Genomic DNA, 115,343 nt, shown 5'->3' with positions numbered 1-115,343 from the left:
ACCGGCCGCGGTGGTCGGCGCCGACCCGGTACGTCCGGAACCAGACGTCGGTGTCCGGCAGTCGTTCGAGCTGGTTGTCCGGGATCTCCCACCACAATGCCGGACCGCCGATCACCGCGACCGTCTCGACCGGCTGTTCTTCCTTCCACACGAAGGTGACCAGCCGGTCCGCGTCGTCGTACGGCTCGACGATCGGCGTACCGACCAGGGCAACCTCGGCCCAGAACCGAGCCAGTACGCCCGCGCGCGGGCCGTCGGCCAGCTCGCGCCGGAGCTGCTCGATCCGCGGGCTACCGGGCACGGTTCAAGTGGTCGGCGGTCGCGACGAGGGCGGCGTACTGCGAGGCGACCAGCGAGCGGATCGGGATCTGGACCATGGACGAGCCCTCCTCGGCCTCCGCGATCCATGCGTCGTACTGGCGGGCCAGCTTGGCCTGCGCGGAGCGGATCGCCGGCGTCGCGTTCCCGATCCCGAGCTCGGCGTCGAGGGCGCGCAGCAGCATGCCCGCGTACCGCAGCCGGAACATGTGCACCGAATCGCTCAACGACGCCACCTCGGCGACAGTCGCGGGCCGTTGGGACGCCGGCTCCGCGGCACGCTTCTCGATGCCGTCCGGCGCCGGACCCATCGCCCGGGCGTAGTAGCGGCTCGCCCGGACGAACGCCGACGTGGGCGTCAGCGCGTCCCCGGTGGCGGCCAGGATGTCCTCCATCCAGGTCACCAGCTCACGGAAACCGGCCGCCTGCTCGCGCAGCAGGTCGGCGTACGACGTGGTCGACGGCGACGCATCGCTGACCCGCGCGTCGTCCCAGTGCGGCAACTCGCTCAGCAGCGTCAACGTCCCGTACGACCGCGCGTACGAGTGACTGCTGTTGCCGCCGAACTTCTCCGGCATCGGGTCGTCGTGCGCGACGTGGTAGTCGTACAGCGTCTCGATGTCGGGCATCCGGAAGATGCCGTCCGCGAACTGCTCCATCGACGGTGACTCCGGCTCGCCACGGTCCAGGCTCAGGCCGAGCCGCTCGGGAATCTCCTGCAGTACGCCGTGCAGCTCGGGCTCGGGCCGCGACAGGTAGTAGTACGCCCCACCGACCTCGGTGTTGTGCAGCGAGCACATCAGCGCCGGCCGCACCTGGTCGATCAGCCGCATCAGCGCGGCGGTCTCCGGCAGTACTGCGTCGAAGTAGGCCGTCTTGTAGTCGAGCGGGAACGTCCACTCGATCTGCTCGTCGCCGGCCGGGCGGTAGAAGTTCCGCGCGTAGTGCTCGCGGGTGAACGGGCCCTTGAGCCAGCCGTGGTTCAGCCGCAGCCCGTCCGGGTCGATGCACGAGATGACGTGCCATCGATGCCCGAGCCGTTCCCGCAGTACGTCGTCCTCGCAGAGCCGGCGGGCCAGGTGCAGGGCGGTCAGGCCGCCGATCGGTTCGTTCGGGTGCGGCAGCCCGAACACCAGGGCGTCCTCCCCCGCCGATCCGATGGTCAGACACAGCAACGGATCGCCGAGCCGGGACGTGCCGATCCGCCGCAGCGTGGTCACGTCGGGGTGCCGTTCGTGGAGCCTGGTCAGCTCCTCGGCGAGTTCGTCGGCGGTGCTGAACACCGCGATCTCCGGGACGGTTTCCAGTTCGTCTTGCAGCCACGCGGGCAGCACCCGGTCGCCTCCTCGATGGTTCCGGACGGGCCTCTCATCGTGCGGCTGCGGCCGCCGGACGGCCTTGGTCCAGGCCACCAGTTCAGCCGACCGCTTTGTCGGATCCGACAAAGCGATCTCGGGCAGGAGGTCTATTCTCACTACATGCACGGTCGGTTCAGCCGCGGATACAGCCCCGAGTCGTCGATCCCGTCGGCGACCTTTGTCGTGCCCGTCGAACCGCCCGCGGACGCGCCGTACCGCACGCTGGGCGGCGTCATCGAGAACCTGGGCCGGCACGCGCTGCACGTGATCGCCGACGGCGGCCGGTTGGCGGACCATATCGGCGAGGTCGTCGTGCACGGTCCGGGCGAGCCGCTGCCGCCGGCCGAGGACGGCATCCTGCTGCTCACCGGGAGCCCGTCCGAGCAGTCGGCCGACACGGTTCGCGGCGCCCGCGAGGCCGGGTACCGGGCCGTCGTCGTGAAGGCGTTCGGCGATGATCTCGGCCGGCTCACCCGGGTCGCCGACGAGACCGGCGTCGCGCTGCTCACCACGCCGGACGAGATGGCGTGGCGGCACCTCGACGCACTGATCAGCTCCAGCAAGGAGCCCGCGTTCGCCGGGGACAGCGACCGGTTCGCGGCGATCGGGCTCGGCGACCTGTTCGCGCTCGCGAACGCGATCGCTTCATCGGTCGGCGGAGCGATCACGATCGAGGACCCGACCGGCCGGGTGATCGCGTACTCGAACCTCCCGCACCAGGAGATCGACGAGATCCGCCGGCTCGGCATCCTCGGTCGCCAGACGCCGGACCGGCCGACGAACTACGAGGAGTACCAGGCGGTCCTGCGTTCGGAGAGCCCGGTGTTCTTCGAGAGTCCGTCGCCGGAGTACGCGAGCCGGATGGCGATCGCCGTCCGCGCCGGGACCGAGGCCCTCGGCCTGATCTGGGTGCTCACCGACCGGCCGCCCGTGGTCGCGCGTGCCGAGCTCGTTCTCGCCGACGCGGCCCGCGCCACGACGCTGCATCTGTTGCGGGCCCGCGGGCAACGCGATCCCGAGCGCGCCCGGCGGACCGAGGCTCTTCGGCTGTTGCTCGACGGGGCGGTCGCTCCGCGCAGCGCGGCCGCGCAACTCGGCATCAAGCCGGACACCCCGAGCATCGTCTTGGTGATCGCACCGGTCGGTGACGACGTCGAGCCGATCCTGGCCGCGTCGCGGATCGTCGACCTGGTCACGCTGTACTGCGAGGCGTGGCATTCGAGCGCCTTGTGCGTCACGGATTCGGGAGTCGTCTACGCGCTGCTCCCGACCCGTACGACCGAGGAACCGTCACCGCGGCTGCTCAAGCTCGCCGACGACCTGGCCGGCACGATCGAACGCTCCGGGCACCTCGACGTCCTGGTCGGCATCGGCTCCTGCGCCGCGACCCTCGCCGACGTGCCCGAGTCGCGGGCGATGGCCGACCGCGTCCTCGCTGTGCTGAGCGGGCGCAGCGAACCCACGGCGCGGGTGGCGAGCGTCGAACAGGTGCGCACCGAGGTCGTACTGCGGACGGTCGCCAATCAGGGCGCCGCGGTCGAGGACCAGCTCCTCGGTCCGGTCCGCGCGATCCGCGAACACGATCGTCAGCACGGGACGGAGTACGGCGAGAGCTTGCTGACGTACTTGAGCTCGTTCGGTGATGCCGTCCGCGCGGCCGAGGCACTGAACATCCACGAGAACACCATGCGGTACCGGATCCGGCGGATCGAGACGATGTTCGACCTGTCGCTCGAGGACGGCGACCAGATCCTCGCCACCTGGCTGCAGCTGCGGCTGTTGCGCCTGACCGACTGATCGCGGCCGGCCTGTCGGCGGCGACAACCGCGCGCCCGCAATCGTTCGCGGCCGACAAAGCCTCGGCAGGGCGCTGGAATCTACCGTTCTGGGCATGCTGGAGAACCCCGCCTACGCCCTCACCGACACCGCCCGCATCCAGGACCTCGTCACCCGCCACTCCTGGGTCACGCTGGTCAGCCACCTGCCGACCGGCCTGGTGGTCTCGCACGCCCCCGTCCTCGCCGAACCGGACCACTCGATTCTCGGCCACCTGGCCCGCACCGACGCCGACGCCCACGAACTCGGGCAGCACGACGTCGTCGTCATCGTCCAGGGTCCGCACGGCTACATCACGCCGGACTGGTACGCCGGTGGACCGTACGTCCCGACCTGGAACTTCGTCGTCGCGCATCTGCACGGCCGGCCGGAGTTGCTCACGGCCGAGGCGACGTACGACGTCCTCAGCCGCACCGTCGACCACTACGAGCAGGTCAGGCCGAAACCGTTCCGGCTGGACGAGGTGACGGCGTACGCCCAGAAGCTCGCCCCGCACACCACCGGCTTCCGGCTGGTCCCTTCGCGCATCGTCGCGAAGGCGAAGCTCAGCCAGGACAAGCCGCTCGCCGACCAAGCAGGCGTACTGCGAGGGCTCGACAGCGACGACGTGCACGGTGACCCGGGACTGGCCGCGACGATGCGGGCGTACGGGGTGGGCAGATGAGCCTCGTACTGCGACAGGTCCAGGTCGGGGTCGACGGCCCGGTCACCGACGTACGGATCGCTGACGGACGGCTGGCCGAGATCGGCGACCTCACACCCGAGTCCGGCGACGAGGTCCTCTACCAGCGGGGTGCGACGCTGCTGCCCGGCCTGATCGACGGCCATGTCCACACCGCGCAGTGGGCCGAGCGACGCCGGCGGATCGACGTCGAGGGCGCCCGATCCGCCAGCGAGGCCGTCGAGCTGATCGTCACCGCGCTCCAGGATCGTGCAACGCCGGCCGCCGGCGACATCGTGATGGCTCACGGCTTCCGCGACGGTCTCTGGACCGCTGCCCCGCACAAGGACCTGCTCGAGTCGGCGCTGCCCGGCGTCCAGGTGGCTGTCATCAGTCAGGACCTGCACGCGATCTGGCTCAGCTCCGCTCTGCTGCATCGGCTCGGGCGTGACCACGAGACCGGCGTGCTCCGGGAGCAGGACTGCATCCAGATCAACTACGAGCTCGCGCGCGACGTACCGACCGACCTGTCCGACCGATGGGTCCTCGAGGCAACCCGCGCCGCCGCGCGCCGGGGCATCACCTCGATCATCGACTTCGAGTACGCCGACAACCGGACCGACTGGCTGCGCCGCTCGGAGCGTGGGCCGGTCCCGGTCCGGGTGAAGGCGTCCGTCTGGCGGCCGTGGCTCGACGAGGCGATCGACGCTCGCCTGCGGACCGGTCAGACGCTGGACGGTGGCCACGGCCTGATCGAGGTCGGGCCGTTCAAGCTGGTCGCCGACGGCTCGCTCAACACCAGGACGGCGTACTGCCACGACCCGTACCCGGAGGCCGAGCCGGGCGAGCAGCACGGCCTGCTGCTGATCGACGAGGACGAACTGGTCGTACTGATGACCCATGCCTCCGGCAACGGGCTGCAACCGGCCGTGCACGCGATCGGCGACCACGCGAACACCATCGTCCTGAACGCCTTCGACCGGGTCGGTTGCACCGGCCGCATCGAGCACGCCCAGCTCGTCCGGCCGGACGACGCGGCCCGCTTCGCCCGGCCGGGTCTGATCACCTCGATCCAGCCGCAGCACGCGATGACCGACCGCGACGTCGCCGACCGGCACTGGCCGGACCGCACGGCGTTCCCGTACGGCTCCCTGTTCCGCGCGGGTGCCACGCTCGAACTCGGGTCCGACGCGCCCGTGGCCGAGCCCGATCCGTGGCACGCGATCGCGGACGCCGTGCACCGTACGGACGACGACCGCCCGCCGTGGCACGTCGATCAGGCGATACCGCTGCGCGCCGCTCTCCGCGCGGCCGCAGGCGGCCGGGAGCACCTCGCGGTCGGCGACCCGGCGGACCTCACCCTGGTCCCCGCGGATCCCGCGACATTGTCGAACGGCGACCTGCGCTCACTGCCGGTGCTGGCCACGGTGGTGGCGGGCAGGGTGACCTTCCTTGCGGACGATTTCGGCAACGAATAGACTGATGTAACAGGTGATGCAGTTTAACTGAGGTTACGCAAACCTTGGTACGGGAAGGCTCACCTCAGTGCGGAAGGATGGTCCTATGACCGCGGAAGTCGCGGAGCAGTCCCCCGAGATCCACCACTCCCATCGCGACGTCACCGGCGGCTGGTTGCGGCCGGCCACGTTCGGCGTGATGGACGGCCTGGTCTCGAACTTCGCCCTCGTCGCCGGTGTGGTCGGCGGCGGCGCGACCGGCAAGGTCGTGATCGTCACCGGGCTCGCCGGTCTGGTCGCGGGCGCCTGTTCGATGGCGTCCGGCGAGTTCACCTCGGTGTCCTCGCAGGCCGAGCTGATGCAGGCCGAGATCGCGATCGAGAAGCGCGAGCTGGAGATCCACCCGGTCGAGGAGGAACGCGAGCTCGCGTTGATGTACGAGGCCAAGGGCCTGCGTCCCGAGCTGGCCGCCGAGGTGGCGCGAGAGCTGACCGCGAACCCGGAGGTCGCGCTCGACACCCACGTCCGCGAGGAGCTCGGCGTCGACCCCAACGATCTGCCGTCGCCGTGGATCGCGGCCGGCTCGTCGTTCGTGGCCTTCGCGATCGGGGCCCTGATCCCGCTGATCCCGTTCGTGTTCGGCGCCGGGAACCTGCTGCCGGCGTTGCTGCTCAGCGCCCTCGGCCTGGTCGTCACCGGCGGCGTCGTCGGCAAGATCACCGCCCGCCCGTTCTGGTACGGCGGCGGCCGCCAGCTGCTGCTCGGCGGACTCTCGGCCGCGGTGACGTTCGCGATCGGCCTCGCCGTCGGGACCGGACTGTCGTAGCCGGGGATAGCCTGTCCCCCATGGCTACGACAGTCCGGACCCGACGCAAGAAGCCCGAGAGCTGGCTGCTGCTGATCTACAAGGTGCCCAGCGACTCGTCGCGGGCGCGGGTCGCCGTCTGGCGTGAGCTCAAACGCCTCGGCGGGTTCTACGTGCAGCAGGCCGTCTGCGTACTGCCCGACCGCGCCGAGCTGCGGGCCGGGATGGAGAAGGTGCGCGCCCGGGTCACCGAGCTGGGTGGCTCGAGCGTGTTCCTCACCCTCACCGACGTCGAGGACGATGTCCGCGAACAGTTCGTCGAGGGCTTCCGCGCGCAGTCCGCGAAGGAGTACGCCGAGATCGTCGAGGAGTGCGACACCAAGTTCGTCAAGGAGATCGAGTTCGAGCGGTTCCGGGAGAACTACACCTTCGAAGAGGCCGAGGAGATCCGCCAGGACCTCGAGAAGCTCCGCCGCTGGCTCGCCAAGGTCGAAGGCCGGGACTGGATGGACGCCGACGGCAAGGACCTCGCCAACCGCAAGGTCGCCGACTGCGAACAACTCCTCGAAGAGTTCGAGGCCGACGTCTACGAACGTACCGAAGGCCACGTCTGACCAGATCCAGCCAAGTTAGGGTCGCTGCATGGGTCCTGCAGGAGCTGTTGTCACCGGTGCCGGGCGCGGGCTCGGGCGCCAGATCGCCGGGCTGCTGATCGAGCGCGGGTACACGGTGCTGCTGACGGACGTCGACGCGGAGGCGGTCGAGCGTGCGGCCGCGGAGCTCGGCGAGCGCGCTGTGCCGTACGTGCTCGATGTGCGTGACGGCGTACGGACCGCGGCGGCGCGCGACGCGATCGTGGAACGTGCCGGCCGGCTGGACGTCTGGATCAACAACGCAGGTGTGCTGCACACCGGCCCGGCGTGGGAGCAGGAAGAGGACACCCGGCGGTTGATGATCGAGGTCAACGCGCTCGGCACGATCAACGGCACGGTCGCCGCCATCGAGGCGATGCGTCCGGGCGGCGGCCACATCATCAACGTCGTGTCGCTGGCCGGCCTCACCGCTGTTCCGGGCGAGGCCGTGTACGCGGCGTCGAAGCACGCGGCGATCGGGTTCAGTCTGAGTACGCTCGCTGATCTGCGGATCGCGGGCATCCGGACCATCGACATCTCCTGCATCTGCCCGGACGGCATCTGGACGCCGATGCTGCACGACAAGCTCGACGATCCCGCGTCCGCGCTGTCGTTCTCCGGCAAGCTCCTGCAACCCGAAGAGGTCGTCGCGGCCGTCGGCAAGGTGCTCGACCGGCCCCGTCCGGTCACCGCCGTGCCGCCGTGGCGCGGCTTCCAGGTCCGCCTCGGCGACGCCGCACCACGGCTCGGCCTGCGGGCACTCCCGTTCATGGTCGCGCAGGGCCGCCGGGCTCAACGCCGGCTCCGCGCGAAGCTCCAGCCGTAGGCCGTCCGGTTCAGTCGACGGTGATGTCGATGTGGTGGTGGCCGGTGAGGGTGGCTGAAAGGTGTGGGGCTTGCTGGGGCTCGCCGTCGAGGCTGAAGGTGGAGATGTTGGTGCCTTCGCCGCGCAAGGTGATGTCCAGCGTCGCGCCTCGGTAGCGGAGCTGTTGCAGCGCCCACTCACCCGCGTACGCGGCCGGTACGGTCGGACGGAACATGATGCCGTCGGTCCCGAACTCGAGTCCGAACAGGCCCTCGTGGACCAGTCGTAGTAGCGCGGTCGCCGACCAGGTCTGGTCCGGGAGCGACTCCCACTGCCGGCCGACCTGCCAGCCGCCGTCGACCGCGCCGGTGGTCGCGTTGTAGAGCTCGAACAGTTCGTCACCACTCAAGCGGAACAGGCCGACCAGATCATCGAGCGTACGGCCGAACTCCGGTGCCTGCCGGGCCTTGCTCGCCGCGTAGCCCCACAGGCCCATGACCATCGGCCAGCAGATCGCGTTGTGGCGGCCCGGGCGAGCCGCCTCGAACCGTTCGAAGTGCGGCCACACGTTCACCACCCCGAACGGCTCGTGGTGGATACCGGCCACGATCGCGGCCGTACGCTCCGCGTCGGCGATGCCGAACTCGACGGCCAGGGCGAGTCCGGCGGTCTCCTCGTGCAGATCGAGGCCGTCCGCTCCGAGGAAGTAGCCGTACCGGCCGGCCTCGTCCGACCAGAGGTGGTCGTTGATCGCGGCAACGAGCTCGGCACGCTGCGTGGCGTACGGTGCCGGATCCGCGCCAACCTCCGCGGCCAGTTGCTCCAGGCAACCGAGCGCTCCGGCGTACACAGCGTTCGTCGACAGGCAACGGATGTCGTGACTGGCCGGGTGGTCCAGGACGAACGACGACGGGTTGCCGGGCTGGTACGGCGGTTCGGGATAGCCGGCGATGCCGTCCTGCATGAGAGCCGGCCCGCGGTAGAGGCCGGTCGTGGCGTCGAACCGCTCGCGGCGGAGGATATCGAGCGAGGCCGCCGCGATCCGGAACGCCTCGGCCCCGAACTCCGCGTCACCGGTCACGAGCTGGTGATGCCGGGCACCGATGATCCAGATGATCTGATCCCACCATTGGTTGTCCTGGGCAATCAGACCGTCGCCGCAGACCTTCCGCAGCGTGTACTTCGCCACCTCTGGCGCGAGCAGGCTCGCTGCGTGCCACGAGTTGATCGCGGCGTCCCGCGTCCACGGATCCGAGTACCCGCCGCCGGCCCGCAGGAACGCCGCCTCGCCGTCGGGGATCGTGTTGACGTCGAGGACATTGTGCAGAGCCGCGGTGTAGCAGACCTCGAGATTCTCACCACGCACACCGGCGGCGGGCACAAGCACAGGGCGATCAGTCATGCCCCCACCCTTTCAGAAGCCGAGCAGGCGACGGGCCTCGGTTCGACAGGTGGTCCAGCCCTCGTCGTGCGGATCGATCAGCTCGAAGTGGCCGGCCTTCGGGAGCTCGGTGAGTTTGACCGGGTCACCGGCCTTGAGGGCGGCGTCCCGGTAGCGACGGCTCTGCTCGATCGGGACCTCCTCGTCGCGTGTGCCGTGCACCAGTGCGACCGGCACCTTGAGCGGCAGCCGTTCGTACGGTGATGCCAAGGTGTAGCGCGCTCGGTCGCGGTCGGGCGTGGCACCGAGGAAGGCCTGTACGGCATCGCCGCCGACCTGCTCGCGGTAGGCGTCGACCAGATCGAGTACGCCGGCCTGCGACACGGCGCCCTGGATCCGGACCCGCGGGGCGGCGCCGGGCGCTCCCGCGGGCAGGTGCGCGCGGCCGGCTGCCCAGACCGCCAGCTGCCCACCGGCGGAGTGGCCGATGGCGATCACCCTGCTGACGTCGACCCGCGGCTGCTGCGCGAGCGCGTCGATCGCGGCCGCCACGTCCTCGAACGTCGCCGGCCAACCGCCACCGTTGCCCACCCGGCGGTACTCGATCGCGTAGCCGGCGATTCCGTTCCGCGCGAGATCCTCGGCCAACGGAATCGCCAGCTCCACGCCGTACTGCTTCATCCAGAAGCCGCCGTGGATCACGACCGCTACCGGGACCTTCTTGGACCCGTCCGGAAGGTAGAGCTGCGCCGACTGCGCCTCGTCCGCCCCGTAGCTGACCGCGACCGGTTCAGCGGTCTTCGGCTTGTCCTTCGCACAGGCGGCGACACCGGCCAGCGCGCCCGCAACCAGCAACCCACGCCGAGTGATCACACCACCGTGTTCGCCACCGGCCGCCCGACGGATGGGTACGATGTGGGGCGTGTTGGCAGGAACCAGTGAGATCGAGAAGGCCGCCGAGGTACTGCGAGCGGGAGGCCTGGTGGCGATCCCGACCGAGACGGTGTACGGCCTGGCCGCCAACGCTGAGGACCCCCAGGCGGTCGGACGGATCTTCGAGACGAAGGGCCGCCCGCCCTCGCACCCGCTGATCGTTCACATCGGCAGCGCCGCGCAGCTGGGCGACTGGGCCGAGGACGTGTCGGCCACCGCGCAGCTCCTGGCCGATCGCTTCTGGCCTGGTCCGCTGACGCTCGTCCTGCGTCGCGGCCGGCGGGTTCCGTTGGAGGCGACGGGTGGGCTGGAGACGGTCGCCGTACGGGTGCCTGATCATCCCGTCGCGCTGGAGTTGCTGAAGACGTTCGGTGGTGCGGTCGCGGCGCCGTCCGCCAACCGGTTCGGCTCGGTCAGTCCGACGACCGCGGAGCACGTACGGACGGAGCTCGGCGACGACGTCGACTTCGTGCTCGACGGCGGCCCGTGCGGCGTCGGCGTCGAGTCCACGATCGTGGACCTGACCGGCGAGCACCCGACGATCCTCCGGCCCGGCGGAGTGACTCGCGAAGATCTCGAAGCGGCACTCGGGTATCCGCTCGCGGTCCCGGCGACGAGTGAAGTGCGGGTGCCGGGTCAGCACCCCTCCCACTACGCGCCTCGCGCCCGTGTCGTACTGGTCGAACCCGAGAAGATCCCCACCGAGGTCGAGCTCGCACGGGATGCGGGCCATCGGGTCGGCGTCCTGCTCCCACCTGTGTTGTCAGGTACGGCGATCGACGCCCAGGCGATCGTGCCGGTGCCCGACTCGCTGGACGCCTACGCGCGCGGCCTCTTCAGGTACCTGCGCGAGCTGGACGAGCAAGGCTGCGATCTGATCATCGCCTCCCTGCCCGCGGAACAGGGGCTCGGTCTGGCGATCGCCAACCGTCTCCGTCGTGCGGCCGGCCCGCGCGGCTGAAAGATCATGACAAACGTCGTAGTTCCGCGTGACAAACGTCGGAGGTAGAACGGCCGCCACGCACTAGGTTTCAGTTGTGACCACTCGGACCGCTGCCCCGACCCCGTTCGCCGCCATTACTTTCGGCCCGCGCAAGCCGCTGCTGACGGCCGCCGTCTTTCTGGTGACACTGGCCGGCGGCATCGCGCAACTGGTGCATCGACCGCTGTACGACCACGTCGTACGGGACGCCGCTCGGATCAACGACGGGCAGTGGTACCGCCTGCTCACCGGCATGTTCTTCCAGGACGGCTGGGCGGCCGGCCTCGTCTCGAACCTGATCCTGCTGGCCGTCGTCGGCACAGTCGCCGAACGCGTCCTCGGCCGGTGGCGCTGGCTCGTCCTGTACTTCGGCTGCGGGTGGCTCGGCCAACTCATCAGCTACGCCTGGCTCAACCCGGTCGGCGCAGGCAACTCGATGTGCGTCGCCGCCCTCATCGGCGGCCTCGCAATGACGGTGCTCCTGGCCCAACGCTACGGAGTCACCCTGCCGCTTCCGCTCCGCATCACCGCGTTCCTCGTCCCCGCACTGGCCATAGCCGACACCGCCGTCCAAGACAACCACGGCCTCCCCTGCCTACTGGCCATGGGCCTTACTCATCTCATCGCCCCGACTCCTGAGGCCTGACTACAGGTTCTGGTCCGTCCAGGCCTCGAAGGTCGTGAGCGGGACTCCGAGATCTTTCGCGTACTGGGGACGCGCGGGCTGCCCGACCGCGTTCAGCCACTCGTGCGTTGCACCCATCGGAGGCATCCCGGCCGCCAATGCCTCCGCCTCGGTCAGGTCGGGAGCCGTCAGCTCAACCCCCAGGGCGCGTGAAAGCGCCGCCGCGACCGCTGCCATCGAGAGGTAGTCGCCGGCCAGTTCGAGCTCCACGCGATCGAACCGCTCGGGCGCGGCGATCGCCGCCGCGGCCGCAGCCCCGATGTCCTGCACCGCGATCAATGACAGGTGCGTCGCGGGCTTCACGACGCTCACCAAACCACCCTCGACGCCGCGTGGAAACAGGAACGCCATCGACGGCAGGAAGTTCTCCATGAAGAACGCCGGCTTGAGCAGCGTCCAGGCCGCGAATCCCGCCGTACGGACGCGATCCTGGATCGCACTCTTCGCACCCAGCGTCGACTCCATCGAGGTCCACCGCCCCTCGGCCCAGCCCGGCGCGTCGACATGCTGCCCGGCACCGGACACCGACGTGTGGACGAACTGCGGTACGCCGGCGGCGATCGCCGCCTCGACCAGGTTGATGCCCTGGGCAACTTCACCGGCGAAGTCGGGCTCCCCGGTCTCGATGGACGGCATCTGCACCGAGAACACCGCGCGAACGCCCGCGGCGGCCTTCAGCACCGAGTCGCGATCGTGCAGGTCGCCTCGCACCAGCTCGGCTCCGAGCGCCTCGACGGCTCGGGAACGTTCACTCGCCGGGTCGCGTACCAGCGCACGGACCGGGATGCCCGCGGCCAGCAGCGCGCGGGCAGTCGCACCACCCTGCCGCCCGGTCGCACCGGTCACCAGTACGGGCATGGAGTCAGTCGCCACCGTGATCCTCCTCGTCAGGTTTCTAAATGGCGGGGCCCGCCACTTAGTCTCCGCTACGATATGGCGGACCCCGCCAGTTAGCAACCCGGGAGGTTCGAGATGGCCGATCAGCGCGCGGACGCCCGGCGGAACTACGCCCGGGTCCTCAGCGTCGCCGAGGAAGAAGTCGCGACTCATGGAGCCGGTGCCTCGCTGGAACAGATCGCCCGGATCGCCGGCGTCGGCTCGGCGACCGTACGGCGGCACTTCCCCACCCGCCGCGCGCTGCTCGAGGCGGTCTCGCACCAACGCATCGCCGCGCTCTGCGCGCGCGCCGAGGAACTGCTCGGGTCCGACGACAGCCGTACGGCCCTCCTGGAGTGGCTCGGCGATGTCGTCGCGTACTGCGTCACCGCCCGCGGGCTTGCCGAAGCCATCGCGTACGACGGCGACACCCACAAGAACAGCTGCTCCGCGGCGCTCGAAGACGCCGGCGGTCCGCTCCTCGACCGAGCCGCCCAGGACGGCGCCGTCACCGCCGGGGTCACCGTCGAGGACCTCATCACCGTCGCCGTCGGCATCTCGCAGGCCACCGCGCACTACCCCGACCCCGCCGCGCGGGCCGACCACCTCCTGCAACTCACCATCACCGGCGTGAGTCCGTAGTCAGCCACTGGGCGTCGTGCAGTAGAGGATTCGCCTGTTTGGCCGCGGGTACTTGTGGGTGGTCCTGGTGGCGGTACAACCATGCGCCGCGGTGCGCCGGGACGGCACAGGCAGGGCAACCCGCACATGACAACGTGTAGTCCAGTCCGGCAGTCTCATGCAGAACAGTCCGCGCGGACGGAGGGCCTGCTCAGGGCCGCGTTCGCCAGTCACGGTCCAGGCCGGGACGAGCTCGTCGATCAGGCGATCGTCAGCGCGCTCCCACTCGCCCGCACCATCGCCGGCCGTTACCGCGGCCGGGGAGTCGACGACGAGGACCTCGAACAGATTGCCGTCGAACATCTCATCCGCGCACTGCGCAACTATCGTCCCACCGCCGGCTCGGACTTCCGGTCGTACGCGGTACCAACGATCCGGGGCGGCATCCGGCACCACTTCCGCGACAACGCCTGGGCCATCAAGCTTCCGCGCCGGCTGCAAGAAATCCAGAGCCGGGTGAACGCGGTACAGACCTCGCTCGCGGTCAGCCTCGGGCACTGGCCCGACCACGCCGAACTCGCCGCAGCGATCAATGTCGACGTCGCCGAGATCGTCGAAGCCGAACAGGCCCGCGGCTGCTTCCAGCCGTCCTCCCTGGACGCCGAACCGCCGCAGGAGACCGGCAACCAGAGTCCGCTGCGCCGACTGGCCTCGCAGGGCGACACGTACGAGCTCGTCGACCAGGTCCACACGCTCCAACCCGTCGTCGCCGGGCTCCCGGCCAGGGACCAACTCATCCTGCGCCGGCGCTTCGTCGACCACTGCACCCAGGCGGAGATCGGCGCCGAGATCGGCGTCAGCCAGATGCAGGTCTCCCGGCGCCTCCGCTCGATCCTCAACCAACTCCAACTCGCGATGTCAGCCTGACACCGCGGTGTTCCGGAGCGGGTCGGGCGTCCTGTTAGGCTCGCCGTATGGTGACGCTCAAGGATATCGCCGAGCGTGCAGGGGTCTCGGTGTCGCTCGTCTCGGGTGTGATCAACGACAGCCCGTACGTCCGGATGACCGAGGCCACGAAGCAGAAGGTCCTCGACATCATCGAGGAGAGCGGCTACGTCCCGAACCACTCGGCCAGGAGCCTGAAGTTCTCCCGGACCGACGTCCTCGCCGTCATCATCCCGAACATCAGCGACCCGATCTTCGCCGGACTCCTCGCGGGCGTGTACGCGGGCGCCGAGAAGCACGGCTACGTGGTGCTGCTCGGCGACGCCCGGGAGCTCGTCTCGGGCAGCAAACTGCTGGAACGCATCATGGGTCACGGTCAGGTCGACGGCACCTTGATCCGGCATTCGGCGACGTTGAGCAACGACGTGATCAGCCAACTCGCGAAGCGCCGGGCCCCGGTCGTGCTGATGGACGTGTCCGAGACCGAGGACCTCCCCTGGGTGGGACTCGACGAACGCAAGGGCACCGCCCGGGCCGCGCGGCACCTGCTGTCGCTCGGGCATCAGCGGATCGGGTTCCTCGGCGGCGAACGGGAGTACCCCGGCACGCAGCGCCGCATCGAAGGCGTCCGGCGAGAACTCGGCAACGCCGGACTGTCGCTGGACGAGAAGGACATCTGGTTCGGTCACCAGGAGCCGCTCGAGGGCTATGCCACCATGCAACGACTCCTGGCGTCGGGCGATCTTCCGACCGGACTGATCGTCAACAACGTCACCACCGCGACCGGCGTACTGGCGGCCGCCGCCGACGCCGGTGTTCGCGTGCCGGACGACCTCTCACTGGTCGCTTATCTCGACTACCCGGCGGCCGCGCTGGTCCGCCCGGCGATCACCGCGATCGACCAACCGCTGTTCGAGGTCGGGTACCACAGTGTCGAGTTGTTCGAGCGGATCCGCCGCGGCGACCAGTGCGAGTCGTACACGATCCAGTCACCGGCACCGCGGCTGATCAAGCGGAACACGACCCGGCGGATCGGCCCGACCCTCGTCCGCCGTCAGACCGGATAGCCGAACGCCCGCAGATCGACGATCCCTATCCGCAGGCCGCCGGTGTTGACGTTGTCCGGATCCGGATCGTTGAACAGTACGTAGCGCCCGTCCGGTGAGAAGATCGGGTGGTTGTGGCGTGGATGGCTGACGCCACGGTTGGTCTGGGGCACGACGGTCGTGATCGGGAACTGCCCGGTCGTGTCGATTACCTGGATGCACATCGCCGAGCCGGTCAGGCTGGTGTCGGTAACGACGTACCGGCCGTCGCGGGACACGTCACAGTGCTCGAACCGGCCGGTGGCCAGCTGTTCGGGCTCGGAGCCGTCGAGGAATCCGCGCCAAACACCTCGGGGGTTCTCGTAGTTGATAACCACGACGGTCGGAGCGTCCCACGACGCCCGCTCGTGCGAGAGCCGCAGCACCTGTCCGCTCGCCAGGATCTGCGGTACAACATTCGCTCCGGCCGGCGCGTGCACCGGGTGATGCGCCCACACCCGCTCCTTGTGCAAGGTGCTGTCGCCCTCGCGGGAGAAGACGATCCAGTCCTCGTCGTACGGGCAGAAGTGCACGTGATTGTGCAGGGTCTCGCGTTCCACCAGCACCTCGCGAACACCGGTGGCGATGTCGACCTTCACGATCTTCGAGATCTGATCCCCCGGAATCTCCGGCACCGCGGGCTTCCCGTACAACTCGCTCAAGGCGATGTGGGTGCCTGCCGCGTTGATGGACGCGGTGGTGTCGGCGATCGTCGCGCCCTCGGGAACCTGATAGATCTGCTCCCAGGTCGAACTGCCGGTCGCGACGTGCTCATTGAGGTCGTAGGCCCAGATTCGCGGGCGTGTGGTCTCAGGCTTTGCTGCAGAGGGAGACTCGGCGTTGAGCAGAAGCCCCGTCGCCCGACTCACGTCCAGGTATCCCCCGACCATCTGGTGTCCCGCACGGTCGGGGACCTGGAACGACGTCTGCATGACCGTGTCGTAGACATGCAGCAGGTTCGGTCCGCCAAGGGTGAGCGCCTTCCGGTAGACGAAGTACCGGCAGCCGTGGAAGTAGCCGTTCTGGTGCATGTACGTGACATAGGCGGTGGTGTCATAGCCGGTGATCCACTGCACGTCTGTGCTCAGCGGTCCGCCGCGTCGCGGACGGACATCCGGCGGCCCAGCCAGGGCCGGAAGGCCGTCCAGCGTCCCGAAGGCACCTACCAACGCGGCGCCCGCGCCGCCGATCAGCAGACTACGTCGACTCGGTCCGGTCATACCGTCAACCCCATTCAAGCATCGTCGGCCTCGGTTCATCACCGAGCTGAATCCCTTTGATGCATCCTTACATCACAACAACACCCCGGCAACAGATCAGGCCCGGATTTCCGGCAGCCGACGAACGTCCCGGCGAGCACCCGAGGCGGCGGACTCGTGCATCGCCTCGATGAATGCCACCGCGGCGGCGGCCGGCTCCGGTGGGCCGAGGTTCGGCCCGCGGCCGAGCACCAGGTCGAGAAAGGCCGTGGTCGGAGCCTCGGCGGGGTATGGCGGCCGCAGATGGTCCCGGGGTGCCGCGAGGGACGATCCGTCCACGCGCTGCAGTTGCGCCGTCCCGAACAGGATGTCCTGATCGACGATGCCTCGCTGCCCGACGTACCGGAGCCGTTGGGTGATGGCGAGCCGCGGTGCCAGTGTGCCGGTACTCGCCGCAACGCCGAGCGCTCCGCCCGTGAGGCGGAAGGCCGCGGCGTCGACCACGTCGACATCGAGGCCGCGCCCATCGGTGAACGCGGTCACCGACTCGGCCTCCTCACCGGTGACCCACGCCAGCATGGCGATCGCGTGGCTCAGCTGGGTATGGCCCTGACCACCACCGTTGCGCGCTGAGTACGTCGCGGACGGATCGTCCTGCGCCGCGGCGAACAGCGCACCCGCACGGGACGAGAACTCGATGGAGACCTGGAGCAGGGTCCCGAGCTGTGTCCGTACCCAATCGCGCACCGTGGCAGCGCTCGGCGAATGCTGCGAGGTGTACCCCACCGAGAGGTGCAGACCCAGCTCAGACGCCAGCCGGACAAGGGCGAACGCGTCGTCGGAGGTCGTAGCGAGCGGCTTCTCGACGAACACGTGCTTGCCGGCACGCAGGAGCGCTTCGGCGATCGGGCGATGGGTCGCGTGCGGACTGCAGACGATCGCACAGTCGAAATCGCCGTCCGCGATCAGCGCCTCGAGGTCCGGGACCGCTCGCGCGCCAGCGGACTGCGCGAGTGCATCCGCTGCTGCGTGGTCCGGGTCGCACACGATGACCAGTTGTGCGCCGGGACAGGCGAGGATCGCGGGCGCGTGGAAGCGCGTCATCCACGATCCCGCTCCCACAGCGGCCACTCGTACAGTCATCTGGCATCGATCGGGTTCAGGATCATCGGAATCCCACCGCTGCAGGCTCGATTCCGACGCCCGGGGTCGTTCCCGGTGCCGGTCGCCGGACGGCGTCGGGATTCAGGCCGACCATGATCTCGGCGAGTGCGCCGGGCCCGGCCGCCCCGAGCAGGTGCAGCGCCCACGGCTGGGTGGCTGCCGCGTGCGGGGCGAAGCGGATACCGTTGTCCTGGGCAACGGTGCCGAGCGTCGCCGCCAGTCGCAGGCCTCCGCACCACGTGACGTCGACCTGCAGTACGTCCGCGCAACGGCCCTCGACGAACCGCAAACCGTCCCGAAGGCTGAACAGGTGCTCGCCGCCCGCGATGCGGACCGGCGACGCTCTGGCCCGCAGCTCGGCGTACCCCAAAAAGTCGTCAGGAGGCAGCGGCTCCTCGATCCACACCAGCCCGAGCCCGGCCGCTGCGTGGGCGAACTCGGCGGCGTACGGCACGTCCCACGACATGAAGCAGTCGATGGCGATGCCCACCCCGGCCGGCAGCCGCTCACGCAGTACGGCGAGATCGTCCAGATTGGCGTGGAAACCGTCCCGTCCGTCGGCCGGTCCGAAGCGCGCCGGCCGCTTCACCAACTCGGCGGCACGCAGCGTTTGTTCGTCGATGCCGTCGAGCGCCTCGATGCCCGCGGCGGTGAGATAGAACGGCAACGGAGCGCTGCTGCCACCGAGCAAGGTGACGAGCGGTACGCCCGCGCTCCGGGCGCTGAGATCCCACAGTGCCAGTTCGCAGGCGCTGATCCCCATCGAGGCGATGCCGCCGGCCGCGTACGGCAGGGTCGCGCGACGGAGCTCCTCGGTACGCCGGGTGATCTCGAGCGCGTCGCTCCCGATCAGCAGCGGCCCGAGATGCTGCTCGACGAGCGCGGCCGTGACCGTACCACCACGACTCTGCCCGATCCCGTACACGGCGGCATCGTCGGTCTCGATCCAGACCCAGACCAGGTCGGCGCCCGGTCCGCGCCACGAGCTGCGCCGCTCGGCGTACGGGGGGAACCACGCCATCGGGCTCGACACCCGCTGTTCGTCCAGCCACGTGGCCGTCGAGAACGGCGCCGTCCGTACGGACACCCGGCTGATGACCGTCATGCCGACCTCCGGGACGCTTGCTTGTACGCGGTGCTCAGCCCGGAGGCACCGTCACGAGCCAGGGCAGCGAATCGTTCGCCCATGAGCCGGTAGCCGGCAGCGTCCGGATGCAGCCGATCGTGGAGATGATGGGCGTCGGCGTCCGCGAGCAGCAGCCGGCCGTCGAGATGGTGGAGCAGGCCGTCGTACGCGCGGCGCTTGCCCACGATCTCGGCCACGGCCTCCCGGACCGCTCCGAGCGTCAGCCGGCCGGCGGCGTCGGCCAGAGGACGCGCTCGCAGCCGGCCCTTGGCCTGTGGATCACCCTCCGTGGGGCCCGCCGTGTGCTCGTGGATGGGACACGCAATGGGGCCGATGACAACGATCGGCGTCCTCGGGTGCCGTTCGCGGATGGTGTCGAGGAATCCGTGCAGGGCCGGGACGAAGGTGCGCCGGCTCATCGCGTCACCGTTGACGATGTTGATCCCCACCTTGAGAGTGATGAGCTCGGCCGGCAGCCCGCGGATCGTGCGCGCGGTGAACGGATCGAGCATCGCGTTGCCACCGAAGCCCAGGTTCGTGACGTCGAGGTCCAGTGCGCGGGCGGCGATCACCGGCCAGGTTCCAAGCGGGCCGTCCGCATCGCTGCAGTGACTGATCGAACTGCCGTGGTGCACCAAGCGGAGGCGGCCGGACGGTTGGGCCGGGACCACCGGCGCGGAGGCCCGCAGTGCCCGCACCTCGACCCAGGCCGTGTGCGGCAACCACACCTGTACGTTGCGCGAACGCAGCCCGTCGCCTCCCAGTGCGAGGGACACTCGGACCGGCCCACGCAGGCTGCCGTCGCACCTCGAACCCACCAGCAGTCACCCGCGCATCCACACCCCCACGAACAAAACCCCGAACAACCTCAACCGGCACCTCCCACAAACCAGGATTCATTCGTCTTGGTCCAGGAGGCTTGGGCCGATTCTTTTGGTGGTGGCTCGGTCGGCTAGTTGTGGGGGTGGGGTGGTGATGGTGTGGGAGGTGGGGTGGTCGCCGCGGCGGAGGCGTTCGAACAGCTCGACGCCTTGGTAGCCGAGGTCGAAGAGGGACTGGTTCACTGCCGTGATCGCCGGGCGGAGGAGGGCGGCGGCCGGGTAGTCCAGGTAGGCCACGAGTGACAGGTCGTCGGGGACCCGTAGGCCGGCATCTACGACGGCGGCCAGGACACCGGTCGCCGTGGTCACGTTGTTGATGATCAAGGCTGACGGCAGATCTCCGGCGTCGAGGAAGCGCCGCATGGCCTCGTAGCTGGCGCGCGGCTCCTGGCTCCCGTACCGGATGTGCTTCTCCTCGAGAACCAGCCCGGCCCGGGCGAGCTCCTGCCTGACTCCCTCGATGCGGCGTAGCGTTCCCGGGTAGCTCGGCTCGCCGCCTAAGAACCCGATCCGTCGATGGCCCAGCGACAGCAGATGCCGGGCGGCGAGCCCGGTGCCGTTGCGTTCGTCGAGCCCGATCCACGGGAGGTCGTCGGTCTCGGAGACGTCGAGCAGTACGACCGGCAGCCGCCCGTTCGCGAACGCACGCACCAGTTCCCCGCTCAGCGTCGACGAGTGCCTGATCAGCGTGCCGTCGACCTGGCCGTGACCGATCAGCCGATCGAGCAGCTTGCTGCCGGAGACGAGCTGCCCCGCATCCCCGAGCATCACCAGGTAGCCGTGCTTCTCGGCGCCGGCGTACACGCCGTCGAGGAGCCCTTCGAAGATCGGGTCGCTGATCCGCGGAATCAGTACGGCGAGCACGTTGGTCCGCGAGTACTTGAGGCTGCGCGCGGAGTGATTCGGTACGTATCCGAGCTCCTCGATCAGAGCCTGGACACGCTGTCTCGTCGTAGCACTCACCCGGACGTGCGGGCTGTCGTTGACGACCGCCGAGACCAGCGACGCCGAGACGCCCGCTCGCTCGGCGATCTCCTTGAGCGTCACCACGCGACGACGCAGCTGCTGGTGGCGGTCATGACAGAACGTCCGCAACCGCGCGTCGGCCCTGGTCCAGCAGGGCCTCCGCGATCGGATGGTCCTGGAGTGCGACCGGCTCGGGAGCAGACCATAGACCGGCCCAAGTGAGACCTGCAACTGGGCTGCCACCCGTCGGCAGGCGGAACGCTGGGATCTCGATCGGCTCCTCAGCAGTGTGGATGAGACGCAGCGGAGCCTCTGGACTCAGGTCGAGCAGCAGGTCGCCCAGATCATCCGCGCGAAGCGGCCCGGGCCGCGCAGAGGTCCCGGCAAGTGCGTAGTCGATCGAGATCCGCCACTCCCCCGGGTGGTACGTCGGCCGCACCTCGGCGGACAAGCGCGCCTCCCCACGGACGCCGAGATCGTACGTAGACGGGGAATGGGGCCATGGCGCCTCATCGGCAGCGAACAGGAAGCGTCGCGAGAGGCGCTGTTCCGTGAGGACGGCCTTCTGCACCAGTTGGCCCGCGATCCGTGCACGCCGTGAGGTGTCGACGACGTACGGCGCCTCGACGGACAGGTAGCCGCTCTGACTCGCGACCTGGATCCCGTCGATGCCCCCATCGTGATGGAGCGCGGCCACCGGCCAGACGTGGAACAGTACGTCGACGCCGGCCTCGCCGAGGATCTTGTCGAGCACGAGCGCCGCGTACGTCGGATCCAGCGCACCGTCGAACCACGCCGAGCCGTCCCGCAGACCGTCGAGGATCAGCCGGGCCGCCCGGGACCGGATCGCGAGGGCGACGAGATCCGCGAACATCACCCGGCCGCGGACGATCTCACGTCCCAGGGTGCCGGTCGGCTCGACGACGAGAACACGCAGGCCCGCATCGGCCGCCTGCAGAGCGGCGGCGAAGCCGGCAAGACCGCCGCCCGCCACCACGACGTCGTACTCGTCCGCGGAGGGCTCCAGGTTCGTCACGCGGCGAGTCCCTTCGCGACCTGCAATCGCTCCCGGAGTATTCGGGCGAACCGCCGGACGTAACCGCGCTCGTCCAGCTCGTACCGCGCGCGGACCGGCGCTCCGTCGGCGCCGATCAGGTCGAGGACGTACGACGCGGTCAGGTCGACGCTCCAGCGGATCGAAGTGTCGGCCGTGTGTGTCGGACCGGCCTCGCCCGAACCCTGCACCGTGAAGTCCTCGCCGATCCGCGGATCCCGCAGGATCGCGGCGATCGCCGCGGCGAGATCGCGGTGCTGCGTCTCGCCGAGCTGATCCGCGATCCCGATCAGGTAGTGGAGCAGATACAGGATGGTCGAGCTGGCCGGCTCGTCCGTCAGCCGTGTGATGGCCAGGTCGGCGACCGCGGCGTCGCCGAGCATCCGGAGCACGGTCAGCGCCGCGATCCATCGCGGCTCGGCCAGACCGAGCTCGGGCCCCGGCCGCCCCTCGTCCCTGCGGGCGACGATCTCGGCGAGGTACGGGACCGCATGCCGATCGCCGAGCAGGCCGAGGCACAAGGCCGGCGCACAGGACGTGGTGGTCTCGAGAAGCTGACGAAGCCTGCCGGCTGCGGCGTCGCCGTACTGCAGCAACCACCAGATCGCGATCGACTCGTCCGCCGTGCCGAGCAGGCCGATGAGTGCGTCGAGATCGGGCGCGGCCGTCGCGTGCCGAAGCGCGCCGGCAAACGTCCACGGGCGGGCGGTGTGGTCGAGCTCGTCGCGATCGAGTACACCCCGGTCGACGAGCCGCTCCTGCAACCGGCCGACATCGATCCGGCGCGGCGCGGTCCGCTCCGCGACGGCGCGCGCGGCGGCGACCCCGGCCACCTCACCGAGCTTGTGCATGTCGCGCTGCATCCGGACGGCCGCTCCGCTGTCCTGATCCTGCGACAAGGCGCGGCAGCCGATCAGGAGCCCGTCGATCCCCTGCGGCAGCAGGCAACGGTACGGGATGCCGCAGCCGAGGCGGAGCATCCGCAGCCCGAGGATCGCGATCCAGACCTGCGTCACGTCGCTCTCGTTGGCGAGGTCGCGGGCGTGCGTGTCGTGGTGCGAGACGCAACGCATGACGACGTCGCCGAAGTGCCGGTCGGCCACCAGATCGGCCTGCGTGAGCCGGTAGTCGCCGACGATCCGGCGGCCCTCGCGGATGCCGATCCGCGGCCCGAGGGTCAGGTAGTGCGTGCTCGCCGGGTTGCGGCCGTGCCAGGCGGTCCGGCGGCCGAGACGATAGGCCCTCGACACGTCGCGCGGATCGGTCGGGTCGACCCAGCCGGAGTCGAAGTTCGAGAAGCTCAGGAAACCCTTCTCGTCGACGAACCTGGGGACGAGCGAGAACGTGTTCGTGGCACCGTCCCAGGCCCGGCCGAGCTCGAAGCGGGCGCCGGCCAGGGCGGCGACGTCACCGTCCCCGGTGCAGTCGACGGTCACCGCCGCCTCGATCCGCACGGTCTCGTCGTCGGTCTCGACCACGACGCCGGTAACACGGCCGGCCACCAGCTCCACCTCGGCGACGACCGCCGACGTCACAACCGTCACGGAATGCTCCGCGAGCAACTCGGTCACCACCTGGAGTTTCGACGCCGGGTGATATCCGTGCGCACGATTCAGGACGTCCGGCACCGCCCGCGCGGCGCGATCGATCTCCATTTGCAGACCGGCCGGTGACCCGAAGTAGTAGAAATGCACGCCGGTACTGATGCCGACGCCGCCGATCGACTCGTCGAGCTCGACGAGGACCACCTGCGCGCCCTCCTGGGCCGCCGCGATCGCCGCCGTCATCCCCGAGGTGCCGCCGCCAACGACGGCCACGTCGGTCCGCATCGTCCTCACGCTGATCTCCACTCCCAGGGGGTTCGGCGTCGTCTCCGGGTCCTCACTCTAGGGACCGGGAAGGCATTGATGCAACCTTACATCTCTGCTACCTTCGCCACGCGCGACGGTGCGAACCGGCCTCCAGCGAGGGCTCGAAGGAGAGATCTGTGACCAAGAAATGGCCGCGCAGAATGGGCCTCCGGGCGCGGTGGCGCCGGGACAAAGTCCTGTTGCTGCTCGGTTTACCGGGCATCGGCATCGTGCTGTTGTTTCATTATCTGCCGCTGCTCGGAAATGCCATTGCATTCCAGGACTATCAGCCGTTCCTCGGCTTCACCCGGAGCCCGTGGGTCGGCCTGGACAATTTCCGCGTGGTGACCAGCGGCGACCCGGCGTTCGTGGCCGCGCTGCTGAACACGCTGATCATCACGCTGATCCAGGTGCTCTTCGTCTTTCCGGTGCCGATCGTGCTGGCGCTGCTGCTCAACTCGATGCTGGGTGAGCGGGTGAAGCGGCTCGCGCAGTCGATCCTCTACCTGCCGCACTTCCTGTCCTGGGTGATCGTGGTCGCGCTGTTCCAGCAGATGCTCGGAAGTACCGGCATGGTCAACACGCACCTGCGGTCGATCGGCCTCGGGACCTTCTCGATCATCGGTGTCCCCGAGTTGTTCAAGATTCTGATCACCTCGCAGGTGATCTGGAAGGACACCGGCTGGGGCACGATCATCTTCCTGGCGGCGCTGTCGCGGGTCGATCCGCTGCTCTACGAGGCCGCCGCGATCGACGGCGCGTCCGCACTCCGCCGGATGTGGCACGTCACGCTGCCGGCGATTCGCGGGGTGATCGTTCTGCTGCTGATCCTGCGGCTCGGCGACGCGCTGACGGTGGGCTTCGAGCAGATCATCCTGCAGCAGGCGGCGGTCGGCGTCCCGGCCAGCGACGTACTCGACACATACGTCTACAACAACGGGATCCTCGGCGGGAACTGGGGTCAGGCGGCCGCCGTCGGCCTGGTCAAAGGGGTGATCGGGGTCGCGCTGGTCCTGGGAGCGAACCGGCTCGCCCACGTCTTCGGGGAGAGGGGCGTGTACTCGAAATGAGGAACGTCCTCCCGGTCTGGGCCGGCCGGCCGAACCCGTTGTTCGTCTCCGCCCGCGCCGTCGTCCTGGCGATCGCCTGCGCTGCTGTCGTCGTGCCGTTCGTCGCGATCCTCTCGACGAGCATCTCCACCCAGGAGGGCATCACGCACTCCGGCGGGTTCGTACTGATCCCGTCGCACATCTCCTTCTCGGCGTACCAGGCGGTGCTGTCCGGCGGCGTGGTCACGAAGGCGCTGGCCGTGAGCATCGGCATCACCGCGGTCGGCACCAGCCTCAGCCTGGCCGCCACCGTCGGGCTGGCCTACTCGCTCAGCCGGCCTGGCAGTCTCGGGCACAAGCCGATGCTGCTGCTGACGCTGTTCACGCTGCTGTTCAACCCGGGCATGATCCCGATGTACCTGCTCGTCAAGCAGTTGGGGCTGATCGACTCGTACGCGTCACTGATCCTGCCGGTCCTGATCAACGCGTTCAACGTCATCGTGATGCGCTCCTTCTTCCTCGAGATTCCGCAGGAACTGGTCGAGAGCGCCCGGATCGACGGCGCCGGCGAGCTCCGGATCCTCGGCAACATCATGCTGCCGCTGGCCCGTGCCGTGATCGCGGTCATCGGGCTGTTCTACGCGGTCAGCTACTGGAACTCCTTCTTCTCCGCACTGCTGTACATGAACTCGACCGACAAGTGGCCGATGCAGCTGGTGCTGCGAACGTTCATCGTGAACGAGACCCCGATCGGCACCGAGGTCGCGGCGAGCGGCGCCGACGTGATGCCGCCACAACTCTCGATCCAGATGGCGATCCTCGTACTGTCGATCGTCCCGATTCTCCTGGTCTATCCCTTCCTGCAGAAGCATTTTGCGAAGGGCCTCATGATCGGCGCAGTCAAGGGTTGATGCGGCGCGACTGCCCGCATCCTGTGAAAGGACACTCATGGCAACCACCATCGATCGTCGCCGGTTCCTGCAACTCGCGGGGGCAGCAGGGCTGGCCGGCGCCGGGGCGACAGCGCTCAGCAGCTGTTCGTCCACTCCCGCCGCTTCGACGGGCGGCAGCGCGCCCTCGGTCGAGCTGCCGGCGTACGTCGACAACGGGGTCGTCACGCCGAACCTCGTCGGCGACACCCGGCACGGTGCACTCTCCGGCTACCTCCAGTACCCGGCGTCCCCCAAGGCGCTCTACCCCGAGCCCGTGCTCCAGGGCGAGAAGGTGTCGGTGCTGACGTACAGCTTCGACCCGGTCGCGCCCAAGCTCGGCGACAACGCGATCTGGCAGCAGATCAACCAGCGCATCGGTGCCCAGATCGACATCGCGTACACCCCGTTCGCCGACTACCCGAATCGGTTCGCGACCACGATCGCCGGCGGCTCGATCCCCGACATCGTCACGGTGCGCTCGCCCCAGCAGCAGATGCCGGCGTTGCTGCGGGCAACCTTCAGCGACCTGACCGGGCGGCTCAGCGGGGACGCGGTGAAGAAGTACCCGAACCTGGCCGGCCTGCCGACACCGTCCTGGCAGGAGACCGTCTTCGAGAACGCGATCTGGGGCGTCCCCGTACCCCGCTCGCTGGTCGGCAACGTGCTCTACGTCCGCGGTGATCTGATCAAGAAGGCCGGCGGTACGACGACGCCGGCCAACTACGCCGAGTTCGTCGAGACCGCGGAGCTGCTCACCGACGAACGCAAGGCTCGCTGGGCCTCCGGTGATGTGATCGGGTTCTTCGCCTTCGTGCTCGGGATGAACCGGATCCCCGGCACCTGGGTCGTCGACGGCGGGACGTTCAAGAGCGCCTACGAGCTGCCCGAGTACGAGCAGGCGCTGACGGACATGCGGGATCTGGTGAAGCGCGGGATCTTCCATCCGGACGCGGCCGCCTCGGTCAACACGCAGCGCAACGAGTGGTTCCTGAACGGTACGAGCTCGATGGTGCTGGCCAGCTACGGCGGCTGGAGCAAGTTCGCCACCTGGGGCGCGGCGGTGGACGGTTTCGAGCTTGCGGGCATGATCCCGCCCGGACGCAACGGCGGCCAGGGCAGCCATCAGCGGAGCAAGCCGGTCGACGCCTTCGCCGCGATCGCCAAGCAGAAGGACGACAGCCGGGTCGACCGGCTGCTGCAGGTGCTCAACTGGCTGTGCGCCCCGTTCGGATCCCGCGAGTACCTCGAACGGACCTACGGAATCGCCGGTCAGACGTACACCCTCAAGGGGACCGACCCGATCCTGAACAGCAAGGGCACGAACCAGGCACTCGTCCCGTTCGAGTACCTGGCCGGCTCCCCCGTCGCGCTCTACCAGCCGGGCGAGCCGGCATCCGTACGGGCCCGCTTCGACTACCAGACCGCCGCGCTGAAGCTGATCACGCCGGACCCGACCTCGGGCCTGTACTCGCCACTGGACTCGTCCAAGGGCGCCGCGCTCGCCAAGCCACTGGCCGACCTCTCGACCGAGATCTTCTTCGGCCGGCAGCCGGTGTCGGCCTGGAAGAACGCGGTCCGGACCTGGAAGAACGGCGGCGGCGACGCGATCGCGGCCGAGTACGGGACCGCGAACGGACAGCGCTGAGCTCGGCCGCACGGGTTTTGGAGGAACTCTGCATTAACAGGGGTGGATGGTCTGGCGCGGGTGGGCGCGGGGCACTTAATGTGCTGTGGTCTCGGCCGGCCCGCCCGTTGGAGTGACATGTCTCGCGTGCGCTTTGCAGGATCCGTTCGACCCGTGGTGGCGCTGCTGGTGGTGGCGATGCTGGCTGTGGCCGGCATCGCCGCGGTCGGTGAACCGTCCGCGGCCGCCAAGGCGCTCGGTGGCCCGGGTCTGACGTCGTTGGTGGACCCCTTCGTCTCCACGTCGGGTGACCACGGCAACGACCTGCCGGGCGCGCAGGCGCCGAACAGCCTGGTCAAAGTCAATCCGATGACTTCGCCAGGACGGAGTCACTCCGGGTACGACTACGCGCAGTCCAGCATCAACGGGTTCACGCAGACCAACCTCGACGGTGTTGGCGGTTCGGGCGCCGGCGGCGACCTGCTGGTGGTGCCGACGTCGGTCGCGTACGAGGCGCGTCCGAGCGCAGCCTCGTACGCACATCCGTTCAGTCATGACGACGAGCACGCCTCCCCCGGCTACTACCAGGTCGGTCTCGGTGCCATCGCCGGCCAGGACGGCGCCGTCACCCATCCGGGCGGGAAGATCGCCGCCGAGGTCACGGCCACGACCCGTACGGCAATGCACCGGTACACGTTCCCGGCCGGCCAGACGCCGTCGCTGGTCCTCGACCTGGGGAACAACTTCACCCAGCGGATCGCCTCCGACCTCACGACGACACCGCTCGCCGATGGCCGGGTGGCGCTGAGCGGATCGTTCACCGGCTTCTTCAACGGTGCGACGTACAAACTGTTCTACTACGCGGAGACCGAGCAGAAGGTCGTCAAGCAGCAGACCTGGGCCGACGGCACAACTCTCGGCGACGTCGCGTCCCGCAGCGGCCGCGACACCGGTGCCGTACTGACGTTCGCCGACGACGCCCGGACCGTCGGGCTGCGGATCACGCTGTCGCCGATCAGCAGTGCGCAGGCCAAGATCGATCAGGGCGCCGAACTGGGCGGCAAGACCTTCGACCAGGTACGTCAGGGCACCGAGCAGGCCTGGAACAAGGTGCTGCAGCGGGTGAACATCACCGCCTCCGACCGCAGCGACCCGACCGGCGACCTGCGCAAGCTCTTCTACACGCACCTGTACCGGATGTTCGCGCTGCCCATCAACGCGACAAGCACGTCGGGAACGTACCGCGGCGTGGACGGCTCGGTGCACAAGGTCGACGACTACACGTACTACGACGGCTGGTCGTCGTGGGACGATTTCCGCAAGTACTCCGTGATCGCCTACGTCGCGCCGGATCTCTACAAGGACATCATCCAGTCGCTGATCACGCGCATGGCCGACCAGGCGACCACCGGCAGCTCGGACGTCTTCGCCCCGACGCAAGGCGTGCCGAACGTCCGGTACGAGCGCTCCGCCGTGATCGTCGCGGACGCACTCTCCAAGGGCTACACCGGCTTCTCACGTCTCACGCAGGCGTATCCCGTACTGCGCGACCTCACCGGCTACTACTCGGGGCAGCAGCTGCGGCAGGGGTTCATCCCGGATCGTCCGGGCGACATGGTGCAGCGCGGCTACGACCAGTGGGCGCTCGCGATCATCGCCGATGCCGTTGGCCGTACCAATGATGCTTCAACGCTCCGCAAGCAGGCCCTGCTGCCGGTCGCGAACCAGTACAAGCCCGGCGCGTGGACGGCTCCGGACGGTACGAAGGTCGCTGTGCTGAACCCGCGCAACAGCAGCGGGGACTGGACGGACGTCGACTACGAGAAGTTCGAGAGCTCCAACCTTTACCAGGGCACGCTGTGGCAGTACAACTGGTACCCGGCGTACGACATGGCCGGATTGATCAAGGCCACCGGCGGTCAGCACGCGGCCGAGCAGGCGCTGCGGCACCTGTTCGGCGAAGACGACCCGGACAACGGGCACGCGATGCTGCACTCGAACGCGAACGAGATCGACCTACAGGCGCCGTACCTGTTCAACTACGTCAACGAGCCGGCGCTGACCCAGAAGTGGGTCCGGTCGATCTACACCAAGCAGACCTGGAACCGCTATATCGCCACCGGGCAGACCGACGGGAACAAGCCGCCGTCGGGCGGCGGTGAGTTCACGCCGCCGGTCAAGACCAACGTCTACCAGCTCGCGCCCGAGGGCTTCCTGCCCACGATGGACAACGACGCGGGCACCATGTCGACGATGTTCGTCGCCGCCGCGCTCGGCCTGTTCCCGGTCACCGCAGGCTCGTCGCAGTACCAGATCGGTACGCCGTTCTTCGACTCGGCGACGATCTCGTACCCGACCGGCCGGAACTTCACCGTCTCGGCCGCGAACGTCTCAGCCGACAACTTCTACGTCCAGAACGCCAAGCTGAACGGTCGTGGGTTCGGCAACACCTGGATCGACTTCTCGACCATCACCAGCGGCGGATCCCTCGACTTCTCGATGGACGCGGCCCCGAGCACGTGGGGCAACCACTCCGCTCCGGCGTACTCGCTGAGCAATCCCACGACGGACAAACCGCAGACGTACCAGGTGACCGCTGACCACACGACCGTCGCGGCGGCGGCGGACGGCAACCTGAACGCCGGCGTGCAACTGACGTTCGACCACCGGGTCAAACTCGCCGCCCGGGTGGGTACCGACCTGCTCAGGCAAGGAAGTGCACGCGTCGTCGGTCTTCCGAGTGGCGTCAGCGCGTCCATCACTGTGGACGGCGCATCGGCCGTGAAGCTCAGACTCACCGGCAAGGTGAGCGCCGAGGCACAGGCCTGGGTCGAGTTCACCGACGCCGCCTTCCGCGGCGGCGTGAAGGTACGGCAGCTCTCCGGTCAAGGAGTGTCCGCGACCTCGCCGATCACGGTGTCGGTCGCGGCCGCCGATCGCGCCGCGCTGCAGAACCTCGTGAACGAAGCGCTGCTCGAACGGCAGGGCAACTACTCGGTGACCTCGTACCGCGCATTCACCGCCGCGCTCGCCCGTGCTCAGGCGGCCCTGGACTCCACCGCGTCCGGCGCTGACCTGCGGGCGGCGAAGGAGTACCTGCAAAGCAGTGCCGAGGCCTTGACACTCAACGAAGGCGGCTACCGGGTTCTGCAGGGCGAGCAGTCCGACGAGTGGTCGGGCCCTCCGCTGAACAACCAGGCGTACCTGTCCGCCGGCAACCTCGGCGGTGTGACGGACGGGTCCTGGATCCGGTACCTCGACCTCGACTTCACCGGCACGGCTCCGAAGTACCTCCTGGTGCGTTACGCCAGCTACCGCGATCCTGGGACCGCGCCCGCCCGTCTGCAGGTGCACGCCGGCGACCAGTCGGGCCCGGTGGTCGGCACCGCTGATCTGCCGGGCACGGGCGACTGGGGCAACTACCAGACGATCGTCGTCGACCTCACCAACGCGCAAGCGCTCGTCGACGCGAAGGCGGTCAGCCTGACCTTCAGTACGCCGCCCGGTGAGGAATGGGTGTCGAACTTCGACTGGTTCCAGTTCACCCAGTCGCTGCAGTCGGATCCCAATGCCCCGTACGTCCTCGAGGCCGAGACGTGGAAGTCCAGCAGCGGTGAGCCGCTCAAGGTCGAGAACTCCAACTGGAACGACGGACCGGTCGTCGATGTCGGCGGCACCTCCGACGGTGCCTGGATCGACTACGGCACAGTCGACTTCGGCGCCACCGGCCGGAACCAGGTGAGCGTCCATTACGCGGGCAACTCCGGTCGCGTCGGGAGCAACCCACGTCTGGACTTCTACCTGGACGCCGCCGACCCCGCCCAGCCGGGCGACCCGATCGCGACCGTCGCGCTGCCGGCCACTGCCGCCAACTGGAACACCGCCGGGGAGGGCACCGCGACGATCGCAACACCTGTCACGGGCAGCCACCGCCTGTCGGTGGTCATGCGCGCCGGCACCAGCGCCTCGTTGCCGTACGTCGCGAATCTCGACAAGTACACGTTCAGCACCGCGCAGCCTCCGGCGACTGTCGACAAGTCGAAGCTGGAGCAGGCGATCGGCACTGCCACTCCGTACTTGTCCGATCTCGGGAGGTACCTGCTGATCGACGCAGCCGTGTTCCAGCGCGAGTACACCGCGGCGAAGGCTTTGCTCGCGGCGGATTCGGCCACCCAGAGCCAGGTCGACGCGCAGACGCGAAGCTTGCTGCTGGCAACCAGTCAGCTCGTACCGAAGGTCCGTCGGCAGCTGGAGAGCCTGGTCGCCGACGCGCAGTCGCGCACGAACCAGCGCTACACCGACACGTCCTGGCAGGCCCTGCAGCAGTCGATCGTCCAGGCTCAGCAGGTGCTGGCCGACAAGACCGCGACCGATGCCAAACTGTCGGAGGAGTCGCAGCGGCTGCAGGCCGCGATCGACGGTCTGCGGACGAAGGCGAAGACGGCGCCGTCCGTTCCGCTCAACGTGTCAGCCGGTGGCCAGGACTCCGCGCTCACCGTGCGGTGGCTGACGCCGGCCGACGACGGCGGCAGCGCCATCATCGGGTACGTCGTACGCCTGGCCGACGGTCACCAGCTCCGCGTCGACGATCCGACGCAACACGTGGCCACGTTCAGCTGGCTCAAACCCGGCAACTCGTACGTCGCGGCGGTGAGTGCGATCAACGCGATCGGTACGTCACCCGCATCGCCGTGGACCGCGCCGTACACCGCGGCAACCTCGCCGGTCGCCGCGGCCGCCTCGACCGGGGCCACCGCGGCGAATCTGTCGGACAGCTTCCCGTCAGACTCCTGGCCGACCGACCACTACCTCAACGATCTGCTCGGCGAGTTCCCCGGACTGCCCGCCGGCGTCAAGGGACCGAACACCAAGGTCGACCGCGACCAGGTCGTCGCGACCAACGACAAGGTGGCGCTGTCGATCAACAACTCCGCGACCACGGCCGAGATGAACCGGGCCCAGACCGACGCCGACCACTCGATCCGCGAGACCGGAACCGATGCGTTGGGCTCGCGGCTCGGCCCGATCTACGCCCAGGCGCTCGCGGCCGGAGAGCTGCCGCAGACCAAGGCCGTCCTCGACCGGGTCGGGCAGACCATCCCCGGAGCGGACGCCGCCAAGGGCATCTGGCCGTACGACCGGCCGTTCGTCCGGCTCGGCCTGGTCAGTCAGGGCGGCCTGATCATGGACTCGCCCGCGGGCGGTTACGACGGCTACCTCACCAGTCCGTCGTTCCCGAGCGGTCATACGTACGGCGGATACGTCGAAGGCACCACGCTCGCGACCCTGCTGCCGGAGCTGGCGCCGACGATCCTCGCCCGGTCCTCGGAGTACGGCAACAACCGCATCGTCCTCGGCTTCCACTACCCGCTCGACGTGATGGGCGGCCGGATGATCGCACAGTCGGTGGTGGCGCACCGCTGGGCGGACCCGGCCTTCGAGCCGGCCCTGGAACTCGCCCACAAGGAGCTCGAGTCGGTGCTGGCGACCAAGTGCGAGGCGGCCGGATTCACCACGGTCAAGCTGTGTGCCGGGGATCCGTACGCCGGTCTGACCGACAGCGCTGCCACGCAGCTGTACAGCTACCGCCTCGACTACGGCTTCCCGCGGTCGGGTCCGGCAGGACAGGCTGAAGTCGTACCGGCCGAGGCGGCCGAGCTGCTCACCAGCACGTTCCCCGAGCTGACGGACGAGCAGCGGACGCAGATCCTGCAGCAGACCTCGATCGACTCGGGCACCGGTCTCGACCAGAGCGACGCCGGCTGGATGCGTCTCAACCTGTCGAAGGCGATGACGGCGACGTACCGGCTGAACAGCGACGGCACGGTGGCGGTCACCAACTACGACGACGCCACCGCGCGCAGCGTCGCCACGCTGAGGCAAATCACGGTGAACGGCAAGCCGATCGACGGCTTCGATCCCGCCACCAGGACCTACATGGTCGACTCGCGGCCCAGGGCACGGATCAGCGGCGTACCGACGATCCCGGGCGCACGGACGAAGGTCAGCACACCGCCCGGCAGCGACCGCACGACGATCACGGTCACGTCCACCAACGGCAGAACCACCACCAAGTACGTCGTCCAGCTCCATGGCCGTTCCGGGCGATAGGGTCGGGCTGCCGGTGTTACGGACGGTTGTGTACCGGCTACGATGACTCGAGCAGGTCGAACCCGCAGTACGGATTGGGATTTTCATGACTGAATCGCAGGACGCCGACCGGGGGATGTACAAGCAGTTGAACCTGGACCGGCCGCACCCTGCCCGGGTGTACGACTACTTCCTCGGTGGCAAGGACAACTTCGAGGTCGACCGGCAGGCCGCCGAGCACCTGCTGCAGGCCTTCCCGGGCTTCCGGACCGCCGCGTTGTCGAACCGGATGTGGATGCACCGCGCCGCCAAGTTCGCCGCGAACCAGGGCATCACGCAGTTCCTCGACATCGGCACCGGGATCCCCACCGAGCCGAACCTGCACGAGGTCGTCCAGGAGATCATCCCGTCGGCCCACGTCGTGTACGCGGACAACGACCCGATCGTGCTCGCGCACTCGCGCGCGCTGCTGGTCAGCAAGCCCGAGGGCCGCACGACGTACCTCGAGGCCGACGTCACCGACCCGCAGGCGATCCTCGGGTCCGACGAGGTCGCGGAGCTGATCGACTTCAGCAAGCCGGTCGCGCTCAGCATCGTCGGCGTCTTCCACTACCTCCCGGACCACCTCGAGCCGTACGACCTGGTCCGCCAGCTCGTCGAGCCGCTCGCGCCCGGTTCGCTGCTGATCTTCTCGCACTGCACACCGGACTTCGCGCCGGAGCTGTGGGAGCGGGCGATGGTCGTGTACCAGGCCGACGGCGGCGAGGCCCAGGTGCGCAGCAAGGAAGAGGTCACCCGCTTCTTCGACGGCACCGAACTGGTCGAGCCCGGCGTCGTCTCACCGTTCCGCTGGCACCCCGACGACGAGACCCAGCAGTACGTCGACAGCGGCGAGTTCACCGACATCATGTGCAGCCTCTGGGTCGGAGTCGGCCGCAAATTCTGACCGTGGGCGGTGTCGGATGCGGGCCGGCGTCTTCGTTGCAGGGGTGAGAGACCGCCGACCGAGGCGGTCTCCCGACCGAGGAGACACAAGATGCCGCGCGCATTGGACAAGGTTCACCGCCTGTTCGAACTGATCGAACCGATCGCCACGGTCACCTTCTCGGAGGTGTGCACCGAGGCGTTCCTGGCGATCGGCATGCGCAACTACTGGGACGGCTACTTCGCCGGCCGGGCCGCGCCGCTCGGGCTCGCGCCGGCCGAAGCCGGCCGCTGTACGCCGGGCTCCGCGCGCTGGCCGTACCGGAAGAGCCCTCTGGCATGTGACGACCATGCTGCGCGAGTACCGCGGCGACGGCCACAACGCAATCCTGGTCGCCCACGGCATCGGCGGCACCGAGGCCCACGTGATGCTCGCTGTCTCGGCTGGAATGCGGCCGGAGGAGTTCGGGCGCATCCACCACCTGCCCAAGGCGCAGCTGAGCGCCGGCCTCGAGCCGATCGCCGCCGCCATCAATTGAGCTTCAAGTGCGCTAGGTCGGCGGCGTATGCGGACTGGAGGTCGTTGTCCCAGGGGTCTGACTCGGCGGCGAAGGAGTCGAGGACGGTGGTGGGGCGGGTTGCGCCTGAGACGACGGACAGGACGGGTGACGACTCGAGCAGGGCGCGGAGTTGCAGGCGTTGGAGCGAGAGTCCTCGGGCGGCGGCGATCGCGGTCAGCTGGGGTGCTGCCGCGGAGTGACGCAGCGGTGAGTACGCGAAGAACGGCACGTTATGGGCCTCGCACCATGCCAGTACGGCGGCTGATTCGCGGCCCATCGCGCTGTGCTGGTTCTGCACCGCGTCGATCTGGGTGACCGAGGCGGCGCGGTCGAGTTCGGCGACGGTGACGTTCGACAGGCCGATTCGAGCCACCTTCCCCGCGTCCCGCAGCGAGGCCAGCGCGGCGACGCCTTCCTCCACCGGCTGTTCGGCCAGGTCGACCCGGTGCAGGTAGTAGAGGTCCAACTGCTCACGACCGAACGCCCGCAGGCTCGTGTCGACATCGGCGCGAATCCGGTCCGCGCTGATGTCCGCGTCCCAGGTGTTCTCACTGGTTCGCGAGTGACCGCCCTTGGTGCCGACCAGGACGCCGGAGCCGAGGGCAGCCTCGGCCGCCAGCTCCTCTCCGTACGTCTGCACATCGACGCGGGTGTACGCACGCGCGGTGTCGAGAATCGCAACGCCGGCGGCGATACCGTCCCGAATCGTCGCGAGATCGACGCTCCGATCACGCGGCGCGAAAGACATGGCTGCCACACCGAGCGCGACCCGGCCTACGAGAGCTGTCACAGGTTCGCAGTCTAGCCAGGGTCAGGACGGCGGTTCGCTGCCTGTCCGGTAGCCGGTCGGAGACACCCCGTACCGGCTGCGGAACCGGCGGGACAGGTGGAACTCGTCGGAGAAACCGATCCGGCGGGCGATCTCGCGGCAGGTCAGATTGGTTGCCCGCAGCAAGGTTGCGGCCGCCTCGAGCCGCCGGTCGTTGCGGTACGCCAACGGCGACCTGCCGAACCGGTCCCGGAACACCCGCCGGAACCGGTCGTACTCGAGATCGAGCCGGGTCGCCACGTCGCGCATCTCCAGCCGGGCCGGCAGGTCCTCGCTGAGCAGCCGCGCGGCGCGATCCCAGCGCGCCGTCTCGTCGTCGACGGGCGGAGCCAACGCGCTGGAGAGCCAACCCGCCAACGCCCAGATCTGCTGCTCGGCTCCCGAGCGCGGTGGTGCGCCGCGGAGCAGCAGCGCCAGATCGGCCGGCCGAACGCCACGTGGCAGCGGTCGCGGGCCCGACCACGTCAGCCGACCGGTCTGGCGCAACACGTCGAAGGCGGGCCCTTCGACCACGACGAACCATTCGCTCCAGCGCTCGCCGGGATGGGTGCCGTACCAATGCCGCTCACCGGGCAGCACCACGGTCAGCGAAGGCGCGACGATCGGCTCCGTGCGCCGATCGGCGTGCCGGTAGAAGCCGGTGCCGGCCGTGACCAGTGAGATCACCGTTCCCGGCAGCGAATGCAGCGGTCCCGGCACGAGCGGTTCGGCATCGGAGACCTCCCCGGCCAGCAGCACTCTGCCGAACGGGGTCGGGTCCTGGTCCGACATCGTGATCCGCTGAAAGCCGGCCATGAGCTCCAGCCTAAGTGCCAGAACGTGCATCGGACAGCCATTGGGAGCATTCCGGGGGCGCTGATGGTTTGCCAGAGTGATCATCATGACGCAAACGGAGAAGACTCAGCTGGTCAGCGACGAGCAGGTCGGCCAGTACGCCGCCGAAGGGTACTTCGTGCTGGAGAACGTGATCGGCCCCGAGGACCTGGAACTGCTGCGCAGTGCCGCGCAGTTCTCCATGGATCGCCTCGACGCCGCCATGGATGAGGCCGGCGCCGACCGGATCGGCATCAACGCGAAGGGCAAGCGGTACTTCAGCAACATGGTCTACCAGCAGCGCCCCGAGCTCCGGAGCTTCATCTTCGGCCCGATCATGGAGCAGATCTGCCGCCGCGTGCTCGGCGAGAACGCGTACCTGTTCTGGGAGCAGTACGTGATCAAGGCCGGCGATCCCGACACCACGTTCGCGTGGCATCAGGATTCGGGGTACGTCCACGAGAACCACCAGCCGTACCTGACCTGCTGGATCGCTCTCGACGACGTGACCGAGGAGAACGGGTCCGTCTACCTGCTCCCGTACAGCCGCTCCGGCATCAAGTCCTACATCAAGCACGTCCCGATCGAGACCGGTGACCGAATCTGCTACTTCGGCTCCGATCCCGGGATGCCGGTGATCGTGCCGGCCGGGTCGATCGTCTGCTTCTCCAGTACGGTGATCCACCGCAGCGGGGCGAACCTGACCGACAAGCTGCGCCGGGTCTACCTGCTGCAGTACTCCCCCGAGGTGATCATGAACGGTGACGGGACGGCGCCGCACGGCTCGTTCGAGCCGTTCCTCGTCGATGGCACCGTCACCGCCGACCGTTCCTGACCCTCAACTGCGCTCTTCGGCGAACGGGTTCGGGATCGCGTCGAGCAGCAGCCGGGTGTACTCGTCCTTGGGCGCGCGGATCACGTCGAGCGAGGGCCCTTGTTCGACCACTTTGCCCTCGTTGAGGACCACGACCTCGTCGCAGAGCATCCGGGCGCTGAGCAGGTCGTGGGTGATGTAGAGGATCCCGACGTTCTGCTCCTGCACGAGCTTGTCGAACAGTTCAAGCACCTCGGCCCGGATCGACACGTCGAGGCTGGAGATCGGCTCGTCGGCGACGATCAGCTCGGGTTCGACCGCCAGCGCGCGAGCGATCACGACTCGTTGCCGCTGGCCCCCGGACAGCTCGTGCGGGTAGCGATTGAGGAACCGCGCGCCCGGAGACAACGCGACGGTCTCCAGCAGCTCGATCATCCGTTCCCGCAGCTGCGCACCGCGCAGGTGCTGGAAGTTGATCAGCGGCCGGGCCAGCGCGGCGCCGAGCGTCTTCGTCGGGTTCAGCGCCGAGTACGGATCCTGGAACACCATCTGCACGCTGCCGCGATAGCTGCGCAGCCGGCGGCCCCGCATCCGCGCGACCACCTGATCACCGTCGGAGCCGTGGAACGTGATCCGGCCGGTGGTCGGCGCATCGACCCCGGTGATCATCCGGGCGATCGTCGACTTCCCGCTGCCGCTCTGCCCGACCAGGGCAGTCACACCGCGACGCCGCAGGAAAAAGTTCACGCCGCTCACCGCTTCGGTCCGGACAGCATGGAGCCCTTGCCGGCGGACGTACGTCTTGGACACGTCCTCGATGGTGACCAGCGGCTCGCTCGAGGTGGTCTCCACCGCCGACTTCACGAACTGCGGGCCCGCGAACGTACGGATCACCGGCCCGACCTCGATGCCCGCTCCGTTCTCGGCGGCACCGCGCTGGATCGCCGCGACGTGGCACGCCACCAGGCCGTGCCCGATGGCGGTCTGCGCGGGCTCGATCTCCGTACAGGTAGCGATCCGCTCCGGACACCGGGCCGCGAACGCGCATCCACTGGGCCGGTGCGCGAGATCCGGCGGCCGGCCGGGGACGTACGTGATGCGTACGGTCTCCGCACGAGGATCGCCGTACGAGCCCAGCAAACCCTTCGTGTACGGGTGCAGCGGGTCGCGGAGCAGCTCCCGGGTCGCCTGTTCCTCGGCGAGCTTGCCCGCGTACATGACCATGGTCCGATCGGACAGGTCGAGCACGGTGCCGAGGTCGTGGCTGATGAACAGCACCGCGAACCCGAGCTCGGCCTGCAGCCGCCGGACGTTCTCCAAGATGCTGTGCTGTACGACGACATCCAGCCCGGTCGTCGGCTCGTCCAGTACGATGAACCGCGGCCCGATCGCCAGCGCCAGCGCGAGATTGACCCGCTGCCGCATGCCGCCGGACAGCTCGTGCGGGAACGCGGTCATGAACTTCGGATCGATCAGGACCATCTCGAACAGCGTCTTGATCCGCTCGGTGATCTCCCGGCCGCGCAGCGACGTGTGGCACTGGATCACGTCGGCGAACTGCGCATCGACCCGCGTCACCGGGTTCAGCGAGTTCATGCTGCTCTGGAAGACCGTGGAGATGTCGCGCCAGCGGTACTGGCGCAACTCGTCCTGGCTCAGGGCGGTGATGTCGGTACCGTCGAAGACGATGGACCCGCCGCTGATCCGTCCCGGGCGTTCCAGCAACCGCAGTACGCCCATGCCGACCGTGGTCTTGCCCGACCCGGACTCGCCGATCAGACCGACGAACTCACCGTCGTCGATGCTGAAACTGAGGTGGCTGACCGCGTCGACGGCCGGCCGCTGCTTGGGTTCGTAGCTGATCGACAGGTCGCGTACTTCGAGGAGCGCCATGGCTCAGTCCTCCCTGAGGTGCGGATTGCTGAGCAGGTCGATGCCGAAGTTGATGAACGCCATCGACGTGATCAGGATGGCCAGTACCAGACCGGGGACGAACACCCAGGCGAACAGGCCCTGGGAGATCGCGCCGGCGGCGTCGGCCTGGTAGAGGATCGTTCCCCAGGACACCGAGTCGCTGCTGCCGAGTCCCAGCACCGCCAGGCCGGCCTCGGCGCCGATCGCACCGGTGGCCGCACCAACGAACGCGGCGGCGACCAGCGAGGTCATGTTCGGCAGGATCTCGGAGAAGATGATCCGCAGCGTGCCGTCGCCGGAGAACTTCGCCGCCGTGACGAAGTCCCGGTTCCGCAGCGTGATGATCTGCGCCCGCTTCGCTCGCGCGGAGCCCGCCCAGGACGTGATCGCGATGACGCCGACGATCAGCGGGATGCCGCGCGTACTGGAGTACGCGACCAGCGTGATGATCAACGGAAGCACCGGGATGACCAGCGCGGTGTTGGTGAGGAACGTCAGCACGTCGTCGACGACGGTTCCTTCCGCGTACCCGGAGACCAGCCCGATCACCAAGGCGATCGCGGTCGCCAGCAAGCCGCCGAGCAGCCCAACGATCAACGAGACCCGGCTGCCGTAGACCACCTGGGAGAACACGTCGACGCCGCCGACGTTGGTGCCGAGCAGGTGCTGCGCCGACGGCCCGGTCAACGGCGTGAACGAGCCGTCGGTCGGCGCGTACGGCGCGATCACCGGAGCCAGCAGCGCAACGAGTACATAGATCGCCACGACGACGATCCCGAACCGGGCCTTCTTGCTGCTCCACACAACGCGATACCAGCGGTCGACGACCTCGGCCGCCTGTTCCTCGGGCAACGCGGCGATCGACGTCCCGGGAAGGACTGGGTTTTGGGCACTGGTCATGCGGCTGCCCTCCTGGCGCGCGGATCGAGGATGCCGTACAGCAGGTCGGCGATCAGGTTGGCGACGAGCGTGACGACCGCGGTCAGCAACATCAGGCCCTGCAACAGCGGATAGTCCTTGATGCCGACCGCCTCCCCCATCAGCCGGCCGAGGCCGGGATAGTCGAACACGGTCTCCACCAGGATCGTGCCGCCCAGGACGCCGCCGAGCGCCAGGGCGAACCCGGCGACGCTCGGCAGCAGGGCGTTCCGGGCCGCGTAGCGCAGTGCGATCATCCGGTCCGGCAGGCCCTTGGCACGGGCCAGCCGGATGTAGTCCTCGCCGAGGTTCATGATCATCGTGTTCCGCATCCCGAGCACCCATCCGATCGGCGTCACGATCATCAGAGTCAGCGCGGGCAGGAACGCGTGCGAGAGCGCGTCGTACACGAACGCTCCGTTCCAGCCCGGCGTCGACGCCTGGTAGCCGCCGGCCGTCGGGAACCAGCCGAGCCCGTACCCCAGCCCGTAGATCAGCAGCAGCGCGATCCAGAACGGCTGCAGCGTCCCGACGAACGTGGAGATCACCGTCACCGACGTGTCGAACCGGCTGTTCCGCCGCCACGCAGCGAAGGCACCGAGCAGGACCCCGATGACGAACGACAGCACCTGCACGGTCCCGACCAGGATCACGGTCCACCAGAACGCCCCGCCGATCACATCGGTCACCGGGTACGGGAAGTAGGTGTACGAGACACCGAGGTTGCCGTGCAGCAGCTGCCCGAGATAGCTCCAGTACTGACCGAACAGCGAGCCCGACGGCGAGCCCAGCAGATCGCGCATGGCCTGCACCTGCGCGATGTTCAGCTGGGCGTTCTTGCCGGTGAGGTTCTGCACCATCAGCTCGGCCGGATCCCCCGGCTGCAGCCGGGGGATCATGAAGTTCAGCGTCACGACTGCCCACAAAGTGAGCACGAAGAAGCCGATCTTGCGCGCGAAGTAGCGCATCGGACTACTTCGACGTCGGTGCGGTCAGGTGCGTGATCCACACCAGCGGCTGGTCCTGCGGATTGGCGTACGGGTCCTCTGCGGACGGCCAGCCGACCGCGTGGTCGGTGCGGTAGATGGCCCGGGCCGGCGCGTACAGGATCGGCAGCACCGGGTAGTCGGTCATCATCGCGTTCACCAGTACGCCGACCTGCTCCTTGGCCGCCGCGTCGTCGGTCGCACCCGCGAGCGCGCCGATCGCCTTGTCGACCTCGGAGTTGCGGTAGCGCTCGGCGTTGCCCTTGATCGTGGTCTTGTTCGGGATCTCCGACGAGGCGACGGTGGCGCCCATGCCGTGCGCGTAGTCGCAGCCGGCGCCCATGTAGTTGATCATCAGCTGGAAGGTGCCGGCCTTGTTCTGCTGGTCGACGGCCTCCGGCGGCATCTTGTTCTCCTTGATGTCCAGCCCGAGCTTGCGGAAGTTGCTCGTGAACTGGTCGGCCATCGCCTCGTAATCGATCCAGCCGGCCTGTACGGAGAAGGTGATGCTGATCGGCGATCCGTCGGGGTTCTGCCGCATCCCGTTCGAGCCCTTCTTGTACCCGGCCGCGTCGAGCAGCTGGTTGGCCTTGGCCAGGTCGAACGGGATCACGGTGCTCTCGGCCGGGTACTTCGCCGGCAGCAGGTTCGCCTTCACGGGCAAGGACAGACCGGACTGGCTGGCAACCTTCATGAGGCCGTACGTCGCCTTGTCGGTCGCGCTCTGCTTGTCCATCCCGTGCGCGAGCGCCTCGCGGAACTTGACGTCGCTGAACGGCTTCTTGGTCAGGTTCGGCGCCAGCACGGTGAGGCCGTTCGGCGCGTACCAGACGTGGTTGGTCGTCGGGTCATCGGCGACGAACGCCTTCTCCGGGTTCGGAATCTCACCGGAGTAGAAGTCCAGCTCGCCGGTCTTCAGCTTCGCCGCCGCCTGATTGGCGTTGGTGCTGTAGTTGCCTTCGAGGACGAGCTTCTGGACCTTGATCTTGTCGGCCTGCCAGTAATCGGGCCGGCGGTCGAGCTCCAGCCGGCGTCCGTTGTAGCTCGCGATCTTGAACGGCCCGGTCGAGATCGGGTTCTTCGAGATGTACTTGGCCGGATCACCGACCGACGCGAACTCCTTCTCGGAGACGATCTTCTGGCCGATCAGGTACGTGAACTTGGTGGCCGCCGGTCCCTCGAAGTCGAACGTCACCTTGTCGCCGTCGGCCGTGACCGACTTGGCCTTGGCCCCGAACGTGTCGTTCCAGACGCCGGCCTGGTCGATCGCCGGGTACTTCTTGGTCAGATTGAAGGTGAAGGCGACGTCCTTCGCGGTGAACGGCGAGCCGTCGCTCCACTTCACGCCCTGCCGGATCGTCAGGACCAGCTTGGCCGGCCCCTCCCATTTGTAGCCGGTCGCCAGCCACGGCACGACCTTGCAGTCCAGCGAACTCTGTTGCATCAGCGGCTCGAACAACCAGGTGCGCACCGTCTGCTGCGGCGCGAACGGGTTGTAGTTGACCAGGCTCCCCATCGCGGCGTCGGACTCCGTCGCCAGCTTCAGCTCCGGGATCGTGTCCGCTGATCCACCCGCCGAATTCCCTTGCTGTGCTTGCTTCTCACCTGCGACGCGGCTGCCGGCACAGGCCGGCAACGCCAGCACTGCGGCCAGCGACGCCGCGATCAGAACCCCCCGCCATGACCGCTGCCCCCGTCGGATGCGGAACGAAGTACCTGTCATGACGACACCTCCGTGTGTCAGGTTGATACCTGCTTGGAATGCTGTGTCTGGAGCTGTTCCCGTTCAGATTCGGCAGCCGCAGCTGGCTCTCCGGACCAGCCGCGACGCAAGGACGGTCTCGGGCGCGACGTCCGCGCCGTTGATCAGATCGAGCAGCAGCCGCGTTGCTGTTGCTCCGAGCTCGGCCAGCGGCCGGGCGACTGTGGTGAGACCGGGACTCACCAGCGAACTCATCGGGACGTCGTCGACGCCGGTGATGACCAGATCGTCGGGCACTCGCAGCCCGCGTCCCAGAACCGCCATCATCAGACCGAGAGCGGTTTCGTCGTTGCCGCACACGGCACCGTCGTAACCACCGGCCAGTACGTCGGCGGCGGCCTGTACGCCGTGGGTCTGCTCGAGTCCGGTCGGGTAGTGCGCTCCCGGCCGGAGTCCGAGCTCGGTATGCGCGTCCACGAAGGCGTTCCAGCGATCGGTGAGGTCCGGCGAACCTTCGGAGTTGCCGACGAAGACCAGCTTCCGCAGCCCGTGATCGGCGAGCAGATGGCTGACCAACGACCGGAACGCCTGATGATCGGTGCGTACGACGACCGGTGCCGGATGCGGATCCGGTCCGATCATCACCACCGGATGACGAGCCGCCAACTCCTCGATCACCGCCTTCGGGACGGTGCCGCCGTGAATGGCCATCCCGTCGACGCGTCGCGCGACGTCGAGCAACTCCTGGGGCGCCTCGCGCCGGAGATGGGTGCCGATCACGTGCACACTCACCTGCCGCGGCACGGCGACGCTCTCGACGCCGTTGATCAGCTCGGCGAAGTACGGCCCGGACAGGCCCGGGAACACCACTGCCAATGCTCCGTGGCGCCGATTGGCCAGCGCCTCGCCGAGGTGGCTCGGCCGGTAGCCGTACTGCTCGATGGCGGCCTGGACCTTGGCCCGGGTCGTGGGTGAAACGCTCCCGATCCCGCGATACACACGCGACACGGTCGCAATGGAGACACCCGCCAGCTTGGCGATCTCGCGAACGCTCATGCGGTCGTCGTTCACTGCCGGACCTCCTTGCGGCCAGGTCACCAGTGCCTGGCGATTTGGGAGTGTAACCGGTTACAATCGCTACCGCCAGAGCTCGTCGCCCGACCCGGCCGGAGCGTTACCCGCACCGTTGGAGGAGCCTCGTGAGCACAGCAGCCGAGCGCAACACCCACCCTCGACCTGGGCAGATCACCCTCCGTGGTGGGCGAATCGAGGTCGGCGGGACGCCCAGCCTGCTGCTTGCCGGCGAGGTCCACTACTTCCGGTTACGGCGCGACGAGTGGGCCGGCAGGCTGACTCAGGCCAAGGACGCGGGGCTGGACACCATCGCCAGTTACATCCCGTGGATCTGGCACGAACTGCCGAACGGGGAGCTCGATCTCACCGGCCGGACCTGCCCGGAGCGGGACCTGCCGGCCTTCATCGATCTGTGCGGTTCTCTCGGCTTGCGGTTCCTCGCCCGGCCCGGCCCGTTCGTGATGGCCGAGCTGAAGAACGAAGGCGTCCCGCATCGCCTCTACCGGGAGCATCCGGACGCCCGGCCGACCGGCTGGGACGGTACGAGCGCGCCGACCGAGGACCTCGACTACCACCATCCCGGCTTCCTGACCGAGGCCGAGCGCTGGCTCGGTGCGGCCTTCGAGGTGCTGGCGCCGCGACAGGCTCCGGACGGCCCGATGGTCGGCGTCCAGCTGGACAACGAGGTCGGCATGCTCGCCTGGGTGTCGAACACGCCGCACCTGGATGACATTGCCATTAGCAACTTCTTGGACTGGCTGACGGATCGGCACGGTCCGGACGGGACCGCGAAGCTGCTCGGCGGTGATCCAGATCAGCTCGTGGCCGCCGTCCGCGGCGGCGGCGATCCGGCACAGTCGCTGGCCTTCCACCACGAGCTCGGCCTCTGGGCGCGGGACGACTTCGCCGGCTACCTGCGGCACCTCGAGTCGTTCGCGCGCGATCGGGGCATCTCGGCGCCGTTGCTGATCAACGTTCACGGCACCGGCGGCGGGCGCGGTACGACGTTCCCGATCGGGATCAGCCAGCTCGCTCCGGCGTATCGCGGCCGGGAGGGGGTGGTGGCCGGCTCCGACTACTACCTGGGCGAGTTGACCGTACAGAACGTCACCGATCTCTATCTCTGCAACGCGATCCTGGCCTGCGTCAACGGGCCGGACCAGCCGGCGACCTCGCTGGAGTTCGAGGTCGGGACCGGCGACTACGGCGACAACCTGGACGGTCTCAGCTCGCCGGAGTCCGGCGTGCACAAGACCCTGCTCACGCTCGGCCAGGGCAATCGGCTGATCAACTACTACCTGCTGACGGGCGGCCGGAACCCGGTCATCGAGGGCTCTCGGGACGACGGCATCCCGCGGATCGCCTTCACCGGCGAGCGGCACGGGTTCGCGGCGCCGATCGATCCCGAAGGGCGAACGACGCCGGCGTTCGACGCCCTCGCGAGCCTGCTCGAGGAGGTTCGGGAGTACGAGCCGATCCTCGCCACCGGACGGCAACTGACCGACGATGTGGGCTTCGGCTTCGTCGCCGATCACTATCTCACCGAGTACGCACACCCGGCGGCCGGGGACCGCCGCGAGCAGGTCGACGACCTCGAACGCCATCGTGGCTTCGGGGCGCGGGACGCGCTCGGCCGGGCGATCGTGCTCGGCGGCTATCACGTCGATGCCGTCGACCTGCAAGCGATCGCGGATCCGGCGTCGGCGTGGTCGGCCGGCACGGCGGCATCCGAGGCGCCGCGGACCATCGTCCTCGGTACGCCGCGCACACTCGGGCGGCAGGTGCAGCGCCGGCTCGTCGATCACGTCCGTGCCGGCGGCAACTTGTTGCTGACCGGCCTGCTGCCGGACCGCGACCACGACGGTACGCCGTGCACGATCCTCGCCGACGCGTTCGGTCTCGCCTCGGCCGGCGTTCGCGTTGACCGGCGGGACGCATCCGGACCGTACTGGCCGACGGTGACCGGTTCCGGCAGCTTCCCGCTCGACGCGGACCTGCGGGTTGCGTCGGCGCAACTGTTGCAGGCGCCCGCCGAGGCCACTGTGCTGCTCCGCGAACTCGGCTCCGGACTGCCGTGCGCGGTCCAGACGCCGCTGGGCGCCGGCTCGCTGATCTTTGTCGGCTGCGATTTCCCGGCCGCCCATCTCGGCAACTGGCATGCCTTGTTCGCAAGGCTCGGCGTACGGCCGCGGGTTCGGATCGACGCCGACCGAGCGGGCCTGGTGACCGTGCCCGTGACGTCTGAACACGGCAACCTGCTGATCACCGTCAACGTGGCGCCGTACCCGATCAACGCGTCGATCAGCGTCGACGAGCACGAAGTACAGCCACTGACGACCTTCCCCGCCCGCGGCCACAGCCTGCTGCCGTGGTGACCCCACGACCCTGTCCAAGTCGCAGAAAGGACCTCGTATGACCTCCTCGACTCCGGCGCCCCAGCACTTCCTCTGGGGTGCCGCGACCGCCGGCCACCAGACCGAGGGCGGCAACACCAACACCGGCCACTGGGTGCTGGAACACGCCCCGGACACCTGGGCGAAGGAACCCTCGGGTGATGCCTGCGACTCCTACCACCGGTACGGCGAGGACATCGCGCTGCTGGCGCAGGCCGGGCTGAAGGCATACCGGTTCTCGCTGGAGTGGTCCCGCATCGAGCCGGCCAAGGGCGAGGTGTCCCGGGCCCAACTCGACCACTACCGGCGGATGATCGACACCTGCCGCGCGGCCGGCGTCGAGCCGATCGTGACGCTGCAACACTTCACGGTCCCGCTCTGGCAGCACGAAGAGGGCGGTTGGTACGCCGATGACGCGGTCGACCGGTTCCGGTTCTTCACCGAGACCGCGGCGCGGATCCTCGACGACGTCAGCTGGGTGGTGACGATCAACGAACCGAACATGATGGTCAACCAGACCGAGGCCCGGATCGACACCGAGGTCGGCGTGAACTTCCCTGGCCCGTCGCCGCACGCCGCCCGGGTGATCGCCGAGGCGCACCACGCCTCGGTCGAGGTGCTGCGCGGCCTCGGCCACATTCAGGCCGGCTGGACGGTGGCCAACCAGGTCTACCAAGCGGTCCCGGGACACGAGAAGGATCGCGACGAGTGGGCGTACTGGCGCGAGGACTTCTTCCTCGAGCAGAGCCGCAACGACGACTTCGTCGGCGTGCAGTCCTATCTGCGCACGATCATCGGCCCGGACGGTCCGGTGCCGTTCGCGGACGGCGTCGAACGTACGCTCACCAACTGGGAGTACTACCCGGAGGCGCTCGGCCAGGCGCTGCGGCACACCCGCGACGTCACCGGCGGCGTACCGATGCTGGTCACGGAGAACGGCATGGCCACCGCCGACGACACCCGGCGGATCGACTACACCACAGGCGCGTTGAGCGGTCTCGCGGAGGCGATCGAGGACGGCTGCGACATCCGCGGCTACCTGCACTGGTCGTTGCTGGACAACTACGAGTGGGGATCGTTCGAGCCGACGTTCGGGCTGATCGCGGTCGACCGCGAAACCTTCGTCCGGACGCCTAAGCCGAGCCTGGCCTGGCTCGGTGAGCTTGCCCGCGGCAACGAACTCCCCCGGGTCCCGGAACGGCCGGAGGCCGCGGCCAACTTCGCCGCGGCCATAACGGCTATGCCGTCGGTTGCTCGACCCTGAAGCCCTGGCTGCGGAAGATGTGATCGGTCGGCTGCTCGGTGAACCGGGCGGCCGTGGTCAGCACCGGGTGGTCGAAGAACGCCTTGCTCGAGGCCGGGAACTCCAGTGGGGTCCCGGTCTCGAGCCAGTGGCTGACGTGCACCATGGCGATCATCGGCCGGGGCCGATCGGTGCGGTTCGGCATGCCCGCGTGCCACAGCCGGACGTCGCGGATCAGCACGCTGCCGCGCCGGATGTCCGGCTGGATCGGCGGCGAGATCTTGCGCCTGGCCTCCAACGCGTCCAGCGGCACCTCGATGTCACCACCGACGCCGACGGTGAGGTCGCGATGGGTGCCGGCCCACAGTTCGGTGGCCCCGTTCTCGGCCGAGACGTCGACGGTGGGTACGTTCACCACCAACTGCACCGGCGGATGCGGGGCCTCCATCGCGTCGGACGGCCACAGGTGACCCATGTCGGCGTGCACCGGCTGCCTGGTGTCGCTGGGCAGCGATGTGTTCCCGCTGTACATGACGTTGCGCAGTCCCGGCCCGAGGATCGCCGACGTCACCGCGATCGCCTGCGCATTCAGCAGTACGTCCTCGAACAGGTACGGCTCGAACGGCGGCGGATCCTGCTGGATGTTGCCCTGCGTCCAGTTGTACGGAGCATCGGGCCGGCTCCGGAGCAGCGCCAGATCGCTGATCAAACGTTCGTGCAGCGCGTCCAGGTGGTCCAGGTCGACCACGTCCGCCAGTACCACCATGCCGTCCGTACGCAGGGCGTCCAGCGCGGCCTGCAACCGCTCCGGCGCCAGCCCTCCGGCCCGCCGGTCAGATTCTTCAACGTCGATCGTGATCACGATGCTCCCGTCTCGCGAACAGGTTCAGTGATGATCACTTTGGCAGCGCGGATCGCGCCGGTGGAATGATCACCGTGGCAGGTCGATGTACGTTCTGGCGCTCCCCCGTTCGAGGGAGGCGGTTCCCTCCGCAGCAGGATGACCGGCGACCGCCCGGCGCCGAAGGTGGACACCATGACCATCTCTGCGGCGCCGAACCGAAGCGCGGACAAGCGTGTCACCTCCGCGGGTTACACAGCGTTGGGGTGGGTGGTCGTGTTCTTCGCCTTCCACATCTACTGGTACTGCGGCGGCTCGTTCGCAAGCCCCGGCAAACTCCCCTCGCTGAGCCCGGAGCCGAATCGCCTGGAGACCTCCGCGGGCGTGCACCGACTTGTGGCCTGGCTGATCAACGGAACCGTCGAGGCCGCCTGGCCGCTGGGCGCGCTGGTCTGCCTGACCATCGCTCGCGGATGGGCCCGAGGACGCCTCGCGTCGGTGACCCGCGCACTCGCCTGGGTCGGCTGCGTGGTCCTCCTGCTGCGCGGCGGCGCCGGAATCCTCGACGACGTCACCCGCGCAACCGGTGTCCTGGCGAACGGAATCACCGGCCTCTCCCTGCAGGACGAGACCGGCCATGCGCACCTCCGATGGTCCGACTGGGGCGTCGACTGGTACTTCCTTGCCGGCGGCATCATCTTCTCCGTCCTCGCTGTGCGGTACCGGACCCAACGAACCCACTCGCGAACTCGGACCACCGACGGCCCGGTGCCGCGCTGGGCCACTCGGCTCGCGCACCTCATCCCGTTCATGGTGCTTCCCTCCAGCCTGTGGCGCTTGGCTGCCGCGTTCGGCTTCCCCCTGGGCATGCTGACCAGCACAGGAGAGCTTGACGCCATCCGGGGCTGGCCCGCCGTCTACATCGCAACCATCAGCCTCCTGGCGGAGGCAGTCGCGCTGACGGCGTTCGGTTTGGTACGTCCGCTGGGGGAAGAGGTCCCGCGCTGGTTGCCGTTCTTCGGCGGCCGCACGGTTCGCCCGAAGGCTGTGATCGTTGCCGCGACGGCAGGAGCTGTGGCACTGATCTTGATCTGGACGGTCGGCTTCTGGGACGTCTGGACCACTGGTCGCCCGGGCGCCATGGCCAACTCGTTCTGGGCTGCCGTCTTCACCATCTGCTACGCACCGCTCAACCTCTGGGGCCCCGCACTCCTGCTCCTCACCTGGTCCTACCACCGCCGTGTCACAGGCCGGTGGGCTGTCTCGTCTCGGGGGTGACGACAGGTACTGAAATCGGGAAGGTGACAAGGATGCGCGTATTCGTGGCTGGTGGGACCGGGGCTCTCGGGCGGCGGTTGGTGCCGCAATTGGTTGCCCGGGGCCATCAAGTGACGGCGACGACGACGAGCTCGGCCAAGCTGGGTCTGTTGGAGAAGCTGGGCGCCGAGGCTGTGGTGATGGATGGCCTGGATGCGGTGGCGGTCGGAGAGGCGGTGGCCAATGCCCGGGCGGACACGATCGTGCATCAGATGACCGCGATCTCCGTCGGGCACGCGGGCAAGCCCGACATGAAGCACATGGATCAGTGGTTCGCGGGTACGAACCGCCTGCGTACGGAGGGAACGGACCACTTGCTGGCCGCGGCGGACGCGACCGGCGTGACGGGTTTTGTTGCCCAGAGCTACGGTGCGTGGAACGGGATCCGTCAGGGTGGCTGGGTGAAGACCGAGCAGGACCCGGTGGACCCGATGACCGGTACACCGGCGGAACCAGGCATGAAGGCGATCAGCCACGTCGAGGACGCCGTCGTGAAGGCCGGCGGCGCGGTTCTGCGGTACGGCTGGTTCTACGGCCCAGGTGCGAACGAGGACCTGGTCGCACCGGTACTGAAGCGACAGTTCCCGGTCGTCGGAGGTGGTGCCGGCTACTGCTCGTGGGTACACCTGGACGACGCGGCCGATGCAACGGTCCTCGCTGTGGAACAAGGTGCGCGCGGCACGTTCAACATCGTCGACGACGAACCGGCTCCGGCCAGCCAGTGGCTGCCCTACCTCGCCGCCTGCGCGGGAGCGAAGAAGCCGATGCGCGTCCCCAGTTGGCTGGCACGGCCGCTGGCTGGAGAAGTCGCGGTGTCGATGATGACGCAGGGCCGCGGCTTCTCCAACCTGAAGGCCAAGCGGGACCTCGGATGGGTCCTGCGCTATCCCTCCTGGCAGCAGGGCTTCAAGGCAGAGCTCTCGAAACCCTGAGCTACCTTCACCAGGCGACCGGGCCCAGGCGGTCGGTGAAGGTGCCGGTCGGTCCGTCGGCGGGGATCGTCGCCAGTCTGACGATGCAGTCGGTCCCCTCGGTGACGGTCAACTGACCGGTGTGGTGGTTCATGTCGGTCGCGGCGAACTTGCGGTTCGCGACCTCGCCGGGAGTGATGGCGTTGAACTTGATGTCCGGGAGCGCCTGGGCGTACCGGACGGTCAGCATGTTCAGCGCCGCCTTCGACGAACTGTAGGCGAGTTCGTGCATCTTCGAGACCGGCTGCTCCGGATCGGTCACCACGCCGAACGAACCCCCGGCGCTCGACACCATCACAACCCGCGGGTTCTCCGCCGCCTTCAGCAGCGGAAGGAACGCATGCGTGACCCTGATCGGCCCGTACACATTCGTGTCGTACACAGGATGGATCTCCGCGACGGTCGCATCGGCCGGCGTGATGGCGTGCCCCGGTGCGCCCGCGTTGTTGATCAACACATCCAGCCGGTCGGTGTGCTCCCGTACACGCAGCACAGCATCGGCCACCGACTCGTCCGAGGTCACGTCCAGCACCACCAGGACCACGTTCACGCCCTTGGCAGCCAGTTCGTCGGCGGCCGCCTTCCCGCGCCCTTCGTCCCGCGACCCGAGAAAGATCGTCCACCCCTGCTCCCCCAGCCGCCTGGCCGCCTCGAACCCGAGTCCCTTGTTGCCTCCGGTAATCAGCACAGAGGTCTGCTTGGCATCAGTCATGCCCACGAGACGCCGCTCGCCCCGTCCCTGTGACCTCCTGTGAACGACCTCACATCCCGTAGCAGCTCAGATGGTTCTCAGCGCGGCGGGAACGCGCTGCGCGGAGTAGGCCGCGAGGTGCTGGGCGAGCACGTTGGTCCAGGTCATGACCGGGTCCGTGGAGCGGTTGAACTCCTGGATTCGCGAGAGGTCGGCGGCGTTGGTCAACAGGCTCGCTGTGCTGGCCGCCATCTCGGAGTCGGTGTGTACGAGGTAGCCCTCGCTGCCCGCGCGGACGAACTCGCGGACGCCGCCGGAGGCCATCGCGACGACCGGGAGCCCGGCGCAGCGAGCTTCGAGTGCCGCCACGCCGAACGACTCGAGCTCCGCGGGCGCCAGGTAGACATCCGCGGACGCGTAGAGCTGCTGGATCTCGAAGCGGGTCAGGCGACCCGGCAGCTCGACCCAGTCGCCGAGCCCGCGACGCCGTACGGCCCTCGTGACGGTGGCTGCCTGCGGTCCGTCGCCGACGAGAACAGCACGAAGTGGGACTCCGGAGGGTACTTCGGAGCGGATCTGTTCCAAGATCGGCAACATGGCCATCGGCCGCTTGCGCCGCGCCAGCCGCATCGTGCTCACGATGGTGAGCGGACGGTCCGTACGGCGAGGTTGCCGCCACGGTGCCGGGTCGACACCATTGTGCAGAACGCCGATCGGCCGCTGCGGAAGGTGCTTCTGCAGTACGCGCGCCACCGTCTCGCTCACCGCGGTCCATTGCACATTGCCGACGTACCGATCGATCTGCGCGACCGGCCACGGCGTCGACGGGCTGGGGAGGGAGTGCAGCGTGAGAAGCGGGTTGTCGGACAGCCGCGCGGCATGCCAGGCAAGCGGTGACACCAACGAGGAATGGCAATGTACGACATCGAAGCGGCGCAACGCGGCGTGTAACCGATCGACCGCTGCCGGGAGGGGTACGCCGGCGAGGGCCGGCAATCGGACCACCGGGATGCCTCCGGCCACCGAGGACCCCTCCGTGATCGTGAAGACGGTGACGTCGTGGCCGGCGCGGATCAGGTGGACGGCGAGGTCGTGGACCTGCAGTTCGATGCCGCCGAGCCGGGGAAGGTAGCAGTCACTGACGAGCGCGATCCTCATCCGGTCACTCCGTCGAGCGAACTAGGACCGGTTCGGCGCTGGAGCCAGGACCAACCGGCGAGCAAGACACCGCCGACCGGGATCTCCATCAGGTACGTGAACCCGCGGAACAACAGCAGACCGGCGGCAACTCCGGCCGGATCGCCACCGAGCGCGACCAGCGCCGCAGTCGTACCGACCTCGACGACACCGGCGCTGCCCGGCGTGATCGGCACCAGCGTGAGGAGACGTTCTACAGCCAGCGCCGTGAAGAGGACGGGGATGCTGAGCGGTACGTGCAGCACGGCGAAGCACAGCCAGAGCAGTGCGAGCTGCAGCGCGAGGTACGCGACCATCCCCAGCGTCATCGACTGCCAACCGTCGCGCATGAGCCGCAGGATCAGCAGGCGCAGCCTGGGCAGCCGACGCTGGAGGTGGGTAGGCCGGATCACTCCGAGGACCTTGTCGAGCGCTCTGCCGACACCAGCGGCTGCCCGCTCATCAGCGAGGATCCAGACACCGCCGAGGACCGCAAGGGGCACCGGGAGGAACAGGAGGCTCGCCGGACCGAACGCGTGCCCACTGTGCAGGACCGGGATCAGGCCGAGCGCGAGAGCGATCACACCGAGCTTGGAGACGACGTTCAGCAACGTGGTCACGGCGAGGAACCCACCGAACGCGCCCGGGGTGAAGCCCCAGCGGCGAATCATGGCGAAGTTCAGCGCCGTACCTGCCGCACCGCCGAGCGGCAGCACGTTGGCGACGGCGCTCCCGGTCAGGCTCAACGTCAGGCCGCGGCGCTTCGTCAGTCCTGGCAGGGACGCGGCCAGGACGAACGAATGCGCCCAGAGACCGGCGATCCACACGATCGTCAGCAATGCCAACGATCCGACGGACAGCCGGTCGAGCACAGATCCGATCCCGCTCCAGGTCGCACCGACCGCTCTGGGCAGGAAAATCACCAGAGCTGCCGTGATCAACCCGCTCAGCACGGAGGTCAGCAGACGTCGTCGCGCGCGGAGCACCGTCACACCTCCGGCCGCTGTTCGTTCTCGCTCATCGAACACAGCGTGGTACCCGAGCCCTGAGAGGGTGCTGAGAGCAACTAGCCCCACGGCACGCGGCGTGCCATCCTCGGAGAATGGCCAGATCCTTCACTCTGGTGGCGTTTCACGCACACCCGGACGACGAGGCCCTGCTGATGGGAGGCACCCTCGCGCGCCTTGCCGCGGAAGGGCATCGCGTCGTCCTGGCGGTCGCCACCGACGGTGAGGCCGGTGCGGCTGCGTCGGCGTACCGGTCCGGGCCTGGGCTGGCCGCGTTCCGGCGCGATGAGCTGGAGCGATCAGCTGCCGCGCTGGGCTGTGCGCGCGTCGTACGGCTCGGGTTCAAGGACTCCGGGTCGTCCGAGGTTCCGTACGACGAAGGTTTCAGTACGCTCCCGGTCGAGGACGCGGCCGCGCCGTTGATCGAGCTGCTGCGCGAGGAACAGGCCGACGCGCTGACAATCTACGACCCGGCCGGCGGGTACGGGCATCCTGATCATCGGCAGGTCCATGCCGTCGGTACGTACGCCGCCGAGCGCGCCCGTACGCCATTGGTGCTGGAGGCAACGATCGATCGGCACCTGATCCGCCGGCTGATCCGGATCGTGGAGGCGATCCCTGGCATCCTGCCCGGAGTATCCACCGCTGCCTACGACAGCGCCTACGCCCCCAGCGCCGCGATCACCCATCGAGTCGACGTACGGCGCTATGCGACGCAGAAGCGCGCCTCGTTCGCAGCCCACGCCAGCCAGGCAAGCTCCGACGGCAGCGCCCGAACCCTCGCCCTCCTCCTCAAGCTCCCCCAATGGCTCTTCCGCGCGCTGCTCGGCCGCGAATGGTACGTCGAACACGGCCGCACCCCAGCCGCACCCTTGGACGACCTCTTCGCCTCCCTGCGCTAACCACCAGCGCGACTCAGCTCTCCCTCAGTTGGCCGTAGCTTCGGTTGCTGCTGGCCTCCACCGGTCTAGTACGCAGTACGTAGTACGTGGTGTGTACTATGGCCGCATGGTCAAGCTCGGGAAACGCAGGTGGCGTTGGCCGCGAATCGTCGCGGCTGTCGTCGGAGGGCTGCTGGTGGTCTGCGGCTGGTACGTACTGGTCGTCGGCCTGCTCAGCTCACGTTCGACGGACACGCCGGCATTGTCCGGCCCGTACAAGGTCGGCCGGACGAGCTTCGAATGGGCGGACAGTTCGCGGACCGACCCGTTGGACGCCGAGCACGGGCCTCGACGGCTGGCGGTCTGGCTGTGGTATCCGGCGCCCGGATCCGCGCAGGGCAAGGCGTTGACGTACACGCCAGGACTTTGGTCGCGACTTGCGTTCGGGAAACCGGTCAGCTGGTTCGAGAGCGACTTCAGCAGGATCAAGATCCACGCAATCAGTGGGGCGCCGGTCGCCGGCGGACCGTTCCCGGTGGTGGTTCTCGAGCCGGGGATGGGTTTCTCGGCACCGCAGTACACCGTCCTCGCGGAGAGCCTGGCGAGCCGCGGCTACATCGTGGCCGGCCTCACGCCGACCTACAGCGCGAACGTGACCGTCCTGGGCGGTCAGGTCGTCGGCAGGAACGCCCAGGGCAATCCCCCCGAGCTGGGCGCGCATACCGGCACCGCACAGCAGACCGGCGACCGGTTGGCGACAGAGTGGGCGGCGGACGCGCATTTTGTCGCTGATCAGGTCACGACACTCGGGACGACCGGCCAGTTCGCCGGCAAGGTCGGATCGAAGGTGACCTACGTCGGTCACTCGTTCGGCGGGGCGTCGTCATTGGAAGCCTGCCGCACGGACCAACGCTGCGCCGGCGCGGTCGACTTGGACGGCACCCAGTTCGGGGCTGTGGTCGGCAAAGGCCTGCAGGCGCCGTTCCTGATGCTGGGCTCCGAGGACTCCTGCATCACCGGCACGTGCGGGCCTGTAGGCCACGACGCCGGGGGCGAGGTCGAGACGGCCGCCATGTTGCTCAAGGCAAGCACAAGCCAACGGTGGCTGGTGACGGTGTCAGGTGCCCATCACCTGAATTTCACCGACTACAGCACCTACTTCGTCGCTCCCCCGCTCCGGGGGCTGCTGGGCCTCGGGAGCATCAACGGCAAGCGCCTGCTCGCGATCCAGGACGACTACGTCGCCACCTTTCTTGACCATGTCACGCGCGGTACGACGGCATCCGGGCTGGACGCACTACCGGACAAGTACCCCGAGGCCAAGGTCCGCGGGCCGAAGTGAACCTCAGGCGAGTCGAACCTCGGCCAGATCCCGCACCGTTCCGTTGACCGACACCCCGAGGGCGAGGACAGCGGCACCGCCGAGGAAGCCCGCGACCCGGTCGCTGCCCCCGGTCAACGCCTGGATCAGGATCGTCACCCCACTGACGGCCAGCCCGAACGCCACCAGCCAGAGGCCGAGACCAAGGCGTCGCGGACCGGGCATCAAGACGTCCCCGAGGTCAACGTCTGCGACGGTGCGCACTACCTGCGAGGCGGCCAGCACGAGAATCAGCCACCAGCCGACAACCACGAGTACGCGAATCATCGGACTCGTGAACGTGTCATGGTTGGCCGCGTACACAACGGCCGCTCCGGCACCGAATGGGAGCGTGAGTCGCCTGATGACGGTCCAGGCCAGGCGAGCGAGCGCCGTACGACGTAACCGCGGCACGGGCACCGCCATCAGGAACCCCGCGAAGGTCACCAGGTCGCAGGCCGTGAGCAGCCAGGAGTGGGTGATTGCTCTCGGAACCGCGCCGGTCAACTCGAAGACCGCGTGCGCCGTGAGCCAGCCGGCGCCGACCACCAGAACGGTCAGCGCCGCGACCCGCCGACGCCGCTCCGCGGACGACGAGGTCGGCCAGATCGCCGGATGCAACCACATCCCGGCGATCGCGACGGCCAACTGCGGGAGCCCGCGCCAGCCCTCCCGGTCGATCTCCCCGGCAAGGTCCTGCCCCCAGCGCTCCCGGATCGCCCGCGGATAGAACCCGACCACAACCCGGCCGACGGCTCGAGTCATGTGGGCTTCAGTCCAAGCTGACGCAGCCCTGCGTCGGCGAGCCGCGCCATCGCCCGAAGCTCCTTCTCCAGGACGGAACGGCCCTCCGAGGTCAGCTGCACCGGCCGCTGCCGCCCCTGCTCCTCGAGCGTCTCGACCAGACCCTTCGCCTCAAGCCGAGTCAGCGCGCCGTACAGACTGCCGGCGCCCAGACGCTCACCGGTCAGCTCCTCTATCGCGAGGTTGATCGCATACCCGTGCTTCGGCCCGTCAGCCAGCGCCGAGAGCACCAACGTCTGCGCATCATTCGCCTGCATCCGTCCTCCTTGCAGTCAGCCTACTACGCACTACGTACTAGCCTATCGACCTGATCGCCGATTTGGTAACGGAGTGGTTACGGCGTAGAATCAAACACATGTTCGAAGGCGATCTGGGGGACCTCGCGACCGCGGAGCTGCTGTCCGCGGCGTCGGAGTTCGCCCAGATCCAGGACCGTGCCGCCGTGCGCATTCTGGAGTCCGCGCTGGCCTTCGCGGACCGCCATGCCGTCGTGCCCGGCTATGAATCGTTGCCGGGGTATGAGCGGCTTCAGGTGTATGGCGGTGACGGTTGTCCTGGGGTTGCGGAGTTTGCGCCGATCGAGTTCGGTGCGGTGCTGCGGATGTCGAGTGGTGCTGCTGCTGCGCTGATCGGTGAGGCGTTGGCGCTGCGTCATCGGCTGCCGCGGATCTGGGCGAAGGTGCTGGCCGGTGATGCGGTCGCGTGGCGTGCCCGTAAGGTCGCGCACGCCTGCCTGGCGTTGTCTTTGGAAGCGGCCGCGATCGTGGACCGGCGCGTGGCCCGGATCGTGAACACGGTCACTCCGGATGCCTTGGGGAAGATCATTGCCGCGGCCGTGTGGGACGCCGATCCCGAGCAGGCCAGGGCCCAGGCAGAGGCGACCGCCCGCGAACGCGGCGTGTTCGTCGCCCCGTCCGACGACCACGGCACCAAGCGTTTCTGGGTCCGCGCCGCCGCCGGCGACGTGATCCGCTTCGACGCCACCATCGACGACCTCGCCCGCGCCCTCAAAACCCTCGGCGACACCGACCCCCTCAACGAACGCCGAGCCAAAGCCATCGGCTGGATAGCCGACCCCGCCGCCGCCCACCAACTCCTAACAGTCGCCCGCCACCTCGCCCACACCGCCCGGTCCACCCCCACACCCGCCGATCCCGCGCCAGCCCATCCCGCCCATCGCACGCCGACCCACCCCACACCGGTGCACGCCGAGCCCGACTCCGGCGAAACGGTCGTGCGCGGCCCTGCCCCGGACGGGCGACGGGCCGACGACGGAGAGCCGGACGAGGACAGGGAACGAGCTCAGGCCGACCGACTGGACGAAGTGCTGGATGACGGGCTGGACGATGCCGGAGTGTGGGCAGGCGAGGGAGAGTGGGCCCCGTCCGAAGACTCCGCGCCGACCGGCTCCGCTCCGGCCGACTCAGCCCTTGCGGGCGAACCGGTTGCGAACGGCGAGGGAGTTGACGCCTTCACGCGGCGGATGCTCGCGAGTGAACTGCCCGCGCGGCTGGCGGCGATCAAGCAGGAGGCCTGCCGCAACGGCCTCGGCCCGAGCAGCACCGGCCGACAGACCCGACAGACCCGCCACACCCTGTACGTCCACCTCACCGACCACACCCTCGCCACCGGCACCGGCGTCCTCCGCGTCGAAGAACTCGGCCCCCTCCTCGCCTCCCAACTCACCGAACTCCTCGGCCACAACCACATCACCATCAAACCCGTCATCGACCTGCACGACCAAGTCAGCGTCCACGCCTACGAAATCCCCGACCGCATCCGCGAACGCGTCCGCCTCCGACACCCCGTCGACACCTTCCCGTACAGCGCCGCCGAAGCAACCCAACGCATGGACCAAGACCACATCACCCCCTACAACCACACCACCCCGAACGACCGCACCACCCCCTACGACCGCACCGGCCCACCCAACCCCACCGGCCCACCCGACCCACCGGGCCAAACCAGCACAAACAACCTCATACCCCTCACCCGACTCCACCACCGCGCCAAAACCTTCGGCGCCTGGCGCAACCGACGCCTGCCCAACGGAGCCATCGAATGGACCAGCCCCCACGGCTTCACCTTCATCGTCAACCACACCGGCACCCACCCAACCCCCACCACCAGCACGTGGAGGGAGCGCTGACCCGCATCCATCGCGCGCGTTCAACCAACTTCGGAGCGAGCGGCCCCTCCATGAACGGAGCGACACCATCACCGACGACTGCGCCGTGCAGGGCCGGCTGCCATCGGTCAGGCGAAGTACAGGCCGATCGTGAGCAGGGCGGCCCAGGTTGCGCCGGCCAGGATCAGGACCCGGTCGCGGAAGATCTCGTGTTCGGGTTCTTCACCGCGGCCGGTGGAGACGAGCAGGGCGTACCGGAGGAGGCCGGTGAAGAACGGCAGGAACGAGACGGCCAGCAGTTCGCGGTACGCGTCGTAGTGGATGTACTGGAACGCCCACATGCCGTACGACAGCGCCGTACCGAGAAGCGACACGGTCATCACCTGATCCAGCCAGGATGCCGAGTACGCAGCCAGGACGGGTCGGCTCACGGCGTTTCCGGCGGCGATGAACTCCGCCTTGCGCTTGCCGGTCACCAGGAACATCGCGCCGAACAGCGACACGAGGAGGAACCAGTGCGACTCCGGGAGCCCGGCCGCGGTCCCGCCCGCGGCCGCACGCAGGACGAAGCCGAGGGCAACGATGATCAGGTCGACCACCGCGACGTGCTTGAGGCCCAGCACGTACAGGACCTGAGCGACCAGATAGGCGAGCGCGATGCCGAACGTCGTCCAACCGAGGCTGCTCGTGATCGCCAAGCCGACCAGCGCACTGCACACGCCGAACGTCCCAGCCAGCGCCGGACTGATCGCACCGGACGCGACCGGCCGCAACCGCTTGCGCGGGTGCGTCCGATCGTCGGGCGCGTCGCGAATGTCGTTGAACGCGTAGATCGCCACTGCGAGCAGGGTGAACCCGATCGCGGCCAGCGTGGCCTGCAGCACGACGCTCGGCGAGGTCAGTGCGCCGGCCGCTGCCGGAGCCGCGAACACCATCGCGGCTTTGTGCCACTGCTGCGGTCTGCTGAGTTGCAGGAGCGCACGCATCAGCGACACACGCGCCGTACTGATCGAGGGAGTCCGCAAGTCGGTCATGATGCCGTCACATAGAAGAAGTCACGCTGGTCGTCGACCAGATAGCGATTCGCCGGCGAGTTCATCGACCCGAGCAGTCGCTTCCCGTTCACGACACCGTTCGCGCCGGGCTGCTCGATGTCGAAGCTCACCATTGCGGCGTGGATGTCCAGCTCCATGCCCTGCACGATGCCGGCCTGATGCATCGCCGCGGCCAGCGTCGCCAACGTGAGTTTGCTGCCGGCGACGTAGATGAGGTTGCCGTTGGCATCGATTCCGACGCCGGATCTCCAGGTGTACTGGAACTGGCTTCGGACCGTCCCCCACCGGCCGTTCGCGTTCACGGTCAGGCCGTCGACCACGCGGCCGTCGACGATGACCGGGTCCAGGTTCTGCCGTACCGCAACGACGTTCTTCGTCATCCGGACGGTCTGGTTCCAGGTCCCGATCTGCGCCGATCCGTCGCGCAGGATCACCAGCGAGGCGCGCCCGTCAGTCAGCGGCACGGCCGACGTGCCGGCGGTCCACCACCCACCCTTGGAGTCCTTCATCTTGAAGCCCGCGTTGAACGTCGCCACCAGTGCGGACCGGTCGGCCGCCGGAACGGAGTACCCGTCCTTCGAGGGCATCCCGACGATCGGCTCCCGTGTCCCCGGCATGAGGTGCAAGTGATAGCTCTTGCGTGGCAGGAGCGCCGCGGCTACCGACACGGGCAGATGGCCTGGATCGGCGCGGAACCAACTCGTCCACACCAGCGGCACGCCGATACGCGACGCCCGGGCCTCCGACCAGACGCCCTCGTGCGCCAGCGGTGTCACGCCGGGCAGCAACCGCACCCTAGGCAGTGCTGCCGTCGGCGGGTGGCCCACCTTCGGCGTCGGCACCTTGCTGGGGCCGGTCACGTCGACCGGTGCGCCGGTCGCGGGTGGCTGCTGGCGGGAGTACCTCCAGGTCTCGACAGCATCGATGATCGCGCCACCGCCGTGGTCGCGCACCCATTCAACCGTCCGTACGCCGAAACTCGCGTTGCCTGGGTACAGCAAAGCGCGGACGTACGACACCGTTGGGACGACCAGCAACAGGCAGCAGGCCAGAGCGATCCATCGCTTCCGCACTCGGCGACGCCTCCGCGGTCGTGCGTTCTGCTTCATGACGCCAGTAGACCGAGGGTGGCCTGAGAGGAAGCGGAGAACATTCATCGCCAGTCCGCGGGCAGCAACCGCCGCGGGACCACACCGAGGATCCGGACGACCAGACCCATCACGCGCGGCACCCAGACAACAGTCTTCCGGTACTCGACCGCGGACGCGACGCGCCTGGCCACGCGCTCGGGATCAGTGGCGAACGGCGGCCTTCTCAGGTCCGCCGTCATCCGTGTCGCCACGAATCCGGGACGTACGACAAGCATCCGTACCCCCGTCTCCGCCGCCTGCCTGGCAAGCAGCACCGCCGTCGAGTCGGCCAACTGCTTGCCGAGCGAGTACGCCGCGATCGACTGCCGCGGACGGACCGCGGCCGCGGAGGACAGCAACACGATCTGGGATGTCCGGCGCCGGACCAAGGCGCGCAGCAGCAACGAGACTGCGAGTCCGTTCACGACCACGCCCTCCTCGAACGACTTCGACGACATCGAGCCGACCGCAACCACCGCCAGGTCCAGCGGCTGCTCCGCGGACGCCTCCGCGAGCATCGCGTCGAGGTCGTCTCCATTCAACCCGGCGTCGTACTGCGTGGTGGACACGGCGTACCCGGCGTCGCGCAGCCGCTCCGCGTTCCGCCAGAGCTCGCCGCTCGGTCGCCCGGCGAGGACGACCTGACGTGATGCCGGCCCGAGCAACTGCAGCAACACGGCCATGCCGATCTCGGACGATCCACCGACCAGCAACGCCGTTCCCGTCATGACAGCAACTCCAGCCGCTCGGCGAGGCCGGAGGTCCAGCGTCCTACCGGATCCAGTCGCTGCTGCGTGCTCCGCCAAGTCCACATTCGCGGGTACATCAACGGAATCACCTCCGGATCGGTCACCGAGTCCTTCGCCAGGTAGACCCGGCCGCCGGCCCCGGCGACCAACTTGTCGACGGGCCGCAGCGTGTCCGGCCGGTGCAGCCAGCGGGCCGGCAGATCGAGCGCCAGCGTCCAGCCCGGAATCGGGAACGACAGTGGTCCGGCGGTGCCGAAGCCGAGGTTCTTCAGCGTGGCCAGGGCCGGAGTCATCCCGTGGGTCGCGAGGAACTCGAGAACCTCCCGCAGGACGCCGAAGTCCTCGGGCGGTACGGCGAACTGGTACTGGACGAGTCCCCTGCGCCCGAACGCAGCCGGCCATCCCTCGGCGCGGTCCAACGGGCACAACGCCGGCCGCAGGGCGACGATCTGCGAGTTCACCGAACGGCTCAAATGCCAGCGGGCCGCGGACGCCGCCGCAATCGTCGTTCGTGAGACGACCCCGGGTCCGGGCAGCGACTGGCGTTGCCGGGTGCCGGACACCCTCAGCTCCGGGTACGGCGCGACCCCGTTCGGCAGATCCAGCGTCGACGCGCTGTAGAACTCGTCGACGATCCCCCGACCCAACGCCGTCCCGTGCCCGTGCCCGTCCAGCCAGGCGACCGCATGCCGGTCCGGATCGAGCTCCTGCTGCTCCGCGAGCGACTGCATCGCCTCGATGGTCTCCTCGAACGAGCCCGTCCGACGACGGTTCCGGATCAGCCACCCGGTGTCGACGCGCTGCAACTGGATCGCGGCTCGCAGGATGATCCCGGTCAGCCCCATGCCGCCGATCGTGGCCCAGAACCCGTCGGCGTCCTTGCCGGCCGACAACTCCGTGACCTGCCCGTCTGACCGCAGCAACTCGAGCCACAGCACATGGTTCCCGAACGATCCCGCGCCCGGATGATTCTTGCCGTGGACATCGCTCGCGACCGCCCCGCCGACCGTGATCCGCTCGGTCCCCGGTACCACCGGAAGCTTCCAGCCCAGCGGGAATGTCTGGTCGATGATGTCCTTGAGCAGCGCGCCCGCCTCGACCACGAGAACCCCGCTGCCCTGATCGAACGAGACGATCCGGCGACATGACGTCATGTCGACCACGATTCCCGCTCCGGGCAATGCGGCGTCCCCGTAGCTGCGGCCCGCCCCGCGTACTGTGATCTTCGGCGCCGCCAGCACAGTGTCGACGAGTCCGTCGCCATCGACTGCAGGCCGCCGTACCTCGGCGGACCGATGGACCGTCCTCCCCCAGCCGATCAGGTCCTGCCGGCGCGGATCATCCAAGCTCATGAGGACGACGCTAGGAATCTCGTACTGAGGGCACGCTGAGCCCGGCGCACAAAGGTCTCCTCAGCGGGCGCTCAGGAACTCGTGACGACACTGGACCTCTGACCGGAGAGGGAGCGCGTGGTGTCTGTAGTACGCAAGCTGAGCACGAGGCTGCGCCGGTCGAGTGTGCGGAGCAGGTCGACTGCTGCCGCGGTCATTGTCGTCGCGGCCGCGATGGCGCTCGGCGCGGCCGTACTGCTGCTGCTCCTCCAGCGAGCTCTGATCGCGACCGTCTCGGACGCTGCCGACGGACGCGCGATCGAGGTGGCGAACCAGGTCGGCGCGGAGGGAGTCAGTGCCCTCGGCAACGACCTCGTCCAGACCACCAGGCCGAGCCAGGTCATCCAGGTCCTGGACCGCGCCGGGAAGGTCGTCGCCGCGTCCTCGCCGCAGGCGGACACCAAGGCGTTGACCCGGCTGACGCCGCCGGCCGGGACGATCGAGCGCGCGGAGGTCAGTGACTTGACGTTGCTCGACGACGATCACGATCATCTGATCGTCGCGCGGGGTGCGCAGTACGGCGATCAGCTCTACACAGTCGTGGTCGCGAGCTCGGTCGGGACCCAGCGCGCGACCATCCGTACTGTCGCGGAGTACCTCGTGATCGGCTTTCCGGTCCTGCTGATCGTGGTTGCGGTCGCGGGCTGGCTGCTGGCGGGCCAGGCGCTGCGGCCGGTCGAGCGGATCCGGAGGCGGGTGCAGGGCATCGAATCCAGCGATCTGACCGAACGGGTGCCCGTACCGGAGACCGACGACGAGGTCGCCCGGCTGGCCTCGACGATGAACGAGATGCTCGATCGGCTGCAGACCGGCCAGGCCACCCAGCGAAGGTTCGTCGCCGACGCCAGCCACGAACTCCGGTCGCCGCTCGCCACCGTCACCGCCGGTCTGGAGGTCATCGCGCCTGCTGCGCAGGGCGAGTCGTGGCAGGCTCTGCACCTACTGATGCAGGGCGAGTCGGAACGCATGCGCCGCCTCGTCGAGAACCTGCTGCTGCTCGCCAAGGCCGACGACGCCGCCCTGCCGATGCAGCGGGCCGACGTCGATCTCGACGATCTGGTCGACACCGAGATCCTGCGCCTTCGCCAAGCAGGCAGCAACCTCAAGATCGTCACCGACGTCCACCCGGTACGCGTCGTGGGCGATCCGCTACGGCTCAGTCAACTGATCCGCAACCTGGTCGACAACGCGGCGCGGGCCGCCCACAGCACGCTGCGGCTGAGTACGACTCAGCGGCACGGGTCGGCGATCGTCACCATCGAGGACGACGGCGACGGCATCCCGGAAGTCGACCGGACCCGGGTTTTCGAGCGGTTCGTCCGGCTGGACACCAGCCGGGCCCGGGCCAGCGGAGGCTCCGGCCTCGGTCTCGCGATCGTCCAGGAGATCATCAAGGCGCATCAGGGCACCGTCACCCTCACCGCCGCGGTGAGCGGCGGGACGACAGCGACCGTCACCCTGCCGCTCCCCTGACGGCGGGTCGCTCAGGTTGCTCTCAGCGGCGGCGCCGGACACTGGAAGCATGCGGGTGCTGATAGTCGAGGACGAGGTCCCACTGGCGGAGACGATCCGGCACGGGCTGACCGACGACGGGTTCGTCGTCGAGGTCGTGCACAACGGTGAGGACGGGATCTGGGCGGCGACCGAGCACACGTACGACGTCATCGTCCTGGACATCATGTTGCCGAAGGTGAACGGCTACAAGGTTCTCGAACAGATCCGCGAGCAGGGCGTCTGGACCCCGGTCCTGATGCTGACCGCCAAGGACGGCGACTACGACCAGACCGACGCCTTCGACCTGGGCGCCGACGACTATCTCACCAAGCCGTTCAGCTTCATCGTGCTGATCGCCCGGCTCCGGGCCCTGATCCGCCGCGGCGCCCCTGAGCGCCCGGTGGTGATGACGGCCGGCGACCTGGTCCTGGATCCCGTCCGGCGCCGGGTCGAACGCGCCGGGCAGGAGGTCACGCTGACCCGCCGCGAGTACGGCCTGCTCTCCTACCTGATGCGGCACCGCGGGGAGACCGTCAGCAAGACCCAGATCCTCGAGAACGTCTGGGACCCGGCCTTCGACGGCGACCCCAACGTCGTCGAGGTCTACATCCGCTACCTACGCCTGAAACTCGACGCCCCCTACGAACGCCACGCCATCGAAACCGTCCGAGGCATGGGCTACCGCCTGAACCAGGACGGCGGCTGATCCCCACGCTCCGCAAGGCCCTGACCCAACCGACGCCGCGCGTGCTGGCACGAAACGGTTACGAGGGCTTCCGTGCGGGGGGCGGAGGTTTCAGAATGGCCGCACAGCTACACACGGTCATCAGCGGAGGGGGCGACGATGACCAAGATCTTGGTGATAGACGACGAGCCGGACCTGATCCGGTTCGTACGGCGGGCGCTCGAGGCCGAGGGGTACCAGGTGCTCAGCGCCACCGACGGGCTGGGGGGACTTCGGCTTGCGCTGGAGCAGCGGCCGGCGATGATCGTGCTCGACCTGGTGATGCCGGGGATGCACGGTGAGGCAGTGTTGTCGGCGCTGCTCGCACAGGATGCCGGCTACCGGGTCCTCGTGCTGTCCGCCACCGCCGACGTGCAGCTCCGGATCAGCTGCCTCGAGCTCGGCGCGGTCGACTTCCTCGCCAAGCCGTTCGCGATCCGGGAGCTGATCGCCCGGGTCCGCGGCCGGCTCGGCGAGGACGCGACGAACCGGCGGAAGAACCGGCTGCGGGTCGGCGACATGGTCCTCGACCTGGAGGCCCGGCAACTGATGGTCGACGGCCGTCCGACCGCGCTGTCGAAGCGCGAGTTCCTGCTGTTGCGGCATCTGATGCGCAACCCCGACGTTGTCTGCTCCCGCCAGGAGCTGCTGTCGGAGGTCTGGGGGTACGACTTCGATCCGTCCACCAACGTCGTCGACGTCTGTGTCGGCCGGCTGCGGTCGAAGATCCGGCCCGAGCTGATCGTGACGGTGCGCAATGTCGGCTATCAGCTCCAGAGCGCCTGACCTCGTGGCGCGCCGCCTCCACCTGCTCCGGTCGCGGCGGCGCGTCAACGTCGCGATCGACGTCGCGGTGGCGGCGTTCGTGGTCGCCATGATGGGCCTGATCTTCGCGCGACCCGGACACGAGGCCGGTCCGTTCCACATCATGTTCCTCGCGGTTGCGATCGCGTACGGCTACCGGATCTGGCCGCTCGTGCCGACGATCGCAGCGACCGTCGTGATCACCTTGCTGAGCGGCTGGCTGATGATCATCCATGCCTCGGAGGGCCGGCTGGCCGACCCGGAGCTGGCCGAGATCCCGCTGATGCCGTTGGTCCTGCTGGTGATGGTCTGGCACGCCCGCCGCCGGGTGGCCGCCGTCGAACAGCTGAAGGCGATCGCCGGCCGGCAGCTCGACGCGGTCGATCGGGAACGCGAGTTCTTCCGGGACGCCTCGCATGCGATCCGGACGCCGGTGACGATCGCCCGCGGCCATCTGGAGCTCGTGGCCGGCGAACGCCTGGACGACGAGGTGCGTTCGGACCTCTCGGTCGCGATGCTCCAGCTCGACCGGATGTCCTCGCTGTCGAACCGGCTGCTCGCCGTGGCCCGGCTGGACTCGGGCAGTGCGCTGTCCAAGCAGCCGACCGATCTGGGTGATCTCGTCGGCGAGCTCGCAGCCAACTGGTCGGCGGGCTCGGACCGGATCTGGCACGTCGACCCGCAGCCGACCGGCCTGATCATGGCGGATCCGGAGTGGATCGAGATGACGCTCGACGCGCTGGTCGAGAACGCCGTCAAGTTCACGCCGCCAGGAGGGGTGATCAGCCTGCGCTGTACCCGCCGCGGTGATCGCTGCACCGTCGAGGTACGCGACTCGGGTCCCGGCATCGAGCCGGCGGACATGCCGCACGTCTTCGACCGGTTCTGGCATCGCAACCCCCCGTACGGCGCGATGGGAACCGGTCTCGGACTGTCCGTGGCTCGATCGACCGCGATCGCGCACGGCGGTACCCTGACCGCCCGTAACGATCCGGCCGGCGGTGCCGTGTTCGTCCTGGAACTGCCGCGTAGCTGACCGGTCGATGACGGCGGCGTCATCTTTCTTGCCGCCTGTGACCGCAGGGCGCCACCCTGCAAGGGGGAACCCGCTGCGTACGTCGGCAACTGGCCCGGATGCGACCCACACGCGCCGGGCGCTGCGTCGATGGCGGTCGACGACACCCCCTCGTCGCGACCGCACTCCACGATCGGCCGGCATCCGGCGTACGCAGCCCGTTCCCGTGTCTGCGTCGCAGCCGGCTTACGCCGATTGCGCGATGCGATCGGGACGTCACACCGCCACGCTGGAGGGATGAAGCTCCCGCGCAGGGCAGCGGGCATCATCGTGCTCTCGGCTGCCGCAGTGACCTGTCCGCTCGTCGCACGAGCGGCGACGACGACGCTGTACGTCGACAAGACCGCGAGCGGCTGCTCCGACTCCGGGCCCGGTACGGCGACCACGCCGTACTGCACCGTCGTCAAGGGTGTCAGCAAGCTCGCCGCCGGTGTCACGCTGTACATCGGCAACGGAACCTACACCGAGACCGTCAAACCGGCGGTCTCCGGTACGTCGGGAGCGCCGATCACGATCACCAACTGGCCCGGCCGGCACCCAGTTCTCGCGCCGGCGAGCTACGGCGCGAACATCTCGTCGCGCGCGTACATCACGCTGTCCGGGCTCACGTTCACCGGCACCCGGTACGACGGTGTCTACGTGTCGGGCAGCCACGACGTCACGGTCAGCGGCAACACCGTGAGCGGTGCGGGGCAACCGGTGTCGGGCAAGACGGCGTACGGGATCAGCGTCCGCGGCTCCACCGCATCGGTTGTCAGCGGCAACAATGTGCACGACAACTTCGGCACCGGCATCCTGCTCACGTCCGGATCCACCGGGATCCTGGTGGACGGGAACTCGGCCAGCTTCAACGCCGAAGGCTTCCGCCGCAACGCCAACGGGATCAACGTGATCAGCCCCGGCAACACCGTGCTGCGCAACGTCACCCACGACAACGAGGACTCGGGCATCCAGTTCTACACCGGCGGCAACAACAACCTCGCGACCCTGAACGTCACCTACAACAACGGCGATCACGGCATCGACGACCTGAACGTCACCGGCGGCCGGTTGATCGGCAACACCGTCTACCGCAACTGCACGACCGGCATCAACGTCGAGGGCACCTCGGGCAACTACCAGGTACTGAACAACGTGGCGGTCGACAACGCCGTCTACCCGGCGTACAAGGGCATCTCGTGCTCGCGGCGGGCCGGCAACATCGGCATCTGGGACTCGGCTCCGTCGTCGACGACCGTGGACCACAACCTCGTCTGGCTGACCAGGAGCGGCAAGCTGTACGCGTTCGGCACCACGTACACCTCGCTCGCCGCGATGCAGGCCGCGACTCATCAGGAAGCGCACGGGGTCCAGGCCGACCCGCAGTTCGTCGCGGCCGCGTCCTGGAACCTGCGGCTCACGGGCGGCTCCGCAGCCATCGACCGTGCCGATTCGGGAGCGTCCGGTGAGCAGTCGACGGACCTGGACGGGAACCCGCGCGTCGACGATCCGGGGACCACCGACACGTACGCCGAAGGTCCCCGCCGGTACGACGATCTGGGCGCGTACGAGTACCAGCCCTGATCACGATCAGTCATGGATCGACGCCGGATCCGGTTGAACAGAAGATGACGTGAAGATGACCGAATCATGACGTATGAGGTGGACCCCTGCCTCTTTTGCCTGGTGACAGCCTCTACTGGTCCCCTGGGACCGAGACGCGTGAGCCTGGGGGGCTCGAACCGGGAGGCCGGGACGGGGTGACCGTCCGTGGTCGTCGAGGGGCTTGGCGCACGTGGGACCGCGGTGGGCGGCCCGGCTCGGTGGGGACCTTGAGGGGGGTCACCTATGAGCGTTGCCGATACGTCGCCGGCGACGGGTGAACAAGCCGGCGGATCGCAACAGCTTTCGCGTCTGTGCCACGACCTGCGGCAGTACGTCGCTGCCGGCCTGGTCCTGTCCGAGCCTCCGCCGGACGACAACGACACCGGGCTGGGGCGGCTGAGCCTGATTCATCAGCAGCTCGCGGCCATCGCCGAGTTGCTGGACGTCGAGCAGGAGCCGGCGCCGCGGATCGGTGGCGTCAACCTGACCCAGCTCGCCGGCGAGTGTGCCGAGCTGGTCCGGGTGACCTATCGCGCCCCGGTCATCTTCGAGCGTGCCGCCCGCGTGGTGGTGTTCGGTGAGAAGGCACTGCTACGTCGGGCGATCGGCAACCTGCTCGACAACGCGTGCCGCGCAGCGGGCGGTTCAGGCCAGGTGCAGCTCCGCGTCGACGCGAGCGACAGCGAGGCGTACGTCGAGGTGTCCGACGACGGGCCGGGCTTCGGCGCCGTCACGTCCCGGACCGGGCACGGCCTGTCCGTCGTGGCCGCCGCCGCCCGCGCCTGCGACGGGCGGCTCGAGATCATCAGCGCGCCCGCGACCGGCACCACGGTCCGGCTCTGCTTCGGCACCGGTCATCGCGCGATGAGATCGGCATGAAGCTGGCGATCTGCGTGCAGCAGTGGCTGTTCGCATCGGTCTTCGCCGCCGCTCTCGACGCGCGGGGGCACGAGGTGGTGATCACCAGCGACGATCCACGGGAACTCTTCGACGCAGCACGGCTGCTCGGTCCCGACCTGTGCGTGATCGACGCTCCGCCGGGAACGGCCGACGCGCTCCATCGGCTCCGCCCGGCAACAGCCGTCGTCCTGCTCGTCGAGCCGCAGGACGAGGCTGCCTGGGACGCCTACGATGCGGGCACGGTGGCCGGTGTGGTCAGCAAGGCGTGCAGTCTCGGGGTCGTGTCGGAGGCGATCGAAAGGATCTCCCGCGGCGAGCGGGTCGCCGAAGGCCGGCCGGTCCCGGATCGCCGCCGGCCGGAGGTCCTTGATCCGCTCACCACCAGAGAGCTCGACGTCCTCCGCCTCGTCGTCCGCGGTCTGTCCACCGAGCAGATGGCCGTCGATCTCGGAGTCAGCAGACACACCGTCCGTACGCATGTTCAGCAGGTGCTGCGCAAGCTCGGCGTCCATGACCGCGGGAAGATCGCCCGCGCTGCCGCCGCTGCCGGACTGGCCGACGTGCGGGACCTCGTCGAGGGCCGGCACCGGTGAAGAACGGCATCACGCTGCTGCTCGTCGACGATCATCGTGTCTTCGCCGAAGCACTCGCCGGGCTGCTCGCTGCCGAGCCGGGAATCGATCGCGTCGACACCGCCTCCACACTCGCCGCCGCCCGGACGCTGATCGGAGCAGGCCGGCCGGATCTGGTCCTGGTGGACCTCGCGCTCGCTGAGGAGTCGGGCTACGACCTGCTCGCGGAGCTGGCAGCGACGCCCGACGCGCCGTCCGCGATCATGCTGTCCGGCAGCACCGATCCCCGACTGATCGTTCAGGCCCTCGAAGCAGGGGCTCGCGGCTGGTTGACCAAGACGACACGGCTGCGCGACCTGGTCGCCGCCGTGTGGCAGGTTCTCGACGGGCACCTGTACCTCGCGCCGGCGATGCTGCAACCGGTCCTCGGGCATCTCCTGCACGACCTGCACCGGCAGCGCGCGGCAGCGGGCTTCCTGGATCAACTCACACCGCGCGAGCTCGATGTCCTGCGCTGCCTGGTCTCCGGGATGAACCGCGCCGAGGTCGCCGCCCAGCTGTTCGTCTCCACGAACACCGTACGGACGCACATCCAGAGCCTGCTCCGCCGCACCGAGCAGCACTCGACACTCGCACTGGTCGCATTCGCCCGCCTGCAAGGCGTTCGCGGGATCGACGAGACCACGGCGTCCGTAATCGCCGGTGGCTCCGAATCATCTTCTTGACGTAGGAGTTCTCGTCCCGTCGGCGGGCGCGGGCCGCGATCACGGCCCGTAGCGTCGAGGGAAATCAGAGGGCTCTGAGGGGGGCATCGGGATGACGACCCGAATCAACGCTGTGCCGCGCGCTGCACGAGCCGGCGACATCGCCGTACCGTTCGCGGACTGTCACATCACCGAGGAAGCGCAGGCCGCCGCCCTCCGCGTCCTGCAGTCGGGCTGGGTGACCACCGGCCGTGAGGTCGCGACGTTCGAGGCCGAGTTCGCGAGCTTCGTCGGCGCGCAGTACGGCGTCGGAGTCTCATCGTGCACGCACGGCATCGAGCTCGCACTCCGTTCGCTCGACCTGCCGCACGGCTCGCTGGTCCTGAGCTCGACGATGACGTTCTGCGGCGCGGTGCAGGCGATCCTCCACGCCGGGCACCGGCCGGTCCTCGTCGACGTCGATCCGAAGACGGGCATGCCGACGGCGGCCACCGTACGAACCGCCGTGCGCGAGTTCGGCCGGCCGGCGGCGCTGACGGTCGTGCACTGGGCCGGAGACGTCGCCGACGTACCGGCGCTCGCGGAGGCCGCCGGGCTGCCGCTCGATCGCGTAGTCGTCGATGCCGCACACGCGGTCGGCACGTACGCCGGCGACATCCCGATCGGATCGGGGTGCGCGGCAACGTGCTTCAGCTTCTACGCAACGAAGAACCTGCCGCTCGGCGAGGGCGGCCTGATCACCACCGACGACCCGACGCGGGCCGAATGGTTGCGCAGGGCCCGTCTGCACGGCATGACGGCCGACGCCTGGCGCCGCTATCTCCCCGGCGGCAGTTGGCGCTACAACGTCGCCGACGCCGGCATCAAGGCGAACATGACCGACATCCAGGCCGCGATGGGCCGCGCACAGTTGGCGCACCTGCCGTCCTGGCAGCGCCGGCGCGCGCAGATCGCCGCCCGGTACGACGAGCAACTCGCGGGCCTGCCCGACATCCGGCTCCCGCACCGTCCGGCCGCACGGGACGGCAAGCACGCCTGGCACCTGTACCCGGTCCGGCTGCAACTGCCCGGTGGGATCGAGCGGGACGAGGTCATCGCCGAGCTCTCCGAGCGTGCGATCGGTACGTCGGTGCACTTCATTCCGGTGCACCGGCTCGCGTACTTCAGCCAGGCGGCGCTGATCCCGTCGGCGGGGCTGCTCGGGGCGGACACGCTGTTCGACCAACTGCTCTCCCTGCCGATCTACCCCCGACTGACCGACGTCCAGGTCGACGCCGTCTGCGCGGCGCTCACCGACATCGCTCACCAGGGCATCACCGGAAAGGGAACAGAATGAGCCAGCCTGTGCTGCTGCACGACAGCGACAAGAGCCTGTTGCGGACCATCGTCGTCGGAGCCGGTGAGGCGGGCATCGCGCTGGCCCGCGACCTGCACCGGGTCAGCTCGTTCGGCCTGGAGCCGGTCGGTTTCCTGGACGACGCTGCGGCCAAGCAAGGCCGCAGATACGGCGGACGACGTGTCCTCGGCACGCTGGCCGACCTCGAGACGGTCCTCGAGGAGCACCGCGTCGATGTGGTCGTGGTCGCCATCCCGTCGATGCCGTCGCACGAGGTGCGGGAGCTCGGACTGCGCGCCGCCGCCCTGGGCGCGACCGTACTGCACCTGCCACCGTTCCTGTCCGCGCTGCAGCGGCAGATCGCCGGGACCGACATGCGTGCCCTGCAGGTCGGGCCGCTGATCGGACGGCCCGAAATGCACGTCGTCAGCCGCAACGCCCGGGAGGCCGTCGCCGGCAAACGCGTCCTGGTGACCGGGGCGGGCGGATCGATCGGCAGCGAGCTCTGCCGGCAGGTGTACGGGTTCGGTCCCGAGCAGCTCGTGATGCTGGACCACGACGAGTCCAACCTGCATCGCACCCAGCTCGAACTCTGGGGCGAGGCACTGCTGGACACCGAGAACACCGTGGTCGCCGACATCCGGGACGCCGAGCGGATCTTCCAGCTGTTCCGGGACTACCGGCCGCAGATCGTGTTCCACGCCGCGGCGCTCAAGCACCTGCCGGTCCTCGAACGCCATCCGTGCGAGGGCGTGAAGTCGAACGTCCGCGGCACCCAGAACCTGGTCGAGGCAGCGGTCGCCCACGACGTCGAACGGTTCGTCCTGATCTCGACCGACAAGGCCGCGAACCCCACATCGGTGCTCGGGGCAACGAAGCGGCTGGCCGAGCTGGTGCTGGACTCGCAGCAGTCCACCACCACGGTGCTGACCGCGGTACGGTTCGGCAACGTACTGGGCAGCCGCGGTTCACTGCTGCACGTGGTCCGCGACCAGCTGGCCAGCGGCTCGCCGGTGACGATCACGCACCCCGACGTCAGCCGGTTCTTCATGACGATCGAGGAGGCCGTCGGCCTGGTCCTGGAGGCCGTCCGGATGTCGCACGGCTCCGCGACGTACGTGCTCGACATGGGCGAGCCGGTCCGGATCGTCGACCTGGTCCACAACTTCGCGAACCTGCTGAACATCCGCGACGTCGACTTCAAGTACACCGGCCTGCGGGCCGGCGAAAAGCTCCACGAGGAACTGTTCGGCGCCGGCGAGGAGGCCCTGCCGACCGACCATCCGCGGATCTCGATGACCCGGCCGCCGCGCGCGGCGGCGGGCTTCCGCGCGGGGCTGCGGGAGCTGTACGACGCCGCCGGGCACAACCGTCCGGACGAGGTGTTCAGGCACCTGCGCCGGCTCGTCCCCGAGTACACCCCGGCGCCGGGCCTGGTCTCGGCCGGGGCGCCGTACCCCGACGACTTCTGATCATCAACTCTTCGACGACTGCGAGTACAAGCATGACCACTGAGGCTCGGCCACCACTGGACGTCCGCGTCCTCGACGGAACCGTCAACCCCCCGACGGTCTTCGATGACACCACGCTGCTCCCCGCAGACCGGGCAACGATCTCCGCGCTCGGGCATCGCGTCGGGGGCGCGGACCTGGCCGCACCACCCGTCGTCCTGCCGGACTTTCACCACAAGTCCAAGATGGAACTGCCGTCGAGCGTCGCGGTCGCCACCAACGGCACGATCCGGCCGGACCTCACCAGTTCGTCGGTGAACTGCGGCATGGCGCTGATCGCCGTCGACTCCGAGGTGCCGGACGACAAGGCCGTCGACACCTTCCTGCGCGCGGTGCGCGAACGGTACCCGTACCCGACCCGCGGCGCCGCCGAGCTGAGCCGCAAGGAAGTCGTCAAGGCGGTCCGGGACGGCTCCGAGTTCAGCGTCGACCGCTGGGGCGCGCCCCCCGAGGATCTCGAACGGATCGAGGAGGGCGGCCGGATCGACCTGGAGCGGTACGGCGGGATCGACCGGCTGCACTCCGAACTGCCGGCGCTCGCCTTCCAGCTCGCCCGCTACCGCTTCGGAACCGTTGGACCATCCAATCACTTCGTCGAACTCCAGCGGGTCGAGGAGATTCTCGACCCGGAGCGGGCCGGCAAGCTCGGGGTCACCGAGGGCCAGCTGACGATCCAGTACCACGGCGGTGGCGGCGTGTTCACCGGCGAGATCGGCCGGCTGTTCTTCCGCCGCAAGGACTACCCGGCCCAGATCAAGGCCGTCAACGCGGCCCTGAAACCGTGGTTCCACCTGCGCTCCGCACGCTCCTTCGCCCAGCTCAAGGCTCGGCTCGGCCTGTACTTCACCGCCGGGTGCACGCCGCTCTCGCTGGCCAGTGACGAGGGCCAACGGCTGATGCTGGCGACTGCCGCCGCGATGAACTACGGGTTCGCCTTCCGGACCGCGACGTACGCCGCGCTGCGCCGGATCGCCGCCGACACCTTCGGTGGCGCCACCGGACGACTGGTCGTGGACTCGCCGCACAACAGCATCTACGAGGAGCCGGTCGGCGACCGGACCGGCGTCGTCCACCGGCACAACTCCTGCCGCGCCTTCCCGGCCTCGATGATGACGCCGGGGACGACGTTCGCCGACACCGGGCAGGCGGTGCTGCTGCCCGGCACGCACCGGACCTCCAGTTACCTCGCGGTGGCCGGTGACCGCGCGGCCACCAGCCTGTACTCCGCCTGCCACGGCGCCGGCACCGTGGTCTCCGACCTGGTCGCGCGCGGCATCTCCGGCGACGACCCGCTGAAGCGGACGACCCGCCGCTATCGCTACGACGACGGTGCACCCACCGTCGCCCATCACTTCGACGACCGCGGCGTGAACGCCGCCCTCGACGTCCTCGTCCGCAACGGCCTGGTCAGCCCGGTCGCGCGGATGCGGCCGATCGCGGTTCTGCACTGATGTTTCGAGCAGCGGGAGAGATCATGAACAAGCGGCTACGCGGCCTGGCGGTCTGGACGGTCATGATCATGGCCGCTCCCCTGCTGATGGTCGTCACCAGCGGCACGGCGGCCGCCGTCGGTACCGGCTACTGGGTCAGCAACACCGTCGCCTGCAGCGACACGGGCGCCGGAACCCAGGCCGCGCCGTTCTGCACGATCAGCCAGGGCACCAAGAAGGCGATCAGCCCCGGCGACACCGTTCACGTTGCCCCCGGCACCTATCGTGAGCAGGTCACGGTGAACGCCTCGGGGACCGCGACCGACCCGATCACCGTCACCGGTGACGCGCCGGGCGTGATCGTGCTCGGCACCCGTTCGCTGACCGGCGCCGCGCTCTGGACCGCGACGGGTACGTCCGCGTGGAGCACCCCGTACGCGCCGCCGTCGGTACCGCGCCAGGTCTTCCTCGACGGCAACCGGCTGGCCGCCGCGTCGTCGGCCACCACGACCACGGCGAACAGCTGGTTCTACGACGCGACAGCCAAGGTCCTGTACGTCGACAGCGGCGGCACCAACCCCGGTGACGGGCATCAGGTCGAGGCCGGAGCGCAGTCGTTCGGTGTCACCACCAGCAGCAAGCAGAACGTGGTCATCAGCAACCTCGAACTGGACCGGGCGAACCTGGCCGGCGTCCGGCTGCTGTCGTCGTCCGCGATCACGGTCGACCACGTCATCGCGTCGCAGTCGGCAAGCAACGGCGTACTGGTCGACAGCTGCCCGAACAGCTCGATCAGCATCCGCGCCGTCGCGGTGGACAACTCGCTGTCGACCGGCATCCGGTTGTCCGCGTCGAGCGGCGTCACTGTGACCGGTTCGGCGAGCCACCACAACGGTCTGCACGGCATCGGGCTGTCCACGTCGACCGGCAACCTGCTCACCGGCAACACGACGTACGCGAACAGCTCGGTGAACCCGAACGCCACCGCCAACGGTGTCGACGTCGACACCAGCTCGCCGGACAACACCGTGAGCGGAAACGTCGCGTACCAGAACCAGGACAGCGGCTTCCAGGTCTACAGCGGCAGCCATCGCGCGCTGGTCGTCCGGAACATCTCGTACGGCAACGGGGACCATGGATTCGACACGCTGTCCTCGACCGGCGTCCGCTACCTGAACAACACCGCGTACGGCAACCGGCGCGACGGCATCTCGATCGAGGGCAACTCGACCGGAGCCACGACAGCCAACAACGTGCTGGTCGACAACGGAACCACGGCGACCGAGTACGACCTGTACGTCGACGCCGGCTCGTACTCCGGTCTGACCGCGGATTACGACACCGCCTACAACCACGTGAGCGCTTCGTCGACCAAGGTCAACGGCGTCATCTACAAGACGCTCGCGGCGTTCGCGACGGCCACCGGTCAGGAGAGTCACGGGCAGTCCGCCGATCCCGACTTCGCCGACGCCGGCTCCGCGGACTTCCGGCTGACCGGCGGCTCGCCTGCCGTCGACTCCGCCAACGCCGGGGTGACCGGATTCGCCGCGACCGACCAGGCAGGCAACCCGCTCGCCGACGACCCGATCGTTCCGGACACCGGCACCGGCAGCCCGACGTACGCCGACCGTGGCGCGCTCGAGTTCCAGCCGGTCGCAGGCGTCACGGACTATGCGCCGCACGCCGCGCTCAGCCTCACTCCGACCACGGTCAGCTTCCCGCCGTCGGTGCCGGTGACGGCCGACGCGAGTGGCTCGAGTGACAACGACACAGCAGGCATTGCGTCGTACACCTTCGACTTCGGCGACGGCACCGTCGTCGGACCGCAGTCCGGGGCAACGGCGACCCATTCGTACGCCGCGGCAGGTACCTACGCCGTGACCGTGACCGTTCAGGACACCGCGGGCATGACCGACACCGCCACCGCGCAGGAGGTCGTCAGCACCCGAATCCTGCAGACGTACTCCGTCGAGCAGACCAACCCGTCCTGCAGCGACACCGGAGCAGGCGACACCTCCACACCGTTCTGCACGATCGGAGCGGCGACGAAGAAGGTCCTGGCCGGGGACACGATCCTGGTCGGCCCAGGTCAATACCGCGAGCAGGTGCTGCTCACCACCAGTGGCCAGACAGGTGCACCCATCACCCTGCGCGCCACCTCGCCGTCCGCGGTGATCGTCGGTTCCGACGACGTTTCCGACACGGCCGGCTGGAGCACGACCACGACCACGGCATGGAAGCACGCGTTCGCCCCGGTCCCCGCGCAGGTGTTCCTGGACGGGCAGCCGTTGACCAAGGCAACCAGTGCGACGACGACCACCGCCGGCACCTGGTTCTACGACGTCCCGACCGCAACACTGTACGTCGACACCGGCGGCACGAACCCGGCCGCGGGCCACACTGTCGCCGCCGGCGCGCGGAGCTTCGGCATCCTGCTGCGCCAGGTCAGCGATGTCACCGTGACCGGCTTCGCGGTCCGCCAGACCAACCTGAGCGGCGTCTACCTGGACCGGATCCAGCGCGTCGCGCTGAGCACGCTGGACATCGCCCAGTCCGGTGCGCAGGGTGTCACGGTCGACGCGTCGGCCAACGCCACGCTGGACGGCATCCAGGCCGCGTCGAACCTGTCGATCGGTGTCCGGTTCTTCAACTCGACCGACAGCTCGCTGAACGCCTCGGTCACCCACGACAACAACTTCCACGGCGTCAGTGTCCAGGGCAGCACCAGGGTCACGGTCAGCGGCGTCACGACGTACCGGAACAAGCGGCTCGGCAGCCGCGTCGCGACCGGCATCGACGTCTCGTCCGCGTCCCAGCAGGTGGTCGTCGACGGCAACCTTGCCTACGGCAACGACGACTCCGGCATCGAGGCCTACACCGGCTCGGCCGGTACGACGATCCGCCGGAACGTGATCTACGACAACGGTGACCACGGCATCGACAACTCCGCCGCGCCGGGATCGGTGGTCGTCTCGAACACGGTCGTCGGCAACGCCACCGCGGGGATCAACTTCGAGGGCGGCTCGAGCGGAGCCACCAGCCGGAACAACGTGGCGATGGACAACGCGGTCGGCAGCACCCGGACGATCGGTGAGATCCGCGTCGACGAGACCTCCGGTCCGGGCATCACGATGGACCGCGACCTGGTGTTCCAGTCCGTGGCCGGCGGCCCGCTGTTCGAGTGGGCGTCGAAGCCGTACACGACGCTCGCAGCCTTCCAGACCATCAGCGGTCAGGAAGCCAACGGCAGGTCCGCCAACCCGCGCTTCGTGGCGCCGGCCACCCGGGACCTGCATCTGACCAGCACCTCGCCGGCCATCGACGCCGCGGACACTGCGATCGCCGGATGGACCGCGGTCAACCGGGACGGTACGGCTCCGGCCGACCACCCGGGTGTCGCCGACACCGGCATCGGGCCGATCACGTTCGCGGATCTCGGAGCCTTCGAGTACACGGGTCCGGCGATCGCGGTGACGGCGACTCCGGCGGGTGGATTCGCGCCGCTGGACGTGACGATCGACGCGTCCCACAGCGCGGGTCTCGGTGCTCCGCTGACGACGTACCGGATCACCTGTGGCAACGGCACCGTGCTCGACCAGTCCAGCGGCGTCTGCCATTACACGACAGCCGGTACGTTCACGCCGAGCGCGACCGTCACGGACTCGGCGGGGCTCAGCGACAGCTGGACCGGCGCGCCGATCGTCGTGAATCCGAACGGTAAGCCGACGGCGCGGATCACCGCAACGCCGACGCAGGACTACCGGCCGGCGCAGGTCGTACTGAACGCGTCGACATCGTCCGACGCCGACGGCCGCCCGTTGGCCGGCTACTCCTTCGACTGCGGCAACGGCCAGACGACCGGCGTGATCACCACACCCACGACGACCTGTGCCTATCCGAACGCCGGCACCTTCACCGCGGCGGTCACCGTGACCGACACCGCCGGCCTGACCAGCAAGGCGACCGTCAAGGTCAAGATCCTGGCCGATGTCGCGCCGACCGCGAAGCTCACGGTGTCGAAGTCGACCATCCGGCGCGGCCAGACCATCACCGCGGACGCGTCCGGCTCGACCAGCGTCGACAAGTCGCCGATCGCGACGTACCAGTTCAACTGCGGCACGGGTGGCGCGAAGCCGCCCCAGACAGCGCCGACGACCACCTGCACGTACAACTCGATCGGCCTGTTCACCGTACGGGTGACAGTGACCGACACCGTCGGCCTGTCCAGCTCGACCACCAGGTCAGTCCTGGTCATGTGATGCACGGCAACGGACGAAGGGCGCACCGATGACGATCGAAGAAATGTTCCGCCGGATCGTGCGAGCCCACCTGGGGATCATCCTGGTGTGCCTGCTCCTTCCGGTCGCCGGCGCGGCGGTCCTGGCCGCACGCCGGCCGGATCCGACCACGGCTTCCATCCGTCTGCAGGTCGTCGCCGGCGCACCGAAGTCGGCCACCGAGGCCGAGGGCATGAACAGCCGGGTGCTCGCGGTCGCAACGACTCCGAGCCTGCTCGGTACGGCGCTGATGGCCGCCAAGGCACCGCGCGACGTCGAGACGTACGCCGCGACGAACGTCTCGGCGCAGCGCCTCGGTGAGTCCTCGGTCGTCGAGCTCAGCGTCACCGACGACGATCCGCTCGCCGCCGGACCGATCGTGACCCAGTTGGCGATCCGCGTCGTGCTGTTCATGAACCAGGGCGATCAGGAGTCGTTCAACAGCACCGTGACCGACCTGTCGAACCAGATCGACAAAGCCACGATCGCGCGCGACAAACTGGTGACGGAGCTGCGCGGCATCGCCGACATCACCGCGCGCGCGGACCTGAACGTACAGATCCAGTCCGTCAACCAGCTGCTCAGTCAGCTGAGCAGCCAGCGCGCAACGCTGATAGCCGACGCGGCGACCCGGGACCACGTGGTGATGATCAGCAACAAGCCGGACATCCGGCACGTGCAGGCCTCGATGCTGCCGCAACTCGCGCTGGCGCTGCTGCTCGGGCTCGTCCTCGGGCTCACCGTGGCAACGGTCGTCGAGACCTTCCGCCCGCGGGTCAACAGCATCCGCGCACTCGCCCGGCTGTTGCAGGCGCCGGTGCTCGGGAAGGCGACCGAGGACGTCGAGTCGCTGCGCAACACGATGGCGCTGGCCGCCCGTCGGCAAGGAGTTGACGCCGTCGTGCTGATGGGCGCCGACGACAGTGACGCCGACACCGTGAGCAGATTGCTGTTCGCGTTCTCCGGGCGGACCCACACGCCGGAGCGGCTCAAGAAGCCGGCCGGTGTCGACAACGACAGCCACGTCTTCGACCTCGAGGAGAGCGGGCTGGCCGGTTTCGCCGATGTCCGCTTCACCGGGCTGTCGGCGGTGACACCGGAGGACGAGATGACCGCCGGTGTGGTCGTGGTGTCGGGCGGAACCGTGCTGCTGCGCCGGCTCGACGATCTCGACGACGTACTGAAGGCGGTCCGCTGGCCGGTGCTGGGCATCGTCCACGGACCGGCCAAGCGACGGTTCGGCAGGCTGGCGTGAGCACGGCGCTGGTCCACACTGCGCTGGTCCACACTGCAGGGCAGCGGGTGGCCCTCTACGGACCTGACACCGTCGTACGGTCGCTCGTCACGATGGCCGGCGGACCTGAGCGATCCGGCCTGTCGTCGGCCGACCTGCCCAACGTGGTGCTGTCGGTCGAGGACACCCGGCAACCGTTCGGCACGCGTGGGGCCGAGGTAGTGACCAGAGGGGCGTGGGCGGTCGACAGCGGCCAGGTCGTACTCGAGAACGTCGGCGGGTCGGGCTTCGACCAGCGATGGACGATCGACGAGGACGGGCTCCGCGTCGTCAGCCGTCGGCGACCGTCGTACCAGGAATCCGTTGCCGCCAAGCTGCTCCCGGCGAGGCACCGCGCGTTGAGCAGTCAGGTGCTGCTGCACTACCCAGCGCTGTGGTTCGCGATGCTGCAGGGCTTTGCTCCGCTGCACGTCTCGGTTGTCGAGGTCGGAGGCGTCGCGGTGCTGCTTGCCGGCCCAGGAGGTGTCGGCAAGTCGACCCTGGTTGCGAGAGCGCTGGCCGACGGCGCCCGGGCGACCTGCGACAACCTCGCTGTCTGCGACGGCTCGACGGCGTACGGGGTGGCAGAACCACTCCGTACCCTGACGGGGAGCGGCAAGCGCGCGGCCCACGGCCGACGCGAGCAGGCGTGGGAGCACCGCGTACGTTCGCTTCCGCCGGAGCTCGTCGTCGTACTGCGGCGAGGGACGCAAGCAGAACCTGAGCTGCGCGAACTGGCGCCTGCCGAGGCAGCCCGCGGTATCGCGGCCGGTACGTATGCCGCGGGTGAGCTGCGCCGGTTCTGGTCGATCGCGGCGATCGTTGCCTCGGCGACCGGATGCGGTCCGGTCCATCCGCCGATCGACGAAGTCGCCGCGCGGTTGACGAATCGCCTGCCCTGCTTGGAGCTTCGGCTCGCCAAGGAACCGGGTCTCGGTCTGGCCGGGTTGCTGCGGAATCCGCTCGCAGCCGTACGCACCGGCAGGGTCGGGTGACGGCCGCCGACGGGCGGATCCAGGTCGCCCTGATCGTCACCCGGTTCATCGCCGGAGCCGGCGGCGTCGCCCTCCGCGGGGTACTGCCGCTCGACCCGGCGCGCTACCGGATCACGGTCATCACCGGACAGGGCGGTCCGCTGACCGACCGTGCGGCGGCCGCCGGGATGCGGGTCGTGATCGAACCTTCGCTGGTCTCACCACTGTCACCGACCGACGACCGGCGCGCGCTGCGCCGACTGACCGAGCTGTGCCAGGAGGGCCGGTACGACGTCGTCCACACGCACAGCGCCAAGGCCGGCGCCCTCGGCCGGCTGGCCGCGCACCGGGCCGGCGTGCCGCAGATCGTCCACACCTACCACGGCTTCCCGTTCCACGAGTTCCAGAATCCGGTACGGCGGGCGGCGTACGTCGCGATCGAACGCAGGCTCGCCCGGATCACCGACAGCGTGCTCGCGATCGGCAGCGGAGTCGCCACGGAAGCGCTCCGTCGAGGACTGGCCAGGCCGAGCACGCTGCGCACCATCACCCCGGTGGTCGAGTCCGTCACCGTGCCGCGCACCGAGGCCTCGCGAGCGGCCGCCCGCGCCGCACTCGGGATCACTACCGAGCTGCCGCTGATCGGGACCGTCGGGCGGATCGACTACCAGAAGGCGCCCGAGCACTTCATCGCCGCCGTCGCCGCGCTCCGCCGTACCGATGCGGTCGCGGTCTGGATCGGCTCGGGACCGGGTGATCGCGAGGCGAAGGAACTGGTCCGGCGGACCGGGTTGTCCGACCGCTTCGTCTTCGCCGGCGAACGATCCGACGTCCCGCAACTGCTGCCGGCCTTCGACGTGTTCGCGATGGCCAGCCGGTACGAAGGACTCCCCTGCGCTGTCGTGGAGGCGATGCGCTGCGGCATTCCTGTGGTGGCGACAGCGGTCAACTCGGTGCCCGATCTGGTCGTACCGGGTGAGAGCGGCGTCCTCGTTCCACCGGGCCGTCCGCGCCTGCTGGCCGAAGCGATCGACGACCTGCTCGACGATCGCGTGAAGGCCGAACGCCTGGCGCGGCAAGGGCAAGCGGCTGCTGACAGCACGTACGACGCCGAGAGTCTGGCCGAGGTTCTTGATCAGGTGTACTCCGCGCAGCGTGCCGCACAGCTGGTGGTCTCGTGAGCGCCGCCGAACCTGTCGGCCGGGTCCGGCGCCCAATGTCACCCTGGCTGCAACTGTGCCCACCGGGAACGGTCGAGCTCGACATCCGATCCGGACCGATCGATCAGCACCAACTGATCGCCGGCCGTCCGGTCGCGCTGATGGATCAGCGGCCGCTCAGCCGGCGCCGACTGCGGCAGGCTGCACGCCGGCTCGGCGTCGTGGTGGAACGAGAGTTCGTCGTGCTGCCGACGATCGCCCGGCCGATGGTCGTCATCGACGACGTCGAGGAGGCGATCCGGCACTTCTGGACCGCGGTGGCAACGGTGCCGCCCGGCCTGGCGTTCAGCGCCCTACCTGCGTCCGCGCTGCTCGGCGTCGCCCGGCGCTCACCGTGGCGCTGGACCGGCGCGCTCGCACCGGCCCGCGTCGTCATCGGGAGGCGACCATGACCGAGGTTCCCAAGGCCTTTCACCCACACCCGCGGTCGGTGCACGACCTGCTCTTCGCGCCGGGCAGCCGCGGCGTGCTGATCGCCACGTCACGGGACCCGGACGCGAAACGGACGTTCATCGTCACTCCGCCCCCCGGCAGTTATGTGGACGGTCCGGCCGGTCCGGTGGCCATCAAGATCCCGGTGACAGTGGCTGCCGCGAGCGCGATCTCCCGAGAGACCAGGATGCTGATGTCGCTCGCGGAGGTGAATCTCGGCGACCTCGGGCGCACCGTGCCCCAGTACCTTGAGACGCTCGACAGCGACGGCCTGCCGGCAGTAGTGACCACGGTTGTCCGCGGGGCGCCGATGAGTGTCGCGTACCACCGGTGGCTGCACACGTCCCGCCGGCAACCGGTGGCGATGGACGTCGCACTGGCCGGTGGCTGGCTGCGTCACTTCCAGCTCGCGACCGCCGGTGAACGGGCCCGGATCACCTGGGCGAGCGAAGTCGCAGACCACGTCCGGGCGCGGTGGCCGGGCCATCCGAAGCTCGAAGCTGCACAACTCCGGCTCGCAGCCGCGGATCGCCAACTGAAGGGTCACCGGGTTGCCAAGACCATGGTCCACGGTGACTACTGGTTCGGGAATCTGCTCGTCGACGACGGCCGGATCACCGGTGTCGTCGACTGGGAAAGCGGCGCCCGCGCCGGCTGGCCGCTGCGCGACCTCGTCCGGTTCGCGCTCAGCTACTGCCTCTACCTCGACCGCCACACCAAGCCGGGCCACCAAGTACGTGGCCACCGCGGCCTGCGGCGAACAGGATTCGGCGCCGGGATCCGGTACGCCCTGCTCGAGGAGGGCTGGCTGCCCGACCTCGTACGGCTCTATCTGCGGAGCGGAATCGACGACCTCGGCCTGCCGTCCGCCCTCTGGTACGGCGCCACTCTCGCCGGACTCGGGGAGATCGCGGCGACCGCCAACGACGACGAGTTCGCCGCACACCACCTCGAACTGCTGGCCGAGCTTCCGCACTGGCCGCTCGCCGACGACCTGCCCCGGAGCTGATGCCCGATGACGACCACGGTTCCCGCACCCACCGGAGGCATCGCCGGCTGGCCGGCCCTCCCGCGCGGCGACGTTCTCGCCGCGATGATGGGCCTCACCACATGCCTGCTGCCGTTCCTCGTACCCGCGGGCCCCGGGAACACCGCACCGGCCGACGCGGGAATCCTGCTGTGCATCGTGCTCGGCCTGCTCTGGGCCGTTCGCGAACACCTGCCGATCAGACTTCCGTACGCCGCGGGGGTCGCAACGCTGATGCTCGGCGGCGCCTTCGCGGCACTGGTCTCGGTCGCACCGGTAGGCACCGGGCTGGTGCTGATCCAGGACCTGCTGCTGCTCGCCTGGGGCGCCACGGTGGCGCTCGGGCGGCACAACCCGGCGATCATCGGTTCCGTCACGGTCGCCTGGTGCCGCACGGCCGCCATCTACTCGGGCGTGATGGTGATCGCGTACGTGGGCGGAATCAATGCGATTGCAGGGGTTTCCGCGAAGGACGGCGTCCGGGCGTCGTACACCTTCGGCGACCCGAACCTGGCCGGCAACTACCTGGTGCTGTCGTTGTTCATGATCGCTGCCTGCAAACATCCGCGGTCCCCCGGCGTCCGCCGGATCGCGTACCTGCTGGTGCTGATCGCGATCGGGTTCACCGGATCGAACGGCGCGATGCTCACCCTGCTCGTCGGCCTGGTCCTCGCCTTCACGGTGACCAGGTATCGCAAGCAGGGCGCGGTCGCCGGGGTCGCGACGCTCGCGACGGCGGCGCTGCTCGGTGGGGTGATGGTCGGATTCGTCATGCCGCGTGTCGATCTCGGCCAGCTCCGCGAGCAGGCGGCCGGAAGCATCCCGTTGCTGCGCGACTCGTTCGGCCGCAGCGCCAACTCCAGCGGCGAGCGGGCAACGATCGTCAAGGAGGGCGCGAGCCTGTTCCTGAAGGGCGACGCCACCGGTTTCGGTCCCGCGCGGACCAAGGCGACCCTCGCCGCGACGCAGGCGCCGTACGTGAAGGAAGCCCACAACGACTACCTCGCCACCCTGCTCGAGCGTGGCGTGATCGGCGGGATCGGGCTCCTGCTGTTCGGCATCGCGCTCTTCGTACGGTGCCTGCGGCTGGTCTTCGGCACCTTGCCGAAGGCGTACGCCGACCTGGTCCCCAGACCCTGGCTGCTCGCGGTCGTCGGACCCGTGATGGCCACTGCGGCGGGCTTCTACGAGGTCCTGCACTTCCGGCACCTGTGGACCTGGCTCGGCCTGATCGCGGCCCTCGTCCTCGCCATGCAGGATCAGCCGGAGGAGACGCCATGATCCGATCCAGGTTACGGGCCGGCGAACTGCTGCGAACTGTGCTCGCCAACTGCTCCGCCCGGCTGCTGGCGATTCTCGGGCTGACGCTCGCGACCGTTCTGGTCGCACGAACCGGCGGTCCGTCAGCGGTCGGCGAGTACGCACTGCTGCGGATGATGCCGGGCCTCGTGGGCGTCCTGTGCGTACTCGGGCTGCCCGGTGCGCTCGCGTACTTCCTGGCCGAGCCCCGGCGCGACCTGCCTCGCCTGTGGCCGACTTTGATGGCGATCGGATTTGCCGGGGCTCTTGCCGGTACGGCGCTGTGGATCGCTGCCTCCCCCCTGATCGCCAAGGTGTTCTTCCCTCATGAGCCACCGTGGCTGATCGCACTCGCCGGCGCGACGGTCGCCACGCAACTGCTGCTGACACTAGGCAAGACAGCGCTGCAGGGACTGGAAGACCGGCGTGGCGGCGATATGGTCATCGCTGCCGAGGAGCTTGCGTTCCTGCCGTGCTTTGTGCTGCCTCTGGTGATCGGCATCCACGGAATCGCCGCGATCGTCATCGGTCTCGGCCTCGCGGACGTGGTCGTCGCGGTCGACGCGTGGCGCCGGGTCAGCCGCCGGTTGGGTTGGCACCGGTACGGTCTGGCCGGCCGCGGGCGTGGCTGGTGGGGCCGGCCCGATCGCGTACTCGGAAAGCAGGTCGCGTCGTACGGCCTCCGCGGTCAGGTCGGCGGACTGATCACGCTGCTGAACCTCCGGCTGGACGTCGCGATCCTCGGGGCGATAGCCGGCCCGGCAATCCTGGGCGGGTACGCCGTCGCGTCCAAGTACGCCGAACTGCTCCGGCTGCCCGGCACCGCGCTGACGTGGGTCTTCTATCCACGACTCGCCAAGCTCGAGCAGAGCGAGGCCGCCCGTGCCGCCCGGCGGATGATCCGGCCGAGCCTGATCGGTATCATGGTCGCCGCGGTACCGGTCGCGTTGCTCGCCGCTCCCGTGTTGCGGTTGCTGTACGGCGCCTCGTTCGGAGCTGCGGTGACGCCGGCGCGGGTCCTGGTGGCCGGCATGATCCTCGCCGGTGGATCCGGCGTGGCCAGTGCCTACCTGTACGGGCGCGGAACGCCTGGCCTGAACTCGATCGTCCTCGGCGCCGGACTGGTCATCACGGTCGTCCTCGACGTGACGCTGATTCCCCGGTACGGCGCGCTCGGTGCAGCCGTGGCGTCCACGGCGGCGTACCTGTCGACGGACGCCCTGCTCATCGGGCTCTTGCTGCGGCTCAGCGCAGCCGCGCCACGCCACCGGGCACCTGTTGCTGTTGGCGAGGGAACATGATCAAGGCAACTGCACTCGTCGCCGCCGTTCTGATGCTCGTCGGCGGCTGCTCGGGGAAGTCGCAGAACGGCAACCCGACCGGGACTCCGAGTCCGATCTCCACGACTCCGACCCCGCAACCGCCGGATCCGGGCAGCACGCCCACCGCCGGCAGCGTGCCGGTCGATCTCGCGGGCGACCGGTACGTCGCGCTCGCCACCGCGTTGCATCGCCGCGGCGTGGCCATCTGGTGGGAGACCGATCTCGTCGCCAAGTGGCTCGAAGGCCCGGCGGCGTTCGACCAGGCGATCGCCCGGCTCGGCCAACTCGCGAAGGTTCCCGGGACCGCCGGGTTCAAGATCTCCGACGAGATCGGGTACGGCGACGGACTGACCTCGCCGGCTCAGGCCACGGACTTCCTCACCCAGGCCCACCGCCGGTTGGCGCAGGTTGCCCCCGGCAAGCAGATCCTGGTCGACGCGGTGGTGCCGGAGCTCGGCTGCCTGCCCTGGCGCGGCGGGAACCAGGAAGGTTGCGCGCAACGCGTCCGGCAGAAGTACCCCGCCGCGACGGCTGCAGCCGTCGAGAGCTACCTGCGAGCGCACCTCATCGATCGGCTGGATCTCAGCAGCGGGCTCCTGGACGACAGCACGTACGCACAATGGGGGCTGGACCGGCGAGCCGCGCAGACCGACATCTGGAAACGGATCCGGGCCCAAGGCTGGGGCTCCATGACGATCCTCCAGTCCCGCAAGGCACTCGCCGACGCCGACGGCTATCAAGGGTCCGCCGATCAAGCCGCGTCCGACGCCGCCACGTACGTCGACGTGCCCGTCGCAGCCGGCGCGCAAGCAGTGGACATCTGGACCTGGCGGCAGCGTTACCAGGGAAAGATCGTCAGCCTGCTGGCGCCGGACCTCCGGGTCAACCCGTTGTGGACCGCGATGCTGCAGCGGCACCGGCAAGGCGTCCGGCTGATCACGCACCTGACGCCGTCGACGCTCCCCACGGACTCGGCGAGTTACAACCACGAGTGCGATCTCGCCGCCCAGGTCTTCACGGCGGTCTTTGTTGCCGCCGGCACCGGACAGTAGAGGAGAAGCTCATGCCATCGAACCGTCAACTCGCCACCATCGGTCCGGCCCGGCGCCTGCTGGACATCCTGGCCGGCGGGGTGCTGCTGATCCTGGCGGCACCCCTGCTGGTGCTCGTCGCCGTACTGATCGTCGTCTCCGACGGCCGGCCGGTCCTGTTCCGGCAGTCGCGGGTCGGCCAGAACGGCCGGACGTTCACGCTGTACAAGTTCCGGAGCATGCGGCTGTCGGCCCCAGGTCCGGAAGTCACCGCGACCAGCGACGCAAGGATCACCCGGATCGGTGGATTCCTCAGGCGGACGGCGATCGACGAGCTGCCGCAGCTCTGGCACGTGCTGCGCGGTCAGATGACGCTGGTGGGTCCCCGGCCGGAGAGTTCGGCGCTGGCCGCCGGATACCCCTCATCGTGTCGCGCGGTCCTCCAAGCACGGCCTGGCCTGACGGGTCCGGCGCAGCTGCGGTACCGCGAGCGGTCCGCCGTACCGCCGAACGGACAGACCGACGTGGAGCGCTGGTACCTCGAGGTCCTCGTCCCGCTGCGCGTCGCGGCCGACCGCGAGTACCTCGACCGTCCCACGATCCTGCGCACCCTGTACTACGTGCTCGTGACCGCCTTGTTCGTGGTCGGGCTTGCGGACCTGCAACAGCCGGTCAGCGCTCAGACCGCCTCTTCGGCCTCGTAAGGCTCCGCGGACTTCACGACGATCGGGTCGCAGCGCGCGTTGAGGCAGGCTCCACTGTCCAGGTCGAACTCGAAGTTGTGACCGAGGCAGCGCAGGACGCCGTTCACGACGACGCCGGTCTCCGCCAGGTCCTCTCCGGCGTGCGGGCAGTACCGGCTCACCTGCACCTGCCGTCCGTCGACCGTGATCTCGGTCGTCTCGTCGGGATCCCGGCGCGCCTCGAACGCCTCCACCGCTCGCAGTGCCGCGCGGTCGGCGTGCTTCAACAGGCCGACCAGGTAGTCGTTGTACCGGTCGGGCTGCCGGCGTGCGGTGAAGCGCAGCGACAACAGGAGTTCTTCCCAACGGGTCCGGCCGGAGACGACACCGTCCAGCCAACGACCGTCCAGCTTCAAGCGGTAGTCGGCAGGTCCCTGACCGCCCGCGAGCTCGACAGTCACCCGGTCCGGCCCGATGTGCGCGTCCCACACTCCCCCGTACGGACCGGAGACCTCGAACCGTACGGTCATCCCGATCCGGGCCAGGAAGTACTCCGACAGCGTTCCGAGCGACTCGAAATGGGCCTTGAAGCGTTGAGCCAGCCCGGGCCGCGACTCGGGGTTCGCGGCCCAGGCGGCGTCGATGGCGGGCCGACGGCGAGCGGCGTACTCGGTCAGATAACGTCGCCGCTCCGCGGGCCCGGCGTCCAGCGCGAATCCGGCCCAGTGCTGATCGCGCACGACGGACAGATCGTCGAGCAGGATCCGGTCCCCGGGCAGGAGGCAGGCTCCCGCCTGGGTCGGTATCCGGTCAGCCAGCCAGGCCAGCGCCTCACCTTGGTCGGGGAAGATCCCGCCCGGGCGCAGTCCGCTGTTGAGTTCGAACAGTTCGTCATCGAGGAAGCACGGCGGACCCGCGTACGGCATCACCAGCCGCGGCTCGACCTGCCGGACCAGACGTGTGACCGCCTTGAACTTCCCGATCCGCTTGACGGTCGCGATCCGCTCGCGCTCGACCCCGTCGTACTCGTACCGGACCGGATGCCAGCTCGCGCCGGACATCTGCACGCCCATCACGTCCAGCGGACCGCCGACCTCGGTCATCGCGCGGCGCGCCTGGCTGAGCGAGATCCGCGCGTCGTTGGTGTGCAGGACGCTGCGGTCCCCCATCTTCAGCAGTACGGCGGAGTCGTGGCTCATCGGGCACTGCTCGGGAATCACCGTCAGCCAGTCCTGGTCGTTCAGCGGATACCGCTGCCAGGCGTCCAGTACGACCACTCGCGTGCGGCCGATGGCGCGCAGCCGGCGCTGCATGATCGTCGACGGGTACCGCGGGACCACGACCGGGATCGACGACGGCAGGCCGGCGAGAAGCTCGAGGTCCAGATGATCGAGATGCTCGTGCGAGATCACCACCAGCTCGACGTCGAGCAGGTCGGCGGTCAGCAGGTGCGAGTTGTCCGGGAACGGAAACCACGACCCCAGGAACGCGCCACCCGGCGACAACCACGGATCCGCCAGGATCCGGAACCCCGCCCCGTCGATCCGCAATCCGGCATGCCCCAGCGCAGTGATCGTCCCCTCACCCATATGCCCAGCCTCCCGGCCGCCACCCACCCCGGCATCCCCCACTCACACGAACACGCCTACGCCAATCCCAGTACCCGGCTGTTGTGGGCGCCAGGGCGTTGACCTGCGGTGGGTGTTCGCTTAACCTGCGGGCGAATGCAAACCGATTTGCGAGCGTAGAGGAGGCGACCGTGAAGGTTGATATTTCTGCGGTCGCGGCGGCCGCGGGCGTGAGTCGTACGACGGTTTCGCATGCTCTCAGCGGCAAGCGGTATGTCGCTGCCGAGACGAAGGAGCGGATCCTCGCGGCGATCGAGGAGCTCGGGTACCGGCCGAACCGGGTGGCGCAGAGCCTGCGGCGGCGTTCGACGCTCTCGGTCGCCTATCTCGCGACGGACCTTTCGAACCCGTACTACCCGGCGGTGATCAAGGCGTTGCACCGCGGCCTGGACGCGGTCGGCTATGCGCTGCTGATCGGCGAGACCGACGGTTCGGCGAGCGGTGAGCGTCACCTGCTCGAGGAGATGGTCGCGCGTCAGGTCGACGCCGTCGTCATCCACCCGATGGCGATGAGCGTGCCCGACATCCGCGAACTGGTCGGCGGACTGCCGCTGGTCGCCGCGGTCGGTGATCCGGATGCCGCGGTCGACGTGCCGGCGGACGTGATCATGAGCGACGACGCACTCGGCATCGGCGACGCTCTTCGGCATCTGGTCGACCGTGGGTACCGCGAGGTCGCCTTCGTCAGCGGCCCGTCCGACGTGAAGGTCGCCCTCAGCCGGCTCGCGGCGTTCCGCGAGGCGTCGGCCGCGGCAGGGCACCACGTACCGGAGGACTGGATCGACCACGTCCCGTTCACCCGGGACGGCGGCGCCGAGGCGATGCGGCGCCTGCTCAAGTGCAACTCGCGGCCGCGCGCGGTGATGTGCGCGAACGACCTGATCGCGATCGGGGCGCTCGACGTACTGCGCGAGGCCCGGCTGCGAGTCCCCGAGGATGTCGCCGTGGTCGGCTTCGACGACATCGACCTGGCCGAGCTGCTCACCCCTCGGCTCACCACCGTGAAGAACCCGGCCGCAGCAGTCGGAGAAGCTTGCGCCGAAGCGGTCCTCGCCCGCCTGGCAGGGCCGCGGACGGAGGCGGCTTTCACCTTCACCACGCTCCCGACGACCCTCCAGATCCGCGACTCGACCTGACCTCACCGGAGCGATCCCGTGGCGTAGATCGGCGTCGATGCAAATCGGTTTGTAACCTTCCGGGAAAGGAAATTGATGACCGTCCCCAACCAGCCTGCGCTCTCCCCCGCGTACGGCCTGCGCCATCACGACGCACTCCTCCCGACCGACCTGCTGGCCGCCGAGGTCGCGCAGCGCCGGGAGTCGGGTTTCGACGTCGACGACATCGTCGAGACCGCCAACGAGACCGATCCCACCGACCACACCGCCGTACTGCAACTCGTCGATGCCATGGGCAACAGTGCCCGCGGAGTCGAGTGGACGTACGAGGAACCGGAGGCGCTCGAGGACATCCGTGCCGCCGCCGGAACAACCGCACCGCAGGGCGTCGACGACACCCGGCACGCCGAGCAGGTCCGCGCCGCGTGGCTCGGCCGGGTCGCGGGGTGCAACATCGGCAAGCCGATCGAGGACGGCGACCACTGGACCGTGGAGCACATCCGTACCTACCTCGAACTCGCGGACGCCTATCCCCTCACCGACTACGTTCCGCATCTCGACCCGATGCCCGCCGGCTTCGAACTGCGGGACAACTGGCCCGAGACCACGCGCGGGAACGTGCACGGATCTGCCCGCGACGACGACATCGACTACGCCATCCTCGCGTTGCACCTGCTCGAGACCCACGGGCGCGCCCTGCGGCCCGACCAGGTCGGAGAGGCGTGGCTCGCGCTCTTTCCCTTGAAGCAGATCTACACCGCCGAGCGAGCGGCGTACATCAACCTCGCCAAAGGGATTCCGGTCCCCCGGACGGCGTCGTTCCGCAACCCGTACCGGGAGTGGATCGGTGCGCAGATCCGGGCCGACGTGTTCGGGTACGTCAACCCGGGCGATCCGTGGCAGGCCGCAGCCCTGGCGTACCAGGACGCCACGTTGTCGCACACGGCGAACGGTGTGTACGGCGAGATGTGGGCGGCCGCACTCGTCGCCGCAGCGTTCACGGCCGCCGACGCCGACGAGGCGATCCAGGCCTCTCTGTCCGTACTGCCCCAGCGATCCCGTCTCCATGAGGCGGTGTCGCACGTGGTTCGACTGCACCGCTCGGGCATCACCTGGGACGAGGCGGTCCAGGTGATCCGCATGACGTACGGGCACTACTCGTGGGTCCACACGATCAACAACGCGGCCGCCGTGACCGCCGCGCTGCTCTGGTCCGGCGGTGACTGGATGGATGCCGTCGGCAAGGTTGTGATGAGCGGCTGGGACACCGACTCGAACGGCGCGACGGTCGGATCGGTCGCCGGAATCCTTGGCGGACCCAACGGGTTGCCGGCGCACGTCATCGAGCCGCTGCAGGACCGGACCCGCTCCGCGCTCTTCGGGTTCGACAACACCGTGATCTCCGATCTCGCACACCGGACGATCGCGGTCGCCCGCACCTGAGACGCGCACCGCGTACCGATCATCGGAGGTCACCATGACACTGACCAGGCGTCAGTTCGTTGCCGGCGGCACCCTCGCCGGGGCACTTGCGGTGCTCACCGGCTGCTCCGGCCCGGGAGCCGCGACCGGCGACACCATCACGATCTGGAACAACCTCGACAGCGCGGCCCAGGCCGACTACTACCGGAAGCACTTCGTCGAGGCGTACACCAAACACCCGGTGCAGTTCAGCCTCAAGGCGTCGAACACGATCGACCGGCTGATCCAGACGGCGCTGGCGGCCGGCGGCGGACCATCGGTGATCGTGTCCCCGGGGCCGTCGTCGTTCGTGTCCGCGTACGACTCGGCGGGGTACCTGGTGGACCTCTCGCCGTACGCCGACCGCTACGGCTGGCCGGACACGTTCGCGGGCTGGGCGCTCGATGCGTCCAAGATCGACGGCCGGCTGATGACGCTGCCGACGTCGTACGAGTCGATGGCGTTCTACGTCAATCCCGCGACGCTGGACGAACTGGGCCTGACGATCCCCCGTACGTTGGAGGAGTTCGAGCACTTCTGCAGCGAGGCAGCCGGTCGCGGCAAGGTGCCGATCGCCGCCGGGAACGCCGACTACAAGGGCGCCAACGAGTGGCACGTCGGCGTCGGCCTCAACCATGCCGCCGGGCCGGAGGCGATGTACGCCGTACTCACCGGTGCGGCGCAATGGACCGATGCCGTCTTCGTGGATGCGGTCGACCGGCTCGCCGGGTGGTTCAAACAGGGCTGGTTCGGCGGCAGCGTCGACCGGTACTTCACGAACACCTTTCCGACCATCTACCGCCAGCTGGCGTCCGGTGAGGCCGCGAGCATGATCTCCGGCACCTGGGAGTTCGCGAATCTCGGCGACTACTTCGGCAAGGCCGCCGGGAACGACGCCGACTGGGCCTGGTCGACCATCCCCTCGCTCGGCGCCGGCGTCCCCGAGGTCGTCTGGGACCTCGCGATCGGGCAGTCCGCCGGCGTCAACAGCAACACCGGCGACGTCGACGCCGCCGTCGACTTCCTCAACTTCCTGACCACCGACGTCGCGCGGATCGTCAAGGGCGTCGAGCAGATCTCGTTCGCGCCGCCACCGATCCACATCGCCCGGAAGGACTTCGGCAGCGGCGCGGATCCCCGCATCGTCGACCTCTACGACCAGCTGTCGACGGCCAGGACGATCGGCTACACGACCTGGACGTTCTTCCCGCAGCAGACGGAGACCTACATGATCAACTACTGGGAGAAAGTCATCACGGGATCCCTGTCGGCGCAGGACTACTGCAAGGGGATCCGCGACCGGTTCACCGCGGAGCGGCAGCAGGGCCGGGTCCCGACCGCCCCCAAGCCCGGCGGACGGAGCTCCTGATGAGCGCGACCTTCGGAGACCGGCTGCGGGATCGCCGAGTCAGCGGCTGGCTGTTCATGCTGCCGCTGATCGCGATCAACGTGGTCGTGGTGGCGATCCCGAGCCTGCTCTCGGTGTGGTACTCGTTCACCGACTGGACCGGCATCAGTACCCGGGCGCACTTCATCGGCCTCGACAACTACGCGGCGCTGACGCGGGACGCCGAATTCCTGAACGGCCTGCTGCACAACCTGTTGTGGACGGTCTTCTTCCTCGTCGTCCCGATGACGATGGGCCTGTTCGGCGCGTACGCGTTGACCCGGATCCGGCGGTTCCGGCTGTTGTTCCGGACCCTGTACTTCATCCCGTACGTCGTCGCAAGCGTGGTCAACGCCTCGATCTGGCGCAGCATCCTCGACCCGGACACGGGCATCGGGAACCTGCTGAACATCAACCCGCTCGGCGACCCGAGCCTCGCGCTCTGGTCGGTCGCGTTCGTCAACAACTGGGCCTGGTGGGGCTTCATCGTGGTGGTGTTCCTCGCCGCGATGCAGGGGATCAATCCGTCGCTGTACGAGGCGGCCGCCGTCGACGGTGCCGGCCCGGCGCGGCAGTTCTTCTCCGTCACGCTCCCCGGGATCCGCCCGACGTTCGCGTTCCTCGGTCTGATGACGATCATCTGGTCGTTCCTGGCCTTCGACTACGTCTACATCCTCACCCAGGGCGGTCCGGCCGGATCGACCGACCTGTTGTCCACCGTGCTGTACCGCGACGCGTTCACCAATCTGCAGGCCGGCTACGCCTCGGCGATCGGCGTCGTGATGGCACTCATCAGCGCGTTCGTGGTCACCGCCTACCTGGTCGTCCGGAGGGTCCGCCAATGGGACATCTGACAGTGCGACGCGACTTCCGTTCGGCCGGCATCGGCACGTACGTCATCCTGACGGCGCTCGCCCTCTTCGCCGTCGGGCCCATCGTCTTGTTCTTCCTGAACGCGTTGAAGACCGACAGCGAGTACGCCGAGAGCTCGCTCGGCCTGCCCGGGACCTGGCGGTGGAGCAACTTCGTCGAGGCCTGGACGACGGCGAACATGGGCGCCGGGCTGCTGAACTCGGCGATCGTCGTCGGCGGCACGATCCTGCTCACCTGTCTGGTGGCCGGGCTCGCGGCCTATGCGCTGGCCCGGTTGGAGATCCGCGGCAACAGCGCGTTCATCACGTACGTCCTGGTGGCCAGCTCGTTGCCGGCCCAGATGTTTCTGGTCCCGCTGTTCTTCCTGTGGGCCCGGGCCGGCCTCTACGACACCAGGTTCGGCCTGATTCTGATCTGTACGGGCCTGTTCTCGCCCTTCGCCACGCTGCTGCTGCGGTCGTTCCTGCTCGGGATGCCGCGCGAGTTCGAGGAAGCGGCCCGGATGGACGGAGCCGGCGAGCTCGGTGTGCTGACCCGCATCGTGCTGCCGAACGCACTCCCCGGCCTGCTCACGATCGCGCTGACGACCGGGCTGTCGGCGTACAACGAGTTCCTGTTCGCGGTCACGATGATCCAGACCGAGGCCAAGATGCCGGTCTCGACCACGCTGTTCGCCTTCCAGCAGGGCTACACCCAGAACTACCCGCTGGTCAGCGCCGCCGGCGTCATCATGATCGCTCCGATGCTGATCCTGTTCCTCGCCCTCCAGCGCCGCTTCACCGACGGCGTCGCCTCCTCCGGCCTCGGCGGCGCCTGACGATCCCGGCCAGGCGATCGGGGACTTTCGGCCCTACTGCGTGGCGGTCCGGTCGGCGACGCTGGGGTGAGACTCCAGGAAGGCACCTGCCATGACCGCGCCGCTACGCTTCGATCACTCACGCCTTGCGATCCTCAGCAGGCCTGAGTGCCTGCGACTGCTCGGATCGGTACCGCTCGGGCGCCTGGTCTACACCGCCGGCGGCCTGCCCGCCGTCCGACTGGTGAATTTCCTGGTCGACGCGGACACGATCGTGTTCAGCACCGGGCAGGGCGACAAATTCCGGGCCGCCGAACGTGGAGACGTGGTGGCGTTCGAGGCGGACGAGGTGGATCTCGATCGGCACCTCGGCTGGACCGTCACCGCGATCGGTCACCTCTCGGTGGTCAGCGCCACCGAGGCGGCCGAGCTGCGTCGGACCCTGCCGCTGCACTCCTGGCTGCCGATGGAGAACCCGCAACTGGTCCGCGTCGGCGTCGAGTCCGTCCACGGTCGGCGACTGGTTCCGTGGGGCGCGCGGCCGCGCACCGGGGCCTAGGAGGGTTCCCATCGCGGGGAACTGTCCCTAGGCTGACCTCGTGGCAGGCGACTCGCGTGCAGGACGGGGTACCTGGGACGAGGGGGCGCTGGAGTACGCCGGTTTGTCCCGGGTGCGTCTCGACGCGCTCCTGCAGGAGCTGCTCGGCCGGGTCAACGAGATCATGGAGTACCAGGACCGGCTCCGCGCCCTGCTCGACGCCGTCGTCGGGATCGGCGCCGATCTGGACCTGAACAGCACCCTCGACCGGATCGTCAGCGCGGCGTGCGAGCTCGCCGACTCCCGGTACGGCGCCCTCGGTGTGGTCGGCCCCGACGGCAAGCGGCTCGTCCGGTTCATCACCCATGGCGTGACCGACGACGAGATCGCCGCCATCGGCCCGTATCCCGAAGGTCACGGCATCCTCGGGCTGCTGATCGAGCACCCGGAGCCGCTCCGGATGCACGACCTCGCCGAGCATCCACGGTCGTACGGCTTCCCGTCGAACCATCCGCCGATGAAGAGCTTCCTCGGCGTCCCGATCCGCACCCGGGAACATGTCTACGGCAACCTTTACCTGACCGAGAAGACCGGTGGCGCCGACTTCACCGAGGACGACGAACGCACCGTCACCGCGCTCGCCGCGGCGGCCGGCGTCGTGATCGACAACGCCAGGCTGTACGCCGACACCGAGCAGCGCCGGCGCTGGCACGAGGTGACCGCGGAGATCACCCAACTGATGCTCGGCCAGTTCGACGCGGATCAGGCGCTGCAGCTGATCGCGCAACGCTGCTGCGAGGTGTCCGGGGCGCTGGTGTCCGGCGTACTGGTCGCGGACGACGGCGAGCTCGTCGTCCGCGCGATCGACGGTCCGACGGACTACAGCCGCTTCGTCGGGCGCCGGCTCCCGGCTGACCTCCCGCTCCTCGGGCAGGTCGTGTCCGACGACGGCCAGGTCGTGCTGATCGAGGACCTCTCGCAGATCCTCAAGGACGCGGGCAGCCTGAACGAGTTCCCGGCCGGCGCCACGCTCGGCCGGACGGCGATCGCTCCGCTGCCTGCCGGCGGGACGGACACCGGCGGCTTCCTGGTGGTCGCGCTCGAACAGGGTGCGAACAGCCGGGTCACCGACGGCGCCGACCTGGTCCGTATGTTCGCCGGGCAAGCCACACTCGCGCTCGAACGCGCCCAGGCGCAACAGGACCGCGATGCACTCGCCGTGCTCGAGGACCGCGACCGGATCGCTCGCGATCTGCACGACCTGGTCATCCAGCGGCTGTTCGCGACCGGTCTCCAGCTGCAAGGCATGCACAGACTGGCCCGCCCCGAGCACCAGGAGCGCCTCAGCCGGGCGGTCGAAGACATCGACAGCACCATCCACGACCTGCGGGCCGCGATCTTCGAGCTGCAGCACGCGCCGGACTCCAGTTCGTTGCGCGCCGACCTCCAGGGACTCGTCTCCGAGTACACCGAGACGCTCGGCTTCCGGCCCCACCTGACCTGCACAGGCCCAGTGGACACCGCCGTACCCGCCGCGGTCCGGCCGCAGATCCTGGCCGCAGTCCGGGAGTCCCTGTCGAACGTCGTCCGGCACGCCCACGCCTCGCAGGTGACCGTCGAGGTGACGGTTGGCGCCGGCCTGGTCGTCACGCGGGTCACAGACGACGGCGTCGGCATCGGGGCGACGACCCGGCGCAGCGGTCTGCGCAACCTCTCCGACCGGGCCGAGGCGCTCGGGGGTACGGTCCGCGTCAGCGACAACGACCCGCACGGCACCGTGGTGGAGCTCACCGCGCCGACTGACTAACGGCCTCCCAGATCGGGACTCTTGCCCGCAGCGCCACTCACCTCCCGGCGGCGAACCTGAAGAGGTAGCCAGTGGGAGGAGCCTCCGGTGTCAGATCAGCTGCCAGGCAAGGACATCAACGTACTGCTCGCGGCGGCCGTGGCCGCGCCGAGCATGCACAACACCCAGCCGTGGCGTTTCGACGTCCAGGGCCACGTCATCGACGTCTACCTGGACGGATCCCGTACGCTGCCCGCCGAGGACCCGACCGGCCGCGCGATGCGGATCGCCGCCGGCGCCGCCACTTTCAACCTCCGCTGCGCGGCCGAGAGCCTCGGGTACGGCACCTGGTTCGGGCTCGCGCCGTACCCGAGCGATGAACCCGACCTGCTGGCCCGCATCGTGATCGAACCGAGCGCGACCCAGAACGACGAACTCCGTGACCTGGCGTACCAGATCCCGTACCGGCACACCGAGCGGCAGCCGTCCGACACGAACCCGATCGCCGAGAACGTACGCGTAGAACTCATGCAGGCCGCCCATGCCGAAGGTGCCGAGCTCACCTGGCTCGGGGACGACGAGATCCGCTCAGTGCTGGACCTCGTCCTGGACACCGATCTGCGCGAGATCCACGAGTGGCAGCGCCGCGCCGAACGAAGCCACTGGGTCGGCGGGCACCGGCCTTTGGACGGCGTACCGAGCTCCGCGCTCGGTCCCCGCTCCATCAACTACCCGGCCGCGGTCCGCGACCTCGGCACCCGGCCGAACGACAGGCTGCGGGCTGAGCGGACCTTCGAACAGCATCCCGATCTCGCCATCCTGTCCACCGACTTCGACGAACCCTCCGACCAGGTCAGCGCGGGCGCCGCGCTCGAACGCGTGCTGCTCACCGCGACTCGAGCCGGTGTGAGCGCCTCGTTCCTCAACCAGCCGCTCGAATACGACGACCTGCGCCCCAAGGTGCAACGCCTCACCGGCCGGCCCGGCCACGCCCACATGATCATCCGCTTCGCCCACAGCCCCCACCACACCGAGACCGGACGCCGCCCGATCACGAGCCTGTGTCGTACAGATCTGGTGCCCAAGGTGGCGCGCTAGCGGCGGGGGTGCTTCTTCGTGTGTTCGATGGCGAAGACTGCGGCTTCGGTGCGGCGTTCGAGTTCTAGCTTGCGGAGCAGCGAGGAGACGTAGTTCTTGACGGTCTTCTCTGCAAGGTAGAGCGACTGGGCGATCTGGCGGTTGGTCTTGCCCTCTGCGATCTCGGCCAGGATGCGACGCTCCTGCTCGGTCAGCGACGCGTAACGCGGGTCCTCCGCCTCGGCCGGGTGCCGGAGGCGTTCCAAAACCTTGGCCGTCATCGACGGGTCCAGGAGCGACTCGCCCGCAGCCAGCCGGCGTACGGCGTCGATCAGCGCCCGGCCGTTGATCTGCTTCAGCAGATACCCCGACGCCCCGGCCATGATCGCGGTGAACAGGGCCTCGTCGTCCGAGAACGACGTCAGCATCAGACAGGCCGGCGGCGTGTCCATCTGCGAGCGGACCTCGCGGCACACGGAGATCCCGTCGCCATCGGGCAGCCGTACGTCGAGTACCGCGACATCCGGCCGTACGGCGGGAATCCGGGCAATCGCCTCCGCCGCCGTCCGCGCGTCCCCGACCACCTCGATGTCCGGCTCCGCCTCGAGCAGCTGGTGCAACCCCAGCCGCACCACCTCGTGGTCGTCGAGCAGGAACACCTTGATCGTCATCACCGTCTCCTTGGCTTCACCCCGTACCCACCCCAGCCGGGCGCTCGCCCCAGCATCCCGCCCCCACCACGCTACCCGCCAGGGCCCACAGTCCCGTGCTCTCCGGGACCTTTGGCAGACACCGTGCCGTCAGGCCCCCGCAGCCGTGACCTCAGGCCCTGCCGGCACGTCCGTCCGGCTGCTTGGCTGGAACCGACAGCCCGACAGGAAAGGCAGACTCCGATGGACACACAGACCGCAGGTGGGCCGAGCAGCCTCGGCGCCCGGATCCAGCACCGCCGGCAAGCACTCGGTCTCAGTACGACGGAGGTCGCCGGCCGCACCGGCCTGACCACGGACCGCATCGAGCACATCGAAACCCGGCCCTTCGCCCTCACCGGCGCCGAACTCGTCCGGCTCGCGCACGCCCTCGACGTCAGCGTCGACGACTTGACCAGCGCAAAGCCCCCGGCGGCGCCACACCAGCCGCCGCTTGCCCCGGTCCTGCAACCGATGCGGCGCAACGAGTGCCTCGTCCTGATCGAGTCGGGCAGCGTCGGCAGGATCGCGTACGCCGGCGCCGACGAGGTCGTCGTCATCCCGGTCAACTACGCGTGTCGCGACGGTCTGATCGTCTTCCGGACCGCGGCCGATAGCGCGGTCGCCCAGTACGACCTGGCACCGATCGCGTTCGAGCTCGACCACTTCGACGAGGGCATGCAGGACGGCTGGAGCGTCCTCGTCAACGGCACTGTGCGGCCCGCCACCGACGAGGAGACCGCCGCCGTCCACCACCTCGTCACCCCCTGGGCCGGCGGCACCCGTGAAGCCCACATGGTCATCGAACCCAACCGCATCACCGGCCGCCGCATCCGCTCCTGGTGACGCACCCGGCCCCCAGCACATCGAGACCTTGAGAAGCCACCAACCGTTCTCACGCCCGCGAGGCGGTTGGTGGGTTCTCAAGGCTCGACCAGTCAGAGGTCCAGGTGGTGTTCGTGGAGGCGTGCTCGGGCTTCGTCGAAGTCTTCGCGGGTCAGCTCGCCCGCGGCGAAGCGGCGCTCGAGGATCTCCAGTGGGGATGGCAGAGCGGGCGGCGGCCGGCGGGGGTGCCGGATCAGCCGGACTGTCGCCCAGGCTGCGCCGCCCACGAGTACGACCCACAAGACCAGCATGGCGATCGACCAGAAGGCCGTCGCGGAGGTTGAGTGCATCATCGCCGGTCCGCTCCTCTCAGACGACCTGCGTCGAGCCGGTCAGTAGCCGGCCGAGTTCCTGGCCCCAGCGCTCGGCGCGCTCGATCTCGGCGTCGTGGATGGGTCCGGTGGTCTCGTCCACGAAGAAGCTCCCGGACGTACTGAGCATCCGGTAACCCCTGCGCCGTAACAGCTTCGCAGCCGACCGAGCCGCCGAACCCGGCAACCGCCGCACCTTGGCGATCCGGGTGTCGAACGTCGTCACCCGCAGCTCGTGGGAACCGCTCGCAGGCTTGAGCGCGCCGAGCCACTCGCGGATGCCAACCTCGATCGGCATCACCACGTCGCCCTGCTTCCAGGCGTCCTGGCGCGTCGAGAGCCGACTCATCGAGAACGCGTGGGTTGGTCGGATCGCCCGCGCGATCCGCTCGGTGTTGCCGAACATTGTCTCGTACACGATCAGTGCACGATCGTTCGCGGACATGATCTCTCCTCGGGTCAGGCTGTGGTGACGACGGAGCCGGTACGGCGAGACACCCGCCTGCGCTCGGCATCGGTCGTGTGATGCGGAACGATCGCGACCGGGCAGGTCATCGCGGCCATCGAGCGCCGCGCGACCGGGTCGACCGGCAGCGGGCCACTGTGCGCGCCGACCACGACCAGGCCGACCTCGCCGCTCTCGTGCACCAGTGCCGCGGCGGGCAGCCGACTGCTCAGGAACCGGGTCACCTTCACGTTCGGGAACCGGCTCGTCCACGGCGCAAGCGTCTCGGACAACAGGCAGTCGGCGCGGCTGATCCACGAGTATTCCGGGTCCTCGTCGGCGAACGGGCGCTCTGCCGGCAACCCGGCGTGGACGACGATCAGGTCGCCCTCGCGACCGGCGGTCTCCGCGAACGCAAACTCGAGTGCCTCCGTCGACAGCGCCGTACCGTCGATGCCCACGGCAACCTTCCTGTCCAGCAGCGCCGGCTTCCAGGACAGTGGTACGACGACCACCGGGCAACCAGCCCGCGCCGCCAGGGTCAGGTTCGCCTGCGTGTGCATGAGCCGTTGCGGACCGCGGCTGCGCGATCGACCGACGATCAGCATCCGTGCCTTCTGCGCCGCGTGCGCCAGCACCCGGGCCCGTGAACCCTCACCGGAGAGCGCCGCCAGCTCCAGCGCGTAGCCGTTCAGGTGCCGCACATGCGCGACCGCGGCACGCAACGCCGCGTCGGCAAGGTCGGCGGGGGGCTTCGGCGCGTAGCCAGGAGTCATCGGGTTGAACGAGCCGTGTGCCAAGTACGGCGCCACGAGCACCAGTTCGGCGCCGAACCGCAGTGCCTCAGCGGCCGCGTAGTCCACCACCCGCAGATTCTCTGCACTCCCGTCCACCTCGACCACGACGGATCCGGTCCGGTTCCAGCCTGCCATCTCTCTCACCTCACACTTGAACAGGAACGACGGCCAGCGGGCACGTCGCGTGGTGCAGGACTCCGCGCGTCACCGATCCGAGCAGCATCGCGGCGAGCCGGGTGTGCCGGTGGGTGCCGACGACCAGGAGCTGAGCGTCGGTCTCCTCGGCTGCCGTGACGACGCCGTCCACGACATGGCCACGCCGTACGTCGACCTCAAAGGTCACGTCGGGGTACTTCGTACGGCATTCGACGGCAACGTCCTCGAAGTGCTTCTGCGCGTTCTCGGCCCATTCGGCGCTGACGCCGGCATTGTTCATCGCGTCCCAGCTGAAGACCGCCGGGAGGTCCCACACGTGCAGGATCCGGACCGGCAGCTTCCGCGCGCTCGCGACACCGATCGCGAAGTCGATCACCGCGGCGTTGTCGTCGGTGTCGTCGACAGCAACCAGTACGGGGCCAGCGTGATCGGTCGGCTTCCAGTGCAGCGGAACAACCACCACCGGGATTTCGGCCTGCGCCACGACCGCCTCCGACGTGGACCCGATCAGCAACCGTTTGAAAGTCCCGAGGCCGCGTCGTCCCACGACCAGCATCCGGCTGCCCGCGGCGACCTCTGTCAGTTTCCGGGCCGGCGGCCCGACCAGCAGGTCCGCTTCGTTGTCCAGCGTGCCAGGGCTCTCGTCGAGATACTTCTGGACCTCGTTGACGACTTCCATCGCCTGGTCGTCGACGAGGTCCGGCTCCCACCCTGGGACGTGCCGGAGCTGCTCGTCGACCACGTGCACCGCCTGGAGGGGCTCCTGCCGGAGCAACGACTCCTGCAGGGCCCACTCCAGGGCACCGGTGTCACGCCAGGAGCCGTCGACCCCCACGTGGATAACCGGTTTGACGGACATCTCGGTCACCGCAGCCACGGGTACTTGCGAACGAAGTCCAGGCTGCTCCACCACTTGCCCAAGCCCCACACGTTGCCAGCGGCAACCAGAGCGAAGACGATCACGGTGAGCGCACCGAGGATGTGGTCGTCGAGGACCGGGTTGGTCTCGAGCGGCATGCTCGCAGTCCACATCAGCAGGTACAGCAGGGTACCGGCGACGGCCGCGACCCGTAGGCCGATGCCGAGGGTCAGCGCGAGGCCGATGCCGGCCAGACCGATCATGAACAGCGGACTGACCCACCAGTCACCGGCGAGTGAGTGGTAGAAGCTGCCGAGTGGGCCGCCCGCGCCCTTGAGGAAGCCGGCCGTCACGTCGCCGCCGTCGATCCAGCCCTTGCCGGACTTGGTGGCGTAGCCGAGGCCGAACAGCTTGTCGACGAAGGCCCAGAGGAAGGTCAGGCCGAACGCGATCCGCAGGACACCGATCGCGCGACCGGCCGCCGTGGTGATGACCGGGTGCCGGGCACCATCCGGCTCCATTGTGGGAGCAGGTAAGTGACCCCGATGCGACGTGGTGGTCATGATGTCGTCCTTTCACTCGATTCCGACACCTCGATCGTCCGATCTCACCGCTCGTCCGGTCAGAGCCGTTCTCACCCATCCACCGGTGCCGAACGGCCCCCTGGTCCTGGGACGTATGCCGCTGCCCGCCACCAACCGCCTGGCAGAAGCTGGAGTGGGAAAGGACTTCAGATGAGCCACGAACTGACCGCGGACGAGATCGGCATCGTGCTGAGCGCAGCCGTTCACGCGCCGTCGATCCACAACACCCAGCCCTGGCGTTTCGAGGTCCAAGGGCCGGTGATCGACGTACTGCTCGACGAGCAGCGGATGCTTCCGCTCGAGGACGTGTCGGGGCGCGCCGCCCACATCGGTGTCGGCGCGGCGGCTCTCAACGTCCGCGTCGCAGCCGCAATGCTCGGGCACGAGTCCCGCCTCGCGGTCCACCCCGATCCCGCGCGGCCGGAAGTCACCGCCCGGGTCTTTCTCTTCGGCCGCAGCGCGCCGATCGCCGGCCTCAGCAGCCTGTACGGCGAGGTGACGCGACGACACACGTACCGCGGACCTTTGCTCGACCATCCGATCCCGGCGCAGGTACAGCGGCAACTCGACGACGCCGCGCACTACGAAGGTGCCGGGCTGCACTGGCTCGACTCCGCGGCCAGGTCCGGCCTCCGCACGATGCTGCGGCAGACCGACGACCTCGAACTCCACGACGAGGATCGCCTCCACGAGCGGCACACCTGGATCGGCGGCGACCGATCGCTGGATGGAGTCCCCCAGAACGCGCTCGGCCCCTCCCCCGTGCGACCCGCTCTGGTGCGCGATCTGGACGCCGGCTTCGACAGCGCACAGCGCAGCCAAGCCGTCTTCGAGACCGATCCGAGCATCGTCGTACTGACGACCCGCGACGAGGACGCCACCGCCTGGGTTCGGGCCGGGGCCGCCCTGCAGCGGATGCTGCTGACTGCCACCTCGTACGACCTGGCGGCGTCGTTCCTCGATCAGCTGCTCGAGCACCCTGAGCCGCGCTACCAACTCCGGGAGCTGCTCGGTGGCCGCACCTGGCCGCAGATGGTGATCCGGATCGGTTACCCCGCACAGTCACTCCCGCACCCGGGTCGCCGCGACTGGCGCGACTCCCTCGACCGATGGTTCTAGCCAAGGAGAACATCATGACCACGCAGCCCGCCCCGATCGTCGTCGGGTACGACGGCTCGACCGGCAGCCAGAGCGCGCTCCGCTGGGCCACCGCGGAAGCCGTCCGTACGCTGGCACCGATCCAGCTCGTCGAAGCCTTCGAGCTCGTCGTCCTCACCCGCCCGTCGCCGGGACACGTCGTGCCGCTCGAAGCGGTCCGGACCGCGCGCCAGAAGGGACTCGACGCGGTGGCCGAGAGCCTCCGCCTGCACCACCCTGAGCTGACGATCGACACGAGCCTGGTCGGTGGCGCGGCGGCACGGGTGCTGATCGAGGCCGCCGAAGACGCCCGGCTGGTCGTCCTCGGGTCAAGGGGCCTGGGCGGCTGGAGCGGCCTGATGGTCGGCTCGGTCGCGGTCCAGGTCACCACACACGCGCAATGCCCGGTCGTCGTCATCCCGCAGGAGTCACGGTCGCACGCTCCACGGCTCGACCGTCGTCGTCGGGGTGGACGGCTCGAAGGCCTCCGCGCAGGCGATCGACTTCGCGTTCGCCCAGGCGGACGCCCTGCACGCGAACGTCGTCGCAATCCACGCGTGGACGAGTCCCTTCCTCACGTATGCCGACGGCGCATCGATGCTGCAGTTCGACGAGGAGAAGGTCCGGGAGGAATCCCGCCTGCTGGTCGCCGAGTCCATGGCCGGCGCCGCCGCCGAACACCCCGACGTCGAGTGGACCACCCAACTCGTCATGGGTTCGGCCGGGCAGGCGCTGGTACGCCGCTCCGAGACCGCCGACCTGCTCGTCGTCGGTACGCGAGGTCGCGGCGGCTTCACCGGACTCCTGCTCGGATCCGTCAGCCAGACCGTCCTGCACCACACGCACTGCCCGATCGCCATCGTCCGCTGAGGGAGGCGTCATGAGCACCGAACTGCCTGTGCTGGTGGGGATCGACGGATCCCGGGACGGCTTGATCGCACTGAACTGGGCGGCGTCGTACGCCGCTCAGCACGAGGCTCCGCTGCACGCCGTCCACGTCCGCGACGACGACCGCCAGCACCCTGACGGTATGCTTCCCGACGGAGCCGACGACGGCAGCGAGGTTCTCGACGACGCGCTCCAGGAACTCGACCGGATCGGGTTCCGGAACGCCGCGCTGGAGGTCCGGCACGGACATCCGGCGCAGGTCCTGCTCGAGCTCGCCGAGCGATCGTCCGCTCTGGTGGTCGGCCGCCGCGGGATGGGCGGGTTCGCCGAACTCGTCCTCGGGTCCACGTCCCAGGTCTGTACTGCGCTCAGCACCAACGTGCCGCTGATCGTGGTTCCGGACACCTGGGATCCGCTCGCACCACCACGCGGGCGCATCGTGGTCGGCGTCGACGGGTCGGTCGAGGGCCAGGACGCGTTGCGGTTCGCCTTCGAACTGGCCGACACGACCGGCGCCGGACTCCTCGCCGTCCATGCCATCGAGGTCCGCGAGAGCTACCCGGACCCGCACAGCTGGTTCGATCCGGCGCGGCAGCCGTGCGTCGAGGCCGCCGACGAACTGCTCACGCAGGCGCTCGAAGGCTGGCCCGCGAAGTACCCGGACGTCCCTGCCGACAGTCACGGGGTCGTCGACCACCCGGTTCTCGTCCTGGCCCGCGAGTCCCAGGACGCCGACCTCGTGGTGGTCGGCGGCCTCGGCCGCACAGCCTTCTCCGAACTCCGAATGGGCTCCGTCGCCCGCGGCCTGCTCTACCACTCACACTGCCCGGTAGCCGTCATCCACCACCAGAACCACTGACGCTTCAGACTTGCTTATCCCACCGTCCGGAAGTGTGCCGCGTCGAGGGCGGACTGGAGTGAGCGGCGGTAGCCCTCCGAGGTGAACGTTGCCCCGGACACCGTGTCGATCCGTGCGCTCTGGGCCGCGATGGCCTCCTGCTGCAGCTGCGGCAGGGCGAACGAACTGATCTCCCGATCACGGCCGGCTGACGACGGATACACGACGGCCGTCACTGTCACCAGGCGCTTGCCGCGGACGGTGATCCGGACCTGCACCGGGCCGTACTGCGTGTCTTCTGCTTTCCCGTTGACCGTCACATCGCCGGTTCCCGGGGACGTGCTCACAATCCCTGGCGTCACGGCGGTGGCCGGCGGAGCGGAGACGTGGTTCCTGCTCGTCGGGTACAGGAACAGCAGCACCAACAGCACGCCGGTACTCCCGCCGACCACCAGATTGCGCCGCAACCGCTCCGAGTGCACGCTCATCGAGCACCGGCCTGGTGCGCGGCGTCGAGCGCGGATTGCAGCGACTGCTTGTACCCCTCTGAGGTGAAGGTTGCCCCGGACACCGTGTCGATCTGCGCGCTCTGCGCCGACATCGCCTCTTGGTCGAGTTGCGGGACCGCGTACCCGTTGATCCGATCGGTCTGTCCGTCACCACTCGGATGCTGCAACGTGTGGGCCTTGACGATCCGCCCGCCGCGCACGGTGATCTCGACCTGCACCGGACCGTACTGCGTGTCCACGACGCCGCCCGCCGCCACGACCGACGTCGCCGGCCGGGATGCTACCGGGGAGGTGGGCCGGGCAGGCCTGGGCGTCGTCGCTGTGGGCCGAGGGCTCGCGGCGGTCGGCGGAGTGGATCCCCGACCGTCGCGGCGTGCCGGTCGCGATCTGCGGACCGATGCCTGGCCCGGCGATCCCGGACCGACGACCGCAGTCTGGCCCGTCGGGGTGGTTCTCGGGGCCGTGCCAGCCCGGAACGCGACCGCGAGCACCGCCGCTGTCGCCACCGTCATCAACAATCTGACTCCGAGCCTCACCCGCGCTCCTCCCTCACCACGAGAATCGTTCCTGATGCAACTGGCCGGCAGGCAGCCCCGCCGCGGTCACGGCTGCACACGCCGCATCCATCCACCGGTCCGGTCCGCAGACAAAGACGTCGTACTGCGAGATCTCCGGCACGAGCTTCCGTACCGCCGCCGCATCGGACCATGACCCGGCGCCCTCGGGGAGCCAGGACGCCCGCCCGCGAAGCCGAGGGCCGAGCACGTAGTGCACGGTGATGCCACGCCGCCGGGCCAACTGCTCGAGTTCGTCGCGGAACACCAGGTCCGCCTCGCTGTGCGCGCGGTACACCAGCACCGCGTCGCCCCGCCGGTAGTCCAGCTCCTCCAGCAGCGCGCGCAACGGCGTGATACCGATGCCACAGGCAAACATCGCTACGCGGTCGGTAACCCGCCGTTCCGCGGTCAGCCGCCCGTACGGACCCTCCACGGCGACCCGCGTACCGGGACGCAACCGGGCCAGCCGGCTGCTGCCGTCACCTGCAGCCTTCGCTGTCACCCGAAGCCGATCGGGTGCAGGTGAGGCGGACAGCGAGTACGGGTTGCCCCGTGACCAGCCCTGACCGTCCAGGAACCTGAACACGAAGTACTGTCCGGCTCGGACCGGCATCCGATGCAGGCCGCGCCCGCCAAGCGACACGGTCACCACACCGGGCGCCTCATAGATCACCTCACGCACCGTCAGACCGTGCCGCAACGTCCGCCAGATCGGCAGCATCAACCGGTACACCACGATCGCTCCGGCCGCGACGCCGTACGCCGACCACCAGTACACCTGTGCCAAACGGGAGGACGTGAAGTCCGCACCGGTCCAGATCTCGTGCGGAATCGACAGCCCGACGCCGACATAGGCATACAGGTGCAGCAGGTGCCACGACTCGTACCGCAGCGCCCGGCGCGCGAGCCTGACCGACGTGACGACGACCACGACCAACGCGGCCGTCGCGGCCAGAGCCAGCAGCATCCCGCCGTACGTCGTGACGACAGTCCAGGTCTCACGCAGGAGATTGTTGTGGTCGCGCAGCGTGTAGCCACCGAGGATCAAGGCGATATGTGCGAGCAGCAGGTTGAACGACCAGAATCCGGTCAGCCGGTGCCGGCGCGCCAGTTCGTCCTGCCCGTAACTCCGCTCAATCATCGGCACACGCGCCATCAGGAACACCTGTACCAGCAGCAGATCCGCAGCGACCAGGCCGGACAGGCGGCCCAGCGATGTGAACAGATCGGCAGGACCGTTCAGGAGGGTCTGCAGACCGCGGCCGGACACCCAGAGCGCGGCCACGATCAGCACGCTCGTCCAGCACAGCACGCCGGTCAGATCACGCCACCAGGCCGGGGTCTGCGGCGGACGTCTCCGGACGTGCATGGTCCGCGGGCGGCTCGCCACCTGTCCTGGACCGCGGTTCGTCATGGCTCCGACGATGCCCGCGGATTCTTAGTCCTTCCTTGGACCGCCCTCTGCAAGCGCCGGCAGGACGAGCTCGAACGTGGCCCCGGTCTCGCTCGGGGCCAGCCTGAGCTGACCACCGAGCCGATTGGCGACATCGTGCGCGAGCGCCAGACCCAAGCCGTAGTGTTTGCGCCCGGCGCGGTGGCCACCGGAGTCGAACCGGCGCAGCACCCGCTGCGCCGCTTCCGGGCCGATCCCAGGACCCGTGTCGCTGACCGCGAGGATCACGTCACCGCGCTGCCGCCGGACGGCGATCCGCACCTCACCCTCCACCGGCGTGTGGTCGATCGCGTTGTCCACCAGCGCCATCGTGGCGCGCCGGATCGCGCTCGGCGACCCGAGCGCCGACGCCGCATCGGGCTCCGCGGTCCAATACAGCCGGACTCCGGCCTGCTCGGCATGCGCACCCGCCGCAGCGGCGACATCCCGTGCGACCCGGACCAGATCGATCGGCTGGTGATTCTCGGCGCCTCGCGGATCCGCCGCCGCGAGCAGGTCGTCGACGACGTCCGCGAGCCGGCGGGTGTCGTCCACCACGCCGTCCGCATCACCCAGGATCTGTTCATCGGCCCCGGCGCGGCGCAGGGCTCTACCGAGCACCTGCGCCCGCGTACTCAACAGCGTCAGAGGAGTCCGCAGCTCGTGCCCGGCATCGGCCACGAACGCGCGCTGCAGCGTCAGCGCCTGCGCCAGCGGCCGTACAGCGCGTCGGCCGATCAGCACGCCCAGCAGGCCGGCCAGCAGCAGACCGAGCGCTACTGCCAGCCCCATCGCCTGCAGCAGACGGGCACGCTCCTTGTGAGCAGTCGCGAGGTTCAGTACGGCCTGGATCTGCTTGCCCTCGATCAGGCCTGTCGCAACCCGGTACTCGCCGTCGTCGTTCTCAACGGTGATCAGGTCGACCTGTGCGGTGGCCCTGGCCCGCAACGCGCCCAACTCGGGAAGAAGGTCCGCCGGCAGGCCTGGTGACGTGCTCGTGCCAGACGGTCCGGTCATGACCAGCCAGGCGCCGGCCGGCGGATCGCCGACGTCGTCCGCGGTCGCGACGGCGGACCGGAGCAGATCGTCCGCCGCGCCCGCCTGCCCGCGGACGACGACCAGCGTGACGAGCGCGATCAGCAGCAGCATCGCCAGCGCAACCAGGGCGGCCGCCTGCACGGCGACTCCGCGCGCGGCACGCCGGACCAGGACTTCGTCGCCGATCGGGCGGCCGTTCACAGCTTCCCCAGCCGGTAGCCGAGCCCGCGCACCGTCGTGATGACGTCCCGCCCGACCTTCCGGCGGCAGTAGTGGACGTACGTGTCGACGACCGTCTCCGACTCCGCGTCGCCGAAGACACGGTCGAGCAGCTCGGCCCGGCTGAAGACCGCGCCAGGTCGCGCGGCGAGCAGTCCCAGGAGCGCCGCCTCACGCTCGGACAGCTCCACAACCACGCCGTCGGCCCGTCGTACCGTCCGGCTCGAGAGGTCCAGTGAGCCGCCCGGTAGTGGCAGCTCGACGGCATGATCCAGGTGGCGCCTCAGGAGGGCACGGACCCTCGCCAGCAACTCGGAGAGCTCGAACGGTTTGGTCAGGTAGTCCTCGGCGCCCGCATCGAGTCCCTCGACGCGATCCTCCGTGCTGTTCCGCGCCGACAGCACCAGGATCGGCGTACCGACGCCACGGCTGCGCAACCGCGCGATCAGATCCAGGCCCTCGACAGCCGGCAGACCACGGTCGACGATCATCGCGTCAGCCGGTTGCGTGAGCGCCAGGTGCAGACCGGTGTGGCCGTCGCCCGCGCACGTCACGGCGTACCCCTCGTCGGTCAGCACCCGCTCGAGAAGTCCGGACAGGTCGGCGTCGTCCTCGATCAGCAGGATTCTCACGACTCCGCCCAACCGGGCGTGGAGAAGAGGTTGCCGTCAGCAAGAACTCCCAGTCCTTCGTAGTGCGGTGGCAAGACCGTCGGCCACTCGTCTCCGGCCACGAAGGCGGCCGTCGCCAGTACGTCGGCGTATTCGAGCGACGGGCCGGACACCGACACCGACAGCCACCGGCTTTCCACCGGACGACTGGTCCGCGGATCGTACAGGTGCGCGCCCCGGGCCGCCGTACCGCTCGTCGCGACCGCTCCCCCGGTCCGACGGACGCTCGTCACCACGCTCGACGGGTCGCGAGGGTTCTGGATGCCGACCGAGAACGGCTCACCGCTCGGACAGATCACGAGCACATCCCCGCCGGCGTTCAGGCACCAGTCCACCTCTACGACCTCCCGCAGTCGTTCGCCGGCACGCTCGACCGACCATCCTTTCACCAGTCCGGACGGGTCCCACATCCCGCCTGGTGCCTCGGCGTCGAAGAGCCCGTCGGTCATCTCCTGGGCGGCGGCGCACCGCTCGGCGACCTCCCGCACCAGAGGATCCACACGGTCCCAACTCAGCTCACCGTGCGCCAGCAGGCTCACCGCGCTGTCCGCCTTGTACGGCGAGAACATCCGATCGATCGCAGTCAACTCGGCGTAGACCTCTCGTACCGCCGCAGCCGCCCGCCCGGACCCGGCGCCGTCCCCACGCCCGAGCACACTGATGGGCAGCCCCATGATCTGCTCGACCCAACTCCGCCGCGGCACCATGCGCCAACCGTACGACCCACGGCCTCCCAGGGCCGCCCGTCAGGTCCGCAGCGGGTACATCGGTCGTGCTCACCGGCCAGTTCTCCTAGTAGAACGTTGCGCCGGTGGCGCGGGTCGTGTCGTCGAACCTCCAGGTCAGTTCGTTGCGTACCGCCACGACGCCGTCGACCGCGCTGATCAGTTGCTCGGCGAACGCGACCGTACTGCGCTTGTCGACCTGGCCCGTCAGCTTCACAACGCCTTCCAGCACGTCGACATGGACGGCCAGCGGGTCGTCCCACAGATGCCGATCCACGACATCGCGGCGAACCCGGGCGAGAATCTCCTGATCCGACGCGAGGAATGCGCGCAGCAGGTCGGAGCGCGTCACGATGCCGGCCAGGTCGTCACCGGCCATGACCAGCAGGCGAGTGATACCGCGCTCGCCCAGCACCCGGGCGGCCTCGTCCAGCGTGCACTCGGCCTTGATCGTGACGGCCGGAGTGGTCATCAACCGATCAGCTGTCAGCGCGGCCGCCTTCGTCCGCGCCTTCCGCGACCACCACGGACGACGCTGCCGGCGCTGGAACTCCTCCTTGCGCAGCAGGTCCGTCTCGGACACGACGCCGGCCACACCGCCGTACGGGCCGAGAACCGGGACGGCGCTGATGTGATGCTCGGCCAGAGTGGCCACGACAGCCTTGAACGGCGTGTCCTCGGCGACCGTGACGACGTCCTTGGTCATCACGTCCGCGACAGTCAGCAAGTGGCGCATCATGACTCCCGTTCTGATTGCTCGCTCCGGCGGACGATCGCCACGGGCGACTCCGCATGGTGCAGAAGGCTCTGGCTGACGGACCCGAGCAGCAGGCCGGCGACGCCGCCCCGCCCGCGCGAACCGACGACAACCAGCGAGGCTGTCTCCGACAGCTTGATCAGGCGCTGACCGGCCCGGCCGTCGACGACAGAAGCCCGCACGGTCACCGTGGGGAACTTGTCGCGGTACGGCTCGAGGCTCTCGGCGAGCCAGGTCTTCAGCAGTTGCTCGGTGCCCTCCACCGCCGCTGCGTACTCCGACTGTGCCAGCCAGCAGTGCACGACTTCCAGCGCCAGGCCGGTACGAGCAGCCTCCTCGAACGCAAAGGTCAGCGCGTCGTCGGAGTCCGGCGACCCGTCGGTGCCGACCACGACCGGTCCGTCGTGCCGCTCACCGCGGACGACCACGACCGGGCAGGGTGCCTTGGCAGCCACCGCCGTCGCGACCGACCCCAGGAACGCGGCCGACATCTTGTTCGGCGATCTGGTCCCGACCACGATCATCTCGGCCTCGTCGGCCTCGAGCAGGATCGCGTGCGCCGGATCGAGCTCGGCCAACCAGCCGGATCCACGCTCGTAGCCGAGCCGGTCACGGATGAACTGCACGGCCTCGTCGAGCTCGTGCTGGAACTTGTCCAGCGCCATCGGCGGCGGAACATAGCCTGCCATGCCGACCGCAGGCCAGCGGTCGATCTCGTTCAGGTAGGCCCGCACGACCCGGACCGGCAACTCTCGCTGCTCCGCAGCCGCCACCGCCCATCGCAATGCGACCTGCGCCTCAGGCGTGTCGTCGATACCCACTAAGATGTTCTTCGTCATCACTCCATCTCCTCTCACTGGTTCGGGTGCCGGACGAGAATCTCCGTCGGGCCGTCACCCGAGCTGCGGGACGGCCGTGACTCGGCCTCGGGTGGCGATGGTCATTGCGGGCAGCACCCAAGGACGGACCTCGACCGCGTAGAGCCGGCCGGTGCATCCGTCCTTTGCCCACTCCAGCGCCATCGGGCGGCGGAAGAGCTTGTCGGCGGTCACGGACCAGTCGGCCAGCTCGAGCAGTTCGTCGTCGGTCAGCACCAGCGCGCCACGTTCGTCCGGCGTGGTCGGCACCGTCCGCGTTCCGCGCGGATCGGCGTACACGACCTTGGTCGGTTTGGCGCCGCGGTGCTTGACGATCAGCGGGCGCGAGCCTGGGTGCACGGAGTATTGGTCGGCGCCGGCTGCCGTCGGTTCACCGAGGCCCCAACGTGCGCGGACGCGCACGAAGGTGCTCTCGCCACGGGCCGTGCCGGAACTGCCGACGTCGGCGCGCACCATCGTCTGTACAGTCACCGGCATCGCGGCCCGGAGATGATCCTCACCGATGGCTTCGCGGTGGCCGACAGCCGCCATCGAGAACAGCGATGCGAAGCATCGCCGTACGGCTGCGACCACGTCAGCACCCGTTCGCAGGTGCAGGAAGACGTCCGCCTGCCCCTCGTCGGCCGAATCGACCGGGCTGCAGCGCACGACGCCATCAGTGCCGTCGCCGCCGAGCTCTTCATACCCAGCGAGGATCTCGTCGACCATCGCCGGCGGCAGCTCCGCGTCACGGAAGGCCGAACGGATCTCGGCCGCTGCCACCGCCAGATCGCGACCGGCCCGGAACCGCCGGATCGCCTGCGCGATCGACGGACCGAGCCGCGCCTCCTCGACGAACTCCCGGTACGCCGCCGCGGTCACGGCGAACCCCGGCGGGATCCTGATCCCAGCAGCCGCGAGCTCAGCCAGGCGGACGTTCTTCACGCCGACCTGGGCCGGATCCAGGTCGCCCGAAAGCCAGACGATGTTCATCGTTCCTCCTCTTACAACGAGGTGGCGACGAGCGCGGTCAGGTCGACCAGGCGGCTCGTGTAGCCCCACTCGTTGTCGTACCAGCCGAAGACCTTGACCAGATGGTTCTGGACCTGGGTCAGCGGCGCGTCGAAGATGCACGACGACGGGTCGCCGACGATGTCGCGGGACACGATCGGATCGGTCGAGTAGCGCAGAATCCCCTTCAGAGATCCGGCCGCGGCCTCGGCGAACGCCTCGTTGACGAGTTCGACCGTGACCGCCTCGTTCAACTGCACTGACAAGTCCGTGAGCGATCCGTCCTCGACCGGGACCCGGACAGCGACACCGTCGATCCTTCCGGCCAGGTCAGGGATGACGAGCCCGACCGCACGGGCAGCACCGGTGCTGGTCGGGATCAGGTTCGTGGCGCCGGAACGGCCGCGGCGCAGATCCTTGTGCGGCGAGTCCAGCAGCACCTGATCGTTGGTATAGCTGTGGATCGTCGTCATCAGCCCGTGCTCGATCCCGAACGCCCGATGCAGCACCGACACCATCGGCGCCACGCAGTTCGTCGTACACGACGCGTTCGAGATCACGTCATGACGGGCCGGGTCGTAGTCGTCCTCGTTCACACCGAGCACGACTGTCGCGTCGACGTCCTTGCCGGGGACGGACAAGATCACCTTGCGGGCACC

Annotated in this window: 103 protein-coding genes and 3 pseudogenes (1 of these 106 running past the window's edge); 60 read left to right on the top strand and 46 right to left on the bottom strand. The window is 68.9% G+C overall.

Features of this window, described 5'->3' with window-relative positions; genetic code table 11:
- Positions 1–301 carry the 5' portion of an enterochelin esterase gene (gene fes, locus ACGFI6_RS35600; RefSeq protein ID WP_393126591.1) on the bottom strand. The gene continues 908 nt to the left of window position 1, outside the view, so the window shows 301 of its 1,209 coding nt (coding positions 1–301); it begins with the start codon at positions 299–301; its stop codon lies off the left edge, out of view.
- Positions 291–1,652, bottom strand: a complete 1,362-nt coding sequence (locus tag ACGFI6_RS35595) for a M14 family zinc carboxypeptidase (protein ID WP_393126589.1) — start codon at positions 1,650–1,652, stop codon at positions 291–293. Before ACGFI6_RS35595 ends, fes begins: the two co-directional genes overlap by 11 nt.
- Before the next feature lie 144 nt (positions 1,653–1,796).
- On the opposite strand from ACGFI6_RS35595, the gene ACGFI6_RS35590 reads away from it, so the two are divergent.
- The 6 genes from ACGFI6_RS35590 to ACGFI6_RS35565 all read left to right on the top strand — a co-directional run bounded on the left by ACGFI6_RS35590 (position 1,797) and on the right by ACGFI6_RS35565 (position 7,893).
- Entirely contained in the window at positions 1,797–3,473 is a 1,677-nt protein-coding gene (locus tag ACGFI6_RS35590; protein ID WP_393126587.1) for a PucR family transcriptional regulator, read from the top strand.
- 94 nt (positions 3,474–3,567) lie between these two features.
- Positions 3,568–4,176 carry an FMN-binding negative transcriptional regulator gene (locus ACGFI6_RS35585; protein ID WP_393126585.1) on the top strand — a complete coding sequence of 203 codons (609 nt, stop codon included), beginning with the start codon at positions 3,568–3,570 and terminating at the stop codon, positions 4,174–4,176.
- Positions 4,173–5,651: an amidohydrolase gene (locus tag ACGFI6_RS35580; protein ID WP_393126583.1), complete on the top strand. Its 1,479-nt coding sequence runs from the start codon at positions 4,173–4,175 to the stop codon at positions 5,649–5,651. Before ACGFI6_RS35585 ends, ACGFI6_RS35580 begins: the two co-directional genes overlap by 4 nt.
- A gap of 85 nt (positions 5,652–5,736) precedes the next feature.
- Entirely contained in the window at positions 5,737–6,456 is a 720-nt protein-coding gene (locus tag ACGFI6_RS35575) for a VIT1/CCC1 transporter family protein (protein WP_393126581.1), read from the top strand.
- A gap of 20 nt (positions 6,457–6,476) precedes the next feature.
- Positions 6,477–7,049 (top strand): Chromate resistance protein ChrB, encoded by a 573-nt coding sequence (locus ACGFI6_RS35570; protein ID WP_393126579.1) that lies wholly within the window; start codon positions 6,477–6,479, stop codon positions 7,047–7,049.
- A 28-nt stretch (positions 7,050–7,077) separates the two neighbouring features.
- A complete protein-coding gene (locus ACGFI6_RS35565) occupies positions 7,078–7,893 on the top strand; it encodes an SDR family oxidoreductase (protein WP_393126577.1) in 816 nt (271 codons plus the stop codon).
- Between the two features lie 10 nt (positions 7,894–7,903).
- Here ACGFI6_RS35565 and ACGFI6_RS35560 read toward each other — a convergent pair whose 3' ends face one another.
- Both ACGFI6_RS35560 and ACGFI6_RS35555 read right to left on the bottom strand, forming a co-directional pair.
- Positions 7,904–9,274, bottom strand: coding sequence for a hypothetical protein (locus ACGFI6_RS35560; RefSeq protein WP_393126575.1), 1,371 nt, complete (start codon positions 9,272–9,274; stop codon positions 7,904–7,906).
- Positions 9,275–9,286: 12 nt separating this feature from the next.
- Positions 9,287–10,126 carry an alpha/beta hydrolase family protein gene (locus ACGFI6_RS35555; protein WP_393126573.1) on the bottom strand — a complete coding sequence of 280 codons (840 nt, stop codon included), beginning with the start codon at positions 10,124–10,126 and terminating at the stop codon, positions 9,287–9,289.
- Between the two features lie 49 nt (positions 10,127–10,175).
- On the opposite strand from ACGFI6_RS35555, the gene ACGFI6_RS35550 reads away from it, so the two are divergent.
- Together ACGFI6_RS35550 and ACGFI6_RS35545 are read left to right on the top strand one after the other, a co-directional pair.
- Positions 10,176–11,147: an L-threonylcarbamoyladenylate synthase gene (locus tag ACGFI6_RS35550; RefSeq protein WP_393126571.1), complete on the top strand. Its 972-nt coding sequence runs from the start codon at positions 10,176–10,178 to the stop codon at positions 11,145–11,147.
- 76 nt (positions 11,148–11,223) lie between these two features.
- Complete coding sequence (locus ACGFI6_RS35545) at positions 11,224–11,814, top strand: rhomboid family intramembrane serine protease (RefSeq protein ID WP_393126569.1); 591 nt, start codon at positions 11,224–11,226, stop codon at positions 11,812–11,814.
- On the opposite strand, the gene ACGFI6_RS35540 is transcribed toward ACGFI6_RS35545, so the two are convergent.
- Positions 11,815–12,726, bottom strand: a complete 912-nt coding sequence (locus ACGFI6_RS35540; protein ID WP_393126567.1) for an NmrA family NAD(P)-binding protein — start codon at positions 12,724–12,726, stop codon at positions 11,815–11,817. It lies immediately after the preceding gene.
- A gap of 99 nt (positions 12,727–12,825) precedes the next feature.
- Here ACGFI6_RS35540 and ACGFI6_RS35535 point away from each other — a divergent pair, with 99 nt between their 5' ends.
- The 3 genes from ACGFI6_RS35535 to ACGFI6_RS35525 all read left to right on the top strand — a co-directional run bounded on the left by ACGFI6_RS35535 (position 12,826) and on the right by ACGFI6_RS35525 (position 15,362).
- Entirely contained in the window at positions 12,826–13,371 is a 546-nt protein-coding gene (locus tag ACGFI6_RS35535) for a TetR/AcrR family transcriptional regulator (protein WP_393126565.1), read from the top strand.
- Between the two features lie 126 nt (positions 13,372–13,497).
- The gene (locus ACGFI6_RS35530; protein ID WP_393126563.1) at positions 13,498–14,277 is read left to right on the top strand and encodes a sigma-70 family RNA polymerase sigma factor; all 780 of its coding nucleotides are present in this window, start codon (positions 13,498–13,500) and stop codon (positions 14,275–14,277) included.
- Positions 14,278–14,324: 47 nt separating this feature from the next.
- A complete protein-coding gene (locus tag ACGFI6_RS35525; RefSeq protein ID WP_393126561.1) occupies positions 14,325–15,362 on the top strand; it encodes a LacI family DNA-binding transcriptional regulator in 1,038 nt (345 codons plus the stop codon).
- Here the strand turns inward: ACGFI6_RS35525 and ACGFI6_RS35520 are convergent.
- The 7 genes from ACGFI6_RS35520 to ACGFI6_RS35490 all read right to left on the bottom strand — a co-directional run bounded on the left by ACGFI6_RS35520 (position 15,350) and on the right by ACGFI6_RS35490 (position 23,599).
- Positions 15,350–16,600, bottom strand: a complete 1,251-nt coding sequence (locus ACGFI6_RS35520) for a TolB family protein (protein WP_393126558.1) — start codon at positions 16,598–16,600, stop codon at positions 15,350–15,352. The two genes, ACGFI6_RS35525 and ACGFI6_RS35520, sit on opposite strands and share 13 nt — an antisense overlap.
- Positions 16,601–16,696: 96 nt before the next feature.
- A complete protein-coding gene (locus ACGFI6_RS35515; RefSeq protein ID WP_393126556.1) occupies positions 16,697–17,722 on the bottom strand; it encodes a Gfo/Idh/MocA family protein in 1,026 nt (341 codons plus the stop codon).
- A 22-nt stretch (positions 17,723–17,744) separates the two neighbouring features.
- On the bottom strand, positions 17,745–18,848 hold the full coding sequence (locus ACGFI6_RS35510) for an enolase C-terminal domain-like protein (protein ID WP_393126554.1): 1,104 nt from the start codon (positions 18,846–18,848) through the stop codon (positions 17,745–17,747).
- Positions 18,845–19,687, bottom strand: coding sequence for a GDSL-type esterase/lipase family protein (locus ACGFI6_RS35505; RefSeq protein ID WP_393126552.1), 843 nt, complete (start codon positions 19,685–19,687; stop codon positions 18,845–18,847). Before ACGFI6_RS35505 ends, ACGFI6_RS35510 begins: the two co-directional genes overlap by 4 nt.
- Before the next feature lie 78 nt (positions 19,688–19,765).
- Positions 19,766–20,800 carry a LacI family DNA-binding transcriptional regulator gene (locus tag ACGFI6_RS35500; RefSeq protein ID WP_393126550.1) on the bottom strand — a complete coding sequence of 345 codons (1,035 nt, stop codon included), beginning with the start codon at positions 20,798–20,800 and terminating at the stop codon, positions 19,766–19,768.
- Positions 20,801–20,825: 25 nt separating this feature from the next.
- The gene (locus tag ACGFI6_RS35495; RefSeq protein ID WP_393126548.1) at positions 20,826–21,752 is read right to left on the bottom strand and encodes an FAD-dependent oxidoreductase; all 927 of its coding nucleotides are present in this window, start codon (positions 21,750–21,752) and stop codon (positions 20,826–20,828) included.
- Entirely contained in the window at positions 21,749–23,599 is a 1,851-nt protein-coding gene (locus ACGFI6_RS35490; protein WP_393126989.1) for an FAD-dependent oxidoreductase, read from the bottom strand. The genes ACGFI6_RS35495 and ACGFI6_RS35490 overlap by 4 nt, the downstream gene beginning before the upstream one ends.
- A 158-nt stretch (positions 23,600–23,757) precedes the next feature.
- Between ACGFI6_RS35490 and ACGFI6_RS35485 the strand changes: the two genes are divergently transcribed.
- The 7 genes and pseudogenes from ACGFI6_RS35485 (at position 23,758) to ACGFI6_RS35455 (ending at position 34,778) form a co-directional block, all read left to right on the top strand.
- Positions 23,758–24,690: an ABC transporter permease gene (locus ACGFI6_RS35485; protein ID WP_393126546.1), complete on the top strand. Its 933-nt coding sequence runs from the start codon at positions 23,758–23,760 to the stop codon at positions 24,688–24,690.
- A complete protein-coding gene (locus ACGFI6_RS35480) occupies positions 24,687–25,580 on the top strand; it encodes a carbohydrate ABC transporter permease (protein WP_393126544.1) in 894 nt (297 codons plus the stop codon). Before ACGFI6_RS35485 ends, ACGFI6_RS35480 begins: the two co-directional genes overlap by 4 nt.
- Positions 25,581–25,617: 37 nt before the next feature.
- On the top strand, positions 25,618–27,246 hold the full coding sequence (locus ACGFI6_RS35475) for an extracellular solute-binding protein (RefSeq protein ID WP_393126542.1): 1,629 nt from the start codon (positions 25,618–25,620) through the stop codon (positions 27,244–27,246).
- Between the two features lie 153 nt (positions 27,247–27,399).
- Positions 27,400–33,336 (top strand): glycoside hydrolase domain-containing protein, encoded by a 5,937-nt coding sequence (locus ACGFI6_RS35470; RefSeq protein ID WP_393126540.1) that lies wholly within the window; start codon positions 27,400–27,402, stop codon positions 33,334–33,336.
- A gap of 85 nt (positions 33,337–33,421) precedes the next feature.
- Positions 33,422–34,261 (top strand): SAM-dependent methyltransferase, encoded by an 840-nt coding sequence (locus tag ACGFI6_RS35465; RefSeq protein ID WP_393126538.1) that lies wholly within the window; start codon positions 33,422–33,424, stop codon positions 34,259–34,261.
- Between the two features lie 90 nt (positions 34,262–34,351).
- Positions 34,352–34,510: pseudogene (locus ACGFI6_RS35460) on the top strand (hypothetical protein); the annotation flags it as partial.
- 70 nt (positions 34,511–34,580) lie between these two features.
- On the top strand, positions 34,581–34,778 hold the full coding sequence (locus ACGFI6_RS35455; protein WP_393126536.1) for a hypothetical protein: 198 nt from the start codon (positions 34,581–34,583) through the stop codon (positions 34,776–34,778).
- Here ACGFI6_RS35455 and ACGFI6_RS35450 read toward each other — a convergent pair.
- Together ACGFI6_RS35450 and ACGFI6_RS35445 are read right to left on the bottom strand one after the other, a co-directional pair.
- The gene (locus tag ACGFI6_RS35450; RefSeq protein ID WP_393126534.1) at positions 34,771–35,589 is read right to left on the bottom strand and encodes an aldo/keto reductase; all 819 of its coding nucleotides are present in this window, start codon (positions 35,587–35,589) and stop codon (positions 34,771–34,773) included. The genes ACGFI6_RS35455 and ACGFI6_RS35450 overlap by 8 nt on opposite strands.
- Before the next feature lie 21 nt (positions 35,590–35,610).
- Positions 35,611–36,423, bottom strand: a complete 813-nt coding sequence (locus tag ACGFI6_RS35445; protein ID WP_393126532.1) for an AraC family transcriptional regulator — start codon at positions 36,421–36,423, stop codon at positions 35,611–35,613.
- Between the two features lie 85 nt (positions 36,424–36,508).
- Here ACGFI6_RS35445 and ACGFI6_RS35440 point away from each other — a divergent pair, with 85 nt between their 5' ends.
- Complete coding sequence (locus ACGFI6_RS35440; protein ID WP_393126530.1) at positions 36,509–37,276, top strand: phytanoyl-CoA dioxygenase family protein; 768 nt, start codon at positions 36,509–36,511, stop codon at positions 37,274–37,276.
- Between the two features lie 3 nt (positions 37,277–37,279).
- Here the strand turns inward: ACGFI6_RS35440 and ACGFI6_RS35435 are convergent, their stop codons facing one another.
- The 5 genes from ACGFI6_RS35435 to ACGFI6_RS35415 all read right to left on the bottom strand — a co-directional run bounded on the left by ACGFI6_RS35435 (position 37,280) and on the right by ACGFI6_RS35415 (position 43,846).
- Positions 37,280–39,148: an ABC transporter ATP-binding protein gene (locus tag ACGFI6_RS35435; RefSeq protein ID WP_393126528.1), complete on the bottom strand. Its 1,869-nt coding sequence runs from the start codon at positions 39,146–39,148 to the stop codon at positions 37,280–37,282.
- A gap of 3 nt (positions 39,149–39,151) precedes the next feature.
- The gene (locus tag ACGFI6_RS35430; RefSeq protein WP_393126526.1) at positions 39,152–40,069 is read right to left on the bottom strand and encodes an ABC transporter permease; all 918 of its coding nucleotides are present in this window, start codon (positions 40,067–40,069) and stop codon (positions 39,152–39,154) included.
- Positions 40,066–41,055, bottom strand: a complete 990-nt coding sequence (locus ACGFI6_RS35425; RefSeq protein ID WP_393126524.1) for an ABC transporter permease — start codon at positions 41,053–41,055, stop codon at positions 40,066–40,068. Before ACGFI6_RS35425 ends, ACGFI6_RS35430 begins: the two co-directional genes overlap by 4 nt.
- Positions 41,056–41,059: 4 nt before the next feature.
- Positions 41,060–42,796 (bottom strand): ABC transporter substrate-binding protein, encoded by a 1,737-nt coding sequence (locus tag ACGFI6_RS35420; protein ID WP_393126523.1) that lies wholly within the window; start codon positions 42,794–42,796, stop codon positions 41,060–41,062.
- Positions 42,797–42,859: 63 nt separating this feature from the next.
- Complete coding sequence (locus ACGFI6_RS35415; RefSeq protein WP_393126521.1) at positions 42,860–43,846, bottom strand: LacI family DNA-binding transcriptional regulator; 987 nt, start codon at positions 43,844–43,846, stop codon at positions 42,860–42,862.
- Between the two features lie 128 nt (positions 43,847–43,974).
- On the opposite strand from ACGFI6_RS35415, the gene ACGFI6_RS35410 reads away from it, so the two are divergent.
- Together ACGFI6_RS35410 and ACGFI6_RS35405 are read left to right on the top strand one after the other, a co-directional pair.
- Positions 43,975–46,224: a beta-galactosidase gene (locus ACGFI6_RS35410; RefSeq protein ID WP_393126519.1), complete on the top strand. Its 2,250-nt coding sequence runs from the start codon at positions 43,975–43,977 to the stop codon at positions 46,222–46,224.
- A 37-nt stretch (positions 46,225–46,261) separates the two neighbouring features.
- The gene (locus tag ACGFI6_RS35405; protein WP_393126517.1) at positions 46,262–47,506 is read left to right on the top strand and encodes a glycoside hydrolase family 1 protein; all 1,245 of its coding nucleotides are present in this window, start codon (positions 46,262–46,264) and stop codon (positions 47,504–47,506) included.
- On the opposite strand, the gene ACGFI6_RS35400 is transcribed toward ACGFI6_RS35405, so the two are convergent.
- Complete coding sequence (locus ACGFI6_RS35400) at positions 47,481–48,347, bottom strand: phytanoyl-CoA dioxygenase family protein (RefSeq protein WP_393126515.1); 867 nt, start codon at positions 48,345–48,347, stop codon at positions 47,481–47,483. The genes ACGFI6_RS35405 and ACGFI6_RS35400 overlap by 26 nt on opposite strands.
- A gap of 174 nt (positions 48,348–48,521) precedes the next feature.
- Between ACGFI6_RS35400 and ACGFI6_RS35395 the strand changes: the two genes are divergently transcribed.
- Entirely contained in the window at positions 48,522–49,604 is a 1,083-nt protein-coding gene (locus tag ACGFI6_RS35395; RefSeq protein ID WP_393126513.1) for a hypothetical protein, read from the top strand.
- 32 nt (positions 49,605–49,636) lie between these two features.
- The gene (locus ACGFI6_RS35390) at positions 49,637–50,575 is read left to right on the top strand and encodes an NAD-dependent epimerase/dehydratase family protein (RefSeq protein WP_393126511.1); all 939 of its coding nucleotides are present in this window, start codon (positions 49,637–49,639) and stop codon (positions 50,573–50,575) included.
- A 7-nt stretch (positions 50,576–50,582) separates the two neighbouring features.
- On the opposite strand, the gene ACGFI6_RS35385 is transcribed toward ACGFI6_RS35390, so the two are convergent.
- The 3 genes from ACGFI6_RS35385 to ACGFI6_RS35375 all read right to left on the bottom strand — a co-directional run bounded on the left by ACGFI6_RS35385 (position 50,583) and on the right by ACGFI6_RS35375 (position 53,467).
- Positions 50,583–51,302, bottom strand: coding sequence for an SDR family NAD(P)-dependent oxidoreductase (locus tag ACGFI6_RS35385; RefSeq protein WP_393126509.1), 720 nt, complete (start codon positions 51,300–51,302; stop codon positions 50,583–50,585).
- Positions 51,303–51,392: 90 nt separating this feature from the next.
- Complete coding sequence (locus ACGFI6_RS35380) at positions 51,393–52,463, bottom strand: glycosyltransferase family 4 protein (RefSeq protein ID WP_393126507.1); 1,071 nt, start codon at positions 52,461–52,463, stop codon at positions 51,393–51,395.
- Positions 52,460–53,467 (bottom strand): YbhN family protein, encoded by a 1,008-nt coding sequence (locus ACGFI6_RS35375; RefSeq protein WP_393126505.1) that lies wholly within the window; start codon positions 53,465–53,467, stop codon positions 52,460–52,462. The genes ACGFI6_RS35380 and ACGFI6_RS35375 overlap by 4 nt, the downstream gene beginning before the upstream one ends.
- A gap of 116 nt (positions 53,468–53,583) precedes the next feature.
- Between ACGFI6_RS35375 and ACGFI6_RS35370 the strand changes: the two genes are divergently transcribed.
- Positions 53,584–54,390: a PIG-L deacetylase family protein gene (locus ACGFI6_RS35370; protein ID WP_393126503.1), complete on the top strand. Its 807-nt coding sequence runs from the start codon at positions 53,584–53,586 to the stop codon at positions 54,388–54,390.
- A gap of 106 nt (positions 54,391–54,496) precedes the next feature.
- Entirely contained in the window at positions 54,497–55,711 is a 1,215-nt protein-coding gene (locus ACGFI6_RS35365) for an alpha/beta hydrolase family protein (protein WP_393126501.1), read from the top strand.
- 3 nt (positions 55,712–55,714) lie between these two features.
- On the opposite strand, the gene ACGFI6_RS35360 is transcribed toward ACGFI6_RS35365, so the two are convergent.
- On the bottom strand, positions 55,715–56,494 hold the full coding sequence (locus ACGFI6_RS35360; RefSeq protein ID WP_393126499.1) for a hypothetical protein: 780 nt from the start codon (positions 56,492–56,494) through the stop codon (positions 55,715–55,717).
- A complete protein-coding gene (locus ACGFI6_RS35355) occupies positions 56,491–56,790 on the bottom strand; it encodes a PadR family transcriptional regulator (protein WP_393126497.1) in 300 nt (99 codons plus the stop codon). The genes ACGFI6_RS35360 and ACGFI6_RS35355 overlap by 4 nt, the downstream gene beginning before the upstream one ends.
- Positions 56,791–56,852: 62 nt before the next feature.
- Here ACGFI6_RS35355 and ACGFI6_RS35350 point away from each other — a divergent pair, with 62 nt between their 5' ends.
- Positions 56,853–58,682: a hypothetical protein gene (locus ACGFI6_RS35350; RefSeq protein WP_393126495.1), complete on the top strand. Its 1,830-nt coding sequence runs from the start codon at positions 56,853–56,855 to the stop codon at positions 58,680–58,682.
- Positions 58,683–58,789: 107 nt separating this feature from the next.
- On the opposite strand, the gene ACGFI6_RS35345 is transcribed toward ACGFI6_RS35350, so the two are convergent.
- The 4 genes from ACGFI6_RS35345 to ACGFI6_RS35330 all read right to left on the bottom strand — a co-directional run bounded on the left by ACGFI6_RS35345 (position 58,790) and on the right by ACGFI6_RS35330 (position 62,947).
- On the bottom strand, positions 58,790–59,695 hold the full coding sequence (locus tag ACGFI6_RS35345) for a decaprenyl-phosphate phosphoribosyltransferase (protein ID WP_393126493.1): 906 nt from the start codon (positions 59,693–59,695) through the stop codon (positions 58,790–58,792).
- A complete protein-coding gene (locus ACGFI6_RS35340; RefSeq protein ID WP_393126491.1) occupies positions 59,692–60,789 on the bottom strand; it encodes a phosphodiester glycosidase family protein in 1,098 nt (365 codons plus the stop codon). Before ACGFI6_RS35340 ends, ACGFI6_RS35345 begins: the two co-directional genes overlap by 4 nt.
- 80 nt (positions 60,790–60,869) lie before the next feature.
- A complete protein-coding gene (locus ACGFI6_RS35335) occupies positions 60,870–61,574 on the bottom strand; it encodes an SDR family NAD(P)-dependent oxidoreductase (RefSeq protein WP_393126489.1) in 705 nt (234 codons plus the stop codon).
- Complete coding sequence (locus tag ACGFI6_RS35330) at positions 61,571–62,947, bottom strand: FAD-dependent oxidoreductase (protein WP_393126487.1); 1,377 nt, start codon at positions 62,945–62,947, stop codon at positions 61,571–61,573. Before ACGFI6_RS35330 ends, ACGFI6_RS35335 begins: the two co-directional genes overlap by 4 nt.
- Before the next feature lie 120 nt (positions 62,948–63,067).
- On the opposite strand from ACGFI6_RS35330, the gene ACGFI6_RS35325 reads away from it, so the two are divergent.
- The 21 genes from ACGFI6_RS35325 to ACGFI6_RS35225 all read left to right on the top strand — a co-directional run bounded on the left by ACGFI6_RS35325 (position 63,068) and on the right by ACGFI6_RS35225 (position 88,679).
- Positions 63,068–64,459, top strand: coding sequence for a sensor histidine kinase (locus tag ACGFI6_RS35325; protein WP_393126485.1), 1,392 nt, complete (start codon positions 63,068–63,070; stop codon positions 64,457–64,459).
- A gap of 49 nt (positions 64,460–64,508) precedes the next feature.
- Entirely contained in the window at positions 64,509–65,186 is a 678-nt protein-coding gene (locus ACGFI6_RS35320) for a response regulator transcription factor (RefSeq protein ID WP_393126483.1), read from the top strand.
- 138 nt (positions 65,187–65,324) lie between these two features.
- Positions 65,325–65,990 carry a response regulator transcription factor gene (locus ACGFI6_RS35315; protein WP_393126481.1) on the top strand — a complete coding sequence of 222 codons (666 nt, stop codon included), beginning with the start codon at positions 65,325–65,327 and terminating at the stop codon, positions 65,988–65,990.
- A gap of 4 nt (positions 65,991–65,994) precedes the next feature.
- On the top strand, positions 65,995–67,044 hold the full coding sequence (locus ACGFI6_RS35310; protein ID WP_393126479.1) for a sensor histidine kinase: 1,050 nt from the start codon (positions 65,995–65,997) through the stop codon (positions 67,042–67,044).
- 276 nt (positions 67,045–67,320) lie between these two features.
- Positions 67,321–68,646: a right-handed parallel beta-helix repeat-containing protein gene (locus ACGFI6_RS35305; protein WP_393126477.1), complete on the top strand. Its 1,326-nt coding sequence runs from the start codon at positions 67,321–67,323 to the stop codon at positions 68,644–68,646.
- A gap of 264 nt (positions 68,647–68,910) precedes the next feature.
- Positions 68,911–69,546 (top strand): ATP-binding protein, encoded by a 636-nt coding sequence (locus ACGFI6_RS35300; protein ID WP_393126475.1) that lies wholly within the window; start codon positions 68,911–68,913, stop codon positions 69,544–69,546.
- Positions 69,543–70,160 (top strand): LuxR C-terminal-related transcriptional regulator, encoded by a 618-nt coding sequence (locus tag ACGFI6_RS35295; protein WP_393126473.1) that lies wholly within the window; start codon positions 69,543–69,545, stop codon positions 70,158–70,160. The genes ACGFI6_RS35300 and ACGFI6_RS35295 overlap by 4 nt, the downstream gene beginning before the upstream one ends.
- The gene (locus ACGFI6_RS35290) at positions 70,157–70,864 is read left to right on the top strand and encodes a response regulator transcription factor (RefSeq protein WP_393126471.1); all 708 of its coding nucleotides are present in this window, start codon (positions 70,157–70,159) and stop codon (positions 70,862–70,864) included. Before ACGFI6_RS35295 ends, ACGFI6_RS35290 begins: the two co-directional genes overlap by 4 nt.
- 91 nt (positions 70,865–70,955) lie before the next feature.
- Positions 70,956–72,179, top strand: a complete 1,224-nt coding sequence (locus ACGFI6_RS35285; RefSeq protein ID WP_393126469.1) for a DegT/DnrJ/EryC1/StrS family aminotransferase — start codon at positions 70,956–70,958, stop codon at positions 72,177–72,179.
- Positions 72,176–73,651, top strand: a complete 1,476-nt coding sequence (locus ACGFI6_RS35280) for a polysaccharide biosynthesis protein (RefSeq protein WP_393126467.1) — start codon at positions 72,176–72,178, stop codon at positions 73,649–73,651. Before ACGFI6_RS35285 ends, ACGFI6_RS35280 begins: the two co-directional genes overlap by 4 nt.
- A 32-nt stretch (positions 73,652–73,683) precedes the next feature.
- Positions 73,684–75,141, top strand: coding sequence for an RtcB family protein (locus ACGFI6_RS35275; protein ID WP_393126465.1), 1,458 nt, complete (start codon positions 73,684–73,686; stop codon positions 75,139–75,141).
- Positions 75,142–75,164: 23 nt separating this feature from the next.
- Positions 75,165–79,379, top strand: a complete 4,215-nt coding sequence (locus tag ACGFI6_RS35270; RefSeq protein ID WP_393126463.1) for a right-handed parallel beta-helix repeat-containing protein — start codon at positions 75,165–75,167, stop codon at positions 79,377–79,379.
- A 28-nt stretch (positions 79,380–79,407) separates the two neighbouring features.
- Positions 79,408–80,652 (top strand): hypothetical protein, encoded by a 1,245-nt coding sequence (locus tag ACGFI6_RS35265; protein ID WP_393126461.1) that lies wholly within the window; start codon positions 79,408–79,410, stop codon positions 80,650–80,652.
- Positions 80,649–81,665 (top strand): hypothetical protein, encoded by a 1,017-nt coding sequence (locus tag ACGFI6_RS35260; protein WP_393126459.1) that lies wholly within the window; start codon positions 80,649–80,651, stop codon positions 81,663–81,665. Before ACGFI6_RS35265 ends, ACGFI6_RS35260 begins: the two co-directional genes overlap by 4 nt.
- A complete protein-coding gene (locus tag ACGFI6_RS35255; RefSeq protein WP_393126457.1) occupies positions 81,662–82,825 on the top strand; it encodes a glycosyltransferase in 1,164 nt (387 codons plus the stop codon). Before ACGFI6_RS35260 ends, ACGFI6_RS35255 begins: the two co-directional genes overlap by 4 nt.
- The gene (locus ACGFI6_RS35250) at positions 82,822–83,256 is read left to right on the top strand and encodes a hypothetical protein (RefSeq protein WP_393126455.1); all 435 of its coding nucleotides are present in this window, start codon (positions 82,822–82,824) and stop codon (positions 83,254–83,256) included. Before ACGFI6_RS35255 ends, ACGFI6_RS35250 begins: the two co-directional genes overlap by 4 nt.
- A complete protein-coding gene (locus ACGFI6_RS35245) occupies positions 83,253–84,305 on the top strand; it encodes an aminoglycoside phosphotransferase family protein (RefSeq protein ID WP_393126453.1) in 1,053 nt (350 codons plus the stop codon). Before ACGFI6_RS35250 ends, ACGFI6_RS35245 begins: the two co-directional genes overlap by 4 nt.
- 6 nt (positions 84,306–84,311) lie before the next feature.
- On the top strand, positions 84,312–85,604 hold the full coding sequence (locus ACGFI6_RS35240) for an O-antigen ligase family protein (RefSeq protein ID WP_393126451.1): 1,293 nt from the start codon (positions 84,312–84,314) through the stop codon (positions 85,602–85,604).
- Positions 85,601–86,923 carry a lipopolysaccharide biosynthesis protein gene (locus ACGFI6_RS35235; RefSeq protein WP_393126449.1) on the top strand — a complete coding sequence of 441 codons (1,323 nt, stop codon included), beginning with the start codon at positions 85,601–85,603 and terminating at the stop codon, positions 86,921–86,923. The genes ACGFI6_RS35240 and ACGFI6_RS35235 overlap by 4 nt, the downstream gene beginning before the upstream one ends.
- Entirely contained in the window at positions 86,920–87,996 is a 1,077-nt protein-coding gene (locus ACGFI6_RS35230; protein ID WP_393126447.1) for a hypothetical protein, read from the top strand. The genes ACGFI6_RS35235 and ACGFI6_RS35230 overlap by 4 nt, the downstream gene beginning before the upstream one ends.
- Before the next feature lie 11 nt (positions 87,997–88,007).
- Positions 88,008–88,679, top strand: coding sequence for a sugar transferase (locus ACGFI6_RS35225; RefSeq protein WP_393126445.1), 672 nt, complete (start codon positions 88,008–88,010; stop codon positions 88,677–88,679).
- Here the strand turns inward: ACGFI6_RS35225 and ACGFI6_RS35220 are convergent.
- A complete protein-coding gene (locus ACGFI6_RS35220) occupies positions 88,655–90,247 on the bottom strand; it encodes an MBL fold metallo-hydrolase (protein ID WP_393126443.1) in 1,593 nt (530 codons plus the stop codon). The two genes, ACGFI6_RS35225 and ACGFI6_RS35220, sit on opposite strands and share 25 nt — an antisense overlap.
- Positions 90,248–90,417: 170 nt before the next feature.
- Here ACGFI6_RS35220 and ACGFI6_RS35215 point away from each other — a divergent pair, with 170 nt between their 5' ends.
- From ACGFI6_RS35215 to ACGFI6_RS35180, 8 genes are all read left to right on the top strand, one after another.
- Positions 90,418–91,422, top strand: coding sequence for a LacI family DNA-binding transcriptional regulator (locus ACGFI6_RS35215; protein WP_393126441.1), 1,005 nt, complete (start codon positions 90,418–90,420; stop codon positions 91,420–91,422).
- Positions 91,423–91,497: 75 nt separating this feature from the next.
- Positions 91,498–92,844 (top strand): ADP-ribosylglycohydrolase family protein, encoded by a 1,347-nt coding sequence (locus ACGFI6_RS35210; protein ID WP_393126439.1) that lies wholly within the window; start codon positions 91,498–91,500, stop codon positions 92,842–92,844.
- 34 nt (positions 92,845–92,878) lie between these two features.
- Positions 92,879–94,231 (top strand): ABC transporter substrate-binding protein, encoded by a 1,353-nt coding sequence (locus ACGFI6_RS35205; RefSeq protein ID WP_393126437.1) that lies wholly within the window; start codon positions 92,879–92,881, stop codon positions 94,229–94,231.
- Entirely contained in the window at positions 94,231–95,103 is an 873-nt protein-coding gene (locus ACGFI6_RS35200) for a carbohydrate ABC transporter permease (protein ID WP_393126435.1), read from the top strand. Before ACGFI6_RS35205 ends, ACGFI6_RS35200 begins: the two co-directional genes overlap by 1 nt.
- On the top strand, positions 95,091–95,939 hold the full coding sequence (locus ACGFI6_RS35195) for a carbohydrate ABC transporter permease (RefSeq protein WP_393126433.1): 849 nt from the start codon (positions 95,091–95,093) through the stop codon (positions 95,937–95,939). The genes ACGFI6_RS35200 and ACGFI6_RS35195 overlap by 13 nt, the downstream gene beginning before the upstream one ends.
- Positions 95,940–96,030: 91 nt before the next feature.
- The gene (locus tag ACGFI6_RS35190; RefSeq protein ID WP_393126431.1) at positions 96,031–96,477 is read left to right on the top strand and encodes a pyridoxamine 5'-phosphate oxidase family protein; all 447 of its coding nucleotides are present in this window, start codon (positions 96,031–96,033) and stop codon (positions 96,475–96,477) included.
- Positions 96,478–96,517: 40 nt separating this feature from the next.
- On the top strand, positions 96,518–98,263 hold the full coding sequence (locus ACGFI6_RS35185; RefSeq protein WP_393126429.1) for a GAF domain-containing protein: 1,746 nt from the start codon (positions 96,518–96,520) through the stop codon (positions 98,261–98,263).
- Positions 98,264–98,350: 87 nt separating this feature from the next.
- Entirely contained in the window at positions 98,351–99,340 is a 990-nt protein-coding gene (locus ACGFI6_RS35180) for an Acg family FMN-binding oxidoreductase (protein ID WP_393126427.1), read from the top strand.
- Here the strand turns inward: ACGFI6_RS35180 and ACGFI6_RS35175 are convergent.
- Complete coding sequence (locus ACGFI6_RS35175) at positions 99,337–99,990, bottom strand: response regulator (RefSeq protein WP_393126425.1); 654 nt, start codon at positions 99,988–99,990, stop codon at positions 99,337–99,339. The genes ACGFI6_RS35180 and ACGFI6_RS35175 overlap by 4 nt on opposite strands.
- Positions 99,991–100,212: 222 nt before the next feature.
- Here ACGFI6_RS35175 and ACGFI6_RS35170 point away from each other — a divergent pair, with 222 nt between their 5' ends.
- Positions 100,213–100,854: a helix-turn-helix domain-containing protein gene (locus tag ACGFI6_RS35170; RefSeq protein WP_393126423.1), complete on the top strand. Its 642-nt coding sequence runs from the start codon at positions 100,213–100,215 to the stop codon at positions 100,852–100,854.
- Between the two features lie 92 nt (positions 100,855–100,946).
- Here the strand turns inward: ACGFI6_RS35170 and ACGFI6_RS35165 are convergent, their stop codons facing one another.
- From ACGFI6_RS35165 to ACGFI6_RS35145, 5 genes are read right to left on the bottom strand one after another with little or no spacing between them, the layout of a single operon-like run.
- The gene (locus tag ACGFI6_RS35165) at positions 100,947–101,186 is read right to left on the bottom strand and encodes an SHOCT domain-containing protein (RefSeq protein ID WP_393126421.1); all 240 of its coding nucleotides are present in this window, start codon (positions 101,184–101,186) and stop codon (positions 100,947–100,949) included.
- Between the two features lie 16 nt (positions 101,187–101,202).
- Positions 101,203–101,649: a hypothetical protein gene (locus ACGFI6_RS35160; protein WP_393126419.1), complete on the bottom strand. Its 447-nt coding sequence runs from the start codon at positions 101,647–101,649 to the stop codon at positions 101,203–101,205.
- Between the two features lie 14 nt (positions 101,650–101,663).
- Positions 101,664–102,581: a universal stress protein gene (locus ACGFI6_RS35155; protein ID WP_393126417.1), complete on the bottom strand. Its 918-nt coding sequence runs from the start codon at positions 102,579–102,581 to the stop codon at positions 101,664–101,666.
- Between the two features lie 10 nt (positions 102,582–102,591).
- The gene (locus ACGFI6_RS35150; protein WP_393126415.1) at positions 102,592–103,461 is read right to left on the bottom strand and encodes a universal stress protein; all 870 of its coding nucleotides are present in this window, start codon (positions 103,459–103,461) and stop codon (positions 102,592–102,594) included.
- A 5-nt stretch (positions 103,462–103,466) separates the two neighbouring features.
- On the bottom strand, positions 103,467–103,982 hold the full coding sequence (locus ACGFI6_RS35145) for a hypothetical protein (protein WP_393126413.1): 516 nt from the start codon (positions 103,980–103,982) through the stop codon (positions 103,467–103,469).
- Between the two features lie 213 nt (positions 103,983–104,195).
- Between ACGFI6_RS35145 and ACGFI6_RS35140 the strand changes: the two genes are divergently transcribed.
- The 4 genes and pseudogenes from ACGFI6_RS35140 to ACGFI6_RS35125 all read left to right on the top strand — a co-directional run bounded on the left by ACGFI6_RS35140 (position 104,196) and on the right by ACGFI6_RS35125 (position 106,929).
- Positions 104,196–105,164: an Acg family FMN-binding oxidoreductase gene (locus tag ACGFI6_RS35140; RefSeq protein ID WP_393126411.1), complete on the top strand. Its 969-nt coding sequence runs from the start codon at positions 104,196–104,198 to the stop codon at positions 105,162–105,164.
- Positions 105,155–105,544 (top strand): annotated as a pseudogene (locus tag ACGFI6_RS35135) (universal stress protein); the annotation flags it as partial. The gene ACGFI6_RS35140 and the pseudogene ACGFI6_RS35135, both read left to right, overlap by 10 nt.
- Positions 105,545–105,647: 103 nt before the next feature.
- A pseudogene (locus ACGFI6_RS35130) lies at positions 105,648–106,052 on the top strand (universal stress protein); the annotation flags it as partial.
- A gap of 10 nt (positions 106,053–106,062) precedes the next feature.
- The gene (locus ACGFI6_RS35125) at positions 106,063–106,929 is read left to right on the top strand and encodes a universal stress protein (protein ID WP_393126409.1); all 867 of its coding nucleotides are present in this window, start codon (positions 106,063–106,065) and stop codon (positions 106,927–106,929) included.
- A gap of 14 nt (positions 106,930–106,943) precedes the next feature.
- Here the strand turns inward: ACGFI6_RS35125 and ACGFI6_RS35120 are convergent, their stop codons facing one another.
- The 10 genes from ACGFI6_RS35120 to ACGFI6_RS35075 all read right to left on the bottom strand — a co-directional run.
- On the bottom strand, positions 106,944–107,396 hold the full coding sequence (locus ACGFI6_RS35120; protein ID WP_393126407.1) for an FMN-binding protein: 453 nt from the start codon (positions 107,394–107,396) through the stop codon (positions 106,944–106,946).
- Positions 107,393–107,656 (bottom strand): FMN-binding protein, encoded by a 264-nt coding sequence (locus tag ACGFI6_RS35115; protein WP_393126405.1) that lies wholly within the window; start codon positions 107,654–107,656, stop codon positions 107,393–107,395. The genes ACGFI6_RS35120 and ACGFI6_RS35115 overlap by 4 nt, the downstream gene beginning before the upstream one ends.
- Positions 107,657–107,966: 310 nt before the next feature.
- On the bottom strand, positions 107,967–109,388 hold the full coding sequence (locus ACGFI6_RS35110; RefSeq protein WP_393126403.1) for a ferric reductase-like transmembrane domain-containing protein: 1,422 nt from the start codon (positions 109,386–109,388) through the stop codon (positions 107,967–107,969).
- Between the two features lie 24 nt (positions 109,389–109,412).
- Complete coding sequence (locus ACGFI6_RS35105; RefSeq protein ID WP_393126401.1) at positions 109,413–110,645, bottom strand: sensor histidine kinase; 1,233 nt, start codon at positions 110,643–110,645, stop codon at positions 109,413–109,415.
- On the bottom strand, positions 110,642–111,295 hold the full coding sequence (locus ACGFI6_RS35100; protein WP_393126399.1) for a response regulator transcription factor: 654 nt from the start codon (positions 111,293–111,295) through the stop codon (positions 110,642–110,644). Before ACGFI6_RS35100 ends, ACGFI6_RS35105 begins: the two co-directional genes overlap by 4 nt.
- Positions 111,292–112,041: an FAD:protein FMN transferase gene (locus ACGFI6_RS35095; RefSeq protein WP_393126397.1), complete on the bottom strand. Its 750-nt coding sequence runs from the start codon at positions 112,039–112,041 to the stop codon at positions 111,292–111,294. Before ACGFI6_RS35095 ends, ACGFI6_RS35100 begins: the two co-directional genes overlap by 4 nt.
- An 85-nt stretch (positions 112,042–112,126) precedes the next feature.
- Positions 112,127–112,798, bottom strand: a complete 672-nt coding sequence (locus ACGFI6_RS35090; protein ID WP_393126395.1) for a CBS domain-containing protein — start codon at positions 112,796–112,798, stop codon at positions 112,127–112,129.
- The gene (locus ACGFI6_RS35085; RefSeq protein WP_393126393.1) at positions 112,795–113,655 is read right to left on the bottom strand and encodes a universal stress protein; all 861 of its coding nucleotides are present in this window, start codon (positions 113,653–113,655) and stop codon (positions 112,795–112,797) included. Before ACGFI6_RS35085 ends, ACGFI6_RS35090 begins: the two co-directional genes overlap by 4 nt.
- A 54-nt stretch (positions 113,656–113,709) precedes the next feature.
- Positions 113,710–114,666 carry a PEP/pyruvate-binding domain-containing protein gene (locus ACGFI6_RS35080; RefSeq protein WP_393126391.1) on the bottom strand — a complete coding sequence of 319 codons (957 nt, stop codon included), beginning with the start codon at positions 114,664–114,666 and terminating at the stop codon, positions 113,710–113,712.
- Between the two features lie 11 nt (positions 114,667–114,677).
- The coding region (locus ACGFI6_RS35075; RefSeq protein WP_393126389.1) for a type I glyceraldehyde-3-phosphate dehydrogenase at positions 114,678–115,343 on the bottom strand (666 nt) is incomplete at its 5' end.

Source organism: Kribbella sp. NPDC048928 (assembly GCF_043197975.1).
In the GTDB taxonomy this organism is placed as follows: domain Bacteria; phylum Actinomycetota; class Actinomycetes; order Propionibacteriales; family Kribbellaceae; genus Kribbella.
This window is presented reverse-complemented; position numbering and strand designations above follow the sequence as displayed.

Bases quoted from the DNA above. Each gene is read 5' to 3' on its own strand.
- ACGFI6_RS35590 (WP_393126587.1), top strand. From the start codon at position 1,797: ATGCACGGTCGGTTCAGCCGCGGATACAGCCCCGAGTCGTCGATCCCG.
- ACGFI6_RS35585 (WP_393126585.1), top strand. From the start codon at position 3,568: ATGCTGGAGAACCCCGCCTACGCCCTCACCGACACCGCCCGCATCCAG.
- ACGFI6_RS35580 (WP_393126583.1), top strand. From the start codon at position 4,173: ATGAGCCTCGTACTGCGACAGGTCCAGGTCGGGGTCGACGGCCCGGTC.
- ACGFI6_RS35575 (WP_393126581.1), top strand. From the start codon at position 5,737: ATGACCGCGGAAGTCGCGGAGCAGTCCCCCGAGATCCACCACTCCCAT.
- ACGFI6_RS35570 (WP_393126579.1), top strand. From the start codon at position 6,477: ATGGCTACGACAGTCCGGACCCGACGCAAGAAGCCCGAGAGCTGGCTG.
- ACGFI6_RS35565 (WP_393126577.1), top strand. From the start codon at position 7,078: ATGGGTCCTGCAGGAGCTGTTGTCACCGGTGCCGGGCGCGGGCTCGGG.
- ACGFI6_RS35560 (WP_393126575.1), bottom strand. From the start codon at position 9,274: ATGACTGATCGCCCTGTGCTTGTGCCCGCCGCCGGTGTGCGTGGTGAG.
- ACGFI6_RS35535 (WP_393126565.1), top strand. From the start codon at position 12,826: ATGGCCGATCAGCGCGCGGACGCCCGGCGGAACTACGCCCGGGTCCTC.
- ACGFI6_RS35530 (WP_393126563.1), top strand. From the start codon at position 13,498: ATGACAACGTGTAGTCCAGTCCGGCAGTCTCATGCAGAACAGTCCGCG.
- ACGFI6_RS35525 (WP_393126561.1), top strand. From the start codon at position 14,325: ATGGTGACGCTCAAGGATATCGCCGAGCGTGCAGGGGTCTCGGTGTCG.
- ACGFI6_RS35520 (WP_393126558.1), bottom strand. From the start codon at position 16,600: ATGACCGGACCGAGTCGACGTAGTCTGCTGATCGGCGGCGCGGGCGCC.
- ACGFI6_RS35515 (WP_393126556.1), bottom strand. From the start codon at position 17,722: ATGACTGTACGAGTGGCCGCTGTGGGAGCGGGATCGTGGATGACGCGC.
- ACGFI6_RS35510 (WP_393126554.1), bottom strand. From the start codon at position 18,848: ATGACGGTCATCAGCCGGGTGTCCGTACGGACGGCGCCGTTCTCGACG.
- ACGFI6_RS35490 (WP_393126989.1), bottom strand. From the start codon at position 23,599: ATGCGGACCGACGTGGCCGTCGTTGGCGGCGGCACCTCGGGGATGACG.
- ACGFI6_RS35480 (WP_393126544.1), top strand. From the start codon at position 24,687: ATGAGGAACGTCCTCCCGGTCTGGGCCGGCCGGCCGAACCCGTTGTTC.
- ACGFI6_RS35475 (WP_393126542.1), top strand. From the start codon at position 25,618: ATGGCAACCACCATCGATCGTCGCCGGTTCCTGCAACTCGCGGGGGCA.
- ACGFI6_RS35465 (WP_393126538.1), top strand. From the start codon at position 33,422: ATGACTGAATCGCAGGACGCCGACCGGGGGATGTACAAGCAGTTGAAC.
- ACGFI6_RS35445 (WP_393126532.1), bottom strand. From the start codon at position 36,423: ATGGCCGGCTTTCAGCGGATCACGATGTCGGACCAGGACCCGACCCCG.
- ACGFI6_RS35440 (WP_393126530.1), top strand. From the start codon at position 36,509: ATGACGCAAACGGAGAAGACTCAGCTGGTCAGCGACGAGCAGGTCGGC.
- ACGFI6_RS35435 (WP_393126528.1), bottom strand. From the start codon at position 39,148: ATGGCGCTCCTCGAAGTACGCGACCTGTCGATCAGCTACGAACCCAAG.
- ACGFI6_RS35430 (WP_393126526.1), bottom strand. From the start codon at position 40,069: ATGACCAGTGCCCAAAACCCAGTCCTTCCCGGGACGTCGATCGCCGCG.
- ACGFI6_RS35425 (WP_393126524.1), bottom strand. From the start codon at position 41,055: ATGCGCTACTTCGCGCGCAAGATCGGCTTCTTCGTGCTCACTTTGTGG.
- ACGFI6_RS35420 (WP_393126523.1), bottom strand. From the start codon at position 42,796: ATGACAGGTACTTCGTTCCGCATCCGACGGGGGCAGCGGTCATGGCGG.
- ACGFI6_RS35405 (WP_393126517.1), top strand. From the start codon at position 46,262: ATGACCTCCTCGACTCCGGCGCCCCAGCACTTCCTCTGGGGTGCCGCG.
- ACGFI6_RS35395 (WP_393126513.1), top strand. From the start codon at position 48,522: ATGACCATCTCTGCGGCGCCGAACCGAAGCGCGGACAAGCGTGTCACC.
- ACGFI6_RS35390 (WP_393126511.1), top strand. From the start codon at position 49,637: ATGCGCGTATTCGTGGCTGGTGGGACCGGGGCTCTCGGGCGGCGGTTG.
- ACGFI6_RS35380 (WP_393126507.1), bottom strand. From the start codon at position 52,463: ATGAGGATCGCGCTCGTCAGTGACTGCTACCTTCCCCGGCTCGGCGGC.
- ACGFI6_RS35370 (WP_393126503.1), top strand. From the start codon at position 53,584: ATGGCCAGATCCTTCACTCTGGTGGCGTTTCACGCACACCCGGACGAC.
- ACGFI6_RS35365 (WP_393126501.1), top strand. From the start codon at position 54,497: ATGGTCAAGCTCGGGAAACGCAGGTGGCGTTGGCCGCGAATCGTCGCG.
- ACGFI6_RS35360 (WP_393126499.1), bottom strand. From the start codon at position 56,494: ATGACTCGAGCCGTCGGCCGGGTTGTGGTCGGGTTCTATCCGCGGGCG.
- ACGFI6_RS35355 (WP_393126497.1), bottom strand. From the start codon at position 56,790: ATGCAGGCGAATGATGCGCAGACGTTGGTGCTCTCGGCGCTGGCTGAC.
- ACGFI6_RS35345 (WP_393126493.1), bottom strand. From the start codon at position 59,695: ATGACCGACTTGCGGACTCCCTCGATCAGTACGGCGCGTGTGTCGCTG.
- ACGFI6_RS35335 (WP_393126489.1), bottom strand. From the start codon at position 61,574: ATGACGGGAACGGCGTTGCTGGTCGGTGGATCGTCCGAGATCGGCATG.
- ACGFI6_RS35330 (WP_393126487.1), bottom strand. From the start codon at position 62,947: ATGAGCTTGGATGATCCGCGCCGGCAGGACCTGATCGGCTGGGGGAGG.
- ACGFI6_RS35320 (WP_393126483.1), top strand. From the start codon at position 64,509: ATGCGGGTGCTGATAGTCGAGGACGAGGTCCCACTGGCGGAGACGATC.
- ACGFI6_RS35315 (WP_393126481.1), top strand. From the start codon at position 65,325: ATGACCAAGATCTTGGTGATAGACGACGAGCCGGACCTGATCCGGTTC.
- ACGFI6_RS35305 (WP_393126477.1), top strand. From the start codon at position 67,321: ATGAAGCTCCCGCGCAGGGCAGCGGGCATCATCGTGCTCTCGGCTGCC.
- ACGFI6_RS35300 (WP_393126475.1), top strand. From the start codon at position 68,911: ATGAGCGTTGCCGATACGTCGCCGGCGACGGGTGAACAAGCCGGCGGA.
- ACGFI6_RS35295 (WP_393126473.1), top strand. From the start codon at position 69,543: ATGAAGCTGGCGATCTGCGTGCAGCAGTGGCTGTTCGCATCGGTCTTC.
- ACGFI6_RS35285 (WP_393126469.1), top strand. From the start codon at position 70,956: ATGACGACCCGAATCAACGCTGTGCCGCGCGCTGCACGAGCCGGCGAC.
- ACGFI6_RS35280 (WP_393126467.1), top strand. From the start codon at position 72,176: ATGAGCCAGCCTGTGCTGCTGCACGACAGCGACAAGAGCCTGTTGCGG.
- ACGFI6_RS35275 (WP_393126465.1), top strand. From the start codon at position 73,684: ATGACCACTGAGGCTCGGCCACCACTGGACGTCCGCGTCCTCGACGGA.
- ACGFI6_RS35270 (WP_393126463.1), top strand. From the start codon at position 75,165: ATGAACAAGCGGCTACGCGGCCTGGCGGTCTGGACGGTCATGATCATG.
- ACGFI6_RS35265 (WP_393126461.1), top strand. From the start codon at position 79,408: ATGACGATCGAAGAAATGTTCCGCCGGATCGTGCGAGCCCACCTGGGG.
- ACGFI6_RS35245 (WP_393126453.1), top strand. From the start codon at position 83,253: ATGACCGAGGTTCCCAAGGCCTTTCACCCACACCCGCGGTCGGTGCAC.
- ACGFI6_RS35240 (WP_393126451.1), top strand. From the start codon at position 84,312: ATGACGACCACGGTTCCCGCACCCACCGGAGGCATCGCCGGCTGGCCG.
- ACGFI6_RS35235 (WP_393126449.1), top strand. From the start codon at position 85,601: ATGATCCGATCCAGGTTACGGGCCGGCGAACTGCTGCGAACTGTGCTC.
- ACGFI6_RS35230 (WP_393126447.1), top strand. From the start codon at position 86,920: ATGATCAAGGCAACTGCACTCGTCGCCGCCGTTCTGATGCTCGTCGGC.
- ACGFI6_RS35225 (WP_393126445.1), top strand. From the start codon at position 88,008: ATGCCATCGAACCGTCAACTCGCCACCATCGGTCCGGCCCGGCGCCTG.
- ACGFI6_RS35220 (WP_393126443.1), bottom strand. From the start codon at position 90,247: ATGGGTGAGGGGACGATCACTGCGCTGGGGCATGCCGGATTGCGGATC.
- ACGFI6_RS35210 (WP_393126439.1), top strand. From the start codon at position 91,498: ATGACCGTCCCCAACCAGCCTGCGCTCTCCCCCGCGTACGGCCTGCGC.
- ACGFI6_RS35205 (WP_393126437.1), top strand. From the start codon at position 92,879: ATGACACTGACCAGGCGTCAGTTCGTTGCCGGCGGCACCCTCGCCGGG.
- ACGFI6_RS35200 (WP_393126435.1), top strand. From the start codon at position 94,231: ATGAGCGCGACCTTCGGAGACCGGCTGCGGGATCGCCGAGTCAGCGGC.
- ACGFI6_RS35195 (WP_393126433.1), top strand. From the start codon at position 95,091: ATGGGACATCTGACAGTGCGACGCGACTTCCGTTCGGCCGGCATCGGC.
- ACGFI6_RS35190 (WP_393126431.1), top strand. From the start codon at position 96,031: ATGACCGCGCCGCTACGCTTCGATCACTCACGCCTTGCGATCCTCAGC.
- ACGFI6_RS35175 (WP_393126425.1), bottom strand. From the start codon at position 99,990: ATGACGATCAAGGTGTTCCTGCTCGACGACCACGAGGTGGTGCGGCTG.
- ACGFI6_RS35170 (WP_393126423.1), top strand. From the start codon at position 100,213: ATGGACACACAGACCGCAGGTGGGCCGAGCAGCCTCGGCGCCCGGATC.
- ACGFI6_RS35165 (WP_393126421.1), bottom strand. From the start codon at position 101,186: ATGATGCACTCAACCTCCGCGACGGCCTTCTGGTCGATCGCCATGCTG.
- ACGFI6_RS35160 (WP_393126419.1), bottom strand. From the start codon at position 101,649: ATGTCCGCGAACGATCGTGCACTGATCGTGTACGAGACAATGTTCGGC.
- ACGFI6_RS35155 (WP_393126417.1), bottom strand. From the start codon at position 102,581: ATGGCAGGCTGGAACCGGACCGGATCCGTCGTGGTCGAGGTGGACGGG.
- ACGFI6_RS35150 (WP_393126415.1), bottom strand. From the start codon at position 103,461: ATGTCCGTCAAACCGGTTATCCACGTGGGGGTCGACGGCTCCTGGCGT.
- ACGFI6_RS35145 (WP_393126413.1), bottom strand. From the start codon at position 103,982: ATGGAGCCGGATGGTGCCCGGCACCCGGTCATCACCACGGCGGCCGGT.
- ACGFI6_RS35140 (WP_393126411.1), top strand. From the start codon at position 104,196: ATGAGCCACGAACTGACCGCGGACGAGATCGGCATCGTGCTGAGCGCA.
- ACGFI6_RS35125 (WP_393126409.1), top strand. From the start codon at position 106,063: ATGAGCACCGAACTGCCTGTGCTGGTGGGGATCGACGGATCCCGGGAC.
- ACGFI6_RS35120 (WP_393126407.1), bottom strand. From the start codon at position 107,396: ATGAGCGTGCACTCGGAGCGGTTGCGGCGCAATCTGGTGGTCGGCGGG.
- ACGFI6_RS35110 (WP_393126403.1), bottom strand. From the start codon at position 109,388: ATGACGAACCGCGGTCCAGGACAGGTGGCGAGCCGCCCGCGGACCATG.
- ACGFI6_RS35095 (WP_393126397.1), bottom strand. From the start codon at position 112,041: ATGGTGCCGCGGCGGAGTTGGGTCGAGCAGATCATGGGGCTGCCCATC.
- ACGFI6_RS35090 (WP_393126395.1), bottom strand. From the start codon at position 112,798: ATGATGCGCCACTTGCTGACTGTCGCGGACGTGATGACCAAGGACGTC.
- ACGFI6_RS35085 (WP_393126393.1), bottom strand. From the start codon at position 113,655: ATGACGAAGAACATCTTAGTGGGTATCGACGACACGCCTGAGGCGCAG.
- ACGFI6_RS35080 (WP_393126391.1), bottom strand. From the start codon at position 114,666: ATGAACATCGTCTGGCTTTCGGGCGACCTGGATCCGGCCCAGGTCGGC.